Here is a 112,277-nt window from a genome sequence, read left to right as displayed (position 1 = left end):
CCGGCGTCTCGCGCACGATGGTGTAGCCCGGCGTGTCCGTCGGCACCAGGATCATGGAGAAGGCCCGATGCGGCGGCGCGTCCGGCTCGGTCCTGCACATCACGGTCGTGTACGCCGCCCGCGACGCCCCCGTGGTGAACCACTTGTGCCCGTTGATCACCCATTCGTCCCCGTCGAGCACGGCGGAGGTGGTGATCTGCGTGGGGTCGCTGCTGGAGACAGACGGCTCGGTCATCGCGAAGCTCGGCGAGATGTCGCCGCGCACCAGCGGCTCCAGATAGCGTTCGCGCTGCCCGGGCGAGGCGTGCTCGTGCAGCATCAGCGAGTCCTGCAGCGTGTACGTGCCGAGCGCGAGCTGCCCGTACTCGCTGCGCCCCTGCACCTCGTTGACGTAGACGTAGTCGAGGAACGGCAGCCCGCCCCCGCCCAGCTCACGCGGATGACCGAGCGCCCACAGACCCTCCTTCTTGGCCTGGGCACGCAGCTCGTCCAGGACCGCCGCCGCCTCGGGACCGCCCGCGTGCAGCACGGGCTCGGCGGGCTCCACCCGCTCGGTCATGAACGCGTACACGGCGTCACGCACCGGGCGGACGCTGTCGGGGACCGCGAAGCTCATGATTCACCCAACCTCGGATCCCCGGCGAGGGTCAACCGTCTCAGGGCAGCCAGCTGACCTTGCCGTGCAGGAAGGCGTACCCGACGAAGGCCACGGCGTCGATCAGCGTGTGCGCCACCACCAGCGGCATCGCCCGGCCCCACCGCTGGTACATCTTCCCGAACACCAGCCCCATCACCACGTTCCCGACGAACCCCCCGAAACCCTGATACAGGTGGTACGACCCGCGCAACAGCGCCGACACGGCCAGCGCCTTCCACGGCGTCCATCCGGCCTGGCCCAGGCGGTGCAGCAGGTAACCGGCGACCAGCACCTCCTCCAGCAGCCCGTTCTGCGCCGCGGCCAGCAGCAGCACCGGCACCTGCCACCACTCCTGGGGCAACTGCCCGGGGACGACGGTCAGGTTCACCCCCGCCGCCCACACCACCAGGTAGAACGCCAGCCCTGACCCGCCGATCGCGGCCGCGAGCACCGCCCCGCGCGCCAGGTCGCCGCCGGGCCGGCGGAAGTCGGCGCCGATCGTGCGCAGCGATTCGCCCGAACGCACCAGCAGGTACGCCACCAGCCCCACCGGCGCCACCGCGATCACGATCTGGACCAGTTGCAACGTGAGGTCCAGCCAGGGCCGTCCCGGTGCCATCGACCCGACGAGCACCGCGTGCTGGCCCTTGAGCTCCCTCGGCGCCGTGAGCGCCCCGATCAGCCGCACGAACGCCACCACGGCGCTGGCGCCGAGCGAGACCGACATCACGACGAAGATCTCGGCCCGGATGAGCCTGGGACCGAGCACGGGACCCGGGTCGAGGGAGGACTGTGTGTGCATGTGCGCAGACTAGCCGGTACATGATCGGACGCTGATAAAGGCGACATGTCCCCCGCTTTGCCGGGGGACATGTCGGACGGCGGGCTCGCGCCGCTGTCCGGAGGCATGGTTCGCGTCTTCGCCGGGGACACGTGGACGCTGCGCCTTGCCGGGCGTGGTCAGGGTCGCCCGGGGACCTCGACCGGCGTTCCGTCGAAGGATCCGGACAGCGCGGGCCGCTCCTGAGCGGTGAACGCCTCCCACACCAGCTCCACCCGATACACCCGCCCCTCAGCCCCGCCGTTCGAGGCGTTGGGGGAGACGGTGAGCGCGGCCACCGCCTCCCCGTCGGGCTGGAGCGTGATCCGGCCGGTCACCGCCACCCCGGGCACGAACGCGGCCCCGTCGAGGTCGATGGTGCCGGACCCGAAGGTCACCTTCCCGCCGCGCAGCCCGGCCTGCTCGGTCAGCCTCCCGTGCACCAGGTTGTACGGGTTGCGGCGGGCGACGGCGTCGGCGGCGGTGGCGTACCCGGCCGCCAGTACCCGCCGCCGCTCCACGTCCAGCCCGGGCGCGGGCACCGGCGCGACCTCGGCGAGCGAGCGGGGGAACGCTCCCGAGGCCCGGTAGTTCTCCGCGGCGCACCGCGTCCGCGGCACCCGATGGTCGAGCACGAACGAGCGCAGCATCGCCCGCACGCACTCCCCGGCCGCCCCCGGCCCCCACGCGAGGCTGTGCGTGCCGAACGGCACCCGTACGAACGTCGCCCGCGGGAAGACGCGCATCGCACGGGCCACCTCGGCGGGCGTGTGCGTGTCGAAGTCCCCGCCGGCGACCAGCACCGGAACGGCGGGCAGGTCCGCGTGCGGCGGCAGCACGGGAGCGGGGCGCGGCGTCGGCCAGTTCACGCAGAACTCCAGCCCGGAGCCCGCGTCGAGCCCGAGGTCGGCGGGCGTGAACGGCGCCAGCGGCCGCTCCCGCTCGAAGTACCGCTCCAGCTGGGCCAGCCGCTCGGCCGGGCCCGCGTCCCGGTCGAACGGGAAGGACCCGTCGCCGCACCGGTAGGCCAGGTACCCGGCCCACTCGGCGCCCTCGATCGGCTGGCTCGGGACGCCCTTCAGCACTCCCGCCAGCCGGCGCAGCGGCGCGGGATCACCGGCCAGGTACGCCGTCGCGGCGGCGTTCGCCTCCCGGCCGAAGACCGGCTCCGTCATCCGCCCCACGCCGTTGAGCGCGGGCAGGGGCACCTCGGGGTCGGGGTGCGCGCGCAGGTGCGCCACCAGGCGGGCGAAGGTGCGCTCCGGGCCGCCGGGCAGCTCACGGCAGGCGCGCGAGCGGCCGCAGACGAAGCTCATGAGCTCGGGCCTGGACCGCATCGGCCACAGGACGTGCCCGTCAGGCCCGGTGATCGTCGTGCTGTCCAGGAACGCCGCCGCCAGGCCCTCGGGGCGCTGGGCGGCGTACGCCTGGGCGTAGGCGGTGCCGTAGGAGTTGCCGTAGAAGGTGACCGGGCCGGCGCCGAGCGCGCGGCGTACCGCGTCCATGTCCCGGACGGCCTGGTCGGCGGTGAAGAAGCGGATGCGCGGTCCCAGGTGCGCGGCGCAGGCCGCGACGCTGTCCGGGTCGGTCAGCTTCAGGCCCGGGCACAGCAGCGGGGAGGACGCGCCCAGGCCGCGAGGATCGACGACCAGCAGGTTCCGCTGGTCGAGCACGGGTCCGAGCGTCTGCGTCAGTCGCGGCACGTCGGGCAGCGCGGGGAGCGGGCCGCCGGGATTGGCGAGAATCGTCCCGGTCGCCCGCTTCGCGGCGGGGATCCAGGCGAACGCGACCTCGATCCGCTCGGACGCCGGATCGTCCCAGTCCAGCGGCACGCCGATCGTCCCGTCACACCGCACGACAGCTTCGGCACACTCATGCGGCGCCCCAGGCCCGGACTCGGAGGCGGCACGCCGGACCGCCGTGACGGCGGGCGCTGTGAAGGGGAGCTGGGCCGTGGTGACGGCGGGCGTGGTGGTGGGGAGCTGGGCCGTGGTGACGGCGGGCGTGGTGGTGGGAAGGCGGGCCGTGGTGACGGCGGGCGTGAGGGTGGCGTGTGCTGCTGCGGCGGCGGGGAGGGTCGCCGACACCGCCAGGCCTGCGGCCGCGATGACCGTCAAGGGGGCTGTCACGAGGGCTTCGAGGCGCATGTTTCCACCATCGCCCGCCATCTCCCGCGAATCCTCCGCCGCCAGGACGAATCGCTCTTGGGAGCAGGCTCCTACTCTGCTAGGGAGGACGGTGTGACCCGTACCGAACCGCACGACGTGCCCAGCGCGGCCGAGCTGGTGGCCGCCGTACGCGACTTCCTGGAGACCGACGTGCTGCCGGCCGTGGACGGCAGGACCCGCTACCACACCCGCGTCGCCATCAACGTGCTCGGCATGGTCGAGCGGGAGATCGAGCTCGGCCCCGCCGAGGCCGAGCGGCACGCCGCGAGCCTGGCCGCGCTGGGCGTGGCGGACGACGCCGAGCTGGCCGCGGCCGTCCGCGAGGGCCGCGTCCCCGACGACTCCGCCCTCGTCGCCGTCCTGGAGCAGGCCGTGCGCGCGAAACTGGAGGTGGCCAACCCCGGCTACCTCACCTCGTGAACAACGCACGCGGCCCGCTCCCCCGTGCGGGAGAGCGGGCCGTGCGCGGTGGAAAGGGGTCAGTGGGAGCCGGTCAGATCCAGATCCTTGACCTTGGGGTCGCCCTCGTCGGCGAAGTAGTCGTCCCGCGCCGTCGCGTCCTTGCCGTCCGCGACCTTGGCGGCCCGGAAGATCAGCGTGCCCAGCGCCGCCACCACCAGGTTGACCCCCAGCGCCAGGAACCCGGCGTAGACCGTCATCTTGGTGTCGAAGCCCAGGTTCGCCAGCCCGAACGCCGAGCCGCCGAAGTGCTGCTTGCCGTTGGCCGGGTTGGGGATGAGGTAGAGCATCCACATGCCCGCCCCGAGGCCGGCCGCCCAGCCGGCGATCAGCCCGCCCTTGTGGAACCAGCGCGTGTACAGGCCCAGCGCCACCGACGGCAGCGTCTGCAGGATGACCACGCCGCCGATGAGCTGCAGGTCGATCGAGAACTGCGGGTCGAGGAGCAGGATGCACAGCACCGCGCCCACCTTGACCAGCAGCGACGCGATCTTGGAGACGCCGGCCTCCTGCGCGTCGGTGGCGTCCTTGTTGATGTACTCGCGGTAGATGTTGCGGGTGAACAGGTTCGCCGCCGCGATCGACATGATCGCCGCGGGGACGAGCGCGCCGATGCCGATGGCGGCGTAGGCCACGCCGGTGAACCAGTCGGGGAACATCTGGTCGAACAGCACCGGCACGATCGTGTTCGTGTCGGCCTTGCCGCCGGTGGTGACGGGCTTGACGCCGGCCGCGATGGCCATGAAGCCGAGCAGTGCGATCAGGCCGAGCACGAGGCTGTAGGCGGGCAGCGCCGACATGTTCCGCTTGATCACGTTGCGGTTCTTGGAGGCGAGCACGCCGGTGAGGCTGTGCGGGTAGAGGAACAGCGCCAGCGCCGAGCCGAAGGCCAGGGTGATGTACTGGAGCTGGTTGTTCGCGTTCAGGATGATGCCGTCGGCGGGCGCCGCCGAGGCGTCGAACTTGGCCTTGGCCGCGTCGAAGATCGAGTCCCAGCCGCCCAGCTGCGCCGGGATGTAGATGACCGCGGCGAGGATCACGATGTAGATCAGCGAGTCCTTGACGAACGCGATGAGCGCGGGCGCGCGCAGGCCGGACTGGTAGGTGTACGCGGCCAGGATCGCGAACGCGATGATGATCGGCAGGTGCCCGGTGATGCCCATCGCCTTGAGCACCGCCTCGATGCCGACGAGCTGCAGCGCGATGTACGGCATCGTGGCCACCAGGCCGGTGATCGCGACGGCCAGCGCCAGCGTCGGCGACCCGAACCGGGCCCGGACGAAGTCGGCCGGCGTGACGAACCCGTGCACGTGCGAGACCGACCACATCCGCGCCAGCACCAGGAACACCAGCGGATAGACCACCACGGTGTACGGCAGCGCGTAGAAGCCGAGGGCGCCGGCGCTGAACACCAGCGCGGGCACCGCCACGAACGTGTAGGCGGTGTAGAGGTCGCCGCCGATGAGGAACCAGGTGACCCAGGAGCCGAAGCTGCGACCGCCGAGCCCCCACTCGTTCAGGCTGGCCAGGTCGCTCGGCCGCCGCCAGCGCGCGGCCACGAAGCCCATGCCGCTGACGATGAGGAACAGCACGATGAAGACGACCAGCTCGGTCGTGTGCGCGCTCATTTGGTCATCCGGTAGACGATGGTCGTGGACACGACGCCCACCACGATGAAGGCGATCTGCAGCCAGTAGAAGAGCGGGAAGCCGAACAGGCGGGGCTCGTCGGCGTTGAACAGGAACGTCAGCAACGGCAGCACGATCGGCAGGACCAGCAGCCAGTTCCATGGGCTGCGGTCAGTTCGCGGCTGCCCGGGTTCCCCGGTAGTCATCGACCCTCCGATGAATGGATCAGGAGCCGTTGATGACCGGCTCCTGACAACTCGTCAATGGAGGGAGAGTAACTTTACAGCGGTATTAAACCCAATGTCTGCTGTATTACGGTTTGGCCTAAATGCCGGGATGAAATCTTGACTTCCGAGACCCCGGAACACGGCCACACCGCTCAAACCTTAGGCACGCGCGCGCCGCGATCGTCAGTCCCGATCGACGAGTGGTCGCCCGCGTGCGGCGAACGGTCACACCGTCCGGTCGGCGGCGGTTCTCGGCTCGTGCCTGACGTCGCCGGGCTCGCCGACCTTCCGGGTCCAGGCGGCGAACTCGACCAGCACACCGTCCGGGTCCTTGAAGTAGATGGACCGGACGAAGACGCCGTCGTGCATCTTCGGCGCCACGCCGAACTCGCTGTCGTCGTGGTTGAGCAGCACGCCGACGTCGATGCCCTTGGCGACGAGCCGGTCGCGATACTCCTCGATCCGCTCCGGCGGCACGTCGAAGGCGATGTGGTTCATCGAGCCCACGGCCGACAGCAGCTCGCCGCGGTCGGGCAGGTTCTTCGGCGCGGACACGCCCGGCACGCCGTCGGGCGCGTCGGGGAACCAGAAGAAGGCCAGCGCGTTGCCGCCCCCGCAGTCGAAGAAGAAGTGCTGCCCCCAGCCCATGGGCAGCTCGATGGTCTTGATCAGCGGCATGCCCAGCACGCCCGAGTAGAAGTCGACGGTCCGCTTCATGTCCGAGCAGACCAGCGCGACGTGGTTGACCCCGCGGAGCTCGAATTCGCCGTTCATGGTAACTCCCTGCTTATCACAGGGTTCCGCGGAAAAACATGACATGAGATGTCGGCTTTCAGCGGCACGATCGTGCGCATGATCGCTTTGGTGGCGGGCGCGACCCGCGGAACGGGACGAGGCATCGCGGTGGCCCTGGGGGCGGCCGGCGCGACGGTGTACTGCGCGGGCAGGAGCACGCGCGAGCAGCGCTCGGAGATGAACAGGCCGGAGACCATCGAGGAGACGGCCGAGCTGGTCACGGCGGCCGGCGGCGCCGGTGTCCCCGTACGGTGCGACTTCCTGGAGCGGGACCAGGCGCGGGAGCTGGCCGCGCGCGTCGAGCGGGAGCAGGGAAGGCTCGACGTGCTGGTCAACGACGTGTGGGGCGGCGACGGCCTCTGGGAGTGGGACACCCCGGTCTGGAAGCACGACCTGGACAACGGCCTGCGGCTGCTCAGGCTGGCCATCGAGACCCACATCATCAGCGCCAGGCACCTGCTGCCGCTGCTGATCAAGGAGCCGGGCGGCCTGGCCGTGGAGGTCACCGACGGCACCTGGTCGTTCAACGAGACCCGCTACCGCGAGAACGTCTACTACGACCTGGCCAAGATGTCGGTGAACCGGCTGGGCTTCGCCTGGTCGAACGAGCTGCGCCCCTACGGGGGCACGGGGCTGGCCGTGACGCCCGGCTTCCTGCGGTCCGAGGCCATGCTCGAAGGCTTCGGCGTCACCGAGGACAACTGGCGCGAGGCCGAGGTGGACAGCGCCTGGATGGTCTCCGAGACCCCCGCCTACGTCGGCAGGGGCGTGGCCGCCGTGGCCCAGGACCCGGACCGGCAGCGCTGGTCGGGCCGGTCGGTCAGCAGCGAGGAGCTGGCCGTCGCGTACGGGCTGACGGACGTGGACGGCAGCCGGCCGCGCGTCTGGAGCTACATCACCGAGGCACGGGAACGTCAGGCGAAGGAGCCGGGCGCGGACCGGAAGGACGACTGGAAGGCTTATCGGTAGAGCTCCGCCATGCGGGCGGCGGCCTCGGCGAGCATCGCCCTCAACCGCGGCGGATCGAGCACCTCCGCCTCCGCCCCGAACCGCAGCACCTGCGCGAACGCCACCGGCAGCGACTCCACCGCCAGCCGCATGGTCCCGTCGGGCTCCAGCGAGGCCAGCGCGTCCGCCAGCGCGGCGGGGTCGGCGACGTGGCGCAGCATCCGTACGCCGTGCTCGCTGAGCCGCAGCGTGACCACCTCGCGCAGCAGGGACCGGGTGAACTCGGCCGACTGCTCGGCCCAGAACGCGGCCAGGTCGAAGTCGGGATCGCGGTCGAACGTCTCGTCCAGCACGGTGATCTCGCCGAACCGGTGCACCCGGAAGATCAGCGTCCGCGCCTTGAGGCGGGCGGCCAGGTACCAGGCCCCGGCCTTGAGGACGAGGCCGTACGGTTCGAGCACGCGCGGGCGGTCGCGGTAGAGCGCCGAGACGCGCCGGTCGCTCCACACCGCCCTGGCCAGCGGCGCCAGGGCGGCAGGAGGCGGATCGCCGCCGGCGAACCAGCCGGGCGCGTCCAGGTGGAAGCGCTGGGCCGCGGTCGCGGGCGCGTCACGCAGCGCGGGGGAGAGCGCGGCGGCGGCCTTCAGCCGGGCCGTGGCCGCCACCTCCTGCAGCCCCATCTCGCGCAGCGCGGCCGGCACCCCCGACAGGAACAGCGCCTCCGCCTCGGCCCGGTCGAGCCCGGTCAGCCGGGTGCGGTAGCCGTCCAGCAGCCGGTAGCCGCCGCCCCGCCCCCGGTCGGCGTAGACCGGCACGCCCGCCTCCGACAGCGCCAGCACGTCGCGGTGCACGGTGCGCTCGGAGACCTCCAGCTCCCTGGCCAGCTCGGCCGCCGTCATCCCGCCCCGGCCCTGCAGCAGCAGGACCAGCGACATCAGCCTTGAGGCGCGCACAGCGGCAGCACCACGGCGGAGGGCCGGTCGGGGGAGTGGAACACCTCGACGTCGGCGGGCACCATCGCCCCGTCCGCGCCGAGCGGATCGCCGGTGCCGGGATTGCGGGCGATCGTCGGGTACGCTCCCGCCGCGACGTGCACCCTGATCCGGTGGCCGCGCCGGAACCGGTGCCCGATCGGCCACAGATCCACCTCAACCCGGCGCACGTCCTCACCATAGCCGGGCCCGAGCCGCCGCACGCCCTCGCACACGTTGTACGAGCGCCCGTCCGGATGGACGTCGCACACCCGCACCACCACGTCCACGTACGGCGTGCTGGAGCGCAGGAACAGCTCGGCGCGCACCGGGCCGATCATCTCGGTGTCCGCGTCCAGCCCGGCCGAGCTGTAGACCAGCACGTCGCGGCGCCGCTCCAGCCGCCGCTGGTCACGCGGCCTGGAGTCGCCCAGCAGAACCGGCCCGCCGATCACCGGCGTCGGGTGCGACGGGTGGTAGCGGAAACGGTCGGGCCCCGACCCGGCCGGCCCCTCGGGCCCGAGCCCGAACCCGGGCTGGAGGTGCCAGCGCTGCTCCCGCATCCCGGGCACCGGCCAGTCGGGGTAGTCGCGCCACTCCCCGGCGCCCGTCACGTAGAGGCGCACCGGATCGGCGCGCAGCCCCGACCGGTCGCCGAGCAGGTGCGCGCGGAACCAGGCCGACGCCTCCGCCATGGTGGGCCGGCCGTGCCGGCTGTCGATGTGGTACCAGGGGCCGATCGTCAGGTACGGCCGCCGGCCCGCCGCGCGCAGCGCCGCGTAGTCCTTCAGCTGCCACGGCAGGAACACGTCGTACCAGCCGCCGAGCATGGTGACGGCGGCGTCCACCTCGCCCACCTTCGGGGAGAAGTCGCGCTTGTCCCAGTAGGGGACGGCCGGGTCGGCGTGGTGCGCGAGCAGGTCCTGGAAGAACGGCAGCGTCCGCCCGGCTGAGACCAGGTCGAGCTCCGCCACGGGACGGTTCGACAGGACCGCCCTGCGGGTGAGCCGGGGCGCGGTCAGCGCGGCGGTCCCGCCGAAGCGGCGGGACATGCCGTCGGTGAGCGTGGTCCAGCTCAGCGCCGACTCCAGCGCGAACGCCCCGCCCACGTACGCCGCGTCCCTGAACTGGGAGGCGGTGATCTGCACGGCCATGGCCTTGAGCTCGGGCCCGGCGTAGGGGGCCACGGCCCACTGCGTGTAGCCCAGGTAGGACGGGCCGAACATGGCGAACGAGCCGCCGTACCAGGGCTGCTCGCGCAGCCAGGCCACGGTGGCCAGCCCGTCGTCGTGCTCGTCACCGAGGGGGTCGAGCAGGCCGCCCGAGCCGAAGCCGCCCCGGCAGCTCTGGATGACGACGTGGAAGCCCTGCCGGGCGAAGCCGCGCCCGTAGTAGAGGCCGAACAGGCCGCGCCGGCCGTACGGCGAGCGCATCAGGATGACGGGAGCCCGCCCGTCACCAGGGGGAACGTAGTGATCGGCCAGCAGCGTCACGCCGTCGGGCATCGGCACCGGAAGATCGCGCTGGATCCGCACGCGTCTCATGTACCAACCAGTAACATATGCCGGCCGTGCGCGGTATACCGGGTGCCCCCGTATGACGCGGGCCCGCCCCGCCACGTGGCGGAGCGGGCCCTGTCAAGTGACGAACCCTGCTACGGAGCGGTCCGGTCCGGACGCTCGGAGATGCGCAGCCCGTTCACGATCGTCGCGCCCTGCCGGGTCGCGAAGCGCACGTTGAGCTGGCCGTCGGTCACCCTGACCGTGTACTGCCTGCTCACCGCCGTGTACGTGCCCGCCTCCAGCGCCAGGTCCAGCGCCGGGATCGCCAGCTCTCCCTCGACCAGCACGTCGAAGACCCGCTTGCCCATCTTCGTGTTCTTGACGTCGGCGAAGTCCAGCTCGACGGTGTACGTCCCGTTGGGGACGTTGTCGAAGCGGTATTCCAGCATCGACTCCCTGGCCGTCCTGAACAGCGCCTGGTCGGGCGTGCCGGCGATGCTCCTGGACGTGCTCGCCGTGCGGTTCTCGTTGGTCACGTAGCCGTAGCCGCCCCGGGCGTACTTCCGGTCCGGCGTCCAGGTGTCACCGGCCGCGTCCACGAAGTTCCTCGTGGCGCCGACGTCGATGGCGACCTGGTGCTTCGGCACCACGACCGTGACCTTGACCTCGATCTCGGGCTGCCGTCCGCTGGTGGACTTGACGACCAGCTTGCCCTCGCGGAGCGTGCCCGGCGTCACGCCGGCGCTCGACACCGTCACCTTCAGGCTCACCTCCTTGCCCTTGGCCAGCTCACCGGCCGCCGGCGTCACCGTGAACCAGGACTCGCCGGTCACCGTGTACGGCGTCGGCGAGCCCAGGTTCGTCAGCTCCAGCGTGCGATTGCGGGTCGCCCCAGGCGGCATCACCACGGTCAGCTCCGCCACCGACGCGCTCACCCGCCCGGTGACCAGCGCCGTGTCGATCCGCGTGATGGCCGTCGGCGCGACCGTGACGGCCTGCGTGAACGTGCCGTAGTTCTCCTTCGACACCACGACCTCGTAGTCGCCGGCCAGCACCTGCCCGCTGAACGTGCCGTCCGCGCCGGACGTGAACTCGGCCACGTCGCCCACCTTCACCGTCGCCCCGGAGATCGGGTCGCCGTCGTTGGCGTCGGTGACCTTGCCCGCGACCAGGCCGTGCCGGCTCGCGGTGAACGTCAGGCCCTGCCCCGTCGACAGGACGGCCTCCTCGAAGGAGTACATCAGGCCGTCGGTGCCGGTCGCGTTCTCGATGCCGATCGTGCCCGAGCCGCCCTGGTCACGGCCGGTGTCGATGTCCTTGTAGCGGAACGCGACGGAGCCGTCCTCACCCAGCAGCGCCGAGAACGACACCCGCGTCGTGAGTGCGCCGAAGAAGGCGACGTTGCGCCACTCGACCACGAACGTGCGGCGCGGCGCCGTGCCCGTCACCGCCGTGTAGACGCCGCCCTGGTCGTCCAGCACGAAGTCGTCCCAGAACGGATAGATCCCGTTGTTCGGCGCGTTCGTCGCCGGGAGCTGGCTGTTGCTGGAGGCCGTGGCCCCGCCGGTCCCGAACGTGATGAAGCCGTTCGCGCTGATCGACGCGCTGTTCTGGCCCGTCCCGTAGAACGGCACCTGGAACGGCAGCGTCACCTGCTGGGAGACGTCGTCGCCGGTCAGCGCCAGCTTCTCCGTGCCCGCCACGTACGGCTGCGCGCCGCTCGCGCAGGTGTAGCCGAAGTTGTCGCCGCGCAGCGGCAGCTCGATGTCCTCGACCACGTCGCCGTCCACCGTGACGGACGCGTTCGCGCCGCTGGAGCAGCGCGAGGCGGGCGTGACGACCAGCTCGTACGAGCCCTGCGGCAGCGTCAGCCGGTAGTGCCCGGTCGCGTCGGTCGTCGCGCGCTCCGGCGTGCCCGAGGCCGCCACCGTCGCGCCGGCCTCGGGGGCGCCGGCCGTGGTCACCGTGCCGGACACGCTGCCGGCCGGCAGCACGGGCATGGTCACATCGGCGACCGCGGCCTGCTCGGCCGCGATCGTGACGTCCACCTCGGTCCGGCCGTAGCCGAACTTCTCCGCGGTCAGCCGGTAGTCGCCGGGCAGCAGGCGGGGGATGGTGTACGTGCCGTCCGCGCCCGTGCTCACCGTGCGGGTCAGCGGGCCGGTGACGACGATCGACGCGCCGGGCACGGCCTGGCCGTTCGCGGCGACCGTGCCGGACAGGCTGCCCAGACCCTCGTCCGGCGCGGCCTTCACCGCGGCGTAGGTGTCGAGCCTGCCCTCGCCCCAGACGTTGTTGTCGGCCGCGGTGCCGCCGCAGCTGGTGTCGGAGACGTCCAAGGCGGAGCCGTCCAGCAGCGCCCGGGTGGCCGGGATGTCGCCCGTCAGCCCTGGAGCCGCCGACCAGATCAGCGCCACCGTGGCCGCCACGTGCGGCGAGGCCATCGAGGTGCCGGTGAAGCTGGCGTAGGCGTCGCCGGGCGTCGAGGAGCGCACGTTGACGCCGGGGGCGGCGATGTTCGGCTTGATCTCGCCGTTCTCGCCCTCGCCCTTGCTGCTCCTGGCGTACAGGTTGTTGTCGATGTCGAAACCGCCGGCGCTGTACGAGGTCACGTACTGGCCGGGCGAGCCGCTGCTGCGGCAGGACGGGCCCTCGTTGCCGTTGGAGAAGGCCGGGAAGATGCCGGCCGCCAGCCAGGAGTCGACGACCTCCTTGTACCACGGGTCGAAGCCGTCGCCGCCCCAGGAGTTGTTGACGATGTCCGGCGCCAGGTCAGGACGCGGGTTCTGGCCGTTGAGGTCGGTGGGCCGCACGATCCACTGGCCGGCCGCCAGCAGCGAGGCGTCGGAGCAGGTGTTGACCTCACAGCCCTTCGCGGCGATCCACTTCGCGCCGGGGGCCACGCCGATGCCGTTCTTGCCGACCATCGTGCCCATGGTGTGCGTGCCGTGGCCGTTGTTGTCGCACGGCGCCGCGCTCGGGCAGACCTCGCCCGGGTCGAACCAGTTGTAGTCGTGGCTGTACGTGCCGTCCTGGTTCCTGCCCCGGTAGCTTTCCAGCAGCTCGGGGTGGTCGAACTGGGCGCCGGTGTCGATGTGGGCGATCACGATGCCCTCACCGCGGTCGCCCAGCTCGTCCCAGACGCGCGGGGCGTTCACCCGGTCGATGTTCCACTCGACCGCCTGCACGCCCTTGCCCGCCGTCGTGGCGCGTACCTGGGGCTCCGCCTTGCCGGTGATCGGCTTGGGCAGGGAGACCGTACGGGTCGGGGCGATCCGGTCGACCTCGGGCAGGCTCGCGATCTCGGCGGCCAGCTTCTCGCTCGCGGTCACCTTGACCGCGTTGACGATCCAGAAGGGGGTGTACTCGGCGTGGTGCGAGTCCAGCAGCTCGCGCAGGCCCGTCTGGGAGGCCTTCGCGCGGGCGCTCTTGGCATCGAAGACCAGCTCGGCCTTGGCCTCCTTGGTGACGGCCCGGCGGGCGCCGCTCAGGTCGGCGGCCCCCTTCATCCGGACCCAGAAGGTGGCCTTGTCGTTCCGCTCGAGCTCGGCCTGGACGGCCGGGTCGATCTTTCCCGGGTCAGGCGCGGCGTTCGCCGCGGCCTGCGGGGCTAAGAGACCAGCGGCGGTGACGATCCCGATCAGGACCGTCCGCCAACGGGGGGTGTGGGGCACTGTCTCTCCTTCATGACAAGGCGAGAGGTGATCTTCACGCCTCTGTCGAGAAGGGTGAAGAGATCGTGTTCGGAAAGCAAGAGGTGACGTGAAACGTTATTTTGCTGACTGAAATGTAATCTGGTCAGCTCGCGTTCCGTCAGACCGGACACGGCCCCGACCAGGGCTTATCCGCAGCTCCCCGCCGGCGCGGTCAGGACCGGAGGCCGAGCTGTTTCATGATCGTCATGAAGTACGCCCGGATCTGGCCCGGCTCCTGGTCGTCGGGCCTGGTGCCCACGTGGTACAGCACCGCCGCGCTCAGCAGCTCCCGCACCACGTCCACGTCCACCTCCGCGGGCAGGCGTCCCGCCGCCCGTGCCCCGGCCAGCGCCGCCCGCACCGCCGCCTCCCGCCGCCCGCCGCTGACCAGCCGGTAGGCCGCCATCAGCTCGGGGTGGTCGTCGCGGCTGCCGTAGAGGCGGCGCAGCAGCAGCCGGTTGCGCGGCTCCGCCAGGTAGGCCGCCCAGTCGCCGAACATGTGCTCGAGGTCGCGCCAGCCGGTGAATCCGGGGTCGTCGTCGTGGTTGGCCCACTCCAGCGTCCGTACCAGCAGCTCCGTCTTGCCGGCGAACCTGCGGTAGACCGTCGCCCGCGTCACCCCGGCCCGCCTGGCCACCTGCTCGATGCTGGTCTGCTGGGCGCCCTGCTCGATCAGCAGGTCGAGCGCGGCGGACAGGATGGCCACGTCGGCCTCGTGGCTGCGCGGCCGGCCGGCCGGGCGCGGGGCGCCCGCCGTACCGGGCTCGGTGCTCTTCATGCGTCGCGGGTCACCATCGTGTCGTGCGTCCGTGTCGTGCGTCGGGTTGGAAGATACGTCGGGGCCGGAAGGGCAGTCTAATGAGCGGCGGGCGGGTTCGCGGGTCGCGTTGCGCGATCATGGTCGGGCGGTTACCCTTGACAGCATGCGAAATCACGCTCAGCTCCAGTGGTGGCGCCGCTCCTAGGCGGCGCGTGTTTCGCATTCCTCAACGGACGGCCGCCCCGGTTTGGCGGCCTTTCTCGTGTCCGCCCCCGGGGCTCGATCATTGACGTGGTAAAGGGGCAGCAAGTGGATACGAGCGGATATACCACCGCCGGGGGCATCGGTGTCGAGCGCGAGACACGCCAGGTGGACGAGGCCGCCCTCGAAGAGATCGTGACAGCCCTCTCGGAGCGGCGCGGGGGTGCCTTCTCCTCGGGCATGGACTACCCGGGCCGCTACAGCCGATGGGCCTTCGGCTACGTCGACCCGTGCCTGGAGCTGGTGGCCAAGGGCCGGACGATCTCGGCCACCGCGCTCAACGAGCGCGGCCGGGTCGTGCTGCCCGCCGTCGCCTCCTGCCTGCTGGCCGCGGGCAAGCCGGTCACCGAGCCCACGGCCGACCGCGTCGAGGTGTACGTGGCCGAGTCCGAGGACCTCCTGCCGGAGGAGATGCGCAGCCGCCGGCCCACCGTCTTCACCGCCATCCGCGAGGTCATCGCCGCCTTCAAGGGCGACGACCCGCACCTCGGCCTCTACGGCGCCTTCGGCTACGACCTGGCCTTCCAGTTCGAGCCGATCAGGCAGGAGCTCGTCCGCCCCGACGACCAGCGCGACCTCGTGCTGCACCTGCCCGACCGCCTCGTCGTGATCGACCGGCAGCGCGAGACCAGCGTCGAGCACCGCTACGAGTTCACCGTCGACGGCACGAGCACCCGCGGCCTGGAGCGCACCGGCGAGACCGCGCCCCCGGTCACCCCCGGCGTGCCGGGCAAGGACCCGGAGAAGGGCGAATACGCCAAGGTCGTGGCCGCCGCCAAGGAGAAGTTCAAGCGCGGCGACCTGTTCGAGGTCGTGCCCGGCCAGGTCTTCCACTCCACCTGCGCCGACCCGTCCGGCTTCTACCGCGGCCTGCGCACCAGCAACCCCGCCCCGTACGAGTTCATCATCAGTCTCGGCGAGGGCGAGCACCTGGTCGGCGCCTCGCCCGAGATGTACGTCCGGGTGAGCGGCGACCGGGTCGAGACCTGCCCGATCTCCGGCACCATCGCCCGCGGCAGCAACCCCGTCGAGGACGCCGAGGCCATCCGCACGCTGCTGTCCAGCGTGAAGGAGGAGTCGGAGCTGACCATGTGCACCGACGTCGACCGCAACGACAAGTCGCGCATCTGCGTCCCCGGCACCGTCAAGGTCATCGGCCGCCGCCAGATCGAGCTCTACTCCCGCCTGATCCACACCGTCGACCACATCGAGGGCCGGCTGCGCCCCGAGTTCGACGCGCTCGACGCCTTCCTCACCCACATGTGGGCCGTCACGGTCACCGGCGCGCCCAAGACGTGGGCCATGCAGTTCATCGAGGACCACGAGGCCACCACCCGCCGCTGGTACGGCGGCGCCATCGGCTTCATCGGCTTCGACGGCTCCATGAACACCGGCCTCACCCTGCGCACCGCGCAGATCAAGCACGGCGTGGCGACCGTCAGGGCCGGAGCCACGCTGCTGTTCGACTCCGACCCCGAGGCGGAGGAGCGCGAGACCGAGCTCAAGGCCAGCGCCCTGCTCGGCGCCCTGGCCGCGGTCAACCAGCCCGGCGCGGCGCCGGTGGCCGAGCCCAGGGAGCAGCCGGGGCTGGGCATGAAGGTGCTGCTCGTCGACCACGAGGACTCCTTCGTCAACACCCTGGCCGACTACTTCCGTCAGGAGGGCGCGGACGTGGTGACGCTGCGCCACGGCTTCCCCGTCCAGATGATCGACGACATCGCGCCCGACCTGGTGGTGCTCTCGCCCGGCCCCGGCTGGCCGACCGACTTCGGCATGGCCGCCCTGCTCGACCAGGTCTACGCCCGCGACCTGCCCGTCTTCGGCGTCTGCCTCGGCCTGCAGGCCATGGTCGAGCAGGCCGGCGGCAGCCTGGAGCTGCTCGACTACCCCGAGCACGGCAAGCGCGGCCAGGTCACCAGGCTCGGCGGCAGCGCGCTGCTCGACGGGCTGCCCGAGGAGTTCACCGCGGCCCGCTACCACTCGCTGCACGCCAAGCGCCCCGGCGTGGTCGGCTTCACCCCGACCGCGCTCACGCCCGACGGCAACGTCATGGCGATCGAGGACACCGCGCGCCGGCGCTTCGCCGTGCAGTTCCACCCCGAGTCGATCCTCACCCAGGAGGGCTCCGCCGGTGCGAAGATCATCGCGAACGTGCTGCGTCTTGCCCGCAGGTAGGTAAAAGGCGCGCGGGAGCGTGCGGAGCTCCCCTAGAGTCTCCGCATGCTCCCCGTGGACCTGCCCGGCACAGTGCGTGACGCGCTGCTCGCCCCGCTCGTCGACCACCACTGCCACGGGGTGCGCCGCGACGACCTCAGCCGGGCCGGATTCGAGCTGCTCATCAGCGCGGGCGGCGTTCCGGCGCCGCCCGGCACCACCCACTTCGACACCCCGTCCGGCGCGGCCGTGCGCCGCTGGTGCGCGCCGCTGCTCGACCTGGAACCGCACGCCCCGCCCGCCGTCTACCTGGCCCGCCGGGCCGAGCTGGGCGCGGGCGAGGTCAACCGGCGGCTGCTCGCCGGAGCCGGGGTCGTGGCGTTCCTGGTGGACTCCGCGCGCGAGGACGCCGACCTGCTCAGCGCCGCTGAGACGGGCCGGCACGGCGGGGCCGCCGCCGACGAGCTCGTCCGGATCGAGGAGATCGAGCGCGACGTCGCCAGGACGGCACAGCTCGCCGTCGACTACCTCGACTCCCTGGGCGAGGAACTGGCCGGCCGCGCCGCCAGGGCGGTCGGCGTCAAGACCGTCATCGGCCCCCTGTGCGGCCTCGACCTCGACCCGGCCAGGCCCGCCAGGGGAGCGGTCATCGCCGCGGCCAACCGGCGCCTGGCCGATCCCAAGGAGCCGCTGACGGATCCCGTCCTGCTCAGCTACCTGCTCTGGAGCGGGATCGACGTGGCCAGGGAGCGCGGCCTGCCGGTCCAGTTCCACACCGGCTTCGGCGCCCCCGGCACCCTACGCGCCGACCACCCGGCCGATCCCTCGGCCGGCCACGGGCTCGGCCACGGGCTCGGGCTCGGCCACGGGCTCGGGCTCGGCCACGGGCTCGGGCTCGGGCACGAAGCCGGCGCCGGGCACGCGGCCGGGACCGGATATGGAGCTGGGACCGGATACGGAGCTGGACTCGGGCACGGGGCTGGGGTCGGGCACACGGCCGGGATCGGGCACGGGCTCGCGCGGGCGGCCGAGCCGGACCGGGCCGACCCCGCCGGGCTCGGCCGCTTCGCCGCCGCGCTGCAGCCCCTCGGGGTGCCGATGATCCTGCTGCACCCCTACCCGTACCACCGCCAGGCCGCCCACCTGGCCGGGGCCTTCCCGCACGTGTACGTGGACGCCGGCCTCGCCCTGCCGCACCTCGGCGCCGGCGCCCGGGTCATGGACGAGTTGCTGGAGCTGGCGCCGTTCCACAAGCAGCTGTTCAGCTCCGGCTGCCACGGCCTGGCCGAGAGCGCCTACCTCGGCGCCCTGACCTTCCGGCGCGCCCTCGCGGCGGCCCTCGCCGCCCGGCTCGACTCGGGGGAGTGGAGCACCGCCGACGCGGCCCGGGTCGCCCACATGATCGGCTCAGGCAACGCCCGGCGCATCTACCGCTTGTGAGCCCGCCCCCTTTCGGTCGCCCGCCCCGCCCAGGTCGCTGAGCCGCAGGGGCCGGGTGGGCGGCGCCCCGCCGGCACACGGACGGCCCGCGGGGCCACCCCCGCCGCCGTGAGGCTGCCCTCCACCGCGGGGTCGCCCTCCGCCGTCAGGCCGGTTTCCGCTGCGGGGCTGCCCTCCGCCGCGACGCCACCCCCCCCGCCGTGAGCCACCCTCCGCCGCCAGGCCGGCCTCCGCCATTGGGCCGCACAACGGGAAGTGATCAGTATCGCGTTAATCGAGAAATGCATATTTCCCAATAGATGACATCAAATCGTGATTTGTCTATTAGTCAATGACGCAGTCATGATCGAGGGCGCCAGTGTCCCTACAACACCACCTGGAGGTGTCGTGTCCTGGCGCCCCATCACTCTCATCGCCGCCTTATGCCTGACGCTTTCCGTACCGGGAGTAGCCGCCGCCGACGACCCGCCGCCCGAGGTCGAGCAGCGGGCGGGCACCCAAGCGCCCGCCGAGGTCAGCGGCCTGTCCGAGCCCGCGCGGGCCGCCGACCCCGTCGCCGCGGCCAAGGCGCACCTGACCGACCCCCGCTACCACCTCGACCCCGCCGACCTGCAGCCGGTCCGCACCGTCGTGGACGGCCAGGACGAGACGGTCAGGTTCGCCCAGCGCCACCGCGGCGTGCCGGTCTTCGGCGCCCACTACCTCGTCCACCTCCGCAAGGACGGCGCCCAGCGCGAGATCGTCGGCGCGGGCGGCCGCTTCCTCACCGAGCTGAGCGTGGACACCACCCCGACGGTGACCAAGGAGACCGCCGAGAAGATCGCCGGTGGCCTGCGGCAGCGCGGGTACACCGGCCGCGAGCGGCCGGCGGCCACGGCCCGCGAGCTCGTCGTGCTGCCGCGCGGCACCGGCGTGCTCGCCTGGCACGTCGTCCTGAACTCGCGCTCAGAGCGCGGGAGCACAGGGCCGGCGAGCCGGCCGCTGCTGCTCGACACGTACGTGGACGCCCACTCGGGCCGCCCCCTGTTCACCGTGGACCGGCTCAGGAGAGAGGGCCCCGTCCAGGGGACCGGGCGCACCGCGCACGGCCGCGACGTCACCCTGAACGCCTACGAACGCGCCGACGGCGCCGTCGAACTGCGTGACCGCGCCCGCCCGATGTGGAACGGCAGCACCGGCGAGATCCTCACCTACGACGCCGCCGGCGCCGACGTCCAGGGCTTCCTCGACCCGGGCATCCCGCCGGGCACCGAGCTCGCCGAGTCGCCGTCGCCCGTCTTCGGCCCCGAGCACACCGCCACCGGCGCCGTGGACGCCCACCACGGCGCGGGCCTGGTGTACGAGTTCTACCGCGGGCTGGGCCGCGACGGCCTCGACGGCCAGGGCGGCACCATGCTCTCCGTGGTCAACGTCACCGCCGGCGGGCAGCCGTTCACCAACGCCTTCTGGGACGGCACCAAGATGGTCTACGGCGGCGGCGGGACCGACTACCACTCCTTCGCCGCCAGCCTCGACGTGGTCGGCCACGAGATGACCCACGGCGTCATCACCCACAGCGCCGACCTGGTCTACCTGGGCCAGTCGGGCGCGATCAACGAGGGCCTGGCCGACTACTTCGGCAACGCCGTCCAGGTGGACGCGCTCGGCATCCCGATGAGCGACCCCGACGCGAGCCTGCTCGGAGAGGGGCTGTGCAAGAACCTGCCGCCCGCCGAGTGCGCGGGCCGCGACCTCGACGACGCCCGCGTGGCCGCCGAGGACTACCTCGGGCTCACCATCGCCCTCGACAACGGCGGGGTGCACGTCAACTCCACCATCTTCTCCGGCGCCCTCTGGGACGTCAGGGAGCAGCTCGGCGGGCGCAGGGCCGACAGGCTCGCCTACAAGGCGCTGACCGAGTACATGACGCCGCTGGACGACTTCGTGGACGGCCGGCGCGCCGTCGAGTCGGCCGCACGCGCGCTCGGCTGGCCGGCCCGTGACCGGCTCACCGTCGCGCGGGCCTTCGACCGGCACGGCATCAAGCCCGGCTGGGAGCGCCACCTGCGCACCGACAGCCGGCTGCTCATCGACGGCGTCACGGACTTCAACGCCGTGCCCGACGTGGCCGGCGACCGGTATGTGATCTCCGACTCCTCACCCGACGCCACCGCGCCCAGCCGGATCCTCACCGGGCGCCTGCGGGGCGGCAAGCCGGTGGTCCTGGCCGCCGACGACCGGTGGAACTACTACCCCAAGACCGACGGCGCCCAGGTCGTCTGGGCCTCCTTCGACGACGCCAGGACCAGCTTCAGGGTCAGCGCCCGCCCGATCGACGGGAGCGCGCCCGCTCGCGTCGTGCAGGACACGCCGGACGTGGTGACCGGGCTGGCGGTCGCCGGTGACGTCATCGCCTGGGAGGCCTTCGACCCGGCGAGCGGCGAGGTCGAGGTCTGGGCCAAGCGGGGTGCCGCCGCCCCCGTGCGGCTCAGCGCCGAGGCGGGCGTCTCCGGGTATTCGCCCTCGATCAGGGGCGGCAAGGTCGCCTACACGCGCGAGTGGGAGGAAGGTGGCTTCTTCCACAGCACGCCCGCCATCTACGACCTGGACACCGGTACGCAGGTCGTCGTCCCCGAGGTGCCCGGCACCGTGGGCCCGTCGTACACCGTGATGCCGATCCTGCTGGAGCGGTACGTCGTCTGGACCGCCGACACCAACTTCGACGGGCGCTTCGCCGTCATGCGGGCCGCCCACGACGGCACCGGCTCGCTCGCCGTCGTGCCCGACGGGCCGGCCGCGCCCGCCCTCAACTGGTTCGACGCCAACGACAGCACGATCTCCATGGGCTTGTGGCCCGACGGCGACACGCTGGGCAACGCCACCCTGCCCAAGGTGTTCCAGGTCCCGCTCACCGGCGGCACGCCGCGGCGCGTGTCCTGCAACGCCGGGGCGCAGGACTACTTCTCCGCGGGGACGGGCGCCAGGCTCGCCTGGCTCGACGGCACCGACGGGAACACCGACCTGGTGACCCGCGACCGGCCCGCCGCCCGCTGCTGAGCCGGGTCCGGCCAGGTCGGCGGCCCCGTCGGCGGCCGGCCGGGCCCAAGGCGGCGCCCGCCGTACCACGCGAGGGGGCGGCGGGCGCCGACTCGCGTCCGGGGCCGTGACCTGGTTTGCTTGAGCCGGCACATCGTCAAGCAGAACGGGGGCGCGGATGGGCGCAATGGAGCCGCAGGCCGAGGTCAAGTTCCGGAGCGACATGGACGTGGAGCTGGTCAAGTCGGCCGCTTCCGACGCCGACGTGTTGTGGGCGGCACGCGTCTCCACCAAGGGCGAGAGCTCGCTGGCCGAGATCGAGGCGGACCCCCAGCGCTCCAAGGGCCTGATCAACTTCCTGATGCGCGACCGGCACGGCACGCCGTTCGAACACTCGTCCATGACGTTCTACGTCAGCGCGCCGATCTTCGTCTTCCGCGAGTTCATGCGGCACCGCACGTTCTCCTACAACGAGGAGTCCGGCCGGTACCGGCAGCTCGAACCGGTCTTCTACGTGCCCGGCCCCGACCGCAAGCTGGTCCAGGAGGGCAAGCCCGGCAAATACGTGTTCACCGACGGCACGCCCGAGCAGCAGGAGCTGGTCGCCGAGACGACGCGGGAGAGCTACCGGCAGTCCTACCGGGCCTACCTGGAGATGATCGAGGCGGGGGTGGCCCGCGAGGTGGCCCGCACGGTGCTGCCCGTCGGCCTCTACTCCTCGATGTACGCCACCTGCAACGCCCGCGCGCTGATGAACTTCCTGTCGTTGCGCGTCAAGCGGGACGACTCCACCTTCCCCTCGTTCCCGCAGCGGGAGATCGAGATGGTCGCGGAGCGGATGGAGGCGCTCTGGGCGGAGCTCATGCCGCTCACCCACGCGGCCTTCGAGGCCAACGGCCGGGTCTGCCCCTGAGGCCGGCGGTCCCGTCCGCCCCAACGGCCACGTCCGCCTGAGCCGTCGCACGGACGGCTCAGGCGCGGGCCGGGAGAGGGGCAGACGGACGGACGGGCAGGCGGGCGGGCTCAGGCGAGGGCCGGGAGCACGTAGACCTCGGCCCCCGGGGGCAGGGCGCAGTCGAGGCCGCCGAGCCCCCGGGCGTTCTCGCCGCACACGATCATGCTGATGTGCCGGCGGATGCGCCCGTAGTCGTCGCGCAGCCGCTCCTCCAGCATCGGATGCGTACGGCGCAGCGTGTCGAGGGCCGAGCCCAGCGTGGGCGGGGAGTGGCGGTCGGCGCCCACGGCGAAGACCTTGACCTCCGTCCGCCCGCTCACCCATCTGCGCAGCGAACTGGGCAGCACGAAGACGACCATCATCACCGGTTTCGCGATCAACTAGAGCACCGCCGCGCGCACGGTGAGCACGTCGGGCAGGTGCCGGGCGACCGTCGACCAGGTCTCGCCGTCGTCGCGCGAGCAGTGGACCTCGCCGTCGCGGGTGCCGAAGAACAGCCCCGCCTCCGAGGCGGTCATCGCGTCGCGCAGCACGGTCGCGTAGACCGGGCCCTCGGGCAGCCCCTTGGAGCACGGCCGCCAGCTCGCGCCGGCGTCGTCGCTGCGGTAGACCCGGTAGCGGTGGTCCACCGGCGTGCGGTCGACGTCGGCGGTCAGCGGCAGCACGTAGACCGTGTCGGGCCGCGACGGGTGCGCCACGATCGGGAAGCCGAAGTCGGACGGCAGCGAAGAGCCGATGTCGCGCCAGGTGCCGCCGAAGTCGTCGCTGCGGTAGACGCCGAAGTGGTGCTGCAGGTAGAGCCGCTCGGGCCGGGACGGGTGCATGGACACCTTGTGCACGCACTGCCCGAACTCGGGATACTGCTGACCCTCGGGCAGGAACGGCGCCCGGATGTTCTTGTTGGCCGCCTCCCACGACCGGCCCCCGTCGGAGGTGCGGTAGAAGCCCGCGGCCGAGACGGCGACGGCCATGACCTCGGGGTCGGCCGGATGACCGACGATCGTGTGCAGGCACAGCCCGCCGCCGCCCGGCTGCCAGTGCTCGCGGTGCGGATGGTCCCACAGCCCCTCGACCAGGCGGTAGGTGATGCCGCCGTCCTCCGAGCGGAACAGCGCGGCCGGCTCGACGCCCGCCCACACCACGCCCGGCTCGGACGGGGAGGGGAGCAACTGCCAGACCCTGCTCAGGGTGGCCTCGGTCTTCTCGGGGAAGGCGATGGGCGGCCGCTCAGCCTCCTGCCAGCTCGCGCCGAGATCGTCGGAGTACATCACCGACGGGCCGAAGTGGCCGTATTCGATCCCGGCCAGCAGACGGGGAGTGGCGCCGCGGGTGTCGATGGCCACGGAGGTCACCGCGATCGTGGAGAACTGGATCGGCTCGATCTCGAAGGGGCCGCCGCCCGCCGAGCGGGCGAGGAACAGGCCCTTGCGGGTGCCGATCGCGAGCACTGCGTCGCTCATGACATTGCTCCAATGTTCGCTTGCGGCCCATGGTGCCACGCGGCACCGACAGTTACCGAGGACTGGGAGATTCCCCGCAGAAGGGCGGCCGGCCGGGCCCTCATTACCTCCCGGGTAATCGAGAGCATTCCCCGCGCTCGATACCGTGTGCGGCATGGGAGCGGTCGCCGTACACGAGGAGTCCTTCGGAGAGCTGCTGCGCGCGTGGCGGCAGCGGCGCAGGGTCAGCCAGCTGGACCTGGCGATCGAGGCGGACGTGTCCGCCCGTCACGTCAGCTTCCTGGAGACCGGGCGCGCCAGGCCGAGCCGCGAGATGGTGATGAAGCTGGCCGAGGAGCTGGAGGTGCCGCTGCGGCACCGCAACAGGCTGCTGGTGGCCGCCGGGTTCGCCCCCGTCTATCCGGAACGGGAAGTACGCGCTCCCGAGATGGAGGTCGTCCGGCGGGCGCTGGACCGGATCCTGGCCGGGCACGAGCCCTACCCGGCGGTCGTGGTCGACGCCATGTGGAACCTGGTGGCGGCCAACTCGGCGGCGGGCATGTTCATGGAGGGCGTGCCGGCCGAGCTGCTGGCCGAGCCGGTCAACGTGATGCGGCTGTCGCTGCATCCGCAGGCGATGGGCGGGCGGCTGCTCAACCTGGCCGAGGTGCGGGCCCACCTGCTGCACCAGCTCCGCAGGCAGGCCGAGGCGTCCGGGCACGGCCGGCTGGCCGAGCTGCACGACGAGCTGGCCTCGTACACCTATCCGGGGGTCGATCTGAACGTGGCGCACGTGCCGGGGCCGGGCGACATCCTGGTGCCGCTGCGGATCGCGGCCGGTGACCGGGTGCTGTCGATGTTCACCACGATCGCCACGTTCGGGACGCCGCTGGACGTGACGGTGTCCGAGCTGGCCATCGAGACGTTCTGGCCCGGCGACGAGGAGACCGCGGCGGCCTTCGGCCGGGCCTGACCGGCGCGCCGTCGATGCGACGCCGGGGCCGGCGCGCCGGGGCGGGGCGGGGCGGGCGCGGCGGAGCCCCGGCGCCCGGGTCAGCGTGCCGTCGGCGGGAGGGCCGGGTGGGGGTCGCCCGAGGCGATGGCGGCGGCCCTGGCCACGGTCGGCGGCTCGCCGCTCATGATCGGCAGGCCGCCGGTGACGGTGTGGGTGCGGACGTCGAGCGTGCCGCCCGCGGGGGCCGCCGCGACGGCGAAGGCCGGGAAGGCGCTGCCGCCGGGGACGACGGAGATCGAGAGGTAGTCGCCGGCCGTCCGGCCGTCCTCGGTGGCGGCCAGCCAGCCCGGCGACATCGGCCCGGCCAGCTCCAGCGGCGGCGACCAGCTCGCCCCGCCGTTGGAGGAGGAGGTGTAGGCGACCGTGAGGCGGCAGGTCGCGGCCGTGCAGAGGGCCTCGGGGTAGCGGTAGTACACGAGCGCGAGCCTGGCCTGGTCGCCCGTGCTCTCGCGGTCCACGCCCAGGCCCGGGATGAAGTGGTCGCCCCCGTCGGCGGTGACCCGGGCGGGCTCGCTCCACGAGGCGCCCGTGGCCGAGCGGCTCAGCACGATGTCGTTGCCGCCGCAGTCGGTCTGGAAGCGGCAGTCGTGCCAGGCGACGTACACGGCGCCGTCCGCGTCGGTCTCCGCCGACGGCAGCGGCGCCGCCCGTAACCCGCCCGCCACCGCGTGCCGCTGCGCCTCCGCGACCAGCACGCTCTCCTCCCAGCTCGCCCCGCCGTCGCGCGAGCGGACCGAGCGGATCCGGCCGTCGTTGCCCAGGTAAGGGACCACCACGGCACCGTTCGGCCGCACCACCGGCTGCCCGCCGATCCCCGTGGCGGACGTGCCCGTGACCTCCCAGGTCAGGCCGCCGTCCGCGGAACGGGCCAGGTGGATCGCGTTGCCGTCGGCGTGGTCGTCGTACAGGACGTGGCAGCGGCCGCGGAACGGGCTGGCGGCGCCGTTGTCGCAGACGATCCACGGCTTGTCCAGGTCGCCGCCGCCCGCGACCGCGGTCGTCACCGGCCTGTCCCAGGTCAGCCCGTCGGCCGAGCGGCTGGTCAGCACCGCCGCCCCGGTGAGCCCGCCCGCGCCCGACAGCGCCAGCGAGACGATCAGCCACACGCCGTGCCGGGCGTCGAAGGCCACCGACGGGTCGCTGACCCGCGCGTACGGCCCGCCGCCCGCCGCCGTCAGCCCGGGTAACAGCCCTCTCGCCCAGGTGGCGCCGTTGTCGGCGGAGGTCGCGAAGGCGATCCCCGACGCGCCCGCGTCGTGGAAGCGGCCCGACTGCTGCGCCGCCACGATGGTCGAGCCCCACTGGTAGGTGTCGGACCCGGCCTGCGTGCCCCGCTGGCCCGCGCCCTCCGCGTCGTCGCCGGTGTCCGCGCCGAGCTCGGTCAGCGGCACGCCTCCCGCGTCCTCGGCGAGAACGGGAACGGCGGACAGGGCCGCGATGAGGACGGCCACGGTGGTGACGACCACGGTGATGACGGGAACGGTGATGACGGGAACGAGTCCGCCGATTCCTCGGCGCCGGGCGGGGGCTGGCACAGTCCACCTCCACTTGGCGTGTCCCATCCAGATGGCACCGCCCGACCCCCTGCTGTCAACCTCCCGATCAAGAAAAGTGACTCTTCCGGCCGTGGAAGGTCATCGTTCGGCGTGGGCGACGTCCCGGTGGATGCGGACCAGGGGCACGCCGTCCCCCTGGAGGCGGCGCACGGTCTCGTTGACCATGCCGGCCGGGCCGCACACGTACACGTCGTGGTCGGTCCAGGAGCGGAAGCGCTGCGTCACCTCGGGCAGGTGGCCGCGCATGCCCTCGTAGCCGGGCTGGCCCGACACCACCGGCAGCACCCGCAGCCACGGGAACGACGATTCCAGCCTGATCAGGTCGGGCAGGTCGTACAGCTCGTCGGCGCTGCGGGCCCCGTACATCAGGTGGATGGCGGGACGGCGTCCCGAGGCGATGATGGACTCCACGATCGCCTTCAGCGGCGCCAGCCCCGTGCCGCCGGCCACGCACAGCACGTCGCGCACGCTGTTCTCGCGCGGCGTCATCGTGCCCATGGGCGGGCCCAGCATCAGCGTGTCGCCGACCCCGGTGTGCCTGATCAGCGCGGTCGAGACCCAGCCGCCGGGCACGGAGCGGACGTGCAGAGTGATGGTGTTGTCCGCGCGCGGCGCGTTCGCGATGGAGAACGTCCGCCACACGCGCGGCCAGCGGGAGGTCTGCACGCTCACGTACTGGCCCGGCTGGTACGGCAGCCGCTGCGTCGGCCGCAACGTCAGCACCGCGATGTCCCGGTGCCGCCGCTCGTGGCCGACGACCTCGGCCAGCCACCAGGCCGGGGAGACCCCGGCGTCCGACTCGGCCGCCCCGATCATCAGGTTGGCCGCCGCCGAGTAGGCCGACACCCAGGCCGCCTCGATCTCGTGGTTCCACACGTCGGCGGCGAAGCGCCTGATCGTGGCCAGCAGGGCGTTGCCCACGGCCGTGTAGTGCTCGGCGATGACGCCGTACTTGCGATGGTCCCTCCCGAGTTGCCCGAGGAAGCCCGCCAGCCCGTCCGGGCTGTCCAGGCTCCAGACGATCCGGGTCAACGAGCTGAACAGCCGGTCCCGCTGCACGTCCATGGCGGGCGGGAACATCCCGCGCAGGTGCGGGTTCTCGGCGAACAGCCGGCCGTAGAAGTAGGCCGTGGCCTTGTCGGCCACCGGCTCGATGACGGAGAAACTCTCTTTTACCAGGCGCGGATTCAACGACATATCCAACCCCACCCCTTGACCGGAAACGCGTTCCGGCCTTCGTCGTTCACCTCCCTGACGGTTCCGGGTCGTGAGCGCGGGACAGGCCCCGGCACGTCCGTACGCTCGAAATCGAGTGTTACACCACCGATGACGCGTCACAACCGTTTCCCCCGATACGGTGCGAAGCGGAACTACCTGTAGTGGTTTCGTGATTCTCTGCGTCCGGCGGTGCGGGGTTTTTCGGACGGCCAAGGTGAAAGAAATTAATATTCGCTTTTCGTCGTCCCGCGAAGGCCGCTCCCTGGATATTCCGCTCCCTGGATTTCCGCGAGCCCTGCGAAGGACGCCCGCCCGCGCCGGTGACCGGCCTCCGGTGGCCCCCCGCCGGCGGCCGGCGGCATGGGGCAGGAGGGATCTCGGGGAGGGGTGACATATCGGAAAGGGAGTGCGCCATGATGGGGCAAGGGGTCCCGTCATCTCGAACGGGCTGACAGCCGCCCGAACTCCACCATGTTCCCTGGAGATCGCATGTCCCGTCCGCTCATCGGTATCACCGCCTACTTCGAAGCCGCACGCTGGGGTGACTGGGTGCGCGAGGCCGTGGTGTCCCCACCCTCCTACGCCAAGGCGGTCATCCGGGCGGGTGGCGCGCCCGTGGTGCTGCCGCCGCTCGGCCCGCACGCCGTGGACGACTACGTACGCGGCCTGCGCGGCATCGTCCTGGCCGGCGGCGTCGAACTGGGCGCCGACACCTACAACGGCGAGCAGGACGAGCACGTCGCCGAGCCGCAGAGCCACCGCGACCGGTTCGAGCTGGCCGTCGCCAGGGCCGCCGTCCAGGCCGACGTGCCCATCCTGGCCATCTCCAGGGGCATGCACGTGCTCAACGTCGCCCAGGGCGGCACGCTCATCCCGTGGCTGCCCGAGGTGCTCGACAGCGACCGCCACGCCGTCCCCGGCGCCGTCCACACGATCCAGGTCAGCGTCACCAGCAAGCTCGGCAAGGCCGTCGGCGACCGGGTCGAGGTGAGCGTGCCGCACCACCAGTCCGTACGCCGCCTCGGGACCGGCCTGCTGGCCGTGGCCTGGGCCGAGGACCAGATCGTCGAAGGCGTCGAACTGCAGGGACACCGGTTCGGCGTGGGGGTGCAGTGGCATCCCGAGCGGGGCGACGACAACCGGCTCTTCGATGCGTTCATGGAGGCGGCCCGCTAGGCTGCGATCATGCCGCTGCACCCCCAGGCGCGGGACTACGTCGCCCAGGCCACGTCAGATTCCGATGCCGGCCTGTCCGCGCTCAGCCCGGCCGAGATCCGGGAGATGCGCGAGCAGGACCCCCTCGCCCCGCACCGGGGGCCGCTGACCAAGCTGCCGTTCGTCCGTGACGAGCGGGCCGGCGAGGTGCCCATCCGCATCTACCGGGCCGACCCCGGCGACGGCCCGCTGCCGGTCGTGGTCTACTTCCACGGCGGCGGCTGGGTCTTCGGCAGCGTCAAGCGCAACGACGCGACCGGCCGCGACCTGGCCATCCGCACCGGCTCGGTGGTCGTGTCGGTCGACTACCGGCTCGCTCCGGAAGACCCGTTCCCCGCCGCCGCCGACGACGCCTGGACCGTGGTGCGCGACATCTTCGCCCGGCCCGCCTTCTACCAGAGCAACGGCAGCGTCGCCGTCGTCGGCGACAGCGCGGGCGGCAACCTGGCCGCCGTCGCCGCCTGGCAGGCCCGCGACGCCGGCCTCACGCTGGCCCACCAGGTGCTCGTCTATCCGGTGCTCGACGTCGCCATGGACACGCCCAGCTACACCGAGTTCGCCAAGGGCCTCGGCCTCGACGCCGCCGACATGGCCTGGTTCGTCCAGCAATATGCCGCCGACGCCGACCCGGCCGACCCCTGCCTGTCCCCGCTGCGCCTGCCCGACGTCGCCGGCCTGGCGCCCGCCACCCTCGTGACCGCCGAATACGACGTGCTCAGAGACGAGGGCGAGCGCTACGCCGCCCGCCTGGCCGAGGCGGGCGTGCCGGTCGAGCTGCGCCGCTACGACGGCATGGTGCACGGCTTCTACGTCCTGCCCGGCCTGTTCGACCCGGCCGTCGAGGCCCGCGACTACGTGGCGGAACGGCTGCGTGCGTCCCTGTGAGCCGTACCGGCGGGACGTCGCGAGCGAGGGAGCGATCATGACGGGGGAGCGGTTGTGAAGGACGCCTACGACAAGTTGCTGCTCGACACCCCCGCCGAGGGCGTCCTGCGGATCACCATCAGCGAGCCGGGCAAGCTCAACGCCGTCGACGCCACCGCGCACCGCGAGCTGGGCGAGGTCTGGCGCGACGCCGACCGCGACGACTCCGTCAGGGCCGTGCTGATCAGGGGAGAGGGCCGGGCGTTCTCGGCCGGCGGCGACCTGTCCATGATCGAGGACATGATGCGCGACCACGCCACCCGGCTGCGCGTGTTCGCCGAGGCCCGCGACATCGTCTACAACGTGCTCAACTGCTCCAAGCCGATCGTCTCCGCCATCCAGGGCCCGGCCGTGGGCGCCGGGCTCGCGGTGGCGCTGCTGGCCGACATCTCCGTCGCCGGCCGTACCGCGCGGATCATCGACGGCCACACCCGGCTCGGCGTCGCGGCCGGCGACCACGCCGCGATCGTCTGGCCGCTGCTGTGCGGGCTGGCCAAGGCGAAATACCACCTGCTGCTGTGCGAACCCATGACCGGTGCGGAGGCCGAGCGGATGGGCCTGGTCAGCCTGTGCGTGGACGACGACGAGGTGCACGACAAGGCGATGGAGATCGCCGTCAGGCTCGCCGCCGGCTCACCCGAGGCGATCAGGCTGACCAAATACTCGCTCAACAACTGGCTGCGCCTGGCGGGCCCGTCCTTCGACGCGTCCCTGGCGATGGAGTTCCTCGGCTTCACCGGCCCCGACGCCGCCGAGGGCGTGCGCGCGCTGCGCGAGAAGCGGCCGCCCGCGTTCGGCTGAGCCGGGTGTGCTTGCCCGGACCCCGGGTAGCGGGAGCCCATGAAGGACCACAGGGGGGTGGACCTGCCGAGGCTCCGGCATCGGGAGGCCGAGGCCCCGTCCGCCGAGGCCGAGAACGCAGCCCGGGCGGACGGAGCCGACGCCTGCTGGCGGCTGGTGCGGTTGCCGGTGGTCCGCGGGACTACGGGGGAGGAGGTCGCCAGCACACGCGCCCGCCGCGACAGGGCGGGCGATCCGGCCTGAGCGCCGGTTCAGAGCCGCGGGGCGGTCCGAGCGTCCGCGCCACGAGGGGTTGAGCAGGAGCTCCCCGGTCAACTGGCGCGGCCCGCCCGATCCAGGCGCCGATCGGGCGGCCGGCCGTTCCGTGCCGGCCCCAGCCGGCCGTCCCGGCGGGGCTGGTCAGCGGGGTTGGTCAGCGGGGGCGGCGGGCGTGGAAGACGAAGGCCGGCGGGGTGTTGCGCCACACCGTACGCCCCTGCACGACCTCCTCGAACCGCTCGCCCAGCAACGCACGGAACCGCCGCGCCGAATTCAGCGGAACGGCGTGAATGTAGGAGAACGTGGTGAAAGCCGCCCCAGGGCTCATCGCATCCGTCACCGCACTCAGCAACTCGTGCTGCAACCCCTGGGGAAAGGCCGCCCACGGCAGCCCGCTCACCACGACGTCCGCCCGGCGCAGCCCGCGCTCGCCGAGCAGCTCACACAGCCGGGAGGCGTCGTCGTTGACCACGTCCACCGTGGGGAAGCGCTCGGCCAGCACCGTGGCCATCGCCTCGTTGAGCTCCACGGCCAGATGGTGGCCCCGCCCGCCCAGCCGCTGCTGGATCTCCACCGTGAACGAGCCCGTACCGGGCCCGAGTTCCACCACGATCGGCTCGCCCCGCTCGGGGATCGGCGCGCAGACGGCCGACGCCAGCCACCGCGAACTGGGCGCGAGCGCGCCGACGGTGGCGGGGGAGCGCAGAAACTGGCCGAGGAAGAGTGCGGTGTCGTTGGACATGACCCGAACCTAGGCCACGCTCGGCCATGAACGCTCCGCCCTCCGGGCGGAGCTGCGGCCACTTGGAGGAGGCGGAGTCCTCCGCGCGGAGGATCAGCAGCTCACACGGGGCCTATACGGTGTGTCCATGCGTTGGCGCGGTGTGCCGCTTGATGTCCTGCTCGCGGCCTCTGGAGTGGGTCTCGACCTGCTGACCACGGCGAACGCGGGCGACACCGAATATCTGCCCGCGGAGATGAACCTCCTCATGGCGCTGATCGTCGGCCTGCCCATGGGGCTGGTCCGCCACCGCCCCGTGGCCGTCTCCCTCTACCTGGCCGTCGTCCTGGCCGTCACCGACCAGCTCGGCTCCTTCACCTCCAACACGGCGCAGATCCTCGTCTGTGTGGCGCTGGGCGTGGCGGGATACAGCGCCCGGGTGCGCGCCACCGCCGTGGCCGTGATCGGCTCGATCTTCGCGACCGCCTTCAACATCGCCGACCCGGGTGTCGCCCTCACCGGCAACATGTGGATGTACTCCGTGCTGCTGCCCGTCTTCCCCGCCGTCCTCGGTGCGTACCTGCGCAGCACGGCCGAGCGCCTCGACGAGAGAGACGTCACCCCGGACGCGCTGCTGGCCGCCGGCGGCGTCGCGATCACCGTGCTCAGCACCTGGACCAGCTGGCACTCCGGCACCCAGCCGGTCTGGGTGGTGGGGCTGCTGGCCGTCGTGGGCGGGCTGTCGCTGGGCATCGCCAGGCGGCTGCCCGGCCTGGTCTTCACGCTGCAGGGCGTGCTGCTCGTCTCGGCCGACATCTACCTCAACGACACCGTCAACACCTGCCTGATCCTCACGCTCATCGCCATCGGAGTGTTCGCCATGCGCGTGGTGTCCTGGGCCTGGACCCTGGCCGCGTACCTGACCGGCTGCCTGCTGAGCTCCATCGCCGTCGTCGGCGACGACGCCGAGATCACCGGGTTCCGCATCGGCGTCCTGATGACGCTCGTCGCCACGCCCATCGCGATCGGCCGCTACCTGGGCATGCGCCGCGCCGCCGTCGCCTCCGAACGGCTGCGCGCCGAGGAGGCCGCCCGCGCCGCCGTCGCGCAGGTGCGCGCCGACCAGCTCGCCGAGCGCGAGCGCATCGCCCGCGACGTGCACGACATCGTGGCCCACCACGTCGGCGCGATGGTGCTGCGGGCCAGCGCCGCCCGCTACACCGCGCCCGACGGTCCCGTCGCCGACGCGCTCAACGACATCCGCGAGACCGGCCATCAGGTGCTGCAGGACCTGCGCGACCTGCTCGACCTGCTGCGCGACCCCGACCGGCAGCCCGACCTGCTGGCCAATCCCGCCGACGTCGTACGCGAGTCCGCCGAGCGCATGGCCGCCGCGGGCCTGCTCGTGGACCTCGACCTCGACCCGGCGACCGACCAGGCCCCGCTCATCGCCCGCACCTCCGCGGCCCGCATCGTTCAGGAAGGACTGACCAACGTGCTCAAACACGCAGGCCCCGGCACCCGGGTCCGCGTCACCGTGTCCCCCGCGGAAGAAGGACTCGACGTCGAGATCCGCAACGGCCGGCCGCCGACGGCGATCGAGCGGCTGCCCTCCTCCGGGCGCGGCCTGGCCGGCATGCGCGAGCGGGTGCGCACCGTCGGCGGCACCCTCAGCGCCGGACCCGACGGCGAGGGCGGCTGGCTGCTGGCCGCCCACCTGCCCACCCGCCTGTCCCAGGGGAACGCGGCGTGATCCGCGTGCTGGTGGCCGACGACCAGGCGCTCGTCCGCGCGGGCGTGCGCATGCTGCTGCAGGCCACGGGGGACATGGAGGTGGTGGCCGAGGCCGAGGACGGCGCCGAGGCCGTCCGCCTGTCCGAGCGCCACCTGCCCGACGTCATCCTGATGGACCTGCGCATGCCCAGGGTGGACGGGCTCGAAGCCATCAAACGGGTGCTCGCGGCCCGGCCGGGGACCAGGGTCGTGGTGCTGACCACGTTCGCCGAGGACGGCAACGTCTACGCGGCCCTGCGCGCCGGCGCGGTCGGCTTCCTGGTCAAGGACGACGACCCCGAGCGCATGGTCGACGCCGTACGCCGGGCGGCGGCCGGTGAGCAGCTGCTCGCGCCCTCCGTGCTGCGCCGGGTCGTCGAGCGCTTCCTGGCCGCCGAGGAGCAGGCCGCCGCCCCTTCCGCGCCGCCCGGGCTGACCGAGCGCGAGCTGGAGGTCCTCGCCCTGGTCGGCACCGGCCTGTCCAACGCCGAGATCGCCGAGGAGCTGCACGTCGGGGTCACCACGGTCAAGACCCACATCGCCGCCGCCATGGACAAGCTGGGCCTGCGCAACCGCATCCAGGCCGCCGTCGTCGCCCACCGCACCGGCCTGGTGGACGCCGCCTTCCGCCCCGTACGCCAGCCCAGAGGCGGCTCGGCGACCTGACCACCGTCCCCCGGCCGTGCCCGCTACGGCGTGCTGTGGCATCCGGGCGGCGCGGCCGTCACGGCTCCGGTGTCCGTCCGGTGGCGGACCGGCAGCTCCTCCTGGCGGCGGACCGGCGCGCGCCCGGCGGCGGACGACCTGACGCGGCCCTCACACGCACCATGTGGTCCTTCACCCGTCACACCAGCGGAAGGACCACTGATCGCCATGCCGGCCGTCCTCCTCCGTGGGGCGATCCTGTTCGGGCTCATCGTCGCCCTACTGGTCTGGTCATGGTCTCCGGCGGCGGCCCGCCGCCGCTAAAGTCGGAGACGTGTATGTGAAGATCTGCGGACTGAGCGAGCCCGAGCACGTGGCCACCGCCGTACGAGCCGGCGCCGACGCCGTCGGGTTCGTCATGACCCGCAGCCCCCGCCGCGTCTCGCCGGAGCGCGCGGCGGAGCTGGCCGCCCTCGTCCCCGATCATGTGCTCACCGTCGGCGTGTTCCGCGGCGAGGACCCCGAGACGGTCAGAGCCGCCGCGCTGACCTCCGGCGTACGGGCCGTCCAGCTGCACGGCAACCACCCCCACGGCGACTTCACCGCGCTGAAAGACCTCGGCGCCCGCCTGGTCAGGGCCGTGGACGCCCAGGCCGACCTGCGCTGCGGCGCCTACGACGAAGATCTGCTCATCGTCGACGCCCCGCAGGCGGGCTCCGGCCTGCCGTGGGACTGGGCGGCCGTCCGCGGCCGCCCCTCCGGGCACTGGATGCTGGCAGGCGGCCTCGCCCCGGCCAACGTGGAGGAGGCGATCTCGGCCGCGCGCCCCTGGGGGGTCGACGTCTCCAGCGGCGTGGAGACCGCGCCGGGCGTGAAGGACTCCGGCCTGATCGAAGACTTCCTGCGAGCGGTACGGCGAACGCATGGATGAGCTCACCGGAGACCCCGCCCTCACCCAGGGCACCGCGACCGGCGACCTCGCGCGCGCCATCGCCTTCCTGCACGCCTTCGCTCAACGCAAGGCACCCGTACGGCGACCGGTTCCGGGCGGATTCGCCGTCCTGGACGACCGCTACCCCGGCTCATACGACGACAACAAACTCATCATCCGCGAGACCCCCGGCGACGACGGTCTCACTGGCCGGGAAGCGCCCGGCGACGACGGGCTCCTCGCCCGGGAGTCCTCCGGCGACGACGGGCTCGCCGCCCGCCCAGCCCCTGGCGACGCCCTGGAGCGGGCCGCCGAGCCGCTGATGACCGCGGCCGACGAGGCCCTCGCGACGCGTGCCCACCGGCTGGTCTGCATCGACGACGACCAGCTCGGCACCGCCTGCGTCCCCGCCTTCGCCGCCGCCGGCTACGAACACGAGACCAACCTCGTCATGGTCTTCCGCGGCCCGGCCCCCACCACCCCACCCGCACCGGCATCCCGGGCCGCGCCCCAGGAGGCGTTCCAGATCGCTTCTCCGGCGGCCTCCCCGGTGGGGCTTGCGGTGGTTGAGGCGCTCGGGCTGGAGGAGGTGGTGGCGGTGTCGCGGCGCGACTGGCGGGAGTCGCTGCCCGAGGCGTCCGACGAGACGATCGACGCGCTCGCCCGGCGAGTGGGGGTACGGCTGCGGGGTGCCGACACGGTCGGTTTCCGCGGCGTCCGCGCTCCCGACGGCGAGATCGCCGCCAGGGCCGACCTGTACGTCCACGGCGGCGTCGCCCAGATCGAGAGCGTCCTCACCGCCGAGGCGTACCGAGGCAAGGGCTACGCGCGCACCCTGATGAACGCGCTGCTGGCCGAGGTGGCCGACGCCGAGCTGATCTTCCTGGTGGCCGACGCCGACGACTGGCCCCGCCACTTCTACACCCGCCTCGGCTTCGAAACCGTCGGCCGCACCCACGCCTTCCTCCGCACCTGACCCCCGGCCGGCACTGACCACCTGGCCACATCCGGCCAACCGGTTCTCCTCGGAACCGGTACGTCCGCGTGGCCAGGGGCCGGTCAGGCCGGAGAGACCGGGCACGAGCGGGGCCGCTGTGTCGGAGTTCCACGCAGTAGGGTCTCCTGCGTGAGCGAAACTTCCGCCGAGGACCGGATCTGGACGGTTCCTAACCTGCTGAGCTTCCTGCGCCTCCTCGGCGTCCCCGTGTTCCTCTGGCTGGTTCTCGGGCCCAAGGCGGACGGATGGGCCATCGGGATCCTCGTGGTGGCCGGGTTCACCGACTGGCTCGACGGAAAGATCGCCCGCGCGTTCAACCAGATCAGCAGGCTCGGCCGGATCATCGACCCGGCCGCGGACAAGCTCTACGTCTTCGCCACCATCCTCGCCCTGCTGCTGCGCGACGTGATCCCGTGGTGGCTGGTGATCGTCATCCTCGCGCGCGAACTCTTCGTCGCGAGTTTCTTCCCTGTACTTCGCAAACACGGTTACAAGGCACTTCAAGTGCATTTCCTGGGCAAGGCTGCCATGTTCAACCTCATGTACGCCTTCCCTCTGCTCTTCCTCGCCTCCCACACTGGGTGGTATGCCGAGATGGCGCGCATTGTCGGGTGGGCCTTCGCGCTCTGGGGCACGGGCCTGTACTGGTGGGCGGGGGTGCTGTACGGGATACAGGTGCGGCGGCTGGTAGCCGAGGCCAAGAAGGGGTGATCGGGTGAGGGCGGTCGTCATGGCGGGCGGGGAGGGCACGAGGCTGCGCCCGATGACCGCCAACCAGCCCAAACCCCTGCTCCCCGTGGCCAACCGCCCGATCATGGAACACGTGCTGCGCCTGCTCAAGCGGCACGGCGTCACCGAGACGGTGGTGACGCTGCAGTTCCTGGCCGCCCTCGTGCGCAACTACTTCGGCGACGGTGACGAGCTCGGCATGAGCCTCCAGTACGCCACCGAGGACCTCCCCCTCGGCACCGCCGGCAGCGTCAAGAACGCCGCCGACCGACTGCGCGACGACCGATTCCTGGTGATCTCCGGCGACGCCCTGACGGATATCGATTTATCGAACATGGTGCGATTCCACCGGGAAAATCAGGCATTAGTGACGATCGGCCTGAAACGGGTTCCGAACCCTCTCGAATTCGGCATCATCATCGTGGACGAGGAGGGCCGCGTCCAGCGCTTCCTGGAGAAGCCCACCTGGGGCCAGGTCTTCTCCGACACCGTCAACACCGGCATCTACGTCATGGAGCCCGAGGTCCTCGACGCCGTGGCGCCCGGCGAGCCCGTCGACTGGTCCTCGGACGTCTTCCCCGCCCTCCTGGAGCGCGGCGCCCCCATCTACGGCTACGTGGCCGACGGCTACTGGGAGGACGTCGGCACCCACGAGAGCTACCTCAAGGCCCAGGCGGACGCCCTGTCGGGCAGGGTCCAGCTCGACATCGCCGGGTTCGAGCTGTCCCCCGGCGTCTGGGTGGCCGACTCCGCCTCGGTCGACCCCGACGCCGTGCTCAAGGGCCCGCTGCTGATCGGCGCGTACGCCAAGGTCGAGGCGGGCGCGGAGCTGCGCGAGTACACCGTACTGGGCAACAACGTGGTCGTCCGCGAGGGCGCCTTCCTGCACCGCGCGGTCGTCCACGACAACGTCTACCTCGGCCCCGGCGCCCACCTGCGCGGCTGTGTCATCGGCAAGAGCACCGACGTGATGGCCGGCGCCCGCATCGAGGAGAACGCGGTCGTCGGCGACGAATGCGTCATCGAGGCCGAGGCCTACGTCTCCAGCGGCGTCAAGGTGTACCCGTTCAAGACCATCGAGGCCGGCGCGGTCGTGAATACCAGCGTCATCTGGGAGTCACGCGGCCGGCGCAACCTGTTCGGCCCCAGAGGCGTCAGCGGCCTGGTCAACGTCGAGATCACCGCCGAGCTGTGCGTCCGCCTGGCCAGCGCGTACGCCACCACGCTGAAGAAGGGCGAGCACGTCGTCACCTCCCGCGACTGCTCGCTGGCCGCCCGCGCGCTCAAGCGCGCCGTCATCGGCGCCCTCACCGCCGGCGCCATCAACGTGCTCGACCTGGAGGCGGCCCCGCTGCCCGTGGCCCGCTTCCACACCGCCCGCGAGGCGGCCGGCGGCGGCATCGCGCTGCGCACCACCCCGGGCGACCCGCAGAGCGTGGACATCGTCATCATGGACGACCGCGGCGCCGACCTGCCCCCGGCGGCCCAGCGCAAGCTGGAGCGGGTCTTCTCCCGCCAGGAGTTCCGCCGCGCCTTCCCCGGCGAGATCGCCGAGCTCACCTATCCGGCCAGGGCCGTCGAGGACTACACCCACGAGCTGCTGCGCCACGTCGGCGTGGGCGGCGTCAAGGACATGAAGGTGGTCGTGGACTGCGCGGGCGGCACCTCCTCGCTGGTGCTGCCGACGCTGCTCGGCCGGGTGGGCGTCGAGGTGCTCACCGTCAACGCCCGCCTGGACGACGTCTCGCCCACCGAGACGCTGGCCGGGCGCCGCCGCGACCTGCAGCGCCTATCCGAGCTGGTCGGCTCCTCCCGGGCGGCGTTCGGCGTGCGTTTCGACCCGGTCGGCGAGCGCATCGCCCTGGTGGACGAGCAGGGCCAGCTCATCGACGAGGAACGCGCCCTGCTCGTCGTGCTGGACCTGGTGGCGGCCGAGCGCAGGGGCGGCCAGGTGGCGCTGCCGGTCACCACGACCAGGGTCGCCGAACAGGTCTGCCGCTTCCACGGCGTCCAGGTGCAGTGGACCTCCACCGCGCTCGACGCCCTGACCTCCGCCGCCGCCGGCCCCGACATGATCTTCGCCGCCGACGGGCGCGGCGGCTTCGTGGTGCCCGAGTTCAGCCCCGCCATCGACGGGCTGGCCGCGTTCATGCGCCTGCTCGGGCTGGTGGCCCGCACCCGGCTCTCGCTCAGCCAGATCGACGCGCGGATCCCCGAGGTGAAGCTGCTGCGGCGGACGATCCCCACGCCGTGGGCGGCCAAGGGCGCCGTCATGCGCTCGGTCATGGAGGCGGCCGAGGCCGAGCCCGACGGCCACCGCGTCGACACCACCGACGGCGTGCGCGTGGCGCACGACGACGGGAGCTGGGTGCTGGTGCTGCCCGCCGCGGCCGAGCCCGTCACCGACCTCTGGGCGGAGGCCGGCGACGTGGACGGCGCCCAGGCGCTGCTCGAACGCTGGGCGCGCATCGTCGAACAGGCGGCGGGCCGGCCCGGTCACGGAACGTGATCGGAAAGGCTTTACCGATGATGTGCGCGGAGAGCGCCGCAAGATCGTAATGTAGAAACGCGCGGCGGCATGGACCACGGGGCGGGGGCGGCGGTAACTTTGTCTGCGTCCGAACCAACGTGCAGCGCCCCGCCTTGACCTTTGCCGCTGATCAGCGTAAGTTGCGGCATTCGCAAACTTGAAATAGCGAAGCGAGGCGCGTCCCAGAGCACCGTCGCCGCGTCTTCGCGGTAGGAGGCCGAGCCGATCGATGCCGAGCGTCTACTGCACGCAGTGCGGGCACGCCAACCCCGAGGATGCCCGTTTCTGTTCCCGCTGTGGGTCACCGCTGACCAGGCCCGAGGTCTCCGGGGACACCACGTCGACGATCTCCGTCGCGGGAATAGAGGCGTACGAGGCTGAGACAGGCGACATGCTCCTGGCCGAGCGGGCGCTGGTCGAACAGCTGCCGCCCGGCACGGCGTTGCTCACCGTCACCAGGGGCCCCAACCAGGGCAGCCGGTTCCGGCTGGACAAGGAGCTGACCACCACGGGGCGTCATCCGGAGAGCGACATCTTCCTCGACGACATCACCGTCTCCCGCCGCCACGTCGAGTTCTACCGCCACCGCGGCGGCCAGTTCTCCGTGCGCGACGTGGGCAGCCTCAACGGCACCTACGTCAACAGGGAACGCATCGAGGAGGTCCCCCTGCACTCCGGAGACGAGGTGCAGATCGGCAAGTTCCGCCTCGTCTTCCTGATGCGAGGCAACGCCGGGGCATGAGCGGGCGGAGCGAGCGACCCATGGACACGGCCTCCGCACGCCCGCGGCCGCGGGAGGCGGTCGCGTGAGTTCTCAGGCGGCACGGTCGCACATGAGCATCGGGGAGGTGCTCGCGCTCCTGCAGGGCGAGTTCCCCGATGTCACCATCTCCAAGATCAGGTTTCTGGAGGGCGAGGGGCTGATCGAGCCGGAGCGCAGCCCCTCCGGCTACCGCAAGTTCACCCACCTCCACGTCGAGCAGCTGCGCTTCATCCTCACCGAGCAGCGCGACCACTACCTCCCGCTGCGGGTGATCAAGGACCGGATGGCCGAGAGCTTCGGCCGGCCGCGCGAGGTCCGGCAGGCCCAGGAGGTCAGGCTCGACCGGGCCGAGCTGCTCGAGGCCGCCGAGATCGACGAGGAGACGCTCGCCGAGCTGGAGGACTACGGCCTGCTCGTGCCCGTGGCCAGGCGCTACGACGAGGAGGCGCTCAAGGTGGCCCGCGCCGTCGGCGCCCTGTCCCGCTTCGGCCTGCACGCCCGCCACCTGCGGGCGGTCAAGGCCGCGGCCGAGCGCGAGGCCGGGCTCGTCGAGCAGACCGTCGCCCCGATACTCAAGCGGCGCGCCCCCGGCGCCATCGGCGAGGCCGACGAGGTGGCCAGGGAATTGACCGCCCTGCTGCTCGACCTGCACGCATCCCTTGTGCGCACGGGTGTCCGCTCGGTCCTCGGTCGTTGAGACCGTCGCGAGCTGGGAGGCGCGGGCACATTCGAGGCCCGCTGGGTGTTACGTTGAATTGAAGAAGCCATGTCAGCAGAAGTGATGACCGAAGAGCTGTGCCGGGTCACCGGTCAGGAATACGGAGCAGCCCGTGTTGCAGATGGAGGTCGTGGGCGTTCGCGTTGAAATGCCCACTAATCAGCCGATCGTCTTGCTCAAGGAGGCACACGGGGAGCGGTTTCTTCCGATCTGGATCGGCATGACCGAGGCCACCGCCATCGCGCTGGCCCAGGCGGAGGAGCCGCCGCCGCGGCCTCTCACCCACGACCTGTTCAGAGACGTGCTGAGCGCGCTCGGCGTCGGGCTGCGCGCGGTCAACATCGTCGCCCTGCGTGACGGCATCTTCTTCGCCGACCTGGTCTTCTCCAACGGCGTGGAGGTGAGCGCGCGGCCGTCCGACTCGATCGCGCTCGCGCTGCGCACCGGGGCCCGCATCTTCGCCAGCGAGGAGGTCGTCCAGGAAGCCGGGGTCATCATCCCGGACGACCAGGAGGACGAGGTGGAGAAGTTCAGGGAGTTCCTTGACACGATCACTCCCGAAGACTTCGGCAGGGCGGGGTAGGTATTTCAGTGCATTTACGCTTCACGACGCGCCGAGCCGGATCGTTGACTGCGCATGGTCACGGTCCTACGGTGCAAGTGAAACCCGTGGTCGCCTTTTACGAACCCCCAGATCAGGCCACGGGATGAGAGAAAGCCGGAGGTCCGCGTGGCGGTCAGCAGCGGCGAGGGAAAGACGGCCGGCCAGGAAGATCCGGTACGGCGCGAGAGCGCGCGGCAGCGTGCCGGAGAGCAGGGTCTGCTCTTCGATCAGCAACCCAGGACGCTGCCGGGTGACATCGGATACCGCGGGCCGACGGCCTGTGCGGCGGCCGGCATCACCTACAGGCAGCTCGACTACTGGGCGCGCACGGGGCTGGTGGAGCCCACGATAAGAGCCGCGCAGGGCTCGGGCTCCCAGCGGCTCTACAGTTTCCGCGACATCCTGGTGCTCAAGGTCGTCAAGCGGCTGCTCGACACCGGAGTGTCGCTGCAGCAGATCCGTACGGCCGTGCAGCACCTGCGTGACCGCGGGGTCGGTGACCTCGCGCAGATCACGCTCATGAGCGACGGCGTCAGCGTCTACGAGTGCACCTCGGCCGACGAGGTGATCGACCTGCTCCAGGGCGGCCAGGGCGTGTTCGGCATCGCGCTCGGCCGGGTCTGGCGTGAGGTCGAGGGCTCCCTCGCGGAGCTGCCGGGGGAACGCGCGGCGGTCGAGGACACCGTCCCGGCCGACCATCCCGCTGACGAGCTGGCCCGCAGGCGACGCGCCCGCCGCACCGGCTGAGAGCACCCGGCTCCACGAGGGCCGGGATGCCGAAGAAGAAGACCAGGTTCCGGGAGAGCGCCACAAGCGCCGGTCCCGCGACCACCCAGGGGACGTCGATCCCCGGGAACACCCGCCTGGGAGCGCTGATCCCCAGAGCGTGAGCGCCGATCCACCCGGGGGAACCCGCACGCGACGGGCCGATGACCGGCTAATGGTGCGTAGCGTAGTAATCTGGGACAGCAAGGCTGACGACCCCGTGCGGGAGAGTCCCCGGGCCGCTACGGCGCCGGGGCGCCGAAGGAGCAACCCTCCCCGGAATCTCTCAGGCATCCTGTACCGCTCGGGCGAGGCGACTCTGGAAAGCAGGCGCTCCCGCCAGGCGCGCCTCACCGACGGTGCAAGCCCCACCGGGGGTGAAGCTCTCAGGTCGCGGTAGCACGTACGTCGTGCGGCCGCGCTGACAGAGGGGGAGATCCGGCACTCGCCCGCGCCCTGGCGCCGGTCTCCACAGCCTCGGGAGGCACATCCATGACCGATCTGTCAGCTCCGCCGTTCTCGTCCAGGCACATCGGCCCGTCGGAGTCCGAGCAGCAGCGCATGCTCGAAGCCGTGGGCTTCGAGTCCGTGGCGGATCTGGTGGCGGTGGCCGTGCCCGAGTCCATCAGGGTCAAGGACCGGCTCAAGCTGCCCGCCGCGATCGGCGAGGCCGAGGCCATCGCCGAGCTGCGCGCCCTGGCCGGGCGCAACCGCGTGCTCACCTCGATGATCGGCCTGGGCTACTACGACACCGTCACGCCCGCCGTCATCCGCCGCAACCTGCTGGAGAACCCGGGCTGGTACACCGCCTACACCCCGTACCAGCCGGAGATCTCGCAGGGGCGCCTGGAGGCGCTGCTGAACTTCCAGACCGTCGTCTCCGACCTCACCGGCCTGCCCGTCTCCGGCGCGTCCCTGCTGGACGAGGCCACCGCCGCCGCCGAGGCCATGACGCTGGCCCGCCGGGCGGGCAAGTCCAAGAGCGCCGTGTTCGTGGTGGACGCCGACGCGCTGCCCCAGACCAAGGCCGTGCTCGCCACCAGGGCCGAGCCGCTCGGCATCACGCTGGTGGAGCACCCGCTCGACGGCGAGCTGCCCGAATGCTTCGGCGTGCTCGTGCAGTACCCCGGCGCCTCTGGCCGGCTGCGCGACTTCCGCGCCGTGGCCGCCGCCGCCCACGAGGCCGGCGCGCTGGTCGTGGCCGCCGCCGACCTGCTGGCCCTCACGCTGATCGCCGCTCCCGGTGAGCTGGGCGCCGACATCGCCATCGGCTCCTCCCAGCGCTTCGGAGTGCCGTTCGGCTTCGGCGGGCCGCACGCCGCCTACATGTCCGTACGCGAGGGGCTGCAGCGCCAGCTCCCCGGCCGCCTGGTGGGCGTGTCGGTGGACGCCGACGGCGATCCCGCCTACCGCCTGGCCCTGCAGACCCGCGAGCAGCACATCCGCCGCGAGAAGGCCACCAGCAACATCTGCACCGCCCAGGTCCTGCTCGCCGTCATCGCCGGCATGTACGCCGTCTACCACGGCCCCGAGGGCCTGCGCCGCATCGCCCACCGCGTCCACCGGTACGCCGGCGCGCTGGCCGCCGGGCTGCGCGAGGGCGGTGTGGAGATCGTGCACCAGGAGTTCTTCGACACCGTGCTGGCCCGCGTGCCCGGCCGGGCCGCCGAGGTCGTGGCCGCCGCCGCCGAGCGGGGCGTCAACCTCTGGCGGGTGGACGACGACCACGTCTCCGTCGCCTGCGACGAGAAGACCGGCGCCGCCGAGGTGGCCGCCGTCTGGGGCGCCTTCGGGCTGCCCGAGGCGGGCGGGGCGGACCCGGAGAACGCCGCGGACGCGCTGCCGGGCGAGCTCCTGCGCGAGAGCGCGTACCTGACCCACCCGGTCTTCCACGCCCACCGCTCCGAGACCGCGATGCTGCGCTACCTGCGCAGGCTGCAGGACAAGGACATCGCGCTCGACCGCTCCATGATCCCGCTCGGCTCCTGCACGATGAAGCTGAACGCGACCACCGAGATGGAGCCGATCACCTGGCCCGAGTTCGCCGCGATCCACCCGTACGCGCCCGACGGGCAGACCGAGGGCTACCGCGAGCTGATCGGCACGCTGGAGGGCTGGCTGGCCGAGGTGACCGGCTACGACGCCGTCTCCCTCCAGCCGAACGCCGGCTCGCAGGGCGAGTTCGCCGGGCTGCTGGCCATCCGCGCCTACCACCGCGACCAGGGCCAGGGCGAGCGCGACGTCTGCCTCATCCCGTCCTCGGCCCACGGCACCAACGCCGCCAGCGCCGTCATGGCCGGCATGCGGGTCGTCGTCGTGGCCTGCGACGACGACGGCAACGTCGACCTGGCCGACCTCGACGCCAAGATCGGCAAGCACCGTGACGCGCTGGCGGCGATCATGGTGACGTACCCGTCCACGCACGGCGTGTACGAGGAGAGCATCACCGAGGTCTGCGCCAAGGTGCACGAGGCCGGCGGCCAGGTGTACGTGGACGGCGCCAACCTCAACGCCCTGGTCGGCCTGGCCAAGCCGGGCGAGTTCGGGGCCGACGTGTCCCACCTCAACCTGCACAAGACCTTCTGCATCCCGCACGGCGGCGGCGGCCCCGGCGTCGGCCCGGTCGCGGTCCGCGCCCACCTGGCCTCCTACCTGCCCGGCCACCCGCTGCACGACGGCACCCCGGTCGGTCCCGTCTCGGCGGCCCCGTACGGGTCGGCCGGCATCCTGCCGATCTCGTGGGCGTACGTCAGGATGATGGGCGCCGACGGCCTCACCGCGGCCACCGAGCAGGCCATCCTGTCGGCGAACTACCTGGCCAGGCGGCTGGCCCCGCACTACCCGGTGCTCTACACCGGCCGCGGCGGCCTGGTCGCCCACGAGTGCATCATCGACCTGCGCCAGATCACCAAGGAGACCGGCGTCACCGTCGACGACGTGGCCAAGCGGCTCATCGACTACGGCTTCCACGCCCCGACCATGTCGTTCCCCGTCGCCGGGACCCTCATGATCGAGCCGACCGAGAGCGAGGACCTCGCGGAGCTCGACCGGTTCGCCGACGCCATGGCCGCGATCAGGGCCGAGATCGCCAAGGTGGCCTCGGGCGACTACGACAGGACCGACAACCCGCTGCGGAACGCGCCGCACACGGCCGAGTCCGTCACCGCCGACGAGTGGCCGCACCCGTACGGGCGCGGCGAGGCCGCCTACCCGCTGCCGTCGCTGCGCGAGGGCAAGTACTGGGTGCCGGTGCGCCGCATCGACCAGGCCTACGGCGACCGCAACCTGGTGTGCTCCTGCCCTCCGCTGGAGGCGTACGAGGACTGAGCCGGCCGGGGTGGGAGGACTGTCACCCCGGTGCCAGTCCTTCCGCGTCAAGTGAGCAGACATGATCGTCAGAAGTCGTTAGGCTTCGGTGCGACCGTCGCCCCAAGGAGCTCTCTTGACGTCCTCAGAGCTGGAGACACCGCCCCTCGACACCGCCCGCCGCCTGGCCGAGGAGGGTGACCTCGACGCCGCGGCCGACATCCTGAGCCGGCTCGCCGCCGACCCGGAGGAGCCCGACCGGGCGCAGGCCGCCGTGGGCCTGGCCGTGGTGCTGGAGCAGCGCGGCGACGTCGAGCGGGCCAGGGCCGCCGCCAGGACCGCCCTGGCCACCGGGCACCCCGAATACGCCGCCCAGGCGGCCTGTCACCTGGCCCAGGGCTTCGAGCGGGAGGGCCGGGCCGACCAGGCCAGGGCCGCCTGGCAGGCCGTCCTCGGGGTCGGCACGGCCGCGTACGTGCCGCTGGCCCATCTCGCGCTGGCCCGGCTGGCGGTCGATGCGGGCCACCTGGAGGAGGCCGGCGACGAGCTGCGCGCCGCCGTGCGCGCGGGCGTGGCCTCGGGCGACGACAAGATGGGCGCGCACGCGGCGCAGCGGCTGGCCGAGCTGATGCTGGAGCACGGGGAGCCGGGGCCGGCGGCCGAGGTGCTGCTGGAGGCGCTGGAGTTCGCCCCCGCGGACGAGGTGCCCGGCCTGCGGGTCCAGCTCGGCATCGCGCATCTGGAGCTGGCCTGCGCCGAGTTCGCCGAGAGCGTCGAGGGCGGCGCCGACCCGCGTACCGGCGCGCTGGCCATCGAGCTGCTCGCCCGCACCCTGCCGCTGCGCGGGCGCGACGACGACGCGGGGCGGGTGTGGACGTACGGGCTCGAACACGAGGACGAGACGCTGGCGGCCGAGGTCCGTCTCCGCTACCAGCGCGACGCCTGACGGCGGAGGGGTCAGGGGCGGCGCATGAACGCCGCCGCGGCCGCCACGTTGACCAGCACGATCGCCGCCCACGCGACCAGCAGCCCGAACGCGCCTCCCGTGGTGCCCGCGATGGCCGTGAGCGGAACCCCGATGCCCAGCGAGCCCAGCGCGATCGGCACCAGCGGCGTCCCCTGGCCGGTCTTCTTGCGCGGCGCGACGCCGTGGTGGTCGAGCTCGGCCCGGACGCGCGCGGCGATCGTGGCGTCGAGGCGTTCCATGAACGAGTCGATGAGCGCCGGCTCGTAGTCGGGGCCGAGATCGCGGCGCGCCTCCAGCGTGGCCCGCAGGTCGTCCCTGAGGCGTTTGTCTGACATGGACGACATCATCTCCCGTCCCGCGCCGCGCCGTCATCAGCCCTGAGGTCTAGTGCGCGATCCTCCCCAGGTACCGTGCTGCCATGCAGGTGATGACCCCGAGAGGGCCGGCGCTGGTCCAGGTGGACGAGGTCGCGGACGCGCGGCTGCTGCTGGTGCTGACCCACGGCTCCGCCGGGACGGTGGAGGCCCCCGACCTGCTGGCCGTGCGCGACGCCGCCGTGGCGGCCGGGGTGAGCGTGGCCAGGGTGACGCAGGCGTTCCGGGTGGCGGGGGCGCGGGCGCCCGGTTCGGCCGAGCGGCAGGACGAGGCGTGGGAGGTCGTCCTGGACGAGCTGCGGGCGGCCCGGCCGGGGCTGCCGGTGGTGCAGGGCGGGCGGAGCAACGGGGCCCGGGTGGCCTGCCGTACGGCGAAGGCGGTCGGCGCCGCGGCGGTGGTGGCGCTGGCCTTCCCGCTGCATCCGCCGGGGAAGCCGGAGCGGTCGAGGGCCGACGAGCTGCGCGGCGCCGGCGTGGACGTGCTGGTGGTGAACGGGGACCGCGATCCGTTCGGCGTTCCCGACGCGGGGGACGCCGCGCGCCTGGTGGTGCTGCCGGGGGAGGGGCATGAGCTGAGACGTGACCCCGCCCGGGTGGGCGAGGTCGTCGCGGAGTGGATCGTCCGCTACGCGTAGGCGTGGCTCCGGCCGGAGGTGAGCGGCCGCGCGCGGGCCCAGGGCCTGGCGGCGGGCGTCAGGTGCGGGCCGCGCCGGGAGGCGTCAGGCCGCGCCGACCGCGGGCCGGTGCGGGGCGATGGCGGTGCCACTGGGAAGCAGCTCCCCGGTGTCCTCGAACAGGACGACGCCGTTGCAGAGCAGGCTCCACCCCTGTTCGGGGTGGCAGGCCAGGGTGCGTGCCGCCTCGCGGTCAGGCGCCTCGGCATCCGGACAGGCCGGGTCGTGCGGGCACATCGGCGTGCCTCCGATATCTCGTGGGTCGCTCCCGTGCTGGAGGGTCGGGAGCCGGCTCGGGTTGTTCTGTTCTGGCAAGTGTGCGATGTATGTCACGTGTTCCGACATAGTCCGTTCGGACTGTTACAGGAGGATCCCCGGGTCGTGTGACCTTCGACACAGCGTGCCTTATGCAGGATAACGGGCCAAGCGCGACACGCGCATCACGTTTGCAATCCCTTGAGCAGAGCGTCGAGTCCGCGCTCGAAGTCCATATCGGCTCTTTCGTCCCTCCTGACCCATTCATCAACCTCCGGGTCGGCCCAGCCGGACTGCTGGACCTCGACGGCCACGCTGCCGAACACGAACGCCCGCAGCGACCGCACGGCCTCGGGGGCGTCGCCCAGACCGCCCTCGGCGAGCTGCTCGGTCTGCTCCCTGATGGCCACGGCGGTCGCTCCCTTCGGCGGCTTGGTCAGCGCCAGCGCCAGCACGCCCGGATGCTCGCGCAGCAGCTCCCTGCCCGCCCGGCACCACGCCCTGGCCGTCTCCTGCCAGGTGGGGCCGCGCTCGACGTGGACGGTGGTGACGTGCTCGGCCAGGGCGTCCATCAGCGCCTCCTTGCCCCGGGGCAGGTGGTGGTAGATGGCCATCGCCTCCACCTCCAGGGCGTCGCCCAGGCGGCGCATGGTCAGGCGGCGCAGGCCCTGGCTGTCGGCGATGTGGAGTGCGGCCTCGATGATGCGCTCGCGGGAGAGGGGAACGGGTGGTCTCTTGGCGGGCATGGAGATCATCTTACTATGTAAAGGCGGGCGCGCCAGGGCGATTTCCGCCCGTGTCGCGCGACGGCGTACTCTTGGTCGTCGCACCAGTACACGACAGCTTTAAGGGGCAGGGCCGATGGCGTTTTTCCGTCCGCGGGTGAGCCGGGAGGCAGAGGTCCGCTACCACGCGGACCTGGAGATCTCCAAGAGCTTCCCCGAGTTCATCGAGAAGGCCAGGCAGGCCGAGCAGGTCCTGCGCGAGCTGCGCGCCTCCGGGGCCGACGAGATCGAGTTGCTGGCGGCCGGCCGGGCCTTCGACGCGGCGCTCACCGAGGCGCTGCGGGCGGCCGAGGCCGGGCAGCGGGCCACGTTCGGGGTGAAGACCTACGACGACCGGATCGCCCGCCGCAAGGCCAAGGCCACCCCGGCCGGGGCCATGTGGACGGCCGAGGTCGAGCGGCTGCGCACCCTGCGCGAGGACAACCGGCTGTGGGGGATCCCCCGGGTGCCGAGGCCGCTGCCCGCGACCGCCTGACCCGGGACGAACCCGCTCGCGGCCACTGGTCCGCTGGTTCTGCCGAGCCGTCCGGACCTGGGCGTGCTGGTCCGGATTCGCGAGCGTTCCCCGTGCGATGAGCCCCGGCGCCCTTTGACGGTGCCGGGGCTCTCGTTCAGCTGGCCCAGTCGAGCAGCGGGCGGGTGTTGCTCGGGTGGCGCAGCTTGGACAGCGACTCCTTCTCCAGCTGCCTGATGCGCTCCCTGGTCAGGCCGAGATACTTGCCGATCTCGTCCAGGGTGTGCGGCTTGCCGTCCACCAGGCCGAAACGCAGCGCCATGATCTTCGACTCGCGCGGCGAGAGGTTGTCGAGCACGCCCCGCAGCTGGTCGCCCAGCAGCTGGCGGTCGACGATCTCCGACGCCTCGGGGGAGTCGACGTCCTCGATGAGGTCGCCGATCGTGGTCTCCCCGTCCTCGCCGATCGTCGCGTTCAGCGAGATCGGCTGACGGCTGGTGCGCAGCAGCTCCTCGATCTGGTCCGGCGTCTTGTCCAGCTCGACGGCCAGCTCCTCGGGCGTGGGCTCGCGGCCCAGGCGCTGGTGCATGTCGCGCTCGACGCGCGACAGCTTGGACAGCATCTCCAGCACGTGCACGGGCAGCCGGATCGTCCTGGCCGAGTCGGCGAAGCCGCGCTGGATGGCCTGGCGGATCCACCACATGGCGTACGTGGAGAACTTGAAGCCCTTGGTGTAGTCGAACTTCTCCACGGCCCTGATGAGCCCCAGGTTGCCCTCCTGGACGACGTCCAGCAGGGACATGCCGCGGTCGGTGTACTTCTTGGCGACGGAGACCACGAGGCGCAGGTTGGCCTCCAGCATGTGGTCCTTGGCCTGCCGGCCGTCCTCCACGACGAGGTGGAGGTCCGCCTGGGCGGCGGGCGACAGGTCGGGCTGGGTCTCCAGCTTGTACTCGGCGTACAGGCCCGCCTCGATCCGCCTGGCCAGCTCGACCTCCTGGGCGGCGGTGAGCAGGGTGCGGCGGCCGATGGACTTGAGGTAGGTGTGCACCGAGTCGCCCATGACGGACTGCGTGTCGTCCAGGTCGATCGGCTCGTTCTCGATTTCAGCGTCCGCGGAGTTCACGACGAGGTCGTCCGGCACGTCTTCCTCGTGCTCCGGCTTGGACTCCGGCGCCGTCACCGCCTTCGCCGCGTCGGTCGCCGCTCCGGTTTTTGCCTCGGAGCCCTTGCGGCGGGTACTCTTTGCCCGCGCGGTCTTCCCGGCGGAAGCGGTCTTCTTCTGGGCGTTCTTCGTGGGGGCGGTCGTGCTGAGAGACGGCTCGTTCTCGGCGGCCAGGCTCACACCGGCCTCCGACAGCTCGCGCAGGATCGTGCGGCCTTCAGAGGGGCTGATGCCGGCCATCGCGAATGCGTCACGCAGCTCCGCCAGAGAAAGGTGACCCTGGGCTCGCCCTCGTTCAATCAGCTGATCGAGAGTAGCGGGTGGGGTCGCCACGGCGGTTCTGGGCATGAGGACACCTCCTCCGTACGGAGTGGAAGCGATCAGGCAGGTTGTGGTGGGGCGGGTTCGCGTCCGCACGGCGCACCAGTATCAATAACGCCAAACGCCGTCATTTGTTCCCGTGCGCCCTAAGTGGGACGAAAAAGGGGCGGATCGCCCACGTATCGAACCGCCCCAGGGGGGACTTTATTCCGTCGACCCGTGCCCGTCCGGCCGCGCCTCGGGCATCGGCATGGGCTCGGCGTCCTCCATGCGCTGGTCGGTCCAGTATTCGAGGACCTTCTCCGGGTCCGGGTTGATCTCCCTGGAGACGATGAAACCATCGGTGGTCGCGGGGGCCGGGGTCTCGTCCGGTCCTTCGAGCAGCTCCTGGGGCTCACCGGACGGCGCCTTCTCCACCACGGCTCGGGTCTCCCTCGCGACCTGGTCGAGCTTTCCCGCCGAGGCGGCCGCCGCGACTGAGGCGCCTCCGGCGACGATGACGCCGACGACGGCCGCGGATGCCCACAGCTTGCGGGTCTGGTCCATGAAGGCTCCCTCCTTCTCCCCACTATGACGCATCGGCCACTCGTCAGGTTCCTGCCCTAAGCCGCATCAAATCGGTCTTGCCATTCGGCAGCAGGGGGAGCCGCTCGACGAGCCGCAGGTCGCGAGGGGCGGCGTAGGGGGCGAGCTTATCGCGGCAGAATGCCCGCAATTGCTGAAGCGTGACGGGTGTGTCGGGGTCGGCGGGGACCACGACGGCGGTGACCCGCTCGCCCCATTCCGCGTCGGGCACGCCGATCACGGCCGCGTCGGCGACCCCGGGGTGGGCGCGCAGGACGGCGGTCACGACGCCGGCCACCACCTTCTCGCCGCCGGTGTTGACGACGTCGTCGGCCCGGCCGAGCACGCGCAGGCGGCCGTCGCGCAGCTCGCCGAGGTCGGAGGTGACGAACCAGCCGCCGTCGAGCGGGGCGGGCGGGTCGGCGAAGCGGTAGCCGGAGAAGAGCACCGGGCCGGAGATCCTGATCAGGCCGTCCGCGCCGATTTTGAGATCTACATTGTCAAGGGGCCGGCCGTCGTACACGCAGCCGCCGCACGTCTCGCTCGACCCGTACGTCGTCACGACCCTGGCGCCGAGGGCGGTGGCCCGCTCCAGCAGGCCCGGCCCCGGGGCCGCCCCGCCCAGCACGATGGTCCTGAACACCGACAGGTCCGCCCCCATCTCGACCAGCCGGTGCAGCTGGGTGGGCACGAGGGAGACGTGGTGGGCGCCCGAGGCCAGCACCGCGTGCGGGTCGAACGCCGGATGGATGATCGGCTCGCTCCCCGAGAGCAGGGCGCGGACCAGGACCTGCAGCCCTGAGACGTGGGAGACGGGCAGGCAGCACAGCCAGCGGTCGCCCTCGGCGGCGCCCACCCGGCGGATCGAGGCCGCCGCGCACGCGCGCAGGGCCGTGGCGGAGAGCAGCACGCCCTTGGGCGGTCCGGTGCTGCCGCTGGTGGCGATCACGATGGCCACGTCGCCGGGAACACCCGCCCCGCCGGGGTTGGGGACGCCGTCGACGTGGGTGGGGCGCAGCGCGTCCAAGGCGGGCTCGTGGTGGCCGGGGGAGAGCGGGAGGACGGCGGGGCCGTCGCCGGAGAGGGCGTCGCGGATCGCCGTGAAGAGGGCGGGCCCGGCAGGCTGCACAATGGCATGCAGCGGACGGTCCGGATGCGACGGGTTCCTCCACATGCTCGTAAGGTTAATGGTGACAGGTCGGACAGTGGCGCAGGGAGGGTCGTGACGCGTTCCCCCGTGGTCTTCCGGATCCCGATGCGGACGCGGTTCCGCGGGCAGTCCGTCAGGGAGGGGGTGCTGCTGCACGGCCCGGCGGGGTGGGGGGAGTTCTCCCCGTTCCCCGAGTACGGCCCGCGCGAGTGCGCCCGCTGGCTGGCGTGCGCCCGCGAGGCGGCGTTCGAGGGATGGCCGGAGCCGGTGCGCGACAGCGTCCCGGTCAACGCGACCGTTCCCGCGGTCGATCCCGAGCGGGCCCATGACATCGTGCGGCGCTCGGGTTGCGGCACGGCGAAGGTCAAGGTGGCCGAGCCGGGGCAGACGTTCGACGACGACGTGGCCAGGGTCGAGGCCGTGCGCGACGCGCTCGGGCCGTCGGGGCGGCTGCGGGTCGACGTCAACGGCGCCTGGGAGGTCGAGGAGGCCGTCCGCCGGCTCAAGCGGCTCGACCGTTTCGACCTCGAATACGCCGAGCAGCCGTGCGCCACGCTGGAGGAGCTGGCGGCGGTGCGGCGGGCGTGCGACGTGCCGATCGCGGCCGACGAGTCGATCCGCAGGGCCGAGGACCCGCTGCGGGTCAGGGCGGCCGAGGCGGCCGACATCGCGGTGGTCAAGGTGCAGCCGCTGGGCGGCGTGCGGGCCGCGCTGCGGGTGGTGGAGGCGTGCGGGCTGCCCGCGGTGGTCTCCAGCGCCGTGGAGACGTCCGTGGGCCTGGCGGCCGGGCTGGCGCTGGCCGCGGCGCTGCCGTCGCTGCCGTACGCGTGCGGGCTCGGCACCATGGCGCTGCTGTCGGGCGACGTGGCGGACGATTCGCTGGTGCCGGTGGACGGGCGGCTGGCGGTACGGCGTCCCAGCGTGGATTATGGGCTTTTGTCAGCATTTGAGATTGAATCTCCCCAGTGGCTTCGCCGGATGCAGGAGGCGTCACGTTGAACCCCGCTACCGCGCTGGCCACGGTGCTGGTCGATGAGCTGGTGCGCTGCGGCCTGACCGACGTGGTGCTGGCTCCCGGCTCGCGCTCCGCCCCGCTGGCGCTCGCGCTGCACGCCGAGTCCCGGGTGCGGCTGCACGTACGGATCGACGAGCGCTCGGCGTCGTTCCTGGCCCTCGGGCTGGCCCGGCGCTCCGAGCGGCCCGTGGCGCTGATCTGCTCCTCCGGCACCGCCGCCGCCAACTTCCACCCCGCCGTCATCGAGGCGGGCGAGTCGGGCGTGCCGCTGCTCGTCCTGACCGCCGACCGCCCGCCGGAGCTGCGCGGCACCGGCGCCAACCAGACGATCGACCAGATCAAGCTGTACGGCGGCGCGACCCGCTGGTTCGCCGAGGTCGGCGTGCCGGAGGACCGTCCTGGCCAGGTCGCCTACTGGCGCTCGCTGGCCTGCCGCGCCTACCAGCGCGCCGCCGGCGCGGGCAACCCCGGCCCCGTCCACCTCAACCTGGCCTTCAGGGAGCCGCTGATCCCCGACGGCGACACCACCTGGTCCGAGCCGCTCGACGGCGGCGCCAACGGCCCGTGGGTGCGCGCCAGGGTCGCGCCCCCGCCCATCGCCCTGCACATCCCGCCCACCAGGCGCGGCGTGCTCGTGGTCGGCGACGGCGCCGCCAACGTGCGCCGCTACGTCGCGGCGGCGGGCATGGCCGGCTGGCCGGTGCTGTCGGAGCCCAACGGCGGCGGCCGCTACGGCGACCACGCCATCTCCACCTACCACTACCTGCTCAGCACGCCGGAGTTCGCCGACGCGCACCGGCCCGACGTGGTCGTCACGCTGGGCCGTCCCGGGCTCTCCCGGCCGCTGCTGTCCTGGCTGAAGCGCGCGGACGAGCACATCGTGGTGGCTCCCGACCTCGACCGCTGGCCCGACCCGACCCGGTCGGCCACGCAGGTGGCGCAGGCCGTGGAGATCCCCGTCGCCTCCGGCGACGACACCTGGCTGCACGCCTGGCGGCAGGCCGACCTCGCGGTACGCGCGGCCATGGACGAGGTGCTCGACCTGTCCGGCACCAGCGAGCCGCGCCTGGCCAGAGACCTGGTCGACGCGCTGCCCAACGGGGCGCTGCTGTTCTGCGGCTCCTCCATGCCGATCCGCGACCTCGACCAGGCGATGCGGCCCAGGCGCGGCATCCGGCTGATGGCCAACAGGGGCGCCTCCGGCATCGACGGGCTGGTGTCCACCGCCATGGGGGCGGCGCTGGCGCACAACGGGCCCTCGTACGCGCTGATCGGCGACCTGTCGTTCCTGCACGACCAGAACGGGCTCGTGCTCGGGCCCCGCGAGCCCCGGCCCGACCTGTGCCTCGTCGTGGTCAACAACGACGGGGGCGGCATCTTCTCGCTGCTGCCCCAGGCGGCGGTGCGCGACCCGTTCGAGCGGGTGTTCGGCACGCCGCACGGGGTGGACCTGGGATACGTGGCGGCCGCCACGGGGACCCCGTACACGCTGGTGGGCGATCTCAGTGACCTGTCCAAGGCGATGCGGGGCGAGGGGCCGAGGGTGGTCGAGGTGCGGACGGACCGGGAGGAGAACGCGCTCGTGCACGCCCGCCTGCGCGACGTCGCCCAGGAGGCCGTGCGCGCCTACCTGGCCGGCTGACGCGCGACGCCGGCCGACTTCCGGCGCCGGCGGACTTCCGGCGCCGGCCGGCGCTCGGGGCCGGCCGGCGCGGGTTCGGCTGATGCGGTTTTCGGCTGGCCGGCGTGGGGCGGGTCAGCGGCCGAGGACGTCCAGGAGGCGGTTGAGCGGGCTGTCCAGGCCGTAGCGGTCGGCCAGGGCGACCAGCGCCTCCGGATCGCGCGGCTTGGCCGGCAGCGTGAGGTCGGCGCCCGGCAGCGGCGCGTCCGGAGCCACCTTGACCACGGCGGGAGCGGCGTTCAGGTAGTCGCGGGCGGCGCTCAGCTTGGTCCTGCTGCCGGCCGGGAAACCGTCGGTGACGCCCGCGTCGAGGGCCTCCAGCAGCGCCGCGAGCGAGCCGAACCGGGTGATCAGCGCGGCGGCGGTCTTCTCGCCGACGCCGGCCACGCCGGGCAGGCCGTCGCTGGGGTCGCCGCGCAGGGTGGCGAAGTCGGCGTAGGAACGGCCGGGGATGCCGTACTTGGCGGTGACGAACGCCTCGTCCACGATCTGCAGATTGCGTACGCCGCGAGCGGTGTAGAGGACGCGGACCGGCCGGGAGTCGTCGACGAGCTGGAACAGGTCGCGGTCGCCGGTGACGATGTCGACCGCGCCGGAGGCCTGGTGGGTGAGCGTGCCGATGACGTCGTCGGCCTCGTAGCCGGGCGACTCCAGCCGGGCCACGCCGAGGGCGTCGAGCACCTCGTTGATGACCGCGATCTGCGGCACGAGCGTCTCGGGCACCTCCTCCTGGTCGCCCCCTTGGTCGGTGCCGGCGACGCGGTGCGCCTTGTACGTCGGGATCGCCGCGACCCGGAACGCCGGCCGCCAGTCGGCGTCCATGGTGGCCGCCAGCTCGGCAGGGGAGTGCTGGCGGACCAGGGTGGCGATCATGTCGATGAGGCCGCGCACCGCGTTCACGGGCGAGCCGTCAGGAGCCTTGATCGACTCCGGGATGCCGAAGAAGGCGCGGAAGTAGAGCGACGGGGTGTCCAGAAGCATCAGCACTAGGACAGTATGCCCACCGCCAGCAGGCACGCGTCGTCCTCCGGGTTGGGGCCGCCGATGTCGGCGAGCAGCCGGTCGAGGCTTCCGTCCAGATCGTGCCCGCACACCCGGCGGGCCGCGGCCAGCGCCAGGTCGAGGCCGACGTCGATGTCCCGCGTCCGCCGCTCGACCAGCCCGTCGGTGAACAGCAGCAGCTGGTCGCCGGGCAGCAGCCTGGTGGTGGCCAGCTCGTACGGGCTGCCCGGCGCCGCGCCCAGCAGCACGCCCCTGGGCTGCGCCAGCTGGGTGGCCTCCCCGTCGCGGACCAGGATGGGCGCCAGGTTGCCCGCCTGCCCCCAGGCGAACACCCGGGTCTCCGGATCGAGATGGCCGATGATCGCGGTGGCGGTGGTGTCCTTCAGCTGGTGCATGACGAGGTCGTTCAGCCAGGCCAGCAGCCGGTTGGCGCCCTGCCCGGTCATGGCCAGGCCGACCAGGGCGTGGCGGAGCTGGGCCATGCGCGAGATCGCAGGCAGGCCGTGGCCGGAGGCGTCGCCGATGGCCAGCAGCACCCTGCCGTCGGCCGCCGAGGCGGCCTCGAACCAGTCGCCGCCCAGGTTGGCGGTCTTCTCGGCGGGCACGTACCGAACCGCGATCTTCGTCTGCCGCAGGTCGAGGCAGCCGACCGGCTCGGGCAGGATCGCCTCGCGCAGCGCGAGCATCACGTGACGCTCCTCCGCGGCCCGCTCGCGCGCCTCCAGGAGCTGGCGGCGCGACTCCGACACCATGCGCTCGGCGCGGCGGCGGCCGGTGATGTCCTGGATGACGCCGTGCATGCCGATCGTGCCGCCGGGCCCGGACAGCGGTTCGAGCACCACCCGCAGGTCGCGCAGGTCGGCCGGGGCCCCGCCGCGGCGGATGCGGAACTCGGCCTGCACCGGCTCCACGCCCTGCACGACCGACCACAGCAGCCGGTCGAGCGTGGCCACGTCGGCCGGCTCGACGTGCTCGGGCAGGTCGGGCAGCGGGATGGGGCCGTCGCCCGGGTCGCGGCCGAAGATCACGTACACCTGGTCGGACCAGATCGTCTCGCCGGTGTGCAGGTGCCACTCCGCCCAGCCCATGTTGCCGAGCCGCTGGGCGTGGCCCAGCCGGACGGCGAGCATCTCGGCCTCGTGCCCGAGCAGCTCGGCCGCGCCTGTGACGTCGACCATGATCTCACTCTCGAACGCAGGGGAACTGGACAATTGGCCCCACACTACGTGATCGACCCGCAACCGTGTGTGGCGATGTCCGGCCGCGTGGCGAGACCTTTTCGCGGATTTTAGCCGCCGCGATCACGAGTAGATTGGGCCTGTGACGTCCTCAGACCTGTATCCCGTGTCCCGCCTCGCCGCCGTCCAGGAGGCCACCGCCAAGGCGGGTCTCGACGCCCTGCTCCTGACGCCCGGCCCTGATCTGCGCTATGTGAGCGGCTACGACGCCAAGCCCCTTGAGCGGCTGACGTGTCTCGTGGTGCCTGCCGCGGCGGAGCCGTACATGATGGTGCCCCGGCTTGAGCTGCCCGCCGCGCAGGCGTCGCCCGCCGCGCGGCTCGGGCTGGAGTTCGTGGCGTGGGACGAGACCGAAGACCCCTACGCGATCGCCGCCGCGCGGCTCGGCGGGGCGGCCAAGGTGGGCCTGGCCGACCGCATGTGGGCCATGTCGTCGCTGCGCTTCCGCGAGGTGCTGCCGCGGGCCGAGCAGGTGCTGGCCGGCAGTGTGCTGCGGGAGCTGCGGATGCGCAAGTCGCCCGGCGAGGTGGCCGCGCTGCGCGAGGCGGGCGAGGCCATCGACGGCGTGCACCGGCTCGTGCCCGGGCTGCTGCGGGCCGGGCGCACCGAGCGCGAGGTGGGCCGCGACATCGCCGAGGCCATCCTGGCCTCGGGGCACGCGACCGTCGACTTCGTCATCGTGGCCTCGGGCCCCAACAGCGCCAGCCCCCACCACGACGTGTCCGACCGGGTCATCCAGGCGGGCGAGCCCGTGGTGGTCGACATCGGCGGGCAACTGCACAACGGCTACTGCTCCGACTCCACCCGCACCTACAGCGTGGGCGAGCCGCCGGCCGACTTCGCCGCCTACTACGAGGTGCTGCGGCGGGCGCAGGAGGCGGCCTGCCTGGCGGTGCGGCCCGGGGTGTCGTGCGAGTCGATCGACGCGGCCGCGCGCGACGTCATCGCCGAGGCGGGCTACGGCGAGCGCTTCATCCACAGGACGGGGCACGGGATCGGCATCGAGACGCACGAGGAGCCGTACATCGTGGCCGGGAACGGCGAGCCGATGGAGGCCGGGTTCGCGTTCTCGGTGGAGCCGGGCATCTACCTGGCCGGGCGGCACGGGGCTCGGATCGAGGACATCGTGGTGTGTACGGAGAGCGGGGGCGAGCGGCTGAACAACACGCCGCGCGACCTCGTGATCGTCTGACCCTGCCTTTCGTCCCGGCCTGATCCCTGCCGGGCACCGGTTCGTCGCGCGCCTGACCCGTGGCCCGTGCCGGTCCGCCTCGCCGTAGGGGGATGGGTGGCCTGTGCCGGACCCGCTCCCCCTATAGGGATGGGCGGGCTGTGGCGGAGACGGCCTGTACCGGGGCCCGTTCTGTGCGTTCGGGCCCCGTTCCGGGCTTGCGCGGTCAGCGGGTGAGGGCGGCGGCCGGATAGGTGTTCTGGAAGGCCAGCCGGTCGTCGGCCCGGCCGGCCACGGCGGTGAGCAGATCGTCCAGCTCCATGAACACCTGCCAGCCCGGCACCGCGCCGGCCAGCCGGTCGACCACGAGCTGCTCCAGCTCGGGCACCCGTTTGGCCTTCCAGACCTTGTCGGCCAGGCTGACCAGGTGGTCCTCGAACGTCGTGCCCGCCTCCGTCCAGGAGCCGTGCGTACGGGCGAACCGGGCCAGCCGCTCGGGCACGCCCCGGGCGAGCAGCAGCCGGTGCCCCGCCTTCTCATGGGCCGAGCCGGGCTCCGACAGCTCGCCCGGGTGCAGGCATTTGCCTATGTCGTGGGTGGCGGCGCCGTACAGGACGGCCTCGTGGTCCACGGGGACGGCGGGATGCTGGGCGCGCAGCCAGCCGAGCACGTCGAGGGCCGCGTCGTGAACGGCGCGCAGATGGGCGGCCAGGCGGGGCGGGGCGTCCAGCTCACACAGCAACTCCTCCGCCGCGCCTGGGAGGTGGGGCAGGGGCGGGTCGGTGAGAGCACGCCGCAGGGTCGTCACTGTCCCACGATAGGCGGCCCGGCCGGTCGGTATGCCGTCTACCCTGGGTCGGCCGCGACATGGGTCGGTTGGCGGAGGTGCTCTGCGTCAGCGAGCTCGGTCATAGACCATGGCGAGCTCGCCCATTTTGCCGGTTCGCTGGTGGGTGAGCGTCCAGGTCGAGGTCGGCAGGCCGTCGTCGAACAGTCGTCGCCCGCCGCCGGCGATCTCTGGGAAGATCATGAGATACAGCCGGTCGAGCAGGTCGGCAGCCAGGAGCGGTTGGATGATGCTCGCGCTGCTGTTGACCAGAATGTCGCCCGCGCCGGTGGCCTTGAGCTCGGTGACGACGTCGGCGGCGGGGGCGTTCACCACGCGGGTGCGTTCCCACGGGGCCTCGGTCAAGGTGGAGGAGAAGACCACCTTCTCCGTGTCGACCAGCCACTTGGCGTACCCCCGATCGCGCGGGTCGGCGTTCTCGTCCTCGGCGACCGACGGCCAGTAGCCCAGGAACCCCTCGGCGTTGATCCGGCCGAGCAGCGCCGTCGTGGCGTTCTCCCACATGAGGTTCATGTGGTCCCGCGCCACCTCGCTGGTCACATAGGGGGCGAACGCCGCGAAGTCGCCGGGCCCGCCAGGGCCGTGGTAACGCCCGTCGAGGGTGAGACTCAGGTTGGCGGTCACCTTGCGGGCGGTCGAGTTCGTCATTTCGGGCTCCTCGTACTGGTGTCGTGCTGGGCGTTCATGGTGTGGTCGGTGCGTTCGCGTTCGCTGCGTTCAGTGGTGCGTGGGTCTGCCGTGAGGATCGTCGCGAGCTTGTCGAGGCTCTGCCCGAAGCCGATCTCGATGCCGGCGACGAAGTCGGCGGAGTCGATCGTGCTGTCGGCGACCCGGAAGTGCACGTCGAGCTCCGAGCCCGTGTCGGTGGGCCGCAGGCCGAGGTCGAGGTGGGCGGTGAAGGCGGGGCCGCCGTCGGCGAGCAGCGGCGAGAGCCGGTAGGCCAGACGCTCGCCAGGGCGTACGTCCTCGACGAATCCCAGCGCACGCCCGGCGACCGGGTCGGAGCCCTCGGTGTCTTCGGCGTCGCGGTACTCGTGGACGATCCGGCCGCCGGGTCGCGCCTCGAAGACGAGTTCGGAGACGCGCAGGTCGTCCGGCGTCCACCAGCGGGCGAGCAGGGGCGCCTCGGTCAGATGCCGCCAGACCTCCTCGGGACCCGCCGTGAGCGACCGGTGGAAGCGGAAGGAACGGCCGTCGGCCCAGCCCGGCTCCGCGGCGGCGAGCCGCTCGGCCTGGAGGCTGAGCCCGTAGCGGTCATAGGTCTCGCGCGACCCGCCGGCCTGCTCCGCGGTCTCGGCCAGCCGGGTGAGCGCCGCCGCCAGCTCCCGCAGCGGCCCGGCCTGGAGCGCGTAGACACGGCGCTGCCCGGAGCGCTGGGAGGTGACGACCCCGGCCCGTTCGAGGGTCTGCAGGTGCTTGGTCGTCTGCGGCTGGCGCGCCTCGGCGAGCTGAGCCAGAACACCGACCGGCCGCGGCCGCTCAGCCAGCAGCCCCACAAGCCGCCAACGGGCCGGGTCGGCCAGTGCGGTGAGCAATGCGTCCATGGATGAAGTATTCTCTATGACGAATATTCGTGTCAAGGAATATCTTGGCGTGATCGGGCGCGATCTTCTATCCGACAGCCCGCCTGCCGGCGATGGAATCCATGAGGCCGAGGCACGCCCACCGCAAGGTCCGCCCACCGCACTGGCGGCGGGCGGCCCCTTGGCAGGTGGGTCTTGCGATGGGTGGGGGGTGAGCGGCTCGCGGTAGGCGGGTGGGGCTCGGGGCGGGCTGTGGCACAGTCGCTGTCATGTTCGCGGAGATCACGTACGCCACCAGACCCGGTTCCGAGCGGCCCAGCGAGGACCTGGTGATCGCCGGGCCCTCGTGGATCGTGGTGCTGGACGGGGCGACGGCGGCGGCCGGGGTGGACAGTGGGTGTGCGCACGATGTGGCCTGGCTGGTGGGGCGGCTCGGTGGCGCGCTGGCGGCCGCGCTGGCGGCCGATGACGGCGCGCCGCTGGCGGGCCTCCTGGAGGCGGCCATCGAGGGGACTCGGTCGGCTCATGGGGGCCGGTGCGACCTGGGCAACCCGGACTCGCCCTCGGCGACGGTGGCCATGGTGCGATGCCTGGGCTCCGGGCGGGTGGAGTACCTCGTCCTGGGGGATTCGCCGGTCGTGCTGTCCCTGGTGGGCGGCGGGGTGCGGGTGGTGAGCGACGACCGGCTCGAACGGCTGCCCGGCGGACGGCCGTACACGCTGGAGCTGGTGCGGCGCATGCGGAACGCTCCCGGCGGCTTCTGGGTGGCGGCCGCCCGTCCGGAGGCCGCGCGGGAGGCGATCACCGGCGCGGCGGACGGGGTGCGGGGAGCCGGGGTGTTCACCGACGGGGTGGCGCGGCTGGCCGACTGGTACGGCTGGAGCTGGCAGGCCGTCCTGAACAGGCTGGAGGAAGGCGGGCCAGGGGCTGTGATCGAGGACGTACGGGAGCTGGAGGTACGGCGGGGGCCGGTGTGGGGCAAGCGGCACGACGACGCCACCGCCGCCTGGGGCCGCGTGAGCCCGCCCTGAGCGCCTCGCACCCCGGTGTATCAGGTGGCCTCGCCGCCTGCTCTGGGGTTTGCGAGGGCGGACGGAGGGAGCTCACATGTTCGTCGGCAGAACGGAGGAGCTCGCCCTCCTGCGCGCGGAACTGCGCGCGACCGCCGCCGGGTCCGTCAGAAGAGTGGTGGTCGAAGGGCCGGAGGGCATCGGCAAGACCGCCCTCATCAACCACGCGCTCGACGGGGTGGCGGGCGCGCGGGTACTGATGGTCAGCGGCGAGGAGGACGAGCGGGAGCTCCCGCTGGGGATCGTCCGCCAACTCATCGCCGAGGCGACCCGGCTGAACACCGGGGCACCGGCCGGGACGGCGGCCCGGCTGGATCCCGGGGCGCCAGCGGAAGAGGCGGCGTCGGTCAGCGGTCGGGGATCGGCGGTGGCAGTCGGCACCGGACCGAGTGACACCCTGACACGCCCGGAGACGGGCGGGCCAGGTGTGTGCGCGGCCGGACTCGGTCCACGCGGTGTCGGAGTGGGTCTGTGTGGTGCCGGGGTGGGTGCACACATGGCTGGGGCGGGTCCGTGGGCTGCTGCTGGGCAGGTGGTGTGCGATCTTGTGGGGCGGCTGGCGGGGCAGGGGCTTCTGGTTCTGGTCGTCGATGACGCGCAGTGGGCTGACCAGCCCTCGTTGCGGGCGTTGGGGTACGCCCTGAGGCGGGTGCGGGCTGGGAAGGTCGTCGTCCTGGTGGTCTGTCGGGACCTGAGTGGCGCGTGGCTGCCTGAAGGGCTACGGCGGCTGCTCACCGGCGACGACGTGGTGCGTTTGACGCTGCGCGGCCTGAGCTCGGCCGATCTGATCGAAATTGCCTCAGGCCGGCCGCCGGTGGCCATCCCTGAGGACCTGATCGTGCCTAGTGGGCCGGACGCGACCATGCAGCTCCCTGGCGATCTGCCGGATCGTCAGGCCGCCGGCCACCAGCGTGGCGGTGCTCAGCGGGCGCGCAGGGTCCAGTCGAGCCACGAACGCACGGCCGCGCCGGCGGCAACAGCACAGTCGCGTGGCGGTGAGCGGGCCGTGCCACCAGGAACTGTGCACTCCGGTGGCGGCGAGCCAGCCGTGCCACCGGGGACAGCGAACGCGGGCGGCGGCGCTGTCGCTGGGCTGGCGGGGAGGGCGCAGCTGGGTTCTGGCAGGGCTGCTGCGTCAGGAGGGAAGGCGCGAGCTCCACAGCCGGGAGACGCGCCTGTCCCGGTGGGAACGGTCGGTGCGGGAGACGTGGACGGGGTGGGTTTGCGGGGGAGCGTGGCCGTGGGGGAGAGGGGAGCGGGCGAGGGAGTCGAACCGTGCGATGGAGGTGGGCGCGGCGCTGGGTTGGAGGAGGGGGCGGCGGTGCGGTTGTGGGAGCACACTCGCGGCAATCCGTTGCACGCCCGAGCGCTGCTGGAGGTCGTGCCACCGGCGGTGCTTCGCGATCCGTGGGCTCGGTTGCCGGCACCGGAGACGTACCGGCGGATCTTCGCCCGGCGACTGCGCTCCTGCGCGCCCGCGACCAGGCGGCTGGTGTCGGCGTGCGCGGTGCTGGGTGAGGAGTGTCCGCTGCATGTGGCGGTCACCGTCGCCAGGGAAGTCGGCAGGTCGCTCGACGCCTTGGAGGTAGATAAGCGACTTGACACCCTTGAGGGAGGCGAGCGGCTCGACGCCTGGGCAGTCGGTGAACCTTCGGCTGCCACGGGCGTGGGCGAGCGGTTCGAGGCTGCAGGGGTGGGCGAGTCGGTTGACGGCCTGGAGGGAAGCAGGCGGCTCGATCCTCTGGAGGTGGGCGGGCGATTCGGAGCCTTGGCGGTGGGCGAGCCGGTTGATTCGTCGGGGGCAGGCGGGCGGTTCGACGCTCTGGGGGTGCGGGAGTCGCTTGATGCCCTGGAGGAGGCCGTTGGGGCGGGGCTGTTGCGGGAGTCGCCCGGTCGGATGGTCGGGTTCGTCGAGCCGCTGGCGCGGGCGGCGGCGTACGACGGGATCGGGGCGGGCATGCGGGCGCGGCTGCATCTGGCCGCTTCGCGGGTGACCGAGGACACCGGGGCGGCCCTGAGGCATCGCGCCGCCGCGGCCGGCGGGCCGGACGAGCTGCTGGCCGAGGAGCTGGCCGGATACGCGGCCAAGGCGGCGCAGCACGGGCTGTGGCAGGAGGCCGCCGCCCACCTAGACCTGGCCGCCGGGCTCACCGAGTCGGCCGCGTGCCGCGACGAGTTGCGTACGGCCGTGCTGGAACACGTCCTCATCGGGGGCGACGTGCTCCGGGCGGCCGAGCTCGCCGCTGTGCGCAACGCCGACCCGCGCCCGGTACGCCGGTACGTGCTGGGCCGGCTCGCGCTGGCCGCCGGGCGCTTCGAGGAGGCGTCCGAGCTGCTGGCCGAGGCGTGGCGGCACGCGGAACCCGGTTTCGCCGCCGACGTGGCGGAGCAGCTGGCCTGGCTGCGGCTGGTCACGGGAGATCGCGGGGCGGCGGCGGACTGGGCCCGGCTGGCGATCGAGCAGCCCATCCAGGGCATGGCCGCCAGACCGTACGACGTGCTGGCGCTGGCAGAGCAACCCTGCGCCGGCGCGCCGCCCGGCAGCCTCGCCGCGGCCGTCACACTGCTGGCCCGCGACGAGCCCGGGCAGGCGCGCGCGATGCTCGGACGCGCCGCCGGCGCCGCCGCGCCGGCGCATCACCGGTTGCTGGCCACCACGCTGCTCGCCGTCGCCGAACACGCCTGCACTCGGTGGGACAAGGCGGCGGCCCACGCCGAGTACGCCTTCGCGCAGGCGGCGGCACTCGGGCAGCGGTGGTTGCTGCCGTCCCTGGAAGCGGCCTGCGTGGCGCCACTGGCGGCGCTGGGCGAGCACGTACGGGCACTGACCCACGCCACGGAGGCCGCGGCCACCGCCCGGAGGCTGGGACACGTGATGGGCGAGCGGCAGGCCGCCCTGGCCCTGGCGCTCCTGACCCCCGGCGAAACACCACCCGCAGCCCACCTTCCACCGGCTCCCTCCACAGCATCCGGGATGTACGGGGTGCCGGGAGCCGGTGGCGATCGAGAACTGGGCGGAGGGCCGGACGTGTTCGTGCCGGACGCGCGGCCCGCCCGGATCGAGGCACTGGTCGCGGACGGGCGGCTGGAGGAGGCGGAGCGGGCGCTGGCCGCGTTCGACAGGGAAGGGACGCGGTACGACGGCGACCGGGCGTGGCAGAGCGGGGAAGAGGGTCGGCAGGGTGGTGAAGGGGTGCGGTGTGACGGTGAAGAGGTGTGGCGGGGGAGTGAGGAGGCGCGGCGGGGTGATGCCAGGAGGAGGGCTGAGCGGGCTCGGCTCCGTGGGTTGCTGCTGGCGGGGAGGAATGCGCCGGCCCAGGCGGAGGAGGCGTTCGTACGGGCGCTCTCGCTGGTGGAGGCGGGAGTGTGTCCGCTGGAGGAGGCACGCGTGCTGCTGGACCTGGGCAGGCTGTTGCGCAGGACCGGGCGGCGGAAGGTGGCGGCCGAGCGGCTGGGAGCGGCGCGGGCGATCTTCGAGCGGCTGGGCGCCCGGCCCCTGGCGGAGCGGTGTGGCAAGGAGCTGGAGGCGTGCGGGATGGAGCCGCCCGCCACGGCCCGGCTCGGCCTCACCCCGCAGGAGCTGAGCACCGCCACGCTGGTGGCCGGCGGGCTGACGAACCGGCAGATCGCCAGGGAGTTGCTCATCAGCGTCAAGACCGTCGAGTACCACATCGGCAAGATCTACACCAAGCTCGGGATCAGCTCCCGGGTGGCGCTCGCCGCGAAGCTGGCGGTCTGAGCCGGCCCGAGACAGGCCCGGCCCGCACGAGGACGGGGATGAGACCGGGCGCGGGACGAGGACCGCGTCGGGAGCGCGTCGGGAGCGCGTCGGGACCGGCCCCGGTGGGTGATGGGAGAGTTACGCAGAGGGAGGTGACATCGCGGATCCGGATCGGCCACCCGGCCGATGCCTTGATCGGAACCGCATGATCATGAAAGAATTCTTTGACAGGTGTATATCCGGATGTTGGGGGTCGTGGCCCATGATCCGCGAGCCGATCGAGCGGCCTTAGGATGCCGGACGAGCTGGACGAGGCGTTCGAGCTCGGAAAGACATGCGCAACGGCCGCCGAATGCGGCAGGGACCTGCAGCGATGCGCGCAGATGTACACCGGGCTGTTCCCGCAGGCCGTCTTCGGCACGGAGTTCTTCCACGGCCTGACCCTGGCCAGCGCGTTCGGCTCGCCCTGGGCCGGCGCGGGCCGGCTGCGGGTGGTCAACCGGGCCGCCCTGTGGGTGCTGGCCGTGGACCGGCACGTCGAGTACACCGCGACCACCCGCGCGCAGGTCGATCGCATGAGCCGAGAATGCCTGTCCGTCGCCGAGGGGGCCGTGCCGCGCACGGCCCTCACGCGTTTCCTGGCCGACCTGCGCGACGAGATGGCCACGGCGGGGGAGTTCGAGCGCCTGCAGCGGGTCTGGCGCGACCAGCTCGCCGACATGCTGGTGGCGATGACGACGGCCTGGGAGTGGCGGGAGCGGCGCGCCGTCCCGACGCTCGCCCGCTACGTCGACAACGCCGACTGCAGGGGCTCCAGCTTTGTCGATCTGTCGCACTGGATCTACGTGGCCGACGACTGGTCCAAGGCGCATCTGGACGATCTGCGTGCCGCGAGCAGGCAGGTGCAGCGCTACCTGCACCTGCTCGGCGACGTCGTCTCCTACCGCAGGGACATGAGCTGGGGCGATATCAACGTGCTGGCGCTCGGTGTGGAGCGTACGGAGGTGATGGACGCGATGACGGAGCTGGCCGGCGAGGCGCGTGAGCTCATCGAACGGCTCCGCCCGCACAGCCCGAGGACCGCCTCCTACCTGCGCAGACAGATCGGATTCAGCGCGGGTTACACCGGAGTTTCGGGCTTTCGGCGGGTGCCGTAACGGCCTCGTCTGAATCCATGACAGACAAACTTGACTCTTACTCTGTTAAGGCCCCGAATAACGGGGCGCTGGACGACAAACCGTGACATTTTGTTTCTTGTAAAAGATTGCGGCTTGAGTGGAAAATGTGGCGTTGCTAGGGTGTCTCGATGCCAGGCATGTGGATCAGCCTTCTCAACGCGCCTTGACAGGTACCACTGACCACGGCACCTCAGGGGCGGGGTTGCGCATGCGCGGGATAGGTACGGGCGGTGCTGGATGGAAGTCGGTCGCACAGACCGTTGGCGGCTGCCGACAGCGATCAAGATTCTGATCGCGGGCGGCTTCGGCGCGGGCAAGACCACGATGGTCGGCGCCGTGTCCGAAACGCGGCCTCTGCGAACAGAGGAGGCCCTGACCCAGGTCGGAACGCACATCGACGATTTATCAGGAGTCGAACGCAAGCTCACCACCACCGTGGCCATGGACTTCGGCCGCATCACGATGGCCAACGACTACATGCTCTACCTGTTCGGCACCCCGGGGCAGGAGCGGTTCTGGTTCGTGTGGGACGAGCTGGCCATGGGGGCGCTGGGCGCCGTCGTGCTGGCCGACACCCGGCGCCTGGACGACTGCTTCCCGGCCGTCGACTACTTCGAGAAGCGCGGCCAGCCGTTCATCGTGGCGCTCAACTGCTTCGACGGCACCAGCCCCTTCACGGTCGGCGAGGTGCGCTCGGCGATCGGCCTGGAGCCGGACATCCCCATCGTGCGCTGCGACGCGCGCCGCAAGGACTCCGGCAGGGAGGTGCTCATCACCCTGGTCGAGCACGCGATGCGCAGAGGAGTCAGTCCCGTCGGGACCATGTCGTGACCATGACCGGCTACCTTTGACCGATGGAGGAGATCGACCGCCGGATCGTCACGCTGCTGGCCCGCGACGGCCGCATGAGCTTCACCGACCTGGCCAGGGAGACCGGGCTCTCGGTCTCAGCGGTTCACCAGCGCGTACGCCGGCTGGAGAAGCGGGGAGTGGTCCGCGGATACGCCGCGATCGTCGACCACGACGCGGTGGGGCTGCCGCTGACCGCCTTCGTGTCGATCAAGCCGATCGACCCGGCCGCGCCCGACGACGCCCCCGAGCGGCTGGCCCACCTGGCCGCCATCGAGGCGTGCCACAGCGTGGCCGGCGACGAGAGCTACATCCTCAAGGTGCGGGTGGCCTCGCCGGTGGCGCTGGAGGACCTGCTGCAGCAGATCCGCGCCTCGGCCAACGTCTCGACCCGCACCACGGTCGTGCTGAGCACCCCGTACGAGCACCGCGCCCCCGCCGTCGCCGGCGAACCCGCGCCCGCCCCCGAGGGCCAGGCCTGAGCGGCAACCGCTCAGCCCCCGATCCCCGCCACGCCGAACACCTCGTCGCGTACGGCGGCCAGAGCCAGCTCCAGGGCTCCGGCCAGCACCGGGTTGCCCTCGACGCTGGACAGGCGGACCTTGGGGCGGGGGATGGTGAGCGCGTGCAGCTCCTGCTCGACCAGCTCGCGCAGCGGCTCGCCGCCGGGCAGCACGACGCCCCCGGTCAGCACGATCAGCTCGGGGTCGACGACCGAGGTGATCGCCGCCAGGCCCACGGCCAGGCGGGCGGCGACGTCGCGCAGCCCCGCCCTGGCGTCCTCGGCCTTCTGCCCGGTGCCCGCGGCCGCCCGTACGGCACTCGCGACGGCCTGACGGAAGTCGCCGCCGCGCACGCCGTACGAGCGCAGCAGCTTCAGCACGGCGGGCCCGCCGCTCAGCGCCTGGAAGCCGTGGTTGGCGTAGCGGCCGGACTCGCGCGCCGTCGGCGCGCCGGGGATCGGCATGTAGCCCACCTCGCCGGCCCCGCCCGTGGCGCCCCTGTGCATCTGGCCGTCCAGCACGACGGCGCAGCCGATGCCGCTGTCGGCCCACAGCAGCACGAAGTCGCGGTGGCCGCGGGCCGCGCCGTGCGCGCGCTCGGCCGCCGCGACCAGGTTGACGTCGTTCTCCACGGCCACGGGCACGCCGAGGCCGGCGCTGAGCGCGGGCACCAGGCCGGGCAGCTGCCAGCCCGGCACGTCCTCGGCGGCGGCGTACCCGAGCCTGCCGGTGGAGGGGTCGACGGCGGCCTGCACGCCGATCACCACCCGGCTCAGCGGGCCGGGCGCGTCGGTGCCGCGCAGCGCGGCCTGCAGCCGCTCGACCAGGTCGCCGCGCGGGCGGCCCGGGGTGGGCAGCACGTGCTCGCCGACCACCGTGCCGGTCAGGTCGGCCACCGTGGCCTCGATCCGCCCCGGGGTGACGTCGAGCGCGCCCACGTACGCCGCCGCGGGGTTGATCCGGTAGACCTCGGCCGTACGGCCGGGCAGGCCCTCCCTGACGCCGTCCAGCACGACCAGGCCCGCCCGCTGGAGGCGGAGCAGGAGCTGGGAGGCGGTGGGCTTGGACAGCCCCGTCAGCGCGCCGATCTCGGGACGGGTCAGGGGGCCCCGCTCGATGAGGGCGCGCAGGGCGGCGCGATCATTGATGGCGCGTAGCAGACTGGGAGTCCCCGGGACCGGGCCGCTCACGGCATGTCTCCTTCATCGTTGTTAGGAAACTTTCCTAACTAAGTGACGATAGGAAGAGCCGTGGGCGCGGGTCAAGGGGCGCGACCAAGACGTGACCAGGGCTGAGGAAAGCTTCGGCAAGCCCGGGGAAGGTCAGGAAGGGGGAAAGCGATGAGAGTGCCTCGACAGGCATGCTAATGTCGTCGTTTGTCGTAACAACAAGCAGAATGGCCCGGAGTGTCCCATTAACCACATTAACGGTCAGGCGGCAACTCGTCAAACCGAGCTCGCCAGGGAGCAGGCGTACGTCACCACCCTGTACGACCGCCTCGACACCCTGCGTGAGCGTACCCAGCGGCAGCTCAAAGAAGTGCTCGCCGCCGGCGCCGTCGGCACGATGCAGAACATGTCCGAGCGCGACGCGTTCGCCGAGATGCACGCCACCCGCCTGGCCCGGCTCTGGGCCGTCGAGCGCGGCCTGGTCTTCGGCCGGCTCGATCACACGGACGAGGGCCGGCTGTACATCGGCAAGCTCGGCCTGACCGACGACGAGCAGCACCGCCTGCTCATCGACTGGCGGGCCCCCGTGGCGCAGCCGTTCTACCGCGCCACCCCGTCCGCGCCCATGGGCGTGACCAGGCGCCGGCACCTGCAGACCAAGGGCCGCGACGTCGTCGGCGTGGACGACGACCTGCTCGACCTCGACTCGCTCACCGACGACGACCGCGCCACGCTCAACGGCGAGGCCGCGCTGCTGGCCGCGCTCGACGAGCGGCGCACCGGCCGCATGCGCGACATCGTCGCCACCATCCAGTCCGAGCAGGACCGCGTCATCCGCAGCGACCTCAACGGCGTGCTCGTGGTCCAGGGCGGCCCCGGCACCGGCAAGACCGTCGTGGCCCTGCACCGGGCCGCCTACCTCCTCTACACCCACCGCCAGCGGCTCGAACGCCGCGGCGTGCTCATCCTCGGCCCCAACCTGACCTTCCTGCGCTACATCGAGCAGGTCCTGCCCTCGCTCGGCGAGACCGACGTGCTGCTGTCCACCGTCGGCGAGCTCTACCCGGGCGTGACGGCCACCGCCAGGGAACGGCCCGAGGTGGCCGCGCTCAAGGGCGACCCGCGGATGGCCGACGTGATCGCCAAGGCGGTGCGCGACCGGCAGAAGATCCCCCGCCAGCCCATCGAGGTCACCCTCGGCCGGATCACGCTCACCATCGACCGGCCCATGCTGGAGGCGGCCAGGAACAAGGCCACCCGCTCGCGCCGCCCGCACAACCAGGCCCGCGCCGTCTTCGTCCGCTCGCTGCTGAACGCCCTGGCCAGGCAGCAGGCCCGCAAGATCGGCAAGGGGCTCATCGACGAGGAGGAGCTCGCCGACCTGCGCGAGGAGCTGCGTACCGAGCCGGTGATCAAGTCCGCGCTCAACCGGCTCTGGCCGTACCTGACGCCGCAGCGTCTCCTGCTCGGCCTGTACGGCTCCCCCGACCGCCTCGGCGCCGCCGGCTCCGCCCTGACCCCGGAGGAACGCCGGCTCCTGCGCCGCGAAGGCTCGCGCGCGGGGGAGTGGACCGAGTCCGACGTCCCCCTGCTCGACGAGGCCGCGGAGCTGCTCGGCGAGATCGACGAGCACGTGCTGCGCGCCAGCGCGATGCAGGCCGAGGAGGAGCTGGCCGCCGCCCGGCAGGCCGAGGAGAGCGAGCGCGAGGCCGAGATCGCCTACGCCCGCGAGGTCCTGGAGCTGACGGGTCTGTCGGACGTCGTGGAGGCCGAACGGCTGGCCGAGCGCCAGCGCGGCGACGGCCCCTACCTCACCACCGCCGAACGCGCCGCCGCCGACCGCACCTGGGCCTACGGCCACGTGATCGTGGACGAGGCGCAGGAGCTGTCGCCGATGGCGTGGCGGGCCGTCATGCGCCGCTGCCCGACCCGGTCGATGACGATCGTCGGCGACATCGCCCAGACCGGCTCGGCCGCCGGGGCCCGCTCGTGGGAGGAGGTGCTCGACCCGTACGTGGCCGGGCGCTGGCGCCAGGAGCGGCTGAGCGTCAATTACCGTACCCCGGTCGAGCTGATGGCCGTGGCCGCCCGCGTCCTGGCCACCATCGACCCCGCCCTGCGCGCCCCCGACTCCGTGCGCGAGGTGGACGCGCGGCCCTGGGCCGCGCCGCTGACCGCGCTGCCCGCCCTGGTCAAGGCGGAGACGGACGAGGGCGGCAAGGTCGCCGTGGTCGTGCCCGACGCGCTGCTGGCCACCCTCGGCGAGCAGGTCGCCGCGGCCGTGCCCGGCACCGTCGTCGTCTCGCCCGGCGCCGCGCGGGCCAAGGGTGCCGAGGCCCTGGACGCGCCCGTCGCGGTCATGAGCGTGACCGACGCCAAGGGGCTGGAGTTCGACTCCGTCGTCGTGGCCGAACCCGATCTCATCGCCGCCCAGTCGCCACGCGGTCCCAGCGACCTGTATGTTGCTCTCACGCGTGCGACACAGCGGCTCGGGGTCGTCCACGAGCGGCCGCTGTCGCCCGCGCTGCGGGACTTGCCAAGCCGCTCCCCGGTGCCCGCTAATGGGCTTTGACCGGCTTTACGGCCACCGGCCGAACATGTCCTACCTGCGAAAACTTGATGTTTCTGCTGATCGGGACACGGTTGACATCTGAGGTGGAGTCGGTAGTTTGCTGCGCAGTCCAGCACGGGACTTGGCCGGTTGGCCGTCTCTGACATCGCCGGATCCTGCGTCCGTGACGGAGTGTGACTTCGTCCACACAGCCAGGTGCAGGGCCGTCGGTCCGTCGAGTCGGGGCACCCCAACCGGGCGGGGGGTTGGACCCGGGACGGGTCCGGGAGCCCAGTAGACAACGGAATTCCGAGCTCGCCGCCGACGAGACGGGTCCGGTCCGAAGGGTTTCCGGGCCCTCTTCCCGCTCTCGTGCGCCGGACCGACATCGCGCCGGGTGATCCCGTTCAGCCACGGGATCACCCCGCCGCTCCGCTTCCGCCCTCAGCCGATAATCCGATCACCCGTGGCGCGCCGGACCTGAGCGCGGCCGCGGGGCGGTAGCGTTTTCGCCAGCAGGCATGATGAGCAGGCTTCGCGAGCAGGCTTCGTGACACGGCGAGGAGACCCCGGAGTGGTTCAGGAGACAACGAGCCCACCGCCCGCGGCCGGGCACGCCTCCGATGGGGCGGCCCGGCCGTGGGCGCGATGGGTGCTGCCGGTCCGGATCGCCGCGGCCGCCATCGGCGGCCTGGCCCTCTTCGCGGCCTTCCCGCCGCTCGGCTGGTGGCCGTGCGCCCCCCTGGGCATCGCCCTCGTCATCGGCTCCCTGTACGGCACCCGCGCCAGGCGGGCGGCCTGGCTCGGCTACCTGGCCGCCGCCGTGTTCCTGCTGCCCGCCCTCGCCTGGGTGCGCACCATCGGCGACGACGTGTGGTTCATGCTGGTCGCCACCGAGTGTCTCTTCTACGCCGCCATGGCCGCCCTGGCCGCGCCCGTGTTCCGGTTGCGGGGCTGGCCGCTGTGGTTCGCCGGCCTGTGGGTGCTGATGGAGTGGGCGCGCAGCCTGGTGCCCATCGGCGGATTCCCCTGGGCCAGGGTCGCCTTCAGCCAGGGCGAGACGCCGTACACGCCCTATGCCGCGCTCGGCGGCGTGCCGCTGGTGTCGTTCGCCGTCACGCTGAGCGCCGGCCTGCTGGCGCAGGCCGTGCTGACCCGCCGAGCCGCCCTGCCGTCCGTGTTCAGCCGCCTGGCCGCCTCGTCGTCCGCGCGGGCCGCCGTGCTCGGCAGGGCCCTTCCTGTGGCGCTGGCGCTGCTCGTCCCCGCGCTCACGTTCGCCCTGCCCAGGCCGGGTGACGAGGGCCGCACCGTCAACGTCGGCATCGTCCAGGGCAACGTCCCCGGCCGGGGCATGTACGCGCTCGGCGACGAGCCCGCCGTCGTGCTGCGCAACCACGCCGGTGAGACCAAGCGGCTGGCTCAGGCCGTACGCGACGGCAAACTGCCCAAGCCCGACATCGTCGTCCTGCCGGAAAACTCCACCGACATCGACCCCTACCGCGACGAATACGCCCGCCAGATCATCCAGGACGCCGTCTCCGACGTCGGCGTGCCCACGCTCGTCGGAGCCGTCGTCGCGATCGGCAGCGACGAACGCGCCACCCGCAGCCTGGTCTGGGACCCGGTGACCGGGGCCGGCGACTACTACGACAAGCAGGACCTGGTGCCGTTCGGCGAATACACGCCGTTCAAGGACCTGGTGCTGGCGCTGTGGGAGCGGGCCGGCCTGGTCGGCAGGCAGTCGGTGCCCGGCGACAAACCGGGCGACCTGAAGATGGGGCCGGTCACGGTCGGCGCGGTCAACTGCTACGAAGTGGCCTACGACGGCACCGTCCGCGAGACCGTCCGCGCCGGCGGCACCCCGATCGTCGTGCAGACCAACAACGCCAGCTACGCCGAGTCCAATCTGCCGCCGCAGCAGCTGGCCATGTCGCAACTGCGCGCCGTCGAGCACAACCGGGCCGTCGTCACCGCCGCCACCACGGGGATCTCGGCATACGTGACACCTGACGGTAAGGTCTCCTGGCAGACTCGCGAACTTGTCCCTGACATGAACGTGGTCAAGGTGCCCGTGCGGACGCAGGAAACGATCGCCACCAAGGTGGGCGGCCTGCCCGAGTGGGCACTGATGGTGATGGGAGCGGCGGCGGCCGGAGTCGCCGTGTGGCGTGGCAGGCGGCGAGGCGATCGGATGAGGAACGACGGATGATGGAGACTCTCGGCCGGGTGCTCGTCGTCGTGCCGACCTACAACGAGCGCGACAACCTGCCGGCGATCGTCGAACGGGTGCGCGCCGCCGTGCCCGGCGCCCACGTGCTCGTGGCCGACGACAACAGCCCCGACGGCACCGGCGAGGTCGCCGACGGGCTGGCCGACGCGGACGAGCAGGTGCACGTCCTGCACCGGCCGGGCAAGCAGGGCCTCGGGGCCGCCTACATCGCCGGGTTCCGCTGGGGGCTGCAGGAGGGCTACGACGTCCTGGTCGAGATGGACGCCGACGGCTCCCACCAGCCCGAGGAGCTGCCCAAACTGCTGGAGGCGCTGGCCGACGGCGCCGACCTGGCCATCGGCTCGCGCTACGTGCCCGGCGGCAAGGTGGTCAACTGGCCGCAGCGGCGCGAGCTGCTGTCCAAAGGGGCCAACATCTACACCCGCGTCATGCTCGGCCTGCCCGTACGCGACGCGACCGCAGGCTTCCGCGCCTACCGGGCCGCCACGCTGGAGAAGGTGGGGCTGTCCGGGGTGGAGTCACAGGGCTACTGCTTCCAGGTCGACCTGACCCTGCGCACCTCCCGGCACGGGCTGCGGGTGGTGGAGGTGCCCATCACGTTCGTGGAGCGGACGGTGGGCAAGAGCAAGATGAACGGCAAGGTCATGTCCGAGGCGCTGTGGCGGATCGGGCTGTGGGGCGTCACCGGGCTCCCCAAGCGCCTCAGGGGCAACCCCAGATCCTGAGCCGGCCCGACAGCTTGACGGCCCGGCACGCGCCGGACCACGGCGGCTGAGCGCGAGGACGTCAGGGGCGGGTCCGGGTTGTCCCTGATTCGCCGGCCACATCGGAACGCTCAGCGGGTTCCGGGCGTTGTGTCTGCTGTAAGGCGCGCGTGTGCGGAATCGAGGAAACGATGCGGCTGCTGCTCTTCCTGGCCTTCCTGGTCGTCCCGGTCCTGGAGATCTGGCTGCTGATCCAGATCGGGTCGGTGATCGGCGGGCCCGCCACCATCGCCCTGCTCATCGCCGACAGCCTCCTCGGCGCCTGGCTGGTCCGCCGCGAGGGACGCCGGGCCTGGCGGGTGTTGCAGGATGCGATCAAGTCCGGCCGCATGCCCGACCGCGAGCTGGCCGACGGCGGCATCATCCTGGTGGGCGGCACGCTGCTGCTGACGCCGGGGTTCTTCCTCGACGTGTTCGGCTTCCTGTGCCTGATCCCGTTCACCCGGCCGATGATGCGCCGCCTGGGCGCGTACTTCTTCGAGCGCCGGATCAAGAAGATGGCGGCCTCCTCGCCGTACGCGGGCCTCTTCGCGCCGTCCGCCGGATTCCCCGGGCAGGACGCGGGCCCGTACGCGGACGAGGGCAGGGACGCGCAGGCCGGTGCGCCGCAGGGCGGCCGGGTGGTGCACGGCGAGGTGATCCGCGAGGACCGCGACTCCGCGTCCTGAGGGGCCTGCGGGCCCGTATGATCATCGCGTGCGTTCACGGGGTCCCTTATCGATCGTGCTCGTGATCATCCTGACGGCAGGGTGCGGGGGGCAGGCGGCTCCGCCATCCGCCGAGGCGGTGGCCCGGCAGGCCGAGGACTCGGCGGGAGTGCGGATCGCCAAGCTGGTCCGCCTGGATTACGGTCCGGCGATGCCTGCTCCTCCGGCGGAGGACGACCTCGTCGTGCCGGTCGACATCGGCGAATACGACGAGAGCCGGACCACCGGGGTCATGCGGCTCGGCGCGGACGCCTCCGACCTGACCACGACCTTTCACCGGACCAACGTTCCCGGCGAGGTGAAACTCGTCCCGGACGATCTCTCGTCGATGACGACCAGGGCCATCTCGATCGACGGCTCCGGTACCTACGAGCATCGGGCCGATCGGAGGGACGTTCCGGCCGGCAAGACCTGGCTGCACCACAGCGGCAGCGGTTGCGGAACGCTGGAGCGCGCCGTCGGATCACTCGACCTGCGGGCGATCCTGTCGCCCGAGGTGCTGCGGAAGCTCACGGCCCCCGCTCCCTCTCCCGGAGAGGTCATCGACGGGGTCGCCACCGTCGTGCACGCGGGGAGCGCCGCGCGGAGCGATTTCGGCGGGCACGCCCCGGGCGTCGACCCCGCCACCCTCGAGGTGCTGCGCGAGCGGTTCCGCTCGGTGGAGGTCTCATGGCGGTTGTGGGCCGGGCCGGACGGGCTTCCCCGCCGGCTCCGCCTTGAGGAGGCCATACCGGCGGCCGAGGAGGGCGAGCCCAGGACCTCCGTGACCGAGATCGACTTCACCGGCTGGGGAAGTGACGTCGCCATCGTGGCCCCGCCGGGGGAGCAGGTGCACGAGACCGGCAGTTGCCTCGCCGCGGAACCCCGGTGACCTCCCGTCATGCCCCGTCCGCTCCCATAGGGAGGGAGCCGGGTTTTCCGGGCAAGACAAAACCCCCGGGCGGTCGGCCCGGGGGTTTCACCGTGAGAGTAGGTCAGGCGCTCTTGCGACGCTGCGCCCGCAGCACAGCAAGCCGCTCGTTGAGCACCTCTTCAAGATCCTCGATGGACCGCCGCTCCAGGAGCATGTCCCAGTGTGTCCGCGGGGGCTTGGTCTTCTTGGACTCCGGCTGCTCGCCGTCCATGCGGACCGCGGTCGCGCCGCACATGCGGCATTCCCAAGTCGCGGGAATCTCGGCCTCTGCGGCAAGCGGAACCTCGAAATGATGGCCCTTCGGACAGGTGTAGGACACCTCCTGGCGCGGGGCCAGATCCGTGTTACGGTCGTTCTCGTAGCTGGTTGCCCCGAGCCGGGTGCCACGAAGTGCGCGCTCGCCCATGTCTAAATGCCTCCTACAGGGCCCCCTTGCGTGGGGGGGTCTGTCTCCCACGGTGTCTAACGCTTGGTACCGTGATGGGATTCCCACCCGCGGGGTGATCCAATCGCGCTTGGCGCCTCGGTTCTTCACATGATCGTCGATCAAGGCCGCGGCCTGGGGTTTCATGTCCGGTCCGCGGCTTTTCCCGCGATCAGCGCGCCCACGGCGGACTGTCGCCCATTTTCTGGTAGTACCGGGCCAAATGGCTTTTGACGCGGTCCACCTCGTCCGCCGGTAGGTCGATGCCGCCGCGGGCGCCCTGCATGATGTTGCCCGCGGCCATGACGGCACGTGGCACCGCCTTCAGCCGGCCTCCGACGACGTCGGCGATCAGCAGCTTGTAACTGCCGAAGTTCCCGGGCTTGTCGCCGTCGTACCAGATGTGCGCGTCCCGGTACGCGGCGTCCGGCTCGTCCTCGGCGTCCGCCCAGTCGCGCACCCGCTTGTCGGCCGCGTCACCGTCCCACTCACGGTCACGGTCGGCCAGAGGCAGATCTTGGAACCTGGTGACAGTCATGCCTTCCGGCTACCCGGCCCGGTCCGGGTAAACGGAGGGCTCGCGAACCTTTGCCGAGCCCTCCGCGCACCGCTCCGCAGGTCGGACGCCGACGCCCGCGCGGGTCTGACGCCGACGTCGACGCGGATCGGACGTCCGGCGCGGGCCGATCGCGCGTGCGGGTCAGAGGTCGGCCAGGAGGATCGCCGGGTTCTCCACGCAGTCGGCCACGTGGCGGAGGAAGCCGCCGGCGGTGCCGCCGTCGCAGACCCGGTGGTCGAAGGTGAAGGAGAGCTGGGTGATCTTGCGGGCGGTGACCACCCCGCCGCTCACCCAGGGCCGGTCGATGATGCGGCCCACGCCCAGCAGCGCCGCCTCGGGGTGGTTGATGATCGGGGTGGAGCCGTCCACGCCGAAGACGCCGTAGTTGTTGAGCGTGAACGTGCCGCCGGTCAGCGCCTGCGGAGAGAGCCTGCCCGCCCGGGCCAGGGCGGTCAGCCTGGTCAGTTCGGCGGCGAGCCCGGCGGTGGTCAGCAGGTGGGCGTCGCGGATCACCGGTACGACGAGGCCGCGCTCGGTCTGGGCGGCGAAGCCGAGGTTGACGTGGCCGTACCGGACGATCTCGGAACGGTCCGTGTCCACCGACGAGTTCAGCTCGGGGAAGCGGCGCAGACCGTCCACGCAGATGCGGGCCAGCAGGGCCAGCAGGCCGATGCCGAGGTCGGGACGGGAGCGCCTGAGGGCGTCCCTGGCCGCCAGCAGGTCGGTGGCGTCCACGTCCACCCAGGTCGTGGCGTCGGGGATCTCGGCACGGCTGCGGCTCAGCTTCTCGGCCACGGCCCGGCGCAGGCCGCGCAACGGGATGCGCTCGTCCGCCAGCCCCCTTGCCCGGAAGCCCTGGACGTCGTCAGGGTCCGCATCGAGGACGGGAGCGGGGGCGGAGGCGGGCCGGCTCGTCCGCGCGGCGATGCCGTGCGTGGGGATCGCCTGTTCGGCGACGGTCTGGTCACCGACGGTCTGGTCACCGGCGCCCTGGTCGGCGATGGCCTGTTCGACGTCGCGTCGCAGGATCACGGCGTGCGGGCCGGTGGGAGTGACGTCGGCCAGGTCGATGCCGTGGTCGCGGGCCATCCGGCGGACCAGCGGGGAGATCACCCGCGGCGCCTGCGACCCGGCCGCGGAGACCACCTCGGCCGCGCCACCAGGGCCTGCGCGATGGTCAGCCCCTGAGGGACGGTCCCCCACGAGACGGCCTCCCCTGGGGCGCTCGGGGGTGAGCTGCTCGACCCTGGGACGGCCGGTCTTCGGGTGAGTGCGGGAGGCACGGCGGCGCCGGGTGGCGGGGGTGTGGCCGGTGCCGTAGCCGATCAGGACGTTGCCGGAGCCCGCGCGCTCCTCCTCCCGGTACTGCGCCGCCGCCCCTGAGCCCGCTTCCGGCCGGTCGCCGGCCCCCGTGGGGGTTCCGGGCGGGCCGATCTCGATGAGGGGGAGGCCCACCGACAGGACGGCGCCGGGAGCGGCGTGCAGCGCCAGCACGGTGCCCGCGTACGGGACCGGCACCTCCACCGCGGCCTTCGCGGTCTCGACCTCCACCACGATCTGGTCCACCTCGACCGTGTCCCCGACGGAGACCTTCCACTCGAGGATCTCGGCCTCCGTCAGCCCTTCGCCGAGGTCCGGCAGGCGGAACACCTGCCGCGCGGCCGTGGCCGTCATGACGCCGCCCCTCCGCTCAGGTGCAGCACGTCCGGCCGGTCGTCGAACTGCAGCCGGTCCACCGCGTCCAGGATCCGGTCGACGTCCGGCAGGTGCGAGTGCTCAAGCTTCGGCGGCGGGTACGGGATGTCGAACCCGGTGACGCGCAGCACGGGCGCGGCCAGGGAGTGGAAGCAGCGCTCCTGGACACGGGCCGCGATCTCGGCGCCCACTCCGGCGAACCCCTGCGCCTCCTGGACCACCACGCACCGCCCGGTCCTGCGTACGGAGGCCATGACGCTCTCGTCGTCGAACGGGACGATCGTCCGCAGATCCACCACCTCCAGGGACCGGCCCTCCGCGGCCGCCGCCTCGGCTGCCTGCAACGCCACCGGCACGCCGGGGCCGTAGGCGACGAGCGTGGCGTCGCCGCCCGCGCGCCGCACGGCCGCCCGCCCGAACCCGGGAGCGCGCCGCTCACCGGGCGTGAACTCCTCCTTGGCCCAGTACAGCCGCTTCGGCTCCATGAAGATCACCGGGTCGGGGTCGGCGATGGCGTCGCGCAGCAGCCAGTACGCGTCCTCGACGGTGGCGGGCGTGACGACCTTCAGACCGGGGGTGTGGGCGTAGTACGCCTCGCTGGAGTCGCAGTGGTGCTCGACCCCGCCGATCCCGCCCGCGAACGGGATGCGGATCACCATGGGCAGCGACAGCAGGCCGCGGGTGCGGTTACGGGTCTTGGCCACGTGCGAGACGATCTGCTCGAACGCCGGATAGGCGAAGGCGTCGAACTGCATCTCGACCACCGGACGGAACCCGCCCATCGCCATGCCCACGGCCAGTCCCACGATCCCGGACTCGGCGAGCGGCGTGTCGAAGCACCGTTCCTCGCCGAACTCCCTGGTCAGCCCGTCGGTGACGCGGAACACCCCGCCCAGCGGGCCGACGTCCTCGCCGAAGACGAGCACCCGCTCGTCCTCGCGCAGCGCGTCCCGCAGGGCGGCGTTCAACGCCTGCGCCATCGACATCGACGCCGGGACAGGTGCCGACGGCTCCGGTTTCGCCGCAGGCTCCGGCTTCGCCGCAGGCTCCGGCCTCGGCTGCCGCGCCGGCGTCGATCGCGACGGCTCGGGCCTCGGCTTCGGACCGGTCGCCGTCGCAGGCGATTTGGACATCGATTCGGACATCGATTCGGACATCGAATCGGACATGGCGGTCATGTCACTCCTCCGGGGCGCTCAGCTCGGCCGCGAGCAGCGCGCGCTGCTCGCGCAGCTGCGGCGTCGGGGCGGCGAAGACGTGGTCGAACAGCTCGAACGGGTCCGTCTCCGGCTCCGCGTTCATCCGGTCGCGGACGCGGGCCGCGTACTCCTCGGCGGCCTCGTGGGCCGCCTCGACGCCGGCCGCGTCGAGCAGCCCCCGGCCGCGCAGGTAGGTCTCCAGCCGGGCCAGGGGGTCGGCCGCCTCCCACCGCGCGACCTCGCCGGCGTCGCGGTAGCGGGTGGCGTCGTCGGCGTTGGTGTGCGACTCGATCCGGTACGTGTGCGCCTCGACCAGGAACGGCCCGCCGCCCTCGCGGGCATGCAGGACCGCCTCGGTCAGCACGGACAGGACCGCGACGAGGTCGTTGCCGTCCACCTGCTCGGAGCGGATCCCGTATCCGACACCCTTGTAGGCGAGCGCGGGGGCGGCGCTCTGCCGGGCCAGCGGCACCGAGATGGCGTACTTGTTGTTCTGCACGAAGAACACGACGGGGGAGCGCAGGACGGCCGCGTAGTTGAGCGCCTCGTGGAAGTCGCCCTCGCTGGTGCCGCCGTCGCCGACGAAGGCCATCGCGACCGCGTCCTCGCCCTTGCGCCGCAGCGCCTCCGCCATGCCGACCGCGTGGATCGTCTGGGTGGCCAGCGGCGTGCACTGGGGCGCGACGCGGGTGGCCGCGGGGTCGTAGCCGCAGTGCCAGTCGCCGCGCAGCAGCGTGAGCACCTCGACGGGGTCGAGGCCGCGGGCGACCAGGGCCACGCAGTCGCGGTAGGTGGGGAACAGCCAGTCGTCCGCGCGCAGCGCGAGCACGCCGGCGATCTGGCAGGCTTCCTGCCCCCTGCTGGACGGGTAGACGGCGAGCCGGCCCTGCTTGGTCAGCGCGGTCGCCTGGCGGTCGAAGCGGCGGCCCAGGACCATGCGGCGGTAGGCCTCCACGAGCAGGTCGTCCGCGGGCGCCCCATAGCCGGCCCGGTAGTCGCCCTGGTGGCCGGCGGGCGGGGCGGCGGTGCCGTCCTCGGCGACGAAGCGTACGGGGACGGGCTCGGGGAGAAGACCGTCGGCCACCTGACGATGGGACATGGCGACGCTCGCTTTCGCTGGACGTTTGACAAGAGAAGCGTCCGCGTCACGCGCCATCTGTTCAAGACATCAGGCTCAATAGGCGACAAATGGCCTCAAGGGGGCATTTCGCGGGCCAAATGTCGATCCAATAGCGGGCCGGTCGGGAGAACTCCGGACGTTTTGCCGTGCTCGCTCCAGGCCCTCCCGATGCTCGCTCCGAGGTGCCTTCCGGCTCACTCCGGGCCCTTGCCCCACTCCGCGCCGCGGCCGCGGGCCTCGTCGAACACGAGCCAGGTCCGGGTGGCGCGTACGCCCGGGATGTCCTGGATGCGTTCCAGCACCATGTGTCGCAGCGCCGCGTTGTCCGGCGTCCTGACCAGCACCAGGATGTCGTAGTCGCCGCCGACCATGGCGAAGTGCTCCACGTAGGCGATCTCGCGCAGCCGCGCCGACACCTGCCGCCAGGAGTTCTGCTCGATGGTCACCGAGACGTACGCGCTGGTGCCCAGGCCCGCCTTCGCCGGCGCGATCTCGGCGGTGAAGCCGGTGATCACGCCGTCGTCGATGAGCCTGGTCAGGCGGGCGTACGCGCTGGCCCGGGAGATGTGCACGTGCTCGGCCAGCGTCCGCACCGACATGCGGCCGTCACGGAGCAGCTCGGCGATGATCGCCCGGTCCACCTCGTCCAGCGGCGCGGCGGCACGCCCCGGCCAGCCCTCGCTGGACCGCTCGGCGGGCGGCGCGGGCCTGTTCACCGCGTGTCCTCCTCCCACGTCTTGGCCACCAGGGTGAGGACGTCGTACGTGGCGACCGGCTGGCCCTCCTGGTTGCTCACCACGGCGTCCCAGCGGACCTCGCCGTAGTCGGCCCCGCTGCGCGGCGTGATCTGCTTGACCGTCAGCGTCACGGCGATGGCGTCGCCCGCCTTGACGGGGGTGAGGAAGCGCAGCGCGTCCACGCCGAAGTTCGCCAGCACGGGCCCGGGCGCCGGGTCCACGAAGAGCCCGGCGGCCAGCGAGACGACCAGGTAGCCGTGGGCGACGATGCCGCCGAACAGCGGGTTGCGCGCGGCCGCCGCCGCGTCGGTGTGGGCGTAGAAGGTGTCGCCGGTGAACTCGGCGAAGTGCTCGATGTCGGCGAGCGAGACCGTGCGCGGCGCCGAGGCGATCGTGTCGCCGATCCGCAGCTCGGCCAGCGACTTGCGGAAGGGGTGCACGCCCGTGTCGGCGCGGGCGGCGCCGGTCGTCCAGCGTCCGGTGACCGCGGTGAGCAGGTCGGGTGAGGCCTGTACGGCGGTGCGCTGCATGTGGTGCAGCACCCCGCGGATCCCGCCCAGCTCCTCACCGCCGCCGGCCCGCCCGGGGCCGCCGTGCACGAGGACGGGCAGGGGCGAGCCGTGCCCGGTGGACTCCTTGGCGTCGTCCCGGTCGAGGACGAGCACCCGGCCGTGCCACGGCGCGAGCCCCAGCACGACGGCCCTGGCGACCTCCGGGTCATGGGTGACGACGGAGGCGACCAGGCTGCCCCGGCCCCGCGCGGCCAGCGCGACGGCCTCGTCCAGGCCGTCGTAGGAGAGCACGGTGCTGACCGGGCCGAACGGCTCGACGTCGTGCGGCTCGGTGGCGCCGGGCCGGGCCCGCAGCACCAGCGGGGTCATGAACGCGCCCCTGGTCGCGTCCCCGTCCAGCAGGGGAGCGCCGGCGGGGTCGCCGACCACCACGTCGGAGCTCGCGCGCAGCGCCTCGACGGCCTTGCGCACCTCCTCGCGCTGGCCGAGGCCGGCCAGCGCGCCCATGCGCACGTCCGGGTTGCGCGGGTCGCCCACGCTCACCTTCGCCAGGCGCGCCGCCAGTGCCTCCACCACCTCGCCCGCCAGCGACGACGGTACGAGCACGCGGCGGATGGCGGTGCACTTCTGTCCCGCCTTGACCGTCATCTCGGTGACGACACCCTTGACGAACAGGTCGAACTCGGGATCGTCAGGCCGCACGTCGGGGCCGAGGACGGAGCAGTTGAGCGAGTCGGCCTCGACGCCGAGGACGACGCCGCCGTCCAGCACGTTCGGATGGCGGCGCAGGATGCCGGCGGTGTGGGCCGAGCCGGTGAAGGCCACGGAGTCCTGCACGGTCAGCTCGTCGAGCAGGCCGCCCGCGCTGCCCGCGACGAGCTGGAGCGTGCCCTCGGGCAGGATCCCCGACGCGACGATCAGGCGGACGGCGCGCTCGGTGAGGTAGGCGGTCTGGCTGGCCGGCTTGACGATCGAGGGCAGCCCGGCCAGGAAGGCGGGGGCCAGCTTCTCCAGCATGCCCCAGACGGGGAAGTTGAACGCGTTGATCTGCACGGCCACGCCCGGCCTGGAGGCGTAGAGGTGCTGGCCGACGAACGTGCCGCCCTTGCCCAGCCGCTCCAGCCCGCCGTCCAGGACGACGGTGTCGTTCGGCAGCTCGCGCACGCCTTTGCCGGCGTAGCTGAACAGGGTGCCGATGCCGCCGTCGACGTCCACGGCGGTGTCGCGGGTGGTGGCGCCGGTGCGCAGCGACAGGGCGTACAGCTCGTCCTTGTGCTCCAGCAGGTGCTTGGCCAGGGCCTTGAGCAGCGCGGCCCGCTCGTGGAAGGTCAGGGACCGCAGCGCGGGACCACCGCTCGCGCGGGCGTGGCGGACCATCGCGGCGACGTCCAGCCCCCGGCTGGAGATGCGCGCGACCTCCTCGCCCGTGGCGGCGTCGAGCAGCGGCTCCCCGTCGTCGGCCGGGCGGAACCACCGTCCGGCGGCATAGCTCTCCAGCAGCGTGCTCACACTGTCTCCTCTCCCCGGGCGTGACCTGTTGCGCGGGCACCCCTCCCTGTGCGACCTTATTACTGACCGAGCGATAAGTAAATGAGCCGGAGGGTCTCGGAGGAAACATGACGACCACCCCAGCGGACCCGGCCCTGGCCCTGGAGAGCCGGCTGCAGGCCGGTTTCGACGCGACCATCGGCCGCCACGACCGCATCGAGCCCCGGGACTGGATGCCGGACGCCTACCGCAGGACCCTCATCCGCCAGATCGCCCAGCACGCCCACTCCGAGATCATCGGCATGCAGCCCGAGGGCAACTGGATCGGCCGCGCGCCGTCCCTGCGCCGCAAGGCGATCCTGCTGGCCAAGGTCCAGGACGAGGCGGGGCACGGGCTCTATCTGTACTCCGCGTGCGAGACTCTGGGCGTGTCCCGCGCCGAGCTGACCGATATGTTGCTCTCCGGCCGGCAGAAATATTCCTCGATCTTCAACTATCCGGCGCTGTCGTACGCCGACGTCGGGACCATCGGCTGGCTGGTGGACGGGGCCGCGATCTGCAACCAGGTGCCGCTCTGCCGCACCTCCTACGGCCCGTACGGGCGCGCCATGATCCGCATCTGCAAGGAGGAGTCCTTCCACCAGCGGCAGGGTTACGAGCTGCTGATGACGATGATGCGCGGCACCGGCGCCCAGCGCGCCATGGTGCAGGAGTCGGTCGACCGGTTCTGGTGGCCGGTGCTGATGATGTTCGGCCCGCCGGACGCGCAGTCGCCCAACAGCGCCCGGTCGATGGCGTGGGGCATCAAGCGCAACTCCAACGACGAGCTGCGGCAGAAGTTCGTGGACATGACCGTCCCGCAGGCCGAGGCGCTCGGCGTCACGCTGCCCGACCCCGGCCTGCGCTGGAACGAGGAACGCGGCCACTACGACTTCGGCGAGCCCGACTGGGAGGAGTTCGCCGCGATCCTGCGCGGTGACGGGCCGTGCAACGCGCAGCGGATGGCCCACCGCCGGGCCGCGCACGAGGACGGGGCCTGGGTACGCGAGGCCGCCACCGCGTTCGCCGAGCGCGTCGCGGAGGACGTTCGATGAGCGCCGACCGGCGGGAATGGCCGCTGTACGAGGTGTTCGTCCGGGGCAAGCGCGGCCTCAACCACGTGCACGTGGGATCGCTGCACGCGCCGGACGACGTGATGGCCCTGCGGCACGCCCGCGACGTCTACACCCGGCGCAACGAGGGGGTCAGCATCTGGGTCGTCCGGGCCGACGCCATCGCCGCGTCCAGCCCGGACGAGAAGGACCCGCTGTTCGCGCCGAACGGCGACAAGGTCTACCGGCATCCGACGTTCTACGACATCCCCGGCGACGTCCCGCACATGTGAGCCTCACCCGATCGGACCACCGCACCATGAACGACCAACCCGTGAGCGACGAGCCTGTGATCGATGAACCCGCGGGCGCCCGACCCGCGACCGGCGGACCCGTGACCGGCGATTCCGCAATCAGCGGCCCTACGACCGGTGCACCCGTGAGCGACGAGCACGGCAGCGTCTTCGACGGGCTGCTCGGCGGCGACTCGTCCCAGTGGGCCTTCGGCACCGACTTCGAGGACCCGCTGGCCGGCGTCGACACCACCACACCCGACGGCGTGGACCCCGCAGGCCTGGCCGCGTACTGCCTCATGCTCGGCGACGACGCCCTGATCATGTCGCAGCGCCTGTCCGAGTGGTGCAGCCGCGCCCCCGACCTGGAGGAGGACATCGCGCTGGCCAACATGGCGCTCGACCTCCTCGGCCAGGCGCGGCTGCTGCTGGCGCGGGCGGCCGCCGCCGATCCGGGCGTCGTGCCCGTCCTGCCCGAGGGCTCGCCGGTGCCGCCGGAGGACGCGCTGGCCTTCTTCCGCGACGACCGCGACTTCCGCAACGTGCGACTGGTCGAGGTGGACAACGGCGACTTCGCGCACGTCGTCGTCCGCCTGCTGCTCTTCTCGGCGGCCCGGCTCGCCCTGCTCGAACGGCTGCGCGCCAGCCGGGACCACGTGCTGGCCGCCGTGGCGGCGAAAGGCGTCAAGGAGGTCGCCTACCACCGCGACTGGGCCGGGCGCTGGTTCCTCACGCTCGCCCTCGGCACCGAGGAGTCGCACCGCAGGCTCCTGGCCGCCCTGGACGAGCTGTGGCCGCTGCTGGCCGAGCTGACCGCCACCCACCCTCTCGAACGCTCCCTGGCCCAGGCCGGTGCAGCCGCCGACACCTCGTCCCTGCCCGGCGAGGTGGACGCCGTCCTCGGCCAGGTACTCGCCACGAGCGGCGTACCCCGTCCGGAACGGGCCCCGCTGGCCGGCGTCGGAGGGCGCGCGGGCCGCGACGGCCTGCACACCGAGGCCCTGAGCCGGCTGCTCGCCGAGATGCAGGTGGTCGCCCGCGCCCACCCGAGCGGACGCTGGTGAACACCCCCCACGGCCCCGCCGCTCACGGCCCCGCCAGGCCGGCCGGGACGGGCGCCGATCAGGACGCCGGCCGGAGCGCCGTACAGATCGCCGGAGAGGTCGCGGGGCAGGTGCGCGATCCCGAGATGCCCATGCTCACCCTCGCCGACCTCGGCGTGCTGCGCGGCGTCGAGGTGGTACGGGACGAGCACGGCGCGGCGGTCGTCGTGGCCTCGATCACGCCGACCTACACCGGCTGCCCCGCCATGGCGACCATGCGCGACGACCTCGTGCATCGCCTCAACGACGCCGGGTTCGGCCGGGTCGAGGTGCGGGTCGTGCTCGACCCGCCGTGGTCCAGCGACTGGATCTCCGAACGCGGCCGCGCCGCCCTGCGCGCCGCCGGCCTGTCGGCGCCCGGCCCGGCCCCCAGGCGGAGCACGGGACCGGTCCCGCTCACCCTCGGCCCGCCGCGCACCGCGCCGCCCTGCCCGCGCTGCGGCTCGGCGGCCACCCGGCTCACCTCCGAGTTCGGCGCCACCGCCTGCAAGGCCCTCTACCGCTGCACCGGCTGCCTCGAACCGTTCGAGCACGTCAAGGAGATCTGAGCATGACCACGCTCGCGCCAGGCCCGGCCCGTTCCCGGGCCGCCGTCTTCCACCCGCTGGCCGTGTCGGCGGTGGACCGCCTGTGCGAGGACGCCGCCGCGATCACGTTCGACGTCCCCGCCGAGCTGCGCGACGCGTACGCCTTCAGCGCCGGCCAGTCCCTCACCCTGCGCCGCGTGATCGACGGACGGGAACACCGCCGCTCCTACTCGATCTGCGCCCCCGCCGGCGCCGCGCCGCGCATCGGCATCCGCGAGATCCCCGGCGGGCTGTTCTCCTCCTGGCTCGTCCGCGAGGTGCGGCCGGGCACCCGGATCGACGTCCAGCCGCCCACCGGCTCCTGGCGGGCCGACCCCGGCACGGGCGAGCGGCACCTGTGCGTCGCCGCCGGCTCCGGCATCACCCCCATGCTGTCGGTCGCCGCGACCGTGCTCACCCACCCCGCCGCGCAGGTCTCCCTCCTGTACGGCAACCGCACCAGCCGTACCGTCATGTTCGCCGAGGAGCTCGGCGACCTGAAGAACCGCTACGGGCCCCGGCTCCAGGTCGTGCACACGCTCTCGCGCGAGCCGCGCGACGTCGAGCTGCTGTCCGGCCGGCTCGACGGCGACCGGCTGCGCCGCCTGCTCACCACCCTCGTGCCCGTCGAGGTGTTCGACCACGTCTGGCTGTGCGGGCCGCTGCGCATGATCGAGGAGGCCCGTGCGGTGCTCGCCGAGCTGGGCGTGCCCGCCGAACGCGTCCACGTCGAGCTGTTCTACGCCGACGCGCCGCCGCCCCCGCCGAGACGCACCGGAGGCGGGATCCCGGCCGGGGCCACCACGGAGCTGACGACCGTACTCGACGGGCTGCGGACCACCTCGACCGTCTCCCGCGAGACGCCGATCCTCGACGCCGCCCAGGCCACCCGCGCCGACCTGCCGTTCGCCTGCAAGGGCGGCGTCTGCGGGACGTGCCGCGCGGTGGTGCGGTCCGGCGAGGTGGACATGCGCCGCAACTACGCGCTCGAACCGGCCGAGGTGGCCGCCGGGTTCGTGCTGACCTGCCAGACGTACCCGGCGGGCGAGCACGTGACCGTCGACTACGACGCCTGAGCCCCGCACCCCTCATCGGCACCGCACCCCGTACCGATCCGGAACCGGCCACCATTCCGGACACCGACCACCGACCAGCCTCGACCGACCACAGGAGCCGCCCCGTGCCCGAACACTCCGCCGTCCCGCCGTCCTGCCTGCTCGTCGAGGAGGGTGAGGACCGGGTCGTGTGGCGGCTCAACCGGCCCGAGGTCCGCAACGCCATCGACCGCGAGCTCGTCGCCGCGCTGCACGAGGCGTGCGCCGCCGTCGAGGACGATCCGAAGGTCGTCCTGCTCATCGGCGAGGGCGGCACCTTCGCGGCCGGCGCGGACATCGCCCAGCTCCGCGAACGCGGCCGCGACGACGCGCTGCGCGGCATCAACTCCAAGATCTTCGAACGGGTCCACCGGCTGCCGATGCCGGTCATCGGCCTGCTCGACGGGTACGCCCTGGGCGGCGGCGCCGAGCTCGCCTACGCCTGCGACTTCCGCATCGGCACGCCGCGCACCCGGATCGGCAACCCGGAGACGGGCCTCGGCATCATCGCCGCGGCCGGGGCCGCGTGGCGGCTGGCCGCGCTCGTGGGGGAGCCGCTGGCCAAGGAGATCCTGCTCGCGGGCCGGGTGCTGACGGCCGCCGAGGCGCACGCCGTCCGGCTGCTCAACGAGGTCGTCGACCCCGCCGACCTGCTCGCCGCCGGTCACCGGCTCGCCGACCGCATCGCCGGCCAGGCGCCGCTGGCGACCAGGCTGATGAAGTCCGTCTTCCACGCGCCCAGGGACGCGCATCCGTTCGTGGACGACGTGGCGCAGGCCGTACTGTTCGAGACGGGGGAGAAGCGGGCCCGCATGACAGCGTTCCTGGACCGCCGCGAACGCACAAGCCGTGAAGTTCCTGAACCACCGCCAACGCGAGAGCCGTAACGACGAGCACGCCTGACCGGTTCGATACCCGTACCGGCGAGGCCCCCGACCAGTCCGGCGGGCATCCGGCCGTGACCCGCCTCAGATCTCGTGTTTGGCCAGGCCGTCGAAGGCGATGGCGGTGATCGCGTCGGCGACCAGTGCGAGGTCGTACGCGCCGTCCGGCCGATACCACTCGACCAGCGAGTTGACCATGCCGAACAGCAGCCGGCTCACCAGTCCCGGCGGCACAGTGTCACGCAGCGCGCCCTCCGCCACGGCGTCGGCCACGAGCGCGGCCAGCCGGTCGTCCAGCCAGCGCCGCCGTTCCAAAGCCGCCAGCTCGATCTCGCTGTTGCCGCGCACCCGCAGCAGCAGCGTGACGGACGGCTGGTGCGCCACCAGCACCTCCACGCTGCGCCGCAGCACCTCGCGCAGCCGCTGGTACGCGCTGACCCCGGCCTGCTCCCGTGACGCCTCGGTGACGACGGCGGTCAGCTCGTCGAGGGCGTCGTCCAGCGCCTGGCCGAGCAGCTGCTCCTTGCTCGTGACGTGGTGGTAGATGGCGGCCTTGGTCAGCCCCAGCTCCTTGGCCAGGTCGCCCATGCTGGTGGCGTCGTAGCCGCGGCGGTTGAACAGCTCGACCGCGGCACGCAGGATCGCCCGCTGGTCGTAGCCCGGACGGCCCCGCCGGCGGCGCGGAGCCGGCTCGGCAGGCTCAGTCCTGGTCACGAAAGCAGCATCTCACGCGTCCGGCCCCGCCCCGCCCGCCGCACGGCGCCCCGGCGGCGCCCGAGATCCAGCGCACGCTGGAGGACATCCTCCGCGATGACCCGTCGATCGACGACTTCACCCAGCTGCGTACGCTTCATCTCGGGCCGGAGAACCTGCTGGTGGCCGCCCGCGTCACCATGGCCGGCCGGCCGGAGGCGGACGCGGTCGCCGAGGCACTGAGCAGGACGGAGCAGCACATCAGGGAACGCGTCCCCATCAGCACCGCCGTCTACCTGCAACCCGGCTCCTCCCGGGCAGGCCGATAGCCCCGCGAGCCGGCGAGACGCGTGCGATGCCCTTTCTGCGACATCGCACAATGCGCGGATTTCGCACGGTGGGATATACCGTCCGTGCCGGGGAACATACGGTCCGTGTCGGGGCGTACCGACACGAAACGTCGACCAAAGCGTTGACCACCTTGCCTTCGAGTTCGAGCCGCATACGCGTTGTGAGGAGAATGATCGTGTCAGAACGCGGAGAGCCCACGAGGGAAGAGAAGATCCGGGATGCGCTCAGTGCCGCCCCGCGCTTCATCGCGGAGACGGCGACGGTACTGGACTCGGACATGAAGACAGTCCTCAGGGAAGGGTCGCCCGACTGGATCTGCATGCCGACTCCTCCCGGTCAGCCGGCTCCCGGCCCGATGTGCCTCGACCCGATCTGGATGCAGTTCGTCAAAGAGGTCATGCAGGGCAAGACGCCGACGATCGACCGTATCGGGATCTCCTACATGCTGATGGGAGAGACCGGTGCGGACTTCGATGATGTCTTCGCCACACAGCCCCCGGCGGGCAAGGACTGGTATCGCGCCGGACCCCACGAGATGTTCTGCTTTCCCCGAGGCACTGGACACATCTTGCAGGGGATCGGACACGACCCGTCCTCGGGACAGCCTTATGTGCGACCGGTTCCAGGAGCTGAGCCCATGCTCGTCGTCCCGGTCGCAAAGCCGGGCGAGACGGCCTGCGGATGCCCGAGCGACTGCCCCTGCTGCCGGAACAACTCGGCTGGATCCGACCCCGGGTCCTCGGCTTGAGGCATTCATAGGGCGTAGGGGTGGCGTCGGCCGCCATCACAGCAGTCACTACACGAACCGGGCCCCGGTTGAAGCCGCTTCGATGGGTTGAAGCCTGCGCACTTGGCCTGGGGTTCGGTCCGTGGATCTCGCCTTTTGGGCGGGCCCGGCAGGTGCTCAGGAAACGCCAGAACGCCTGCCGGTAACCCGGGCCGGGGGTTAGGTCAGGTGCCGGGTGAAGAAGCGCACCGTGCTGTCCAGTTCGTACGCGGGCAGGATGTCCGCGTGTTTGCCCGGGTTGGCGTGCAGGGTCTTCTCGGCTGAGCCGAGGGCGTCGAACAGGGCCAGGCCCTGGGTCCGTGGCACCCGTTCGTCGTCCCATTGCATCAGGAACTCCACGGGGACGGTGATCCGCGCGGCGGGTTCGGCGGAGGCGGCGGCTCCGCCGAGGCCCAGGACGGCTGCGCGGATCCGGGGTTCGGCGGCCACGAACGGTGCGCCGAGGCCGCAGCCGAGTGACACGCCCCAGTAGCCGGCCGGGCCGGTGCCGACGTGGTCCAGGCGCTGGACCGCGTCCAGTATCGCCTGCCACTCCGGTACGGTCCGACGGGCCACGAGTGCCTGGAACTCGGCGATCAGCGCGGCCAGGTCCTCGCCGGCCGCCACCCGTGCCTGGTTCTCGGTGTTGATGCGGTCGTATTCCGGGTCCACCGGCCGGTCGCCGTGGCCGGGGACGTCGGCCGCGACCACCGCGAAGCCGCACTCGCGGACGAAGCGGTGCGCTCGGGTCAGGATGCCGGGGGCCTTCTTGTGCTGGCCGCCGCCGTGTCCCATGACGATGAGCGGGCGGGTGCCGGTGGCGCCGCTGGGCGTCCAGAGCACGCCGGGGATGTCGCCGAGGGTGAAGAGCTGTTCGCGGACGCCGTCGGACGACGTCTCGGAGATGATGCGCATGAACGTGGAAGGCCTTTCGGGATGCCCGCGGGCTCTCCCTAGGCCGTGGGAGAGAGGGAGGCCCGGCATGTCACAGCGTTGATGGGACTCACCTCCTCGGTTCGCACTGGCTCACGGCGCTGGACAAGTTATCACAAGAGGGCGATCGGCGGCCCGCCCGGCGGGCGATGAGGTAAGGCGGGTGAGGTGGCGCTGCGGGAGGCGGGGGTGTGGTCGGGCGGCGGTGCGGGATGGGGGGTGCGGTCAGGCGGCGGTGCGGGTGTTGAGGGATTCGCGCAGCCGGGTCAGGACGGCGCGCAGGATCCGGGAGACGTGCATCTGGGAGATGCCGAACTCCTCGGCGATCTCGGCCTGGGTCAGGTTGCCGTAGAAGCGCAGCAGCAGGATGTGCCTTTCGCGGGCCGGCAGGGCCGCGACGAGGGGCCGGACGGACTGTGCGTCGATCATGGTGTCCAGCGTGGTGTCGCGGTCGGGGATGAGGTCGCCCAGGCAGGCCCGTCCGCCGCCGGAGTCGTCGCCGGTCGGGGCGTCCAGGGACAGGGTGCTGTACGCGGCCGAGGCGTCCATGCTGCGTAGCACCTCCGCCTGCGTCAGGCCCATCCTGGTGGCCAGGTCGGCCGCGGTCGGTGTCCGGCCCAGCTCCTGGGTCAGGTCGGCGGTGGCGTGCTTGAGCTCGGAGCGGCGCTCCTGGAACAGGCGCGGTACCCGGACGGCCCACGTACGGTCCCGGAAGTGCCGCTTGACCTCGCCCGCCACGGTGACCGCCGCATACCCGCGGAACTCGTGGCCGAGATCGGGATCGAAGCCGTTGATGGCCTTGACCAGACCGAGATAGGCGGCCTGGCGCAGGTCGTCGATCGGCTCGCCTCGGTCGGAGTAGCGGCGGGTGACCTCGGAGACCAGCCACTGGTGCATCTCCACCAGGCGTTCGCGGACCTGGGCCCGCCGCCGGGCGCCGACGTCCTGCCGGTGCATCTCGTCGAGGAGTTCTTCTGCGGTCATGTGCTCGAACGCGCGGTTCTGGGCGGCCATGGTGTGTCGTGTCCCTGCCTGTGCGGCGGGCCGCCCGGCCCGGCAGGTCCGTCCGGGGGCGCGCCTCGAATGTGTCGCGAGACGAAGCCCTCTGCTGGACCTCTGCACTCATCCGCTGACCGGACAGAGCCGCGCTAGGCGTCCCGAAAGGTGACAAGTTCGGACCTGCTCGGGCTTGAGCGGGCATTTCCGGCCGCCGGGCCCACGTCCTCGTCCCGGCTTCGGGTGCCATGCCCGGGGTCCGGGTCGGCGTTCCCGGCCCAGGTCCGGGTTGCGATTTCCGGGTTCGGGCGACCGTTTCCCGCCCTGGTCCCGGCTGAGGTTTCGGCTCGACCGGATGGGGCAGCGGGGCTGCCCGAAGACGGAGATGAGGTGACCCGATGTACCGTGCCCGGCCCGGCGGCGCCGATCGCACGGCGGCCGATCGTCGTGCGGCCGCCAGTCACGCGACCGGCCGTGACACGGACGCCCACGACACGACCGGCCGTTACCCGGCAGACCGTTACGGGGCTGACCGTTACGGGGCTGACCCGTACGCGGCCGGTGGCGATGCCGCCGACGAGGCCGGCCGTCTGGAGGCGCCGCACGTCCAGGCGCAGCATCCTGGCACACCGATGCGGTACGAGCCCGCGTACGGGATGGGCGCCGGCGGCCGTCCTCTGACGTCAGAGCGGGACCGGGACGCCGAGCGCATCCGGGCCGTGCTACGCCGCGCGGACGGCCCCGGGGCGGCGGGCGAGCGGCACGAGGTCACCGTCACCGGCGGGGACGACGGCGTCCATGTCGTCACCTGCGCTGACGCGTACACAAGAATGCCGGCCCGGATGAGCGCCCACGTCACCGCGCTCACCCGCGCCGGCATGACGGCCGAAGTACGGCCGGACGGGGTGCTTCACGTCCGGGTGGCGCCGGTGCTCTGACGGGCCGCGGGCGAATCCGGCCGCCACAGGACGGCCGCCGTCCACAGCCCGCCGACCAGAATGAGGGCCCCGTGGGCGACCCGCAGCGGGTACGGGCCGAAGAACTGCGGGATGAACAGAGCGAAACCCAGCGCCAGCGGCACGCCGCTCCACCTCGGCAGCGTGCCCGAGCGCCAGATGGCGAGCGCCGCCATGACCGTCCCGACGCCGAGCAGCACCAGCCCGCCGGCGAACATCGTGACCGCGACGGGCCCGTACCTGAACTCCTCGGCCAGTTCCATCAGCGCCGGCGCTCCGTCGCGCAGGGAGCGCCGGGCGATGACGTTGAGCCCGAAGTCCTCGGCCCCGTAGTACGGCAGCGTCAGGCCCGCCCCGATCCACGTCACCACCGCGGCCCGCAGCGACAGCCGGTCGCCGAGCACCTGATGCAGCCCGAGCGCGCCCAGCCCGAGCAGGATGAACCCGATCATCGCGGCGGCGTGCCCGGTCACCCACGCGGTGGAGGCCATGGCGGCGGCGTCGTCGCCGGAGGGGCGGATCGCCGGATAGAGGAGGAAGAGCAGTCCGCCGGTGGCGTAGGCGGCGGCGGTCAGCCGAGGGGTGGTCATCGGTGCTCCCTTGAAGGTGCGTCGCTCTGTTATGAGAGCAATGCTCTCGTCAAGGGAGTACCGCTGTCAAGAGCGGTGCTCTCGTTCTGGAGAGCTGTACCTATTTCGGTGGCGTCAGGAGCGGGACCAGGGTCCGGTCCCCGAGGCGGGTGATCGCGGCCAGCGGCTTGACCGCGGCTCCTACCAGCAGTGCCAGGCCGGGACGGCCGGCCGCTCTGGCCAGGCCCGGGCCGAGCGCGGCCATCATCGCGGTGAGCGCGGGCAGTGGCCGGATCCACAGGGTGAGCTCCTCGATCAGCCCCTCCTCGCCGAACCGCAGCACGGCCGTCTCGTGCATCTCCATGCGCCCGATCCGCGCGGTGGCCGTCACCGCCCGCGTGTGCTCGTCGCCGACGTCGCTCTGGTAGCGGAGGTCGGAGACGGCGTCCAGGACGACGGCGAACAGCTGGTTCACCTGCTCCCTGCCCTGGAACGCGGCCCGGCCGCTGAGCGGGGAGTGGAAGACGACGTCGGCGGCGAGTGTGGCCGCCAGGGCGTCGAGGTCGTGCTCCTCGCCGGCCCGCCGGTACGCCAGTGCTGGTGAGTCCTGAATGTGAACTGTCATGGGTTCACTTTATCAACCCACTATCCTGGGGTCATGAACAGGTTCGGTGAGATGCACTGCTCCATCGCCCAGGCCGTCGGCGTCGTCGGCGAGCCGTGGACGCCGTTGATCCTGCGTGACCTGTTCCTCGGCCTGTGCAGGTTCGACGACCTGGCGCAGGACCTGGGGATCTCGCGCAACCTGCTCACCCGCCGCCTGGAGCACCTGGTGGCGGCGGGGGTGGTGGAGAAGCGGCGCTACCAGGAGCGCCCGCCGCGCCACGAGTACGTGCTGTCGCGGGCCGGCCGCGACGTGGTGCCCGCGCTGTTGACGCTGATGGCCTGGGGCGATCAGTGGTCCACGCCGCCCGGCGGGCCGCCCGCGCTGCTGGTGCACGACTGCGGCGCGCAGTTCACGCCCGTCGTCACGTGCCCGCACTGCGGGGGCGCGGCCACGGCGGACACGGTGACGGCCGTACGCGGCCCAGGTGCGGCTCAGGGGCCGGGCACGATGCTCCTGTCCGCAGGAGTCGCCGCCGAAGCCGCCGACTGAGCCCAGGCCGACAGTGCCCGCCCGACAGTGCCCGCCCGACAGTGCCCGCCCGGCTGAGGCAGGCCGTGCACCCGGGACGCGGCTCAGCCGGCCCGCGGGACACCAGGTCAGATCCGTCCGGGCACCTCGTTGCCCGCCGCGCGGATCGCCTTGGGCAGGTTCGTCATGGCCAGCAGCACGAACCCGAGCACGAAGAAGACGACCATCGACAGGATGGCGATGCGGTAACTGTTGGTGAGCTGCAGCGTGATCGTGATCGTGAGCGACCCGATGAACGCCGACCCCTTGTCACTGATCTGCAGCAGGCTGAAGTACTCCGCCTCCCGCCCCTTCGGGATCACCTGTGAGAACAGCGAGCGCGACAGTGCCTGCGTGCCGCCCAGCACGATCGCGATCGCGAACGCCATCAGGTAGAACTGCAGCGCCTGCCCCTCGGCCACGAACATGGCCATCGCCACGATCGCCGTCCACACCACGAGGCTGGCCAGCACTGTCCGCTTCGTCCCGATGCCGCGCGCCAGCCACCCGAGCAGCAGCGCGCCGAAGAACGCCACGAACTGCACCATGAGGATCGCCGTGATCTGCACGGTCTGGTCCAGCTTGAGCGCCTCGGAGGCGAAGGCGGCGCTGTTGCCGATGACCGTCTGCACGCCGTCGTTGTAGACCAGGTAGGCGACCAGGAACAGCAGCGTCAGCGGATAGCGGCGCAGCTCCGACAGCGTACGGCCGAGCTGGCGGAAGCTGCCGCCGACCGAGCGCAGCGCCGTGCTCTCGTGCGCGGGCACCGGCCGGTTGCGCAGCCGCAGCAGCGGGAAGATCGTGAACGTGGCCCACCACAGGCCCGCCGACATCATGCAGATCCGCACCGCCATGCCCTGGGTCAGGCCGAGGCTCTCGTGCTGCAGGAAGAGCACCAGGTTGAGCGCCAGCAGCAGGCCGCCGCCCAGATAGCCGATCGCCCAGCCGCGCGACGACACCCGGTCGCGCTCCTCCGGGGTGGAGATCTGCGGCAGGAACGAGTCGTAGACGACGACGGAGGCGCCGTAGGCCACGTTGGCCAGGATGAACAGCACCCCGCCCAGCAGGTAGCGGTCGCCCTCGACGAAGAACAGCGACATCGCGGCCAGCGCCCCGAGGTAGGCGAAGACGCCGAGCAACTCCCGCTTGCGTCCGGTGTGGTCGGCCAGCGCGCCCACGATCGGCAGGAACACGATCTGCAGGAACACCGCGACCGTGGTGATCAGCCCGAAGTACGCGGCCGGGCGGATGTCGGCGCCGAGCACGTCGACGTACCCGAGCCCGGGGTTGTCCGCCGCCAGCCGGTCGAACGTGTCGACGCAGGTGGCGGTGGCGACGCCGGCGAAGTCCTTGGCGCAGGCGGCGGTCTTGGCGACCGGGATCAGGTAGGGGCCGAGGAAGACCGAGATGATCGTGGTGTAGAAGGCGGAGTTGGCCCAGTCGTAGAGGTACCAGCCGCGCTGCTCACGCCGGCGCGCCGCCGGGGAGTCGTCGAGGTCCGCGGGGGGTGCGGGTACGGGCATGATGTCGTGTGACTCCTGTGCGGGCGGCCGGGGGCCGGGGGGAAGGGGACTCTCTCAGGCGGCCATGCTGCCGGGATGCCACTGGCCGCGCCGTTCGAGCACGCCGCGCAGGCCGGTGACGTTGTCGGTCATGAGGCCGTCCACGCCCAGGTCGAGCAGGTGCTCCATGCGGGCGGTGTCGTTGACGGTCCACACGTGCACCTGCATGCCGATGGCGTGCGCCGTGCTGATCAGGCGCCGGGTGGTGACCCGCAGCCCGCGGAAGCCCACCGGCACCTGCGCGCAGGGCACCCCGGCGCGCGACAGGCGGGTCAGCAGGCGGCCGTAGCCGGAGGTGGCCGCGGCGGCCCGCAGCGCGGCCACACCGCGCGGGCCGAGCGCCGAGCACACCTCCCGGCCGAGCGCCGCCCTGGCCAGCACCAGGCGCTCGTCGGAGAACGAGGTCAGGCAGATCCGGTCGTAGGCGTCGGTCCGCCTGATCGCCTCGGCCAGCGGGGCGATGGCGGCCGACTCCTTGACGTCGATGTTGAAGCGGATCTCCGGCCAGGTGCCGAGCAGGTCCTCCAGCAGCGGGATCTCGTGCACCCCGCCGATGCGGGCTCTCTTAACCGCCTGGTAGGGCAGCTCGGAGATGCGGCCGCGCCCGTCGGTCACGCGGTCGAGCGTGTGGTCGTGGAAGGCCACGAGCACGCCGTCGGCGGTGGCGTGCGCGTCGGTCTCCAGATAGGCGTAGCCGAGCGCGACCGCCCGCTCGAAGGCGGCGACGGAGTTCTCCGCGCCTTCCGCCGCTCCGCCGCGGTGGGCGAAGGCCAGCGGCCCTGGATGGTCGAGGAAGGCGAATCGGCGGCTCAGCACGTCTGGAAGTATGCCCTTCCGTGAAGAACGGTGCGGTTACGAATCGGGGAGATTCTGCCATTCCTGGCGGCGCGCCTCGGCCAGCGCGATGGCCGCGGCGACCGCCACGTTGAACGAGCCGACCCGCCCGACCTGCGGGATGTAACAGGCGCCGTCGACGGCGTCGAGCAGGGCGGGGGAGCAGCCGTGGTCCTCGCTGCCGACCACCAGGCACACGTCGCGGCCGAGGTCGGCCCGGTGCAGCGGCACCGCCTCCGCGGTCAGTTCGATGGCCAGCACGGTGTAGCCCGCTTCCCTGGCGGCCTTGACCGCCTCGGTGGCCGGCACCGCCTCGTGCCAGGTGACCAGGCGCTCGGTGCCGAGCGCGGTCTTGCCCGCCTTGGGGTTGGTGGGCGGGGTGGCGTTGCCCGCCAGCCAGACCTCGTCCACGCCGAACGCGGCGGCGCTGCGGAAGATCGAGCCGATGTTGAACGGGCCGGTGACCGACTCGACGATGAGGCCGAGGCGGTTGCCGGTGTTCCTGCGCCAGGTGCGGTTGAGCCGCTTGACGTCGGTGGGGCGCAGTTGCCTTCTCAACGGGTCACCTTCAGTATCCGGTAGGCGGCCCGGCTGGCCTCGCGTGAGGCCTGCCACCCCTGCTCGCCGAGCCAGCGCTGCAGGGAGTCGGAGCCGAGGTGTTTCTGGACGACCAGGTAGGCCACGCCGTCGGGCGTCAGCCGGCTGAGCCACCTGGTGAGCATCTCGTGCAGGGCCGGCTTGCCGATGCGGATCGCGGGGTTGGACCAGATGGCCCGGAACCGCACGTCGTCCGGCATCTCGTCGGCGTGCACGGATCTTACTTTGTAAAGGCGGGCGGCCTTGGCGTTCCGCTCGGTCAGCTCCAGGCTGCGCCGGTTCACGTCCACGGCCCAGACGCTCGCCTCAGGCGCCCGGGAGGCCATGGTGAGCGCGATCGGCCCGTAGCCGCAGCCCAGGTCGAGCAGGTCGCCCTCCTGGGGCGGCGGCGGCACGCTCTCCAGCAGCACGCGCGTGCCGACGTCGACCCGTTCCGGCGAGAACACGCCGCTGTCGGTCTCCAGCCGCAGATGCAGGTCGGGCAGGACGAGATCGACCGACCCCGGCCTGCTCGCCGCCCCCGGCTCCTCGGAGAAGTAGTGCGCCACGTCGCCAAACGTTACGGGATCCGCGAACCGAACAGGACCGCGGCGCCCGCCACCAGCACCCCGGCCAGGATCGCGGCCACGATGAACCACTGCGTGATCTCCTGGTTGACCAGCTTGTAGCCGAGTGAGGTGCCGATCTGCTCGTAGACCTCGCGCAGCTCGCTGCCGGACTCGGCGGTGTAGGCGCGGCCGGTGGTGCCGTCGGACAGCGACTGCAGGGTCTGCTTGTTGACCGGCACGTTCACGGGCCGGCCGTCGATGGAGACGGTGCCCTCCTGGGTGCCGTACGCGATCGTGGAGACCGGCACGCGGGCCTGCTGGGCGGCCTCGATGGCCTCGTTCACCGACCGCCCCGAGGTGTTGTCGCCGTCGGACAGCAGCACGATGGCGGCCGGCGGCGGGTCGGTGGCGGCCTGCTGGTCGAAGGAGCGCAGCGAGTCGAGCGCGTTGAAGACGGCCTCGCCGATGGCCGTGCCGGGACGGGTGGTGAGGTTGCCGATGGCGGTCACCACGGCCTGGTGGTCGGTGGTGGGGGAGATGACGACGTTGGCCGAGCGGGCGAAGGAGACGACGCCCACGTTGAAGCGGTCGGGCAGCTCCTTGGCGAACGCCTGGGCGGCGGCCTTGGCGGCGCTGATGCGGTCGGGCTGGACGTCGTCGGCGTCCATGGACAGGGACACGTCGAGGGCGATCATGATGGTGGCGCGGTCGCGGGGGACGCGTACCTCGTCGGCGGGTTTGGCGGCGCCCACGACGAGCAGCGACATCATCAGCAGGAACAGGCCGGGCGCGACGTGCCGGCGCCAGCCGGGGCCGGCGGGGGCGACCAGGTTGAGCAGGGCCAGGTTGGTGAAGCGCACGGTGTAGCGGCGGCGGGCGAACATCGCCAGCACGTAGCCGGCGGCCAGCAGCAGCACCAGGACGAACAGCCACAACCAGCCCGCGGCGAGGAATGTCATGCGGAGGGCCTCCGGTGGGCGAGGTGGCTCGTGCGCCGCTGGCGCAGCACGAACTGCGCGACGTCGAACACCCAGTCGCGGTCGGTGCGCAGGACGAGGTGGGCGATGCCGGCGCGGCGCAGGGCCAGGCGGGTGCCCTCGCGCTGGAGGGCGGCCGCCTCCGCGTACGCGTGCCGGATTTTAGGCGTGAGGTGCACTTCGCGTACGTTCCCGGTCTCGGGGTCGGCGAACGCGACCCGGCCGACGTCGGGCAGCTCCAGCTCGCGCGGGTCGATGATCTCGACGGCCAGCACCTGGTGGCGGGCGGCGAGCCGCCTGATGGGGCGCTCCCACGGCCGTTCGGCGTCGGGGTCGAGGTCGGGCTCGGCGTCGAGGAAGTCGGAGACGATCACCCGCATGCCGCGCCGCCTGCGGGTGGCCGACAGCACCTCGATGCCCTCGGCCAGGTCGGGCGGGTCGTCGACGATCCGGCCGCGGGGGGCGTCCATGAGGGAGTGCAGCAGTCCGTAGAGGGCGGGGCGGCCGGTGCGGGCGGGCATGCGGTGCACGTACTCGTCGTGCAGGACGAGCGCACCGAAGCGGTCGCCCATCCGGCTGGACAGGAACCCGAGCGCGCCGACGGCGGCCACGACCAGGTCGCGCTTGTCGCTGTCGGCGGTGCCGAAGTCCATGCTGGGGGACAGGTCGGCCAGCGCCCAGGTCTCCAGCTCGCGGTCGGCGATGAGGTCGCGCACGTGGGGGATGGTGGTGCGGGCGGTGACCGCCCAGTCCATGCGGCGCACGTCGTCCTCGCCGGGCACGTAGACGCGGCTGTCGCCGGCCTCGCTGCCGGTGCCGGGCAGCAGCCCCTGGTGGGCGCCGTGCAGCAGCCCGTCGAGGCGGCGGGTGACGGTCAGTTCGAGTCGCCGCAGGGCTTGCTCAGCGGTGGTGGTCAACGGTTCTGGTTCCAGACGACGAGGGGCGGGGGTACGGCGTGCAGGATCTGCTTGACGACCTGCTCGGGGTCGACGCCGTCGGCCAGGGCGTCGAAGGTGAGCATGAGCCGGTGGGACATGACGTCCACGGCGACGTCGCGTACGTCGTCGGGCAGCAGGTAGTCGCGGCCGCGCAGCAGGGCCAGGGCCCGCCCGGCCGAGACCAGGCCCAGGGTGGCGCGGGGGCTGACGCCGATCTCGATGGTCTCGGTGAGGTCGGCCAGCCCGTACTCGGCGGGGGCCCGGGTGGACATGACCAGCCGGACGACGTAGTCGGCGACGAGCTGGTGCACCGAGACCTGCTCGGCGGCGTCCTGCAGCGCCAGCAGCCGGGCGGGGTCGAGCACCCGCTCGGGGACCGGCGGGGTGACGCTCATCCGGTGCAGGATCTCCAGCTCCTCGTGGGCGCTGGGATGCGGCACCCGCACCCGGAACAGGAACCGGTCGCGCTGCACCTCGGGCAGGGGGTAGACGCCCTCGGACTCGATCGGGTTCTGGGTGGCCAGCACGATGAACGGCCTCGGCAGCGGGTGGGTGACGCCGGCGAGGGTGACCTGGCGCTCGGCCATCACCTCCAGCAGCGCCGACTGGACCTTGGCGGGGGCGCGGTTGATCTCGTCGGCCAGCAGGAAGTTGACGAACACGGGGCCGAGCTCGACATCGAACTTCTCGTTGGAGGGGTGGAAGACGCGGGTGCCGACGATGTCGCTCGGCACGAGGTCGGGGGTGAACTGGATCCGGGCGAACGTGCCGCCCACGACGGTGGCCAGGGTGGAGGCGGCGAGCGTCTTGGCGACGCCCGGCACACCTTCGAGCAGGCAGTGCCCGCGCGCGAGCAGGGCCACGATCAGTCTTTCGACCATGTGGTCCTGTCCGACGATGACACGCCGGACCTCGTCGAGACTCTGACGCAGCAGTGCCGCGTCGTTTCCGCCCGGCAACTCTTCGGCGACGCTCATGACGCCATTCCACCAAACGCGCCGCAAACGTGCACGACGCCACGTCTGTGCTTTCATGGCAAACGTGGCAAGTCCCCTGCAGTACGGTGATCCGCCCGGGCTCGGTCCCTACGTGGTGCAGGCACGCCTGCACGCGGCACCCGCCGGGTTCGTCTACCTGGCGCAGTCGCCCGACGGGCGGGCCGTGTCGCTGGCCGTGCTCACCCGGGGGGCCGCGTACGACGCCGCGGCGCGCGACCGGTTCGTCACGGCGATCAGGGAGGCCGGCGGGCGCGAGCGTTCCGGGCTGCGCGGCCGGCTGGGGCGTCCCGGGCGGTCGCGGGGCGCGGTGCTGGACGGCGCGCCGGAGGTGCTGGCGTACGAGGGCGGGCGGGCGCCGTGGGTGGCGGTGCCGTACGCGCCGGGGCAGCCGGGGGCCGAGTGGTTCCTCGATCCGGTCATGGTGGGCGGGACGTTCATCGGGGCGGCGCACGGGCCCGACTTCGTCCCGTACTGGCTGACCGACCGCGCGCCGGCGCTCCCGGGTCCGGGGCGTCCGCCCAGGCCGCTGACCGAGACGCGCAAGCGGGTGCTGCTGGCGGCGCTGACCCTGGTGCTGCTGCTCCTGCTGGTGACGGTCATCCTGCTGGTGATGCTGCTCGGGCGGCGCGACAGCGAGCCGCAGCCGCGGCAGCTGCCGCCCACGGTGTTCGTGCCGACGCCGCCGCCGACGCCCGAGACGCCGGTGCCGCAGCCTTCGCCGTCGCAGTCGCCGTCACCGAGTCAGAGCGGGCCGAGCACGCCGGGCCGCTCGCCGGGGGAGGACCCGGGCGATGAGGCGCCGCTCTGACGGTTAATCCGGTTGAGTCTCACGTAACGTGAGGCTTTAGCGTCGCCGACATGGAATTCATCGTTCACGACACGCTGACGGCCATGGCCGATCTGCTGGAGCAGCCGCTGGAGCGGCGGCCCGGCCTGCTGCGGGAGGTGCTGGCGCCCATCCGCGAGGTGGTCCCGATGCCCGGCGACATCGTCGACATCCACCAGCAGGGCGGCGGCTTCCTGGTCGACACCGAGGACCCGCGTTACCTGCCCGCCGTGCGGCGCATGATCGAGGCCGACGTGCTCGGGCAGGTGCGGCACGAGCTGGAACGGGCCTCAGAGCGGCTCCACGGGGCCAAGCAGGTCGAATCGCTGCAGATCATGTTCATGATGGGCAACCCCGACAACGAGCACCTGATGACGACGGCCGGCGGCTACTACGGCATGGGCGGCGCGCCCGGCTGGCTCTACCTGCTGGCCTGGCCGTCGGAGGAGGTGCTCGGGCGGATCTGCCATCTGGCGGTGCACGAGTTCCACCACAACGTGCGCTACACCAACGTCGAGTGGAACCCGGTCACGGTGACCGTCGGCGAGCACGTGGTGGCCGAGGGGCTGGCCGAGGCGTTCGTCAGGGAACTGTCGGGGGCCGAGGCGATGGGGCCGTGGTCGTCGATGGTGCGAGGGGAGGCGTTCGACCGGGCGTACGAGCTGATCATGGCCGATTTCGATCTGGCCGGGATGCAGCACACGTCGGCATACGTGCTGGGTGACAGCGCCATGGTCCGTTTCGGGCAGGAGCCGCGCGGCATTCCCGACATGGCGGGATACGCGGTTGGGCTGAACCTGGTGGACCGGGCGCTGGCCGCCACCGGGCTGAGCGCGGCGGAGGCGACCGTCCTGCCCGTCGCCGAGCTCATGCGGCGCGGCGGGATCCGTCCTTAGCCGGACGGGAGCCGTCGCCGACCGGACGGGTGCTTCGTCGGTCGAGGCGGGTGCTCCGTCGTCAGTCGGACGGAGACACGAAGCCCGACTCGTACGCGGCGATCACGGCCTGGGTGCGGTCACGGGCGCCCAGCTTGGCCAGCACGTTGCCCACGTGCGTCTTGACCGTCTCCTGGCTGACGACCAGATCGGCCGCGATCTCGTGGTTCGACAGGCCCTTGGCCATGAGGCGCAGCACGTCGCCCTCGCGGCCGGTCAGGCGGTCGATGCCGGGCACGCGGGCGGGGGAGGGGCTCGGGGCGCGGCGGCCGGCCAGTCTCCTGATCGCGGCGGGGAACAGCAGCGACTCGCCCGACGCGACCAGCCGTACGGCCTGGACCAGATCGTCCGGACGCGTGCGCTTGAGCAGGAAGCCGCTGGCCCCGGCCAGCAGCGCGTCGTAGACGTGGTCGTCGTTCTCGAACGTGGTCACCACCAGCACCTTGGGCGGCTCGTCCAGGGTCATCAGCCGCTCGGTGGCGCGGATGCCGTCGAGGGCGGGCATGCGCACGTCCATGAGAACGACGTCGGGCCGCTCCCGGCGCACCACGGGCAGCACCGCGGCGCCGTCGGCGGCCTCACCGACCACGCTGAGATCAGGCTCGGCGTCGAGGATGACGCGCAGACCGGCCCGGATGAGGTCCTCGTCGTCGGCGATCACGACTCTGAGTGTCATGCACCCGACCGTAGCGGGAGGCGGGCGGTGACCTGCCATCCGGCGTCGGTCGGGCCCGCCTGGAGGTCGCCGCGGAGCAGCCGTACGCGTTCGCGCATGCCCGCCACGCCCCTGCCTCCGGTCCGCGTCGCGCTGCCGTGGCGGCCGTCGTTGGCGACCTCCAGGCGCAGCTCGCCGTCCTCGACGGCGGCGGTCAGGCGCACGGGGCCGCGGCCGTGCCTGATCGCGTTCGTCAGGGCCTCTTGCAGGATCCGGTACGCCTCCCGCGACACCATGGCCGGCACCCCTGACAGGTCGCCCACGTCCTGGTGCACCTCGGCTCCCGAGGCGTCCACGAGCGCACCGAGATCGGCCAGCGTCGCCTGAGGCGCGCGCCGGCCCGGCAGCGGCATGCGCGGACTCGCGTCCCCGTCAGGCGTCTCCCCGGCAGATGTCTCCCCGTCAGGCGCCTTCCGGCTGGGCGCTTCCCCGTCTGGCGCCTCCTCATACGCGGCGCCGGCTGGGGAGCTTCCAAGGGCCTTCTCGCGGTGGTCGCGTTCCGGTGCGGCAGCGGGACGGAGTTCCTCGCCGTGGCGCAGGACGCCGAGGACGTGGTCCAGGTCCTCCAGGGCGGCGCGGGCCGAGTGCTCGATCGCGGCCAGCGCGGTCCTGGCCGTGCCGGGATCGCGGTCGAGCACCTTCCCCGCGGCTGCGGCCTGCAGGGTGACGACGCTGAGCGCGTGCCCGACCGAGTCGTGCAGTTCGCGGGCCAGCCGGTTGCGCTCGGCCAGCGTCCTGGCCCGCTCCTCGGCGGCGGCCAGCCGTTCGGACGGAGTGGGGCCGAGCAGGACGGGCGCCAGCCTGGCCAGCAGTTCGCCCGCGCCCGCCGCGAGCACGACCAGCGCCGCCAGCAGCGCCAGCCCGGCCAGCGCCCAGCTCACGGCGGGCCGGCCGGGGGCGACGTCCATGCCGAGCATCCTCGTCCCCCCGGTGAACGGGAGGGCGAGCGTGAACATCGTGAACGGCACGATCGCCAGCGTGCAGCCGCTGACCACGCCGCCGACGCCCAGGTGCAGCGTGAACCAGGCGGCGGTGCGCCGCCGTTCCTCCCAGGACCTGCCCGCCTGCCGCGGCGGCGTCTCCACCCGCGCCCCGAGCAGGCCCTGCGCCGCGTTGAGCTCCAGCGCCCGCACCGGCAGGAACAGCCCGGTCACGGCCACCACGGGCAGCATCGCGACGAACACGCCCACCTCGAGCGGCAGCAGCAGGTCGGCCGGCCGGCCGCGCACCAGGCCCGAGATCAGCACCCCGACCATCATGTACGGCATCAGCAGCGCCCCGCCCAGGATGAGGCACGCCCATCGGCGAGGCAGGTTCCATCTCACGCCAGCGATTGTATGCCGAGGCGAATTCACGGCCCGGAGAGGGCATATCGATAACCCAGGGGAATGCACCCGTGATTTCGTTGGAATGCTGCCTGGAAAGCAGCCAAGAATGGCGTCATTGATAGCCGGGGATGGTGCACGACCTGCCTTGGCCATCGTGAAATCGCCGCTCGAAGCGCGCGCCGCCGTCCTCGGCCGGGAGGCAGTGACGAGCTCGGCGCGAAGTCGCTTCCGTCAGGTGGCCGAGGATGCGGCGCGCGGCACAACGCCGACCCGAATTCTCCACGCGGGAATGGCGTCCCGCGTCATGACCCGGTTCGTTATCCGGATATATCGGGTTATCGTCGCGTCATGACCGAACAGCAGCCCTGGCAGTGGGACGAGCCCACGTGGCGCGGCCACGTCGAGCGCGTGCGTGCCGGGCGGAGCCTGCGCCCCAGCTCCTGGCCCGGCGGCGCCCGCGTCGCCGTCGCCCTCTCCTTCGACTCCGACCACGAGACGCTCCCGCTGCGCGACGGCGAGACCCGGCCGGGCCGGCTCTCCCAGGGCGAGTACGGCTCCCGCGCCGCCGCCCCGCGCATCCTGCGCCTGCTGGAACAGCACCGCATCCCCGCCTCGTTCTTCGTGCCGGCGGTCTCGGCGCTGCTGCACCCCGGCGAGGTACGCGACTACGCCGCCGCCGGCCACGAGGTCGCCCTGCACGGCTGGATCCACGAACGCAACCTGCTGCTCGACCCGGCCACCGAGCGCGAGCTGGCCTTCCGCGCCGCCGACACCCTGGAACGGCTCTCCGGCACCCGCCCCGTGGGCCTGCGCACCCCGTCGTGGGACTTCTCCGACCACACCCTCGCCATCACCCGCGAGCTGGGCCTGCGGTACGACTCCTCGCTCATGGCCGACGACGAGCCGTACGAGCTGCTGGCCGACGGCGAGCCGACCGGCGTGGTGGAGATCCCGGTCGAGTGGATCAGGGACGACGCGCCGTACCTGAGGATGGACCCGCAGACGGGGAGCCGGCCGTACACGCCGCCGCGGCAGGTGGCCGGAATCTGGCGCGACGAGTTCGACGCCGCCCTCGCGGAGGGCGGGCTGTTCCAGCTCACCATGCACCCGCACGTCATCGGCCACCGCTCCCGCATGGCCGCGCTGAGCGAGCTGGTCGACCACATCGGCGCGCACGACGGCGTCTGGTACGCCACCCACGCCCAGGTCGCCGCGTACGCCTGGGAGCACGCGTGACCGGGCGTGCGGCATCACAGCTTTATTGCAGTATGCAACGTTCACTTCATGCGGCATGCTGAGTGCGGCTGAATGGTCAGTCACCGGCCGTCGAGGGGATGTGAGGCATGGGCCTTTCCGGGGAGGAGAGCCGCGCGCTCGAGGAGATGGACGCGCGCCTGTCGAGGGAGGATCCCGAACTCGACGCGTTGCTGTCCGGAGCCTCCTCGGCGCGCAGGCGGGGGCCTCGCGGGCGGGACGGTCTTCTCCAGGTGTGGCTCATGCTGATGCTGCTGACCTGCGCCGTCTTCATGATGGGCATCGTCCTGATGCTGTCGTCGGGGGAGTACGCCTGCGCCGACGCGCGGTCCCGTTCCTGTGAGAACCCCGCGGACGCCAAGGTGCGGCTGCAGCGTTAGCCGGGTCAGGTGGCGGGCGGGGAGGGGAAGCTCGCCGGGGTGGTCAGGCCGGTGCTCTCCAGCAGGCGCTGGTGGTTGAGCACCGCGCTGTTGCACTGCTCGGCGAAGCGGCGGATCAGCGTGTTCTGGGTGCTGCCGCGGACCGCGCCGATCAGGCCGAAGATCTGGCCGTGGGCCAGCCGCAGCCATTTGACGTACGTGGCGTCGTAGGCGGCCCCCGACTTGCTGGAGATGTCGCTCATCCAGGACTGCTGCTGCGCCGTGGGCTTCACCGGCAGCTTGATCTCCAGCTTCGAGGCCGCTTCCCGTACCCGGCGGTCGAGGGTGTGGTGCTGGGACGCGATCGTCTCGCTGACCTCGCGCACCCGGGCGGTGCTGGCCCGCTGCACCGCGTCCTGCGCCATGGGCATCTCCCACAGGCTGGCCAGCCGCACCTTGCGGACGAGCTCCTGGTCGGCCTCCGACAGGGGCCCCCATTCCGTCTGCCGGGTCGCGGGTTCCGTCTCCTCCTCCTCGGCGGGGGAGGAGGCCGGGTCGTCCGGCTCCGTGGTGATGCCGGCGGTGGCGGTGCTGAGGGCGGCCACGTCCGAGACGGGCGTCGGCGTGTAGGTGGCGCAGGCGCTCGTCGAGCAGAGCAGGCCGATGCCACAGACGATGATGACGTGACGGCTACGGCGGATTCGCATGGCCACCTCTTCCGGGGGTCGGGGATGTGGCCGCCCTGCGGCGCTGGTCACTCATGGATACGCAGCGGAGGTGAGCGGTGTTCATAGCAGTGTGCAAGATTTGCATCGTGCAACTCGTGCCGCCGCACGGAAGCTAGCGCCCGCGTGCCGCGCCGACCCGTTCCAGCACCTCTCGCAGCTCCTCCGGCGAGGCCCGGCGGCAGTTCCACATCACCCGCGCGTCGTCGCCGTGCCAGCGCGGGACGACGTGGGCGTGGAAGTGGAAGACCTCCTGCCCGGCCGCCGCACCGGTGGCGTGGGTGACGGACATCCCGTCCGGGGCCAGCGCCGTCCGCAGCAGGGTGCTCACGCGATGCACCAGCCGGGCCACCTCGGCGAAGCTGCGTTCCGGCAGGTCCCACAGGTCCCGCGCGTGATCGCGGGGCACGACCAGGGTGTGGCCGGGCGTGGCGGGGGCGATGGTCAGGAACGCCACCGCGTGCTCGTCCTCCAGGACCCGGTAGGCGGGAGCCCGGTCAGCGACGATCTCGCAGAAGACGCATCTCTCCTTCATCCGTACGATGATCGCACCCGGCCGCCGCCGGGGTTTCCAGGTGGGTGACGGTGTCGACCAGGTCGGGGAAGGTGTCGAGGAAGGCGTCCACGTGGTGCGGGGCGAAGTCGGCGCGTTGCCGCAGGCCGCTCTGCAAGCAGGCGGCGAAGCGCAGGCCCGCGCCGTTGGCGGCCTGGGCGTCGCCGGGGGAGTCGCCCACGTACAGGCACTGCCGGGGCTCCAGGCCGGTGGCGGCGAGCAGTTCGTCGAAGGCGCGGGCGTCGGGCTTGCCGTGACGGACGTTGCCGGCGTGGTAGACGGCGGCGATCCGCCCGGTCAGCGCGTGGCCGGGCGCCATGAGGTGCTCCATCTCCGCCTCGGTGCGTGAGGTGAGCAGCATGAGGCGGCGGCCCGCGGCGGCGAGTTCGTCGAGGGCCCGCAGGTTCTCCGGCGCGACGACGTCCAGCCGGCCGGCCGCCACGTACGCCCTGAGCACCTCCGGATAGACGGCGGCGAAGGCGTCGGGATCGAGGCCGGGCGAGCGCCGCGGCATCGCCTGGAGCAGGGGCAGCCCCCAGGTGGCCACGTGCGCGGCCCGGGACATCGGCTCGCGGCCGAGGCGCGCGAGCACGTCGTTCTCCAGGTCGAAGCAGGCGGCCTCGGTGAGACAGAGGGTGTCGTCGACGTCGAGCACTACCGCGCGGATCACAGGGGCCAAGATAGCGGGCCGCGGATCTCCGGCCGTATCCGGGGGAAATTGCGTGCGCGGCTAGTCGCAGATATAAATAGAAGGCGTGTGCAAGTAAATCACGAGTACTGACGAGGAGCATCCCCGTGGCCGCCCTGCTCACCCCGTACGACCTCAGGTCACTGACCATCCCCAACCGGATCTGGATGGCCCCGATGTGCCAGTACAGTGCCGCGCCCGAGGGGGAGTCGGCCGGCGCGCCGACCGACTGGCACCTCGCCCACCTGGGCGCCCGCGCCACCGGCGGCACCGGGCTGGTCATGACCGAGGCCACCGCGGTCAGCCCGGAAGGCCGCATCTCACCCTATGACCTCGGCATCTGGAACGACGTCCAGGTGGACGCCTTCCGCCGGATCACCGCGTTCATCAAGACGCAGGGCTCCGTCCCGGCCGTCCAGCTCGCCCACGCCGGCCGCAAGGCCTCGACCGAACGCACCTGGGTCGAGCAGGGCCGCCCGCTCAAGCCCGGCGAGCCGCACGCCTGGACCCCGTTCGGCCCCAGCGCCGTCCCGTTCGGCCCGGAGTCGACGACCCCGCGGGAGCTGACCGCGGACGGGATCGGCGAGGTCGTCGGGCAGTTCGCCGCCGCCGCCCGGCGGGCGCTCGCGGCCGGGTTCGAGGTCGCCGAGATCCACGGCGCCCACGGCTACCTCATCCACGAGTTCCTCTCCCCGCACAGCAACCACCGCACCGACGGGTACGGCGGCACGTTCGAGGGCCGGATCCGCCTCGCCCTGGAGGTCGTGGACGCCGTCCGCGCCGTGTGGCCGGACGACCTGCCCGTCTTCTTCCGCGTCTCGGCCACCGACTGGCTCACCGAGAACCCGCAGGACGAGCGCGACGGCTGGACGGCCGACGACACCGTACGGTTCGCCAAGCACCTGCACGCCCGCGGCGTCGACCTGCTGGACGTCTCCAGCGGCGGCAACGCCCCCGGCGCCAGGGTGGTGACCGGCCCCGGCTACCAGGTGCCCTTCGCCGAGCGGGTCCGCGACGAGGTCGGCATGCCCGTGGCGGCGGTCGGCGAGATCACCGAGCCCGCCCAGGCCGAGGAGATCGTCGCCGCGGGCCGGGCGGACGCGGTCCTGCTCGGTCGCGAGCTCCTGCGCGACCCGTACTGGGCCCGCCGCGCCGCCGGGGAACTGGGCGGGCGGGTCGCCACCCCCGCCCAGTACCACCGCGCCTGACGGTCCAGCCGGAGGCACCCACGAGCGTTGCCCGGGCGTCGCCTGCTGCGGTCGCGCGATCTCCATGGCGCGGCTGTCGACCGGGGCGGCTTCGTGTGCACAATGGAATGGCCTGGTGAGGCGTCTCCTCGCCGGGTGGTGTTCCTGGTCGAGCCGCGGGTGCGCACATGAGCGATGACGTGGTCCAGCCGACGACGACGAAAGCCGCAGCGCGGGCACGCAGGCCATCGCCGGGTGACTCGGAGCCCGCGTCGCCGCTGGAGACACGGGGGGCCCGGCCCCGGATCGGGCTCGCGCTGTCGGGCGGAGGGTTCCGCGCCACGGCGTTCGGGCTCGGCGCTCTGCGGGCCCTGCACGAGCGGGGCATCCTGGATGACGTCACGATCGTCTCCGGCATCAGCGGCGGCAGCCTCCTGGCCGCCATGTGGGCGTACGGGCCGGAGAGCTTCGCCGACTTCGACGCCGGCGTCACCGACCTGGTCACGACCGGCCTGCACTGGGAACTCGCCCGCCGCGCCCTGGCCCCCAGGGCCGTCCTCAGCGCCGGCATCAGCCTCGTGGGCGCCGTCGCGGGCAGGCCGCGCTCGGCCACGCGCACCGAGGCGCTGGTACGGGCTCTGGCCGCCCGGCCGTTCGGACGCCGCCACCTCGCCGACGTCACCCGCGCCGGCCTGGACACGATCATCTCCGCCACGGACCTGGCCACGGGCAACGCGGTCAGGTTCGGCAGCCGGGTCAGCTCGCTGTCGCCGGTCGGGGACATCGCCGACCCCGTCCTCGTGGCCGACGCCGTTGCCGGCTCGGCCGCGTTCCCCGCCCTGCTGCCGCCGCTGAACCGTACATACACCTTCATCAGCCGCGACGGCACCCGCGAACGCAGGACCCTGCTGATGACCGACGGAGGCGTGTACGACAACCTCGGCCTCACCCCGTTGCTGCCCGGCCGCTCGCCCGCGCACACCAGCCACGTCTACGACCTCGACTACATCATCGCCATGGACGCGGGCCAGGGCAGGAGGGTCCGGGCTGCGCCGAACTTCATGCTCGGCCGCCTCAAGCGAAGCTTCGAGATCGCGTACGGCAAGGCGCAGGACGGGTCCCGGGCCCGGCTCAACCAGGCCGCCGAGGCGGGGGCGCTGAAGGGCTTCGTCAACACGTACCTGGCCACCCGCGACGACCGGCTCCCCGTCCCGATCGCCGGCCTGGTGCCCCGGGACGCGGTCATCGACTACCCGACCGACTTCGCCCGCATGACCCCGGAGAATTTGCATCTGGTGGCCACCCGCGGCGAACAACTCACCCACGCCCTCGTCGCCCACTACTGCCCCCAGCTCGGCTCACCCTGAACGGCGGGCACAGGCCCAGGATCGGCTTGGACAGCGGTACGGGCCCAGAGCCGGTTTGAAAGGCCCGGGACCGGCGTGGGCGACGAGTGCACGGCTCAGGGCCCGATGTGAACGAACGCGGGCCACACGGCCAGGGGCACCGACCCGGCCACGGCCCGCTGCGTGCCGGCGAGAGCGGCGGCCGGCTCCACCCCGGCGGCCAGGCGCCGATGGTATTCGTCCATGAAATCGGGAGTGGTCGCGTCATCGAGCGGCCACAACGCGGCCAGCACGGAACGCGCCCCGCACGCCAGCAGCAGCGGCGCGGGACCGATCGTCTCATCAGGCAGCCGGGTCCCGGCCAGCCCGGAGTCGCAGGCGCTCAGCACGACATGAGCGGGACGCGTCAGCGTACGTCCGAAGAGATCCGCGAGCCGGAGGCCGCTCATGTAGCGCAGCGTAGAGGCGAACGGATCGGCGAAGTCCAGCTGGAAATGGCAGGCGATGTGCGCCACGTCGG

At 72.3% G+C, this 112,277-nt stretch carries 106 protein-coding genes, 1 pseudogene and 1 riboswitch (2 of these 108 running past the window's edge); of the genes and pseudogenes, 55 read left to right on the top strand and 52 right to left on the bottom strand.

Annotated features, from left to right (window positions below):
- The 3 genes from OIE67_RS23715 to OIE67_RS23705 all read right to left on the bottom strand — a co-directional run.
- Positions 1–616, bottom strand: the 5' portion of a protein-coding gene (locus OIE67_RS23715) for an acyl-CoA dehydrogenase family protein (protein ID WP_326643860.1). 581 nt of this gene lie to the left of the window's left edge; only the first 616 of its 1,197 coding nucleotides appear in the window; its start codon is at positions 614–616; its stop codon lies beyond the left edge, outside the window.
- Between the two features lie 40 nt (positions 617–656).
- Complete coding sequence (locus tag OIE67_RS23710; protein ID WP_326643858.1) at positions 657–1,439, bottom strand: CPBP family intramembrane glutamic endopeptidase; 783 nt, start codon at positions 1,437–1,439, stop codon at positions 657–659.
- Between the two features lie 158 nt (positions 1,440–1,597).
- The gene (locus OIE67_RS23705; protein ID WP_326643856.1) at positions 1,598–3,604 is read right to left on the bottom strand and encodes an alpha/beta fold hydrolase; all 2,007 of its coding nucleotides are present in this window, start codon (positions 3,602–3,604) and stop codon (positions 1,598–1,600) included.
- A gap of 93 nt (positions 3,605–3,697) precedes the next feature.
- Here OIE67_RS23705 and OIE67_RS23700 point away from each other — a divergent pair, with 93 nt between their 5' ends.
- Positions 3,698–4,045: a DUF6285 domain-containing protein gene (locus OIE67_RS23700; RefSeq protein ID WP_326643854.1), complete on the top strand. Its 348-nt coding sequence runs from the start codon at positions 3,698–3,700 to the stop codon at positions 4,043–4,045.
- Between the two features lie 59 nt (positions 4,046–4,104).
- On the opposite strand, the gene mctP is transcribed toward OIE67_RS23700, so the two are convergent.
- The 3 genes from mctP to OIE67_RS23685 all read right to left on the bottom strand — a co-directional run bounded on the left by mctP (position 4,105) and on the right by OIE67_RS23685 (position 6,713).
- The gene (mctP, locus tag OIE67_RS23695; RefSeq protein ID WP_326643851.1) at positions 4,105–5,712 is read right to left on the bottom strand and encodes a monocarboxylate uptake permease MctP; all 1,608 of its coding nucleotides are present in this window, start codon (positions 5,710–5,712) and stop codon (positions 4,105–4,107) included.
- On the bottom strand, positions 5,709–5,918 hold the full coding sequence (locus OIE67_RS23690) for a DUF3311 domain-containing protein (protein ID WP_106237561.1): 210 nt from the start codon (positions 5,916–5,918) through the stop codon (positions 5,709–5,711). Before OIE67_RS23690 ends, mctP begins: the two co-directional genes overlap by 4 nt.
- Before the next feature lie 246 nt (positions 5,919–6,164).
- Positions 6,165–6,713, bottom strand: a complete 549-nt coding sequence (locus OIE67_RS23685; RefSeq protein ID WP_326643847.1) for a VOC family protein — start codon at positions 6,711–6,713, stop codon at positions 6,165–6,167.
- A 78-nt stretch (positions 6,714–6,791) separates the two neighbouring features.
- Between OIE67_RS23685 and OIE67_RS23680 the strand changes: the two genes are divergently transcribed.
- Positions 6,792–7,703: an SDR family oxidoreductase gene (locus OIE67_RS23680; protein ID WP_326643845.1), complete on the top strand. Its 912-nt coding sequence runs from the start codon at positions 6,792–6,794 to the stop codon at positions 7,701–7,703.
- Here the strand turns inward: OIE67_RS23680 and OIE67_RS23675 are convergent.
- The 4 genes from OIE67_RS23675 to OIE67_RS23660 all read right to left on the bottom strand — a co-directional run bounded on the left by OIE67_RS23675 (position 7,694) and on the right by OIE67_RS23660 (position 14,628).
- On the bottom strand, positions 7,694–8,635 hold the full coding sequence (locus tag OIE67_RS23675; protein ID WP_326643843.1) for a helix-turn-helix transcriptional regulator: 942 nt from the start codon (positions 8,633–8,635) through the stop codon (positions 7,694–7,696). The two genes, OIE67_RS23680 and OIE67_RS23675, sit on opposite strands and share 10 nt — an antisense overlap.
- Positions 8,617–10,197 carry a CocE/NonD family hydrolase gene (locus OIE67_RS23670; protein ID WP_326643841.1) on the bottom strand — a complete coding sequence of 527 codons (1,581 nt, stop codon included), beginning with the start codon at positions 10,195–10,197 and terminating at the stop codon, positions 8,617–8,619. The genes OIE67_RS23675 and OIE67_RS23670 overlap by 19 nt, the downstream gene beginning before the upstream one ends.
- A gap of 110 nt (positions 10,198–10,307) precedes the next feature.
- The gene (locus tag OIE67_RS23665) at positions 10,308–13,829 is read right to left on the bottom strand and encodes a S8 family serine peptidase (protein ID WP_326643839.1); all 3,522 of its coding nucleotides are present in this window, start codon (positions 13,827–13,829) and stop codon (positions 10,308–10,310) included.
- A gap of 193 nt (positions 13,830–14,022) precedes the next feature.
- Positions 14,023–14,628 (bottom strand): TetR/AcrR family transcriptional regulator, encoded by a 606-nt coding sequence (locus OIE67_RS23660; protein ID WP_326643837.1) that lies wholly within the window; start codon positions 14,626–14,628, stop codon positions 14,023–14,025.
- A gap of 291 nt (positions 14,629–14,919) precedes the next feature.
- Between OIE67_RS23660 and OIE67_RS23655 the strand changes: the two genes are divergently transcribed.
- The 4 genes from OIE67_RS23655 (at position 14,920) to thyX (ending at position 22,393) form a co-directional block, all read left to right on the top strand.
- Complete coding sequence (locus OIE67_RS23655) at positions 14,920–17,046, top strand: anthranilate synthase component I (protein WP_326643835.1); 2,127 nt, start codon at positions 14,920–14,922, stop codon at positions 17,044–17,046.
- Positions 17,047–17,091: 45 nt separating this feature from the next.
- Positions 17,092–18,465 carry an amidohydrolase gene (locus OIE67_RS23650; RefSeq protein ID WP_326643833.1) on the top strand — a complete coding sequence of 458 codons (1,374 nt, stop codon included), beginning with the start codon at positions 17,092–17,094 and terminating at the stop codon, positions 18,463–18,465.
- A 387-nt stretch (positions 18,466–18,852) separates the two neighbouring features.
- Positions 18,853–21,501, top strand: a complete 2,649-nt coding sequence (locus OIE67_RS23645) for a M4 family metallopeptidase (RefSeq protein ID WP_326643831.1) — start codon at positions 18,853–18,855, stop codon at positions 21,499–21,501.
- A 157-nt stretch (positions 21,502–21,658) separates the two neighbouring features.
- Positions 21,659–22,393: an FAD-dependent thymidylate synthase gene (gene thyX, locus OIE67_RS23640; protein WP_106237579.1), complete on the top strand. Its 735-nt coding sequence runs from the start codon at positions 21,659–21,661 to the stop codon at positions 22,391–22,393.
- A gap of 110 nt (positions 22,394–22,503) precedes the next feature.
- Here the strand turns inward: thyX and OIE67_RS23635 are convergent, their stop codons facing one another.
- Both OIE67_RS23635 and OIE67_RS23630 read right to left on the bottom strand, forming a co-directional pair.
- Positions 22,504–22,815 carry a ubiquitin family protein gene (locus tag OIE67_RS23635; protein ID WP_326643828.1) on the bottom strand — a complete coding sequence of 104 codons (312 nt, stop codon included), beginning with the start codon at positions 22,813–22,815 and terminating at the stop codon, positions 22,504–22,506.
- Positions 22,816–23,895 (bottom strand): WD40/YVTN/BNR-like repeat-containing protein, encoded by a 1,080-nt coding sequence (locus OIE67_RS23630; RefSeq protein ID WP_326643826.1) that lies wholly within the window; start codon positions 23,893–23,895, stop codon positions 22,816–22,818.
- Between the two features lie 154 nt (positions 23,896–24,049).
- On the opposite strand from OIE67_RS23630, the gene OIE67_RS23625 reads away from it, so the two are divergent.
- Positions 24,050–24,847, top strand: a complete 798-nt coding sequence (locus tag OIE67_RS23625; protein ID WP_181307268.1) for a helix-turn-helix domain-containing protein — start codon at positions 24,050–24,052, stop codon at positions 24,845–24,847.
- A gap of 80 nt (positions 24,848–24,927) precedes the next feature.
- On the opposite strand, the gene OIE67_RS23620 is transcribed toward OIE67_RS23625, so the two are convergent.
- Together OIE67_RS23620 and OIE67_RS23615 are read right to left on the bottom strand one after the other, a co-directional pair.
- Positions 24,928–26,424 carry a sialidase family protein gene (locus OIE67_RS23620; RefSeq protein ID WP_326643824.1) on the bottom strand — a complete coding sequence of 499 codons (1,497 nt, stop codon included), beginning with the start codon at positions 26,422–26,424 and terminating at the stop codon, positions 24,928–24,930.
- Between the two features lie 99 nt (positions 26,425–26,523).
- The gene (locus OIE67_RS23615) at positions 26,524–27,642 is read right to left on the bottom strand and encodes a globin domain-containing protein (protein WP_106237583.1); all 1,119 of its coding nucleotides are present in this window, start codon (positions 27,640–27,642) and stop codon (positions 26,524–26,526) included.
- Between the two features lie 510 nt (positions 27,643–28,152).
- On the opposite strand from OIE67_RS23615, the gene OIE67_RS23610 reads away from it, so the two are divergent.
- From OIE67_RS23610 to OIE67_RS23595, 4 genes are read left to right on the top strand one after another with little or no spacing between them, the layout of a single operon-like run.
- On the top strand, positions 28,153–28,839 hold the full coding sequence (locus OIE67_RS23610; RefSeq protein WP_326643822.1) for a gamma-glutamyl-gamma-aminobutyrate hydrolase family protein: 687 nt from the start codon (positions 28,153–28,155) through the stop codon (positions 28,837–28,839).
- Between the two features lie 9 nt (positions 28,840–28,848).
- Complete coding sequence (locus OIE67_RS23605; RefSeq protein WP_326643819.1) at positions 28,849–29,763, top strand: alpha/beta hydrolase; 915 nt, start codon at positions 28,849–28,851, stop codon at positions 29,761–29,763.
- A gap of 54 nt (positions 29,764–29,817) precedes the next feature.
- Complete coding sequence (locus OIE67_RS23600) at positions 29,818–30,603, top strand: enoyl-CoA hydratase/isomerase family protein (protein WP_326643817.1); 786 nt, start codon at positions 29,818–29,820, stop codon at positions 30,601–30,603.
- A gap of 39 nt (positions 30,604–30,642) precedes the next feature.
- Positions 30,643–30,846, top strand: a complete 204-nt coding sequence (locus tag OIE67_RS23595; RefSeq protein ID WP_326643815.1) for a hypothetical protein — start codon at positions 30,643–30,645, stop codon at positions 30,844–30,846.
- Between the two features lie 169 nt (positions 30,847–31,015).
- Here the strand turns inward: OIE67_RS23595 and OIE67_RS23590 are convergent, their stop codons facing one another.
- The gene (locus OIE67_RS23590) at positions 31,016–31,603 is read right to left on the bottom strand and encodes a class I SAM-dependent methyltransferase (RefSeq protein WP_326643814.1); all 588 of its coding nucleotides are present in this window, start codon (positions 31,601–31,603) and stop codon (positions 31,016–31,018) included.
- Positions 31,604–31,730: 127 nt separating this feature from the next.
- On the opposite strand from OIE67_RS23590, the gene OIE67_RS23585 reads away from it, so the two are divergent.
- The 12 genes from OIE67_RS23585 (at position 31,731) to OIE67_RS23530 (ending at position 46,289) form a co-directional block, all read left to right on the top strand.
- Entirely contained in the window at positions 31,731–33,335 is a 1,605-nt protein-coding gene (locus OIE67_RS23585) for a sensor histidine kinase (protein ID WP_326643811.1), read from the top strand.
- Positions 33,332–34,021, top strand: coding sequence for a response regulator (locus OIE67_RS23580; protein ID WP_106237598.1), 690 nt, complete (start codon positions 33,332–33,334; stop codon positions 34,019–34,021). Before OIE67_RS23585 ends, OIE67_RS23580 begins: the two co-directional genes overlap by 4 nt.
- 313 nt (positions 34,022–34,334) lie before the next feature.
- Positions 34,335–34,931: a phosphoribosylanthranilate isomerase gene (locus OIE67_RS23575; RefSeq protein ID WP_326643808.1), complete on the top strand. Its 597-nt coding sequence runs from the start codon at positions 34,335–34,337 to the stop codon at positions 34,929–34,931.
- Positions 34,924–35,907, top strand: a complete 984-nt coding sequence (locus OIE67_RS23570) for a GNAT family N-acetyltransferase (protein WP_326643806.1) — start codon at positions 34,924–34,926, stop codon at positions 35,905–35,907. The genes OIE67_RS23575 and OIE67_RS23570 overlap by 8 nt, the downstream gene beginning before the upstream one ends.
- Before the next feature lie 150 nt (positions 35,908–36,057).
- Positions 36,058–36,639, top strand: a complete 582-nt coding sequence (locus OIE67_RS23565; protein ID WP_326643804.1) for a CDP-alcohol phosphatidyltransferase family protein — start codon at positions 36,058–36,060, stop codon at positions 36,637–36,639.
- 4 nt (positions 36,640–36,643) lie between these two features.
- Positions 36,644–39,166, top strand: a complete 2,523-nt coding sequence (locus OIE67_RS23560; protein ID WP_326643802.1) for a mannose-1-phosphate guanyltransferase — start codon at positions 36,644–36,646, stop codon at positions 39,164–39,166.
- Between the two features lie 250 nt (positions 39,167–39,416).
- On the top strand, positions 39,417–39,929 hold the full coding sequence (locus tag OIE67_RS23555) for an FHA domain-containing protein (RefSeq protein ID WP_106237610.1): 513 nt from the start codon (positions 39,417–39,419) through the stop codon (positions 39,927–39,929).
- A 91-nt stretch (positions 39,930–40,020) separates the two neighbouring features.
- A complete protein-coding gene (ftsR, locus tag OIE67_RS23550; RefSeq protein WP_326643799.1) occupies positions 40,021–40,647 on the top strand; it encodes a transcriptional regulator FtsR in 627 nt (208 codons plus the stop codon).
- Positions 40,648–40,780: 133 nt separating this feature from the next.
- Positions 40,781–41,251 (top strand): bifunctional nuclease family protein, encoded by a 471-nt coding sequence (locus OIE67_RS23545; protein WP_090771501.1) that lies wholly within the window; start codon positions 40,781–40,783, stop codon positions 41,249–41,251.
- Between the two features lie 147 nt (positions 41,252–41,398).
- Positions 41,399–42,019 carry a MerR family transcriptional regulator gene (locus OIE67_RS23540; RefSeq protein WP_106237615.1) on the top strand — a complete coding sequence of 207 codons (621 nt, stop codon included), beginning with the start codon at positions 41,399–41,401 and terminating at the stop codon, positions 42,017–42,019.
- A 231-nt stretch (positions 42,020–42,250) separates the two neighbouring features.
- A riboswitch (glycine riboswitch) is annotated at positions 42,251–42,350 on the top strand.
- A 179-nt stretch (positions 42,351–42,529) separates the two neighbouring features.
- Entirely contained in the window at positions 42,530–45,364 is a 2,835-nt protein-coding gene (gene gcvP / locus OIE67_RS23535) for an aminomethyl-transferring glycine dehydrogenase (RefSeq protein ID WP_326643786.1), read from the top strand.
- Between the two features lie 115 nt (positions 45,365–45,479).
- On the top strand, positions 45,480–46,289 hold the full coding sequence (locus tag OIE67_RS23530; protein ID WP_326643784.1) for a tetratricopeptide repeat protein: 810 nt from the start codon (positions 45,480–45,482) through the stop codon (positions 46,287–46,289).
- A gap of 11 nt (positions 46,290–46,300) precedes the next feature.
- On the opposite strand, the gene OIE67_RS23525 is transcribed toward OIE67_RS23530, so the two are convergent.
- Positions 46,301–46,645 carry a hypothetical protein gene (locus OIE67_RS23525; protein WP_326643782.1) on the bottom strand — a complete coding sequence of 115 codons (345 nt, stop codon included), beginning with the start codon at positions 46,643–46,645 and terminating at the stop codon, positions 46,301–46,303.
- Positions 46,646–46,728: 83 nt separating this feature from the next.
- On the opposite strand from OIE67_RS23525, the gene OIE67_RS23520 reads away from it, so the two are divergent.
- Positions 46,729–47,319, top strand: a complete 591-nt coding sequence (locus OIE67_RS23520) for an alpha/beta hydrolase family protein (RefSeq protein ID WP_326643780.1) — start codon at positions 46,729–46,731, stop codon at positions 47,317–47,319.
- Positions 47,320–47,403: 84 nt separating this feature from the next.
- On the opposite strand, the gene OIE67_RS23515 is transcribed toward OIE67_RS23520, so the two are convergent.
- Positions 47,404–47,595: a DUF5999 family protein gene (locus OIE67_RS23515; protein WP_106237625.1), complete on the bottom strand. Its 192-nt coding sequence runs from the start codon at positions 47,593–47,595 to the stop codon at positions 47,404–47,406.
- Positions 47,596–47,798: 203 nt separating this feature from the next.
- Positions 47,799–48,359 (bottom strand): TetR/AcrR family transcriptional regulator C-terminal domain-containing protein, encoded by a 561-nt coding sequence (locus OIE67_RS23510; RefSeq protein ID WP_181307270.1) that lies wholly within the window; start codon positions 48,357–48,359, stop codon positions 47,799–47,801.
- A gap of 115 nt (positions 48,360–48,474) precedes the next feature.
- Between OIE67_RS23510 and OIE67_RS23505 the strand changes: the two genes are divergently transcribed.
- Positions 48,475–48,873: a hypothetical protein gene (locus OIE67_RS23505; RefSeq protein ID WP_326643776.1), complete on the top strand. Its 399-nt coding sequence runs from the start codon at positions 48,475–48,477 to the stop codon at positions 48,871–48,873.
- A 136-nt stretch (positions 48,874–49,009) separates the two neighbouring features.
- Here the strand turns inward: OIE67_RS23505 and OIE67_RS23500 are convergent, their stop codons facing one another.
- The 3 genes from OIE67_RS23500 to OIE67_RS23490 all read right to left on the bottom strand — a co-directional run bounded on the left by OIE67_RS23500 (position 49,010) and on the right by OIE67_RS23490 (position 52,076).
- Complete coding sequence (locus OIE67_RS23500) at positions 49,010–50,365, bottom strand: RNA polymerase sigma factor (protein ID WP_326643774.1); 1,356 nt, start codon at positions 50,363–50,365, stop codon at positions 49,010–49,012.
- A 177-nt stretch (positions 50,366–50,542) separates the two neighbouring features.
- Positions 50,543–50,884, bottom strand: a complete 342-nt coding sequence (locus OIE67_RS23495) for a hypothetical protein (RefSeq protein WP_106237634.1) — start codon at positions 50,882–50,884, stop codon at positions 50,543–50,545.
- Positions 50,885–50,927: 43 nt separating this feature from the next.
- Positions 50,928–52,076: an AMP-binding protein gene (locus tag OIE67_RS23490; protein WP_326643771.1), complete on the bottom strand. Its 1,149-nt coding sequence runs from the start codon at positions 52,074–52,076 to the stop codon at positions 50,928–50,930.
- Between the two features lie 81 nt (positions 52,077–52,157).
- Between OIE67_RS23490 and OIE67_RS23485 the strand changes: the two genes are divergently transcribed.
- Entirely contained in the window at positions 52,158–53,051 is an 894-nt protein-coding gene (locus OIE67_RS23485; protein WP_407674908.1) for an o-succinylbenzoate synthase, read from the top strand.
- A complete protein-coding gene (gene menD, locus OIE67_RS23480) occupies positions 53,048–54,709 on the top strand; it encodes a 2-succinyl-5-enolpyruvyl-6-hydroxy-3-cyclohexene-1-carboxylic-acid synthase (protein ID WP_326643767.1) in 1,662 nt (553 codons plus the stop codon). Before OIE67_RS23485 ends, menD begins: the two co-directional genes overlap by 4 nt.
- A gap of 114 nt (positions 54,710–54,823) precedes the next feature.
- On the opposite strand, the gene OIE67_RS23475 is transcribed toward menD, so the two are convergent.
- Positions 54,824–55,729, bottom strand: a complete 906-nt coding sequence (locus tag OIE67_RS23475) for a 5'-3' exonuclease (RefSeq protein WP_326645445.1) — start codon at positions 55,727–55,729, stop codon at positions 54,824–54,826.
- A 5-nt stretch (positions 55,730–55,734) separates the two neighbouring features.
- Positions 55,735–56,928 carry a PP2C family protein-serine/threonine phosphatase gene (locus tag OIE67_RS23470; protein WP_326643765.1) on the bottom strand — a complete coding sequence of 398 codons (1,194 nt, stop codon included), beginning with the start codon at positions 56,926–56,928 and terminating at the stop codon, positions 55,735–55,737.
- A 142-nt stretch (positions 56,929–57,070) separates the two neighbouring features.
- Between OIE67_RS23470 and OIE67_RS23465 the strand changes: the two genes are divergently transcribed.
- On the top strand, positions 57,071–58,180 hold the full coding sequence (locus tag OIE67_RS23465; RefSeq protein ID WP_326643763.1) for a M24 family metallopeptidase: 1,110 nt from the start codon (positions 57,071–57,073) through the stop codon (positions 58,178–58,180).
- Positions 58,181–58,385: 205 nt separating this feature from the next.
- Here the strand turns inward: OIE67_RS23465 and OIE67_RS23460 are convergent, their stop codons facing one another.
- The 3 genes from OIE67_RS23460 to OIE67_RS23450 form a co-directional block, all read right to left on the bottom strand.
- Positions 58,386–58,967: an HD domain-containing protein gene (locus tag OIE67_RS23460; RefSeq protein ID WP_326643762.1), complete on the bottom strand. Its 582-nt coding sequence runs from the start codon at positions 58,965–58,967 to the stop codon at positions 58,386–58,388.
- Between the two features lie 87 nt (positions 58,968–59,054).
- The gene (locus OIE67_RS23455; protein WP_326643760.1) at positions 59,055–59,654 is read right to left on the bottom strand and encodes a dihydrofolate reductase family protein; all 600 of its coding nucleotides are present in this window, start codon (positions 59,652–59,654) and stop codon (positions 59,055–59,057) included.
- The gene (locus OIE67_RS23450) at positions 59,651–60,550 is read right to left on the bottom strand and encodes a metalloregulator ArsR/SmtB family transcription factor (RefSeq protein ID WP_326643758.1); all 900 of its coding nucleotides are present in this window, start codon (positions 60,548–60,550) and stop codon (positions 59,651–59,653) included. Before OIE67_RS23450 ends, OIE67_RS23455 begins: the two co-directional genes overlap by 4 nt.
- Before the next feature lie 248 nt (positions 60,551–60,798).
- Here OIE67_RS23450 and OIE67_RS23445 point away from each other — a divergent pair, with 248 nt between their 5' ends.
- The 6 genes and pseudogenes from OIE67_RS23445 to OIE67_RS23425 all read left to right on the top strand — a co-directional run bounded on the left by OIE67_RS23445 (position 60,799) and on the right by OIE67_RS23425 (position 67,829).
- A complete protein-coding gene (locus OIE67_RS23445; protein WP_326643756.1) occupies positions 60,799–61,560 on the top strand; it encodes a protein phosphatase 2C domain-containing protein in 762 nt (253 codons plus the stop codon).
- Positions 61,561–61,636: 76 nt separating this feature from the next.
- Positions 61,637–62,260 (top strand): annotated as a pseudogene (locus OIE67_RS55530) (ATP-binding protein); the annotation flags it as partial.
- Positions 62,261–62,920: 660 nt separating this feature from the next.
- Entirely contained in the window at positions 62,921–65,338 is a 2,418-nt protein-coding gene (locus tag OIE67_RS23440; protein WP_326643755.1) for a helix-turn-helix transcriptional regulator, read from the top strand.
- A 275-nt stretch (positions 65,339–65,613) separates the two neighbouring features.
- The gene (locus OIE67_RS23435) at positions 65,614–66,477 is read left to right on the top strand and encodes a terpene synthase family protein (RefSeq protein ID WP_326643754.1); all 864 of its coding nucleotides are present in this window, start codon (positions 65,614–65,616) and stop codon (positions 66,475–66,477) included.
- Between the two features lie 258 nt (positions 66,478–66,735).
- On the top strand, positions 66,736–67,329 hold the full coding sequence (locus tag OIE67_RS23430; protein WP_106237656.1) for a GTP-binding protein: 594 nt from the start codon (positions 66,736–66,738) through the stop codon (positions 67,327–67,329).
- 23 nt (positions 67,330–67,352) lie between these two features.
- The gene (locus tag OIE67_RS23425; RefSeq protein ID WP_106237658.1) at positions 67,353–67,829 is read left to right on the top strand and encodes an Lrp/AsnC family transcriptional regulator; all 477 of its coding nucleotides are present in this window, start codon (positions 67,353–67,355) and stop codon (positions 67,827–67,829) included.
- 11 nt (positions 67,830–67,840) lie between these two features.
- Here OIE67_RS23425 and OIE67_RS23420 read toward each other — a convergent pair whose 3' ends face one another.
- Entirely contained in the window at positions 67,841–69,040 is a 1,200-nt protein-coding gene (locus OIE67_RS23420) for an ROK family transcriptional regulator (RefSeq protein WP_326643751.1), read from the bottom strand.
- Positions 69,041–69,425: 385 nt separating this feature from the next.
- Between OIE67_RS23420 and OIE67_RS23415 the strand changes: the two genes are divergently transcribed.
- The 5 genes from OIE67_RS23415 (at position 69,426) to OIE67_RS23395 (ending at position 76,142) form a co-directional block, all read left to right on the top strand.
- A complete protein-coding gene (locus OIE67_RS23415) occupies positions 69,426–71,591 on the top strand; it encodes a HelD family protein (protein ID WP_326643749.1) in 2,166 nt (721 codons plus the stop codon).
- Between the two features lie 553 nt (positions 71,592–72,144).
- The gene (gene lnt / locus OIE67_RS23410; RefSeq protein WP_326643747.1) at positions 72,145–73,779 is read left to right on the top strand and encodes an apolipoprotein N-acyltransferase; all 1,635 of its coding nucleotides are present in this window, start codon (positions 72,145–72,147) and stop codon (positions 73,777–73,779) included.
- Complete coding sequence (locus OIE67_RS23405; protein ID WP_106237666.1) at positions 73,776–74,525, top strand: polyprenol monophosphomannose synthase; 750 nt, start codon at positions 73,776–73,778, stop codon at positions 74,523–74,525. Before lnt ends, OIE67_RS23405 begins: the two co-directional genes overlap by 4 nt.
- Positions 74,526–74,695: 170 nt before the next feature.
- A complete protein-coding gene (locus OIE67_RS23400) occupies positions 74,696–75,232 on the top strand; it encodes an FxsA family protein (RefSeq protein WP_326643744.1) in 537 nt (178 codons plus the stop codon).
- 28 nt (positions 75,233–75,260) lie between these two features.
- Entirely contained in the window at positions 75,261–76,142 is an 882-nt protein-coding gene (locus OIE67_RS23395) for a hypothetical protein (protein ID WP_326643742.1), read from the top strand.
- 103 nt (positions 76,143–76,245) lie between these two features.
- Here OIE67_RS23395 and OIE67_RS23390 read toward each other — a convergent pair whose 3' ends face one another.
- The 7 genes from OIE67_RS23390 to paaZ all read right to left on the bottom strand — a co-directional run bounded on the left by OIE67_RS23390 (position 76,246) and on the right by paaZ (position 83,939).
- The gene (locus OIE67_RS23390; RefSeq protein WP_106237674.1) at positions 76,246–76,590 is read right to left on the bottom strand and encodes an RNA polymerase-binding protein RbpA; all 345 of its coding nucleotides are present in this window, start codon (positions 76,588–76,590) and stop codon (positions 76,246–76,248) included.
- Positions 76,591–76,780: 190 nt separating this feature from the next.
- The gene (locus OIE67_RS23385) at positions 76,781–77,146 is read right to left on the bottom strand and encodes a hypothetical protein (RefSeq protein WP_326643740.1); all 366 of its coding nucleotides are present in this window, start codon (positions 77,144–77,146) and stop codon (positions 76,781–76,783) included.
- Positions 77,147–77,308: 162 nt separating this feature from the next.
- Positions 77,309–78,841, bottom strand: a complete 1,533-nt coding sequence (locus tag OIE67_RS23380) for a dihydrolipoamide acetyltransferase family protein (protein ID WP_326643738.1) — start codon at positions 78,839–78,841, stop codon at positions 77,309–77,311.
- Positions 78,838–79,848: an alpha-ketoacid dehydrogenase subunit beta gene (locus tag OIE67_RS23375; protein ID WP_326643736.1), complete on the bottom strand. Its 1,011-nt coding sequence runs from the start codon at positions 79,846–79,848 to the stop codon at positions 78,838–78,840. Before OIE67_RS23375 ends, OIE67_RS23380 begins: the two co-directional genes overlap by 4 nt.
- Positions 79,849–80,041: 193 nt before the next feature.
- Positions 80,042–81,160 (bottom strand): pyruvate dehydrogenase (acetyl-transferring) E1 component subunit alpha, encoded by a 1,119-nt coding sequence (gene pdhA, locus OIE67_RS23370; RefSeq protein WP_326643733.1) that lies wholly within the window; start codon positions 81,158–81,160, stop codon positions 80,042–80,044.
- A 215-nt stretch (positions 81,161–81,375) separates the two neighbouring features.
- A complete protein-coding gene (locus OIE67_RS23365) occupies positions 81,376–81,897 on the bottom strand; it encodes an Lrp/AsnC family transcriptional regulator (RefSeq protein ID WP_407674877.1) in 522 nt (173 codons plus the stop codon).
- Positions 81,894–83,939 (bottom strand): phenylacetic acid degradation bifunctional protein PaaZ, encoded by a 2,046-nt coding sequence (paaZ, locus tag OIE67_RS23360; RefSeq protein ID WP_326643731.1) that lies wholly within the window; start codon positions 83,937–83,939, stop codon positions 81,894–81,896. Before paaZ ends, OIE67_RS23365 begins: the two co-directional genes overlap by 4 nt.
- Before the next feature lie 107 nt (positions 83,940–84,046).
- Here paaZ and paaA point away from each other — a divergent pair, with 107 nt between their 5' ends.
- From paaA to OIE67_RS23330, 6 genes are all read left to right on the top strand, one after another.
- On the top strand, positions 84,047–85,012 hold the full coding sequence (gene paaA, locus OIE67_RS23355; protein ID WP_326643729.1) for a 1,2-phenylacetyl-CoA epoxidase subunit PaaA: 966 nt from the start codon (positions 84,047–84,049) through the stop codon (positions 85,010–85,012).
- Positions 85,009–85,302, top strand: coding sequence for a 1,2-phenylacetyl-CoA epoxidase subunit PaaB (gene paaB, locus OIE67_RS23350; RefSeq protein WP_326643727.1), 294 nt, complete (start codon positions 85,009–85,011; stop codon positions 85,300–85,302). The genes paaA and paaB overlap by 4 nt, the downstream gene beginning before the upstream one ends.
- A gap of 119 nt (positions 85,303–85,421) precedes the next feature.
- The gene (paaC, locus tag OIE67_RS23345; RefSeq protein ID WP_407674907.1) at positions 85,422–86,366 is read left to right on the top strand and encodes a 1,2-phenylacetyl-CoA epoxidase subunit PaaC; all 945 of its coding nucleotides are present in this window, start codon (positions 85,422–85,424) and stop codon (positions 86,364–86,366) included.
- An 86-nt stretch (positions 86,367–86,452) separates the two neighbouring features.
- Positions 86,453–86,953 carry a 1,2-phenylacetyl-CoA epoxidase subunit PaaD gene (paaD, locus tag OIE67_RS23340; RefSeq protein WP_326645441.1) on the top strand — a complete coding sequence of 167 codons (501 nt, stop codon included), beginning with the start codon at positions 86,453–86,455 and terminating at the stop codon, positions 86,951–86,953.
- A gap of 2 nt (positions 86,954–86,955) precedes the next feature.
- The gene (gene paaE, locus OIE67_RS23335; RefSeq protein WP_326643723.1) at positions 86,956–88,047 is read left to right on the top strand and encodes a 1,2-phenylacetyl-CoA epoxidase subunit PaaE; all 1,092 of its coding nucleotides are present in this window, start codon (positions 86,956–86,958) and stop codon (positions 88,045–88,047) included.
- A gap of 104 nt (positions 88,048–88,151) precedes the next feature.
- Complete coding sequence (locus OIE67_RS23330) at positions 88,152–88,952, top strand: enoyl-CoA hydratase/isomerase family protein (protein ID WP_326643721.1); 801 nt, start codon at positions 88,152–88,154, stop codon at positions 88,950–88,952.
- Between the two features lie 81 nt (positions 88,953–89,033).
- Here OIE67_RS23330 and OIE67_RS23325 read toward each other — a convergent pair whose 3' ends face one another.
- Positions 89,034–89,663, bottom strand: a complete 630-nt coding sequence (locus OIE67_RS23325) for a TetR/AcrR family transcriptional regulator (RefSeq protein ID WP_326643720.1) — start codon at positions 89,661–89,663, stop codon at positions 89,034–89,036.
- Positions 89,664–89,824: 161 nt separating this feature from the next.
- On the opposite strand from OIE67_RS23325, the gene OIE67_RS23320 reads away from it, so the two are divergent.
- Both OIE67_RS23320 and OIE67_RS23315 read left to right on the top strand, forming a co-directional pair.
- Complete coding sequence (locus tag OIE67_RS23320; protein WP_326643718.1) at positions 89,825–89,971, top strand: hypothetical protein; 147 nt, start codon at positions 89,825–89,827, stop codon at positions 89,969–89,971.
- A 197-nt stretch (positions 89,972–90,168) separates the two neighbouring features.
- Complete coding sequence (locus OIE67_RS23315) at positions 90,169–90,741, top strand: hypothetical protein (protein ID WP_326643716.1); 573 nt, start codon at positions 90,169–90,171, stop codon at positions 90,739–90,741.
- A gap of 198 nt (positions 90,742–90,939) precedes the next feature.
- Here the strand turns inward: OIE67_RS23315 and OIE67_RS23310 are convergent, their stop codons facing one another.
- Both OIE67_RS23310 and OIE67_RS23305 read right to left on the bottom strand, forming a co-directional pair.
- Positions 90,940–91,674: a dienelactone hydrolase family protein gene (locus tag OIE67_RS23310; protein WP_326643714.1), complete on the bottom strand. Its 735-nt coding sequence runs from the start codon at positions 91,672–91,674 to the stop codon at positions 90,940–90,942.
- A 243-nt stretch (positions 91,675–91,917) separates the two neighbouring features.
- The gene (locus tag OIE67_RS23305; RefSeq protein ID WP_326643712.1) at positions 91,918–92,706 is read right to left on the bottom strand and encodes a SigB/SigF/SigG family RNA polymerase sigma factor; all 789 of its coding nucleotides are present in this window, start codon (positions 92,704–92,706) and stop codon (positions 91,918–91,920) included.
- A gap of 380 nt (positions 92,707–93,086) precedes the next feature.
- On the opposite strand from OIE67_RS23305, the gene OIE67_RS23300 reads away from it, so the two are divergent.
- Entirely contained in the window at positions 93,087–93,626 is a 540-nt protein-coding gene (locus tag OIE67_RS23300) for a hypothetical protein (protein WP_326643711.1), read from the top strand.
- On the opposite strand, the gene OIE67_RS23295 is transcribed toward OIE67_RS23300, so the two are convergent.
- Both OIE67_RS23295 and OIE67_RS23290 read right to left on the bottom strand, forming a co-directional pair.
- Positions 93,599–94,234, bottom strand: a complete 636-nt coding sequence (locus OIE67_RS23295) for a hypothetical protein (RefSeq protein WP_326643709.1) — start codon at positions 94,232–94,234, stop codon at positions 93,599–93,601. The genes OIE67_RS23300 and OIE67_RS23295 overlap by 28 nt on opposite strands.
- Before the next feature lie 100 nt (positions 94,235–94,334).
- Positions 94,335–94,838 (bottom strand): nuclear transport factor 2 family protein, encoded by a 504-nt coding sequence (locus OIE67_RS23290; protein WP_326643707.1) that lies wholly within the window; start codon positions 94,836–94,838, stop codon positions 94,335–94,337.
- Positions 94,839–94,871: 33 nt separating this feature from the next.
- On the opposite strand from OIE67_RS23290, the gene OIE67_RS23285 reads away from it, so the two are divergent.
- Positions 94,872–95,369 carry a winged helix-turn-helix transcriptional regulator gene (locus OIE67_RS23285; RefSeq protein ID WP_326643705.1) on the top strand — a complete coding sequence of 166 codons (498 nt, stop codon included), beginning with the start codon at positions 94,872–94,874 and terminating at the stop codon, positions 95,367–95,369.
- Positions 95,370–95,476: 107 nt separating this feature from the next.
- On the opposite strand, the gene OIE67_RS23280 is transcribed toward OIE67_RS23285, so the two are convergent.
- Genes OIE67_RS23280 through OIE67_RS23250 form a run of 7 tightly spaced genes read right to left on the bottom strand, consistent with a single transcriptional unit; the run spans position 95,477 to position 101,820 of the window.
- Positions 95,477–96,910, bottom strand: a complete 1,434-nt coding sequence (locus tag OIE67_RS23280; protein ID WP_326643704.1) for an MFS transporter — start codon at positions 96,908–96,910, stop codon at positions 95,477–95,479.
- 54 nt (positions 96,911–96,964) lie between these two features.
- The gene (locus OIE67_RS23275) at positions 96,965–97,762 is read right to left on the bottom strand and encodes a glycerophosphodiester phosphodiesterase family protein (protein ID WP_326645439.1); all 798 of its coding nucleotides are present in this window, start codon (positions 97,760–97,762) and stop codon (positions 96,965–96,967) included.
- Between the two features lie 39 nt (positions 97,763–97,801).
- Positions 97,802–98,341 (bottom strand): TrmH family RNA methyltransferase, encoded by a 540-nt coding sequence (locus OIE67_RS23270; RefSeq protein WP_106237720.1) that lies wholly within the window; start codon positions 98,339–98,341, stop codon positions 97,802–97,804.
- Positions 98,338–98,928, bottom strand: a complete 591-nt coding sequence (locus OIE67_RS23265; protein ID WP_106237723.1) for a class I SAM-dependent methyltransferase — start codon at positions 98,926–98,928, stop codon at positions 98,338–98,340. Before OIE67_RS23265 ends, OIE67_RS23270 begins: the two co-directional genes overlap by 4 nt.
- An 11-nt stretch (positions 98,929–98,939) precedes the next feature.
- On the bottom strand, positions 98,940–99,887 hold the full coding sequence (locus OIE67_RS23260) for a VWA domain-containing protein (RefSeq protein WP_106237726.1): 948 nt from the start codon (positions 99,885–99,887) through the stop codon (positions 98,940–98,942).
- Entirely contained in the window at positions 99,884–100,822 is a 939-nt protein-coding gene (locus OIE67_RS23255; RefSeq protein WP_245955768.1) for a DUF58 domain-containing protein, read from the bottom strand. The genes OIE67_RS23260 and OIE67_RS23255 overlap by 4 nt, the downstream gene beginning before the upstream one ends.
- A complete protein-coding gene (locus tag OIE67_RS23250; protein WP_326643695.1) occupies positions 100,819–101,820 on the bottom strand; it encodes an AAA family ATPase in 1,002 nt (333 codons plus the stop codon). The genes OIE67_RS23255 and OIE67_RS23250 overlap by 4 nt, the downstream gene beginning before the upstream one ends.
- A gap of 55 nt (positions 101,821–101,875) precedes the next feature.
- Here OIE67_RS23250 and OIE67_RS23245 point away from each other — a divergent pair, with 55 nt between their 5' ends.
- Together OIE67_RS23245 and OIE67_RS23240 are read left to right on the top strand one after the other, a co-directional pair.
- Positions 101,876–102,649: a hypothetical protein gene (locus OIE67_RS23245; protein ID WP_326643693.1), complete on the top strand. Its 774-nt coding sequence runs from the start codon at positions 101,876–101,878 to the stop codon at positions 102,647–102,649.
- Between the two features lie 50 nt (positions 102,650–102,699).
- Complete coding sequence (locus OIE67_RS23240; protein WP_326643691.1) at positions 102,700–103,563, top strand: DUF2268 domain-containing protein; 864 nt, start codon at positions 102,700–102,702, stop codon at positions 103,561–103,563.
- Between the two features lie 61 nt (positions 103,564–103,624).
- On the opposite strand, the gene OIE67_RS23235 is transcribed toward OIE67_RS23240, so the two are convergent.
- Both OIE67_RS23235 and OIE67_RS23230 read right to left on the bottom strand, forming a co-directional pair.
- Positions 103,625–104,278, bottom strand: a complete 654-nt coding sequence (locus OIE67_RS23235) for a response regulator transcription factor (RefSeq protein ID WP_326643689.1) — start codon at positions 104,276–104,278, stop codon at positions 103,625–103,627.
- Complete coding sequence (locus tag OIE67_RS23230) at positions 104,275–105,642, bottom strand: sensor histidine kinase (RefSeq protein WP_326643687.1); 1,368 nt, start codon at positions 105,640–105,642, stop codon at positions 104,275–104,277. Before OIE67_RS23230 ends, OIE67_RS23235 begins: the two co-directional genes overlap by 4 nt.
- A 351-nt stretch (positions 105,643–105,993) precedes the next feature.
- Here OIE67_RS23230 and OIE67_RS23225 point away from each other — a divergent pair, with 351 nt between their 5' ends.
- Positions 105,994–106,881, top strand: coding sequence for a polysaccharide deacetylase family protein (locus OIE67_RS23225; protein ID WP_326643684.1), 888 nt, complete (start codon positions 105,994–105,996; stop codon positions 106,879–106,881).
- A 107-nt stretch (positions 106,882–106,988) separates the two neighbouring features.
- Positions 106,989–107,279, top strand: a complete 291-nt coding sequence (locus OIE67_RS23220; protein WP_326643682.1) for a DUF3040 domain-containing protein — start codon at positions 106,989–106,991, stop codon at positions 107,277–107,279.
- 5 nt (positions 107,280–107,284) lie between these two features.
- On the opposite strand, the gene OIE67_RS23215 is transcribed toward OIE67_RS23220, so the two are convergent.
- The 3 genes from OIE67_RS23215 to OIE67_RS23205 form a co-directional block, all read right to left on the bottom strand.
- Positions 107,285–107,965 (bottom strand): DUF4142 domain-containing protein, encoded by a 681-nt coding sequence (locus tag OIE67_RS23215; RefSeq protein WP_326643680.1) that lies wholly within the window; start codon positions 107,963–107,965, stop codon positions 107,285–107,287.
- 133 nt (positions 107,966–108,098) lie between these two features.
- Positions 108,099–108,518, bottom strand: coding sequence for an HIT family protein (locus OIE67_RS23210; RefSeq protein ID WP_326643678.1), 420 nt, complete (start codon positions 108,516–108,518; stop codon positions 108,099–108,101).
- On the bottom strand, positions 108,481–109,206 hold the full coding sequence (locus OIE67_RS23205; protein ID WP_326643674.1) for an HAD family hydrolase: 726 nt from the start codon (positions 109,204–109,206) through the stop codon (positions 108,481–108,483). The genes OIE67_RS23210 and OIE67_RS23205 overlap by 38 nt, the downstream gene beginning before the upstream one ends.
- A 125-nt stretch (positions 109,207–109,331) precedes the next feature.
- Between OIE67_RS23205 and OIE67_RS23200 the strand changes: the two genes are divergently transcribed.
- Both OIE67_RS23200 and OIE67_RS23195 read left to right on the top strand, forming a co-directional pair.
- Positions 109,332–110,432, top strand: coding sequence for an NADH:flavin oxidoreductase/NADH oxidase (locus OIE67_RS23200; RefSeq protein WP_326643672.1), 1,101 nt, complete (start codon positions 109,332–109,334; stop codon positions 110,430–110,432).
- 167 nt (positions 110,433–110,599) lie between these two features.
- Positions 110,600–111,778 carry a patatin-like phospholipase family protein gene (locus tag OIE67_RS23195; protein WP_326643670.1) on the top strand — a complete coding sequence of 393 codons (1,179 nt, stop codon included), beginning with the start codon at positions 110,600–110,602 and terminating at the stop codon, positions 111,776–111,778.
- Between the two features lie 95 nt (positions 111,779–111,873).
- Here OIE67_RS23195 and OIE67_RS23190 read toward each other — a convergent pair whose 3' ends face one another.
- Positions 111,874–112,277 carry the 3' end of a CHAT domain-containing protein gene (locus OIE67_RS23190; protein WP_326643669.1) on the bottom strand. It continues 3,040 nt past the right edge of the window, so 404 of the gene's 3,444 nt are visible here — the last part of the coding sequence; its start codon lies beyond the right edge, outside the window; it ends in the stop codon at positions 111,874–111,876.

The organism is Nonomuraea fuscirosea (assembly GCF_035917475.1).
Lineage (GTDB): Bacteria > Actinomycetota > Actinomycetes > Streptosporangiales > Streptosporangiaceae > Nonomuraea > Nonomuraea fuscirosea.
The sequence above is the reverse complement of the archived record's forward strand: the minus strand, read 5'-3'. Positions and strand labels throughout refer to the sequence as shown.

What these genes read in the sequence shown, in the direction of transcription:
- OIE67_RS23380 (WP_326643738.1), bottom strand. Translation starts at nt 78,841, where the DNA reads ATGACGGCCACGGCCGCGCGGCAGGTGTTCCGCCTGCCGGACCTCGGC.
- OIE67_RS23510 (WP_181307270.1), bottom strand. Translation starts at nt 48,359, where the DNA reads ATGCCCGCCAAGAGACCACCCGTTCCCCTCTCCCGCGAGCGCATCATC.
- OIE67_RS23400 (WP_326643744.1), top strand. Translation starts at nt 74,696, where the DNA reads ATGCGGCTGCTGCTCTTCCTGGCCTTCCTGGTCGTCCCGGTCCTGGAG.
- OIE67_RS23475 (WP_326645445.1), bottom strand. Translation starts at nt 55,729, where the DNA reads ATGCTTCTGGACACCCCGTCGCTCTACTTCCGCGCCTTCTTCGGCATC.
- OIE67_RS23285 (WP_326643705.1), top strand. Translation starts at nt 94,872, where the DNA reads ATGAACAGGTTCGGTGAGATGCACTGCTCCATCGCCCAGGCCGTCGGC.
- OIE67_RS23220 (WP_326643682.1), top strand. Translation starts at nt 106,989, where the DNA reads ATGGGCCTTTCCGGGGAGGAGAGCCGCGCGCTCGAGGAGATGGACGCG.
- OIE67_RS23435 (WP_326643754.1), top strand. Translation starts at nt 65,614, where the DNA reads ATGCCGGACGAGCTGGACGAGGCGTTCGAGCTCGGAAAGACATGCGCA.
- OIE67_RS23650 (WP_326643833.1), top strand. Translation starts at nt 17,092, where the DNA reads ATGCTCCCCGTGGACCTGCCCGGCACAGTGCGTGACGCGCTGCTCGCC.
- OIE67_RS23615 (WP_106237583.1), bottom strand. Translation starts at nt 27,642, where the DNA reads ATGTCGTTGAATCCGCGCCTGGTAAAAGAGAGTTTCTCCGTCATCGAG.
- OIE67_RS23515 (WP_106237625.1), bottom strand. Translation starts at nt 47,595, where the DNA reads ATGTGCCCGCACGACCCGGCCTGTCCGGATGCCGAGGCGCCTGACCGC.
- OIE67_RS23310 (WP_326643714.1), bottom strand. Translation starts at nt 91,674, where the DNA reads ATGCGCATCATCTCCGAGACGTCGTCCGACGGCGTCCGCGAACAGCTC.
- OIE67_RS23470 (WP_326643765.1), bottom strand. Translation starts at nt 56,928, where the DNA reads ATGGTCGACGTCACAGGCGCGGCCGAGCTGCTCGGGCACGAGGCCGAG.
- OIE67_RS23225 (WP_326643684.1), top strand. Translation starts at nt 105,994, where the DNA reads ATGACCGAACAGCAGCCCTGGCAGTGGGACGAGCCCACGTGGCGCGGC.
- OIE67_RS23625 (WP_181307268.1), top strand. Translation starts at nt 24,050, where the DNA reads ATGGGAGCGGTCGCCGTACACGAGGAGTCCTTCGGAGAGCTGCTGCGC.
- OIE67_RS23585 (WP_326643811.1), top strand. Translation starts at nt 31,731, where the DNA reads ATGCGTTGGCGCGGTGTGCCGCTTGATGTCCTGCTCGCGGCCTCTGGA.
- OIE67_RS23290 (WP_326643707.1), bottom strand. Translation starts at nt 94,838, where the DNA reads ATGACAGTTCACATTCAGGACTCACCAGCACTGGCGTACCGGCGGGCC.
- OIE67_RS23500 (WP_326643774.1), bottom strand. Translation starts at nt 50,365, where the DNA reads ATGCCCAGAACCGCCGTGGCGACCCCACCCGCTACTCTCGATCAGCTG.
- OIE67_RS23245 (WP_326643693.1), top strand. Translation starts at nt 101,876, where the DNA reads ATGGCAAACGTGGCAAGTCCCCTGCAGTACGGTGATCCGCCCGGGCTC.
- OIE67_RS23670 (WP_326643841.1), bottom strand. Translation starts at nt 10,197, where the DNA reads ATGAGACGCGTGCGGATCCAGCGCGATCTTCCGGTGCCGATGCCCGAC.
- OIE67_RS23390 (WP_106237674.1), bottom strand. Translation starts at nt 76,590, where the DNA reads ATGGGCGAGCGCGCACTTCGTGGCACCCGGCTCGGGGCAACCAGCTAC.
- OIE67_RS23495 (WP_106237634.1), bottom strand. Translation starts at nt 50,884, where the DNA reads ATGGACCAGACCCGCAAGCTGTGGGCATCCGCGGCCGTCGTCGGCGTC.
- OIE67_RS23375 (WP_326643736.1), bottom strand. Translation starts at nt 79,848, where the DNA reads ATGTCGATGGCGCAGGCGTTGAACGCCGCCCTGCGGGACGCGCTGCGC.
- OIE67_RS23385 (WP_326643740.1), bottom strand. Translation starts at nt 77,146, where the DNA reads ATGACTGTCACCAGGTTCCAAGATCTGCCTCTGGCCGACCGTGACCGT.
- OIE67_RS23295 (WP_326643709.1), bottom strand. Translation starts at nt 94,234, where the DNA reads ATGACCACCCCTCGGCTGACCGCCGCCGCCTACGCCACCGGCGGACTG.
- OIE67_RS23570 (WP_326643806.1), top strand. Translation starts at nt 34,924, where the DNA reads ATGGATGAGCTCACCGGAGACCCCGCCCTCACCCAGGGCACCGCGACC.
- paaA (WP_326643729.1), top strand. Translation starts at nt 84,047, where the DNA reads ATGACGACCACCCCAGCGGACCCGGCCCTGGCCCTGGAGAGCCGGCTG.
- OIE67_RS23485 (WP_407674908.1), top strand. Translation starts at nt 52,158, where the DNA reads ATGCGGACGCGGTTCCGCGGGCAGTCCGTCAGGGAGGGGGTGCTGCTG.
- OIE67_RS23520 (WP_326643780.1), top strand. Translation starts at nt 46,729, where the DNA reads ATGCAGGTGATGACCCCGAGAGGGCCGGCGCTGGTCCAGGTGGACGAG.
- OIE67_RS23445 (WP_326643756.1), top strand. Translation starts at nt 60,799, where the DNA reads ATGTTCGCGGAGATCACGTACGCCACCAGACCCGGTTCCGAGCGGCCC.
- OIE67_RS23660 (WP_326643837.1), bottom strand. Translation starts at nt 14,628, where the DNA reads ATGAAGAGCACCGAGCCCGGTACGGCGGGCGCCCCGCGCCCGGCCGGC.
- OIE67_RS23710 (WP_326643858.1), bottom strand. Translation starts at nt 1,439, where the DNA reads ATGCACACACAGTCCTCCCTCGACCCGGGTCCCGTGCTCGGTCCCAGG.
- OIE67_RS23490 (WP_326643771.1), bottom strand. Translation starts at nt 52,076, where the DNA reads ATGTGGAGGAACCCGTCGCATCCGGACCGTCCGCTGCATGCCATTGTG.
- OIE67_RS23595 (WP_326643815.1), top strand. Translation starts at nt 30,643, where the DNA reads ATGAAGGACCACAGGGGGGTGGACCTGCCGAGGCTCCGGCATCGGGAG.
- ftsR (WP_326643799.1), top strand. Translation starts at nt 40,021, where the DNA reads ATGAGCATCGGGGAGGTGCTCGCGCTCCTGCAGGGCGAGTTCCCCGAT.
- OIE67_RS23415 (WP_326643749.1), top strand. Translation starts at nt 69,426, where the DNA reads ATGTCCGAGCGCGACGCGTTCGCCGAGATGCACGCCACCCGCCTGGCC.
- OIE67_RS23630 (WP_326643826.1), bottom strand. Translation starts at nt 23,895, where the DNA reads ATGAGCGACGCAGTGCTCGCGATCGGCACCCGCAAGGGCCTGTTCCTC.
- OIE67_RS23305 (WP_326643712.1), bottom strand. Translation starts at nt 92,706, where the DNA reads ATGGCCGCCCAGAACCGCGCGTTCGAGCACATGACCGCAGAAGAACTC.
- OIE67_RS23605 (WP_326643819.1), top strand. Translation starts at nt 28,849, where the DNA reads ATGCCGCTGCACCCCCAGGCGCGGGACTACGTCGCCCAGGCCACGTCA.
- mctP (WP_326643851.1), bottom strand. Translation starts at nt 5,712, where the DNA reads ATGAGCGCGCACACGACCGAGCTGGTCGTCTTCATCGTGCTGTTCCTC.
- OIE67_RS23450 (WP_326643758.1), bottom strand. Translation starts at nt 60,550, where the DNA reads ATGGACGCATTGCTCACCGCACTGGCCGACCCGGCCCGTTGGCGGCTT.
- OIE67_RS23425 (WP_106237658.1), top strand. Translation starts at nt 67,353, where the DNA reads ATGGAGGAGATCGACCGCCGGATCGTCACGCTGCTGGCCCGCGACGGC.
- OIE67_RS23430 (WP_106237656.1), top strand. Translation starts at nt 66,736, where the DNA reads ATGGAAGTCGGTCGCACAGACCGTTGGCGGCTGCCGACAGCGATCAAG.
- OIE67_RS23300 (WP_326643711.1), top strand. Translation starts at nt 93,087, where the DNA reads ATGTACCGTGCCCGGCCCGGCGGCGCCGATCGCACGGCGGCCGATCGT.
- OIE67_RS23260 (WP_106237726.1), bottom strand. Translation starts at nt 99,887, where the DNA reads ATGACATTCCTCGCCGCGGGCTGGTTGTGGCTGTTCGTCCTGGTGCTG.
- OIE67_RS23685 (WP_326643847.1), bottom strand. Translation starts at nt 6,713, where the DNA reads ATGAACGGCGAATTCGAGCTCCGCGGGGTCAACCACGTCGCGCTGGTC.
- gcvP (WP_326643786.1), top strand. Translation starts at nt 42,530, where the DNA reads ATGACCGATCTGTCAGCTCCGCCGTTCTCGTCCAGGCACATCGGCCCG.
- thyX (WP_106237579.1), top strand. Translation starts at nt 21,659, where the DNA reads ATGGGCGCAATGGAGCCGCAGGCCGAGGTCAAGTTCCGGAGCGACATG.
- OIE67_RS23455 (WP_326643760.1), bottom strand. Translation starts at nt 59,654, where the DNA reads ATGACGAACTCGACCGCCCGCAAGGTGACCGCCAACCTGAGTCTCACC.
- OIE67_RS23690 (WP_106237561.1), bottom strand. Translation starts at nt 5,918, where the DNA reads ATGACTACCGGGGAACCCGGGCAGCCGCGAACTGACCGCAGCCCATGG.
- OIE67_RS23680 (WP_326643845.1), top strand. Translation starts at nt 6,792, where the DNA reads ATGATCGCTTTGGTGGCGGGCGCGACCCGCGGAACGGGACGAGGCATC.
- OIE67_RS23250 (WP_326643695.1), bottom strand. Translation starts at nt 101,820, where the DNA reads ATGAGCGTCGCCGAAGAGTTGCCGGGCGGAAACGACGCGGCACTGCTG.
- OIE67_RS23280 (WP_326643704.1), bottom strand. Translation starts at nt 96,910, where the DNA reads ATGCCCGTACCCGCACCCCCCGCGGACCTCGACGACTCCCCGGCGGCG.
- OIE67_RS23705 (WP_326643856.1), bottom strand. Translation starts at nt 3,604, where the DNA reads ATGCGCCTCGAAGCCCTCGTGACAGCCCCCTTGACGGTCATCGCGGCC.
- paaB (WP_326643727.1), top strand. Translation starts at nt 85,009, where the DNA reads ATGAGCGCCGACCGGCGGGAATGGCCGCTGTACGAGGTGTTCGTCCGG.
- OIE67_RS23215 (WP_326643680.1), bottom strand. Translation starts at nt 107,965, where the DNA reads ATGCGAATCCGCCGTAGCCGTCACGTCATCATCGTCTGTGGCATCGGC.
- paaE (WP_326643723.1), top strand. Translation starts at nt 86,956, where the DNA reads ATGACCACGCTCGCGCCAGGCCCGGCCCGTTCCCGGGCCGCCGTCTTC.
- OIE67_RS23405 (WP_106237666.1), top strand. Translation starts at nt 73,776, where the DNA reads ATGATGGAGACTCTCGGCCGGGTGCTCGTCGTCGTGCCGACCTACAAC.
- OIE67_RS23590 (WP_326643814.1), bottom strand. Translation starts at nt 31,603, where the DNA reads ATGTCCAACGACACCGCACTCTTCCTCGGCCAGTTTCTGCGCTCCCCC.
- OIE67_RS23610 (WP_326643822.1), top strand. Translation starts at nt 28,153, where the DNA reads ATGTCCCGTCCGCTCATCGGTATCACCGCCTACTTCGAAGCCGCACGC.
- OIE67_RS23525 (WP_326643782.1), bottom strand. Translation starts at nt 46,645, where the DNA reads ATGTCAGACAAACGCCTCAGGGACGACCTGCGGGCCACGCTGGAGGCG.
- OIE67_RS23235 (WP_326643689.1), bottom strand. Translation starts at nt 104,278, where the DNA reads ATGACACTCAGAGTCGTGATCGCCGACGACGAGGACCTCATCCGGGCC.
- OIE67_RS23240 (WP_326643691.1), top strand. Translation starts at nt 102,700, where the DNA reads ATGGAATTCATCGTTCACGACACGCTGACGGCCATGGCCGATCTGCTG.
- OIE67_RS23555 (WP_106237610.1), top strand. Translation starts at nt 39,417, where the DNA reads ATGCCGAGCGTCTACTGCACGCAGTGCGGGCACGCCAACCCCGAGGAT.
- pdhA (WP_326643733.1), bottom strand. Translation starts at nt 81,160, where the DNA reads ATGTCCCATCGTCAGGTGGCCGACGGTCTTCTCCCCGAGCCCGTCCCC.
- OIE67_RS23210 (WP_326643678.1), bottom strand. Translation starts at nt 108,518, where the DNA reads ATGAAGGAGAGATGCGTCTTCTGCGAGATCGTCGCTGACCGGGCTCCC.
- OIE67_RS23505 (WP_326643776.1), top strand. Translation starts at nt 48,475, where the DNA reads ATGGCGTTTTTCCGTCCGCGGGTGAGCCGGGAGGCAGAGGTCCGCTAC.
- OIE67_RS23195 (WP_326643670.1), top strand. Translation starts at nt 110,600, where the DNA reads ATGAGCGATGACGTGGTCCAGCCGACGACGACGAAAGCCGCAGCGCGG.